General features: G+C 35.8%; 111 protein-coding genes and 2 tRNA genes (2 of these 113 cut by a window edge). 34 read left to right on the forward strand and 79 right to left on the reverse strand.

Annotation, left to right across the window (positions count from 1 at the left end; genetic code table 11):
• Nucleotides 1-458, forward strand: partial view of a S8 family serine peptidase gene (locus tag ACFQO1_RS00260; protein WP_380215526.1) — the 3' portion only. Its footprint begins 3,142 nt before the window's first position; 458 of the gene's 3,600 nt are visible here — the last part of the coding sequence; its start codon lies beyond the left edge, outside the window; the stop codon is at nt 456-458.
• Between the two features lie 53 nt (nt 459-511).
• On the opposite strand, the gene ACFQO1_RS00265 is transcribed toward ACFQO1_RS00260, so the two are convergent.
• The 17 genes from ACFQO1_RS00265 to porW all read right to left on the reverse strand — a co-directional run bounded on the left by ACFQO1_RS00265 (nt 512) and on the right by porW (nt 16,532).
• Nucleotides 512-1,747, reverse strand: coding sequence for a murein hydrolase activator EnvC family protein (locus tag ACFQO1_RS00265; RefSeq protein ID WP_380215527.1), 1,236 nt, complete (start codon nt 1,745-1,747; stop codon nt 512-514).
• Nucleotides 1,748-1,750: 3 nt separating this feature from the next.
• Nucleotides 1,751-2,527 carry a lipoprotein insertase outer membrane protein LolB1 gene (gene lolB1 / locus ACFQO1_RS00270; RefSeq protein ID WP_380215529.1) on the reverse strand — a complete coding sequence of 259 codons (777 nt, stop codon included), beginning with the start codon at nt 2,525-2,527 and terminating at the stop codon, nt 1,751-1,753.
• Nucleotide 2,528: 1 nt separating this feature from the next.
• Nucleotides 2,529-3,908: a tetratricopeptide repeat protein gene (locus ACFQO1_RS00275; RefSeq protein WP_380215531.1), complete on the reverse strand. Its 1,380-nt coding sequence runs from the start codon at nt 3,906-3,908 to the stop codon at nt 2,529-2,531.
• Nucleotides 3,905-4,921, reverse strand: coding sequence for a sugar phosphate nucleotidyltransferase (locus ACFQO1_RS00280; protein ID WP_380215533.1), 1,017 nt, complete (start codon nt 4,919-4,921; stop codon nt 3,905-3,907). Before ACFQO1_RS00280 ends, ACFQO1_RS00275 begins: the two co-directional genes overlap by 4 nt.
• A gap of 78 nt (nt 4,922-4,999) precedes the next feature.
• Nucleotides 5,000-5,437: a dUTP diphosphatase gene (gene dut, locus ACFQO1_RS00285; protein ID WP_380215535.1), complete on the reverse strand. Its 438-nt coding sequence runs from the start codon at nt 5,435-5,437 to the stop codon at nt 5,000-5,002.
• A complete protein-coding gene (locus ACFQO1_RS00290; RefSeq protein ID WP_380215537.1) occupies nt 5,434-6,891 on the reverse strand; it encodes an oligosaccharide flippase family protein in 1,458 nt (485 codons plus the stop codon). Before ACFQO1_RS00290 ends, dut begins: the two co-directional genes overlap by 4 nt.
• Nucleotides 6,892-6,925: 34 nt before the next feature.
• Nucleotides 6,926-7,441 (reverse strand): hypothetical protein, encoded by a 516-nt coding sequence (locus tag ACFQO1_RS00295; protein WP_380215539.1) that lies wholly within the window; start codon nt 7,439-7,441, stop codon nt 6,926-6,928.
• 135 nt (nt 7,442-7,576) lie between these two features.
• Entirely contained in the window at nt 7,577-8,449 is an 873-nt protein-coding gene (gene atpG / locus ACFQO1_RS00300) for an ATP synthase F1 subunit gamma (protein ID WP_380215541.1), read from the reverse strand.
• A gap of 78 nt (nt 8,450-8,527) precedes the next feature.
• Nucleotides 8,528-10,108 (reverse strand): F0F1 ATP synthase subunit alpha, encoded by a 1,581-nt coding sequence (gene atpA, locus ACFQO1_RS00305; RefSeq protein ID WP_380215543.1) that lies wholly within the window; start codon nt 10,106-10,108, stop codon nt 8,528-8,530.
• A gap of 2 nt (nt 10,109-10,110) precedes the next feature.
• The gene (gene atpH, locus ACFQO1_RS00310; protein ID WP_380215545.1) at nt 10,111-10,650 is read right to left on the reverse strand and encodes an ATP synthase F1 subunit delta; all 540 of its coding nucleotides are present in this window, start codon (nt 10,648-10,650) and stop codon (nt 10,111-10,113) included.
• Between the two features lie 9 nt (nt 10,651-10,659).
• Nucleotides 10,660-11,160, reverse strand: a complete 501-nt coding sequence (locus ACFQO1_RS00315) for a F0F1 ATP synthase subunit B (RefSeq protein WP_380215546.1) — start codon at nt 11,158-11,160, stop codon at nt 10,660-10,662.
• A gap of 129 nt (nt 11,161-11,289) precedes the next feature.
• Nucleotides 11,290-11,514, reverse strand: a complete 225-nt coding sequence (atpE, locus tag ACFQO1_RS00320; RefSeq protein ID WP_380215548.1) for an ATP synthase F0 subunit C — start codon at nt 11,512-11,514, stop codon at nt 11,290-11,292.
• A gap of 81 nt (nt 11,515-11,595) precedes the next feature.
• Complete coding sequence (atpB, locus tag ACFQO1_RS00325) at nt 11,596-12,741, reverse strand: F0F1 ATP synthase subunit A (RefSeq protein WP_380215550.1); 1,146 nt, start codon at nt 12,739-12,741, stop codon at nt 11,596-11,598.
• A gap of 105 nt (nt 12,742-12,846) precedes the next feature.
• Nucleotides 12,847-13,254, reverse strand: coding sequence for a DUF6168 family protein (locus tag ACFQO1_RS00330; RefSeq protein ID WP_380215552.1), 408 nt, complete (start codon nt 13,252-13,254; stop codon nt 12,847-12,849).
• A 15-nt stretch (nt 13,255-13,269) separates the two neighbouring features.
• Nucleotides 13,270-13,488, reverse strand: coding sequence for an AtpZ/AtpI family protein (locus ACFQO1_RS00335; protein ID WP_380215553.1), 219 nt, complete (start codon nt 13,486-13,488; stop codon nt 13,270-13,272).
• Nucleotide 13,489: 1 nt separating this feature from the next.
• Complete coding sequence (locus tag ACFQO1_RS00340; protein WP_380215555.1) at nt 13,490-13,933, reverse strand: bactofilin family protein; 444 nt, start codon at nt 13,931-13,933, stop codon at nt 13,490-13,492.
• A gap of 31 nt (nt 13,934-13,964) precedes the next feature.
• Entirely contained in the window at nt 13,965-16,532 is a 2,568-nt protein-coding gene (gene porW / locus ACFQO1_RS00345) for a type IX secretion system periplasmic lipoprotein PorW/SprE (protein WP_380215557.1), read from the reverse strand.
• A 194-nt stretch (nt 16,533-16,726) separates the two neighbouring features.
• On the opposite strand from porW, the gene ACFQO1_RS00350 reads away from it, so the two are divergent.
• On the forward strand, nt 16,727-17,770 hold the full coding sequence (locus ACFQO1_RS00350) for a 2Fe-2S iron-sulfur cluster-binding protein (RefSeq protein ID WP_380215559.1): 1,044 nt from the start codon (nt 16,727-16,729) through the stop codon (nt 17,768-17,770).
• Nucleotides 17,771-17,782: 12 nt separating this feature from the next.
• Here ACFQO1_RS00350 and ACFQO1_RS00355 read toward each other — a convergent pair whose 3' ends face one another.
• From ACFQO1_RS00355 to ACFQO1_RS00365, 3 genes are all read right to left on the reverse strand, one after another.
• Nucleotides 17,783-18,820, reverse strand: a complete 1,038-nt coding sequence (locus ACFQO1_RS00355) for a glycosyltransferase family 9 protein (protein ID WP_380215561.1) — start codon at nt 18,818-18,820, stop codon at nt 17,783-17,785.
• A gap of 30 nt (nt 18,821-18,850) precedes the next feature.
• Nucleotides 18,851-19,456 carry a DUF4254 domain-containing protein gene (locus ACFQO1_RS00360; protein ID WP_380215563.1) on the reverse strand — a complete coding sequence of 202 codons (606 nt, stop codon included), beginning with the start codon at nt 19,454-19,456 and terminating at the stop codon, nt 18,851-18,853.
• 117 nt (nt 19,457-19,573) lie between these two features.
• The gene (locus ACFQO1_RS00365) at nt 19,574-20,497 is read right to left on the reverse strand and encodes a DUF6427 family protein (RefSeq protein WP_380215564.1); all 924 of its coding nucleotides are present in this window, start codon (nt 20,495-20,497) and stop codon (nt 19,574-19,576) included.
• A gap of 39 nt (nt 20,498-20,536) precedes the next feature.
• Between ACFQO1_RS00365 and ACFQO1_RS00370 the strand changes: the two genes are divergently transcribed.
• The gene (locus ACFQO1_RS00370) at nt 20,537-20,794 is read left to right on the forward strand and encodes a DUF6341 family protein (RefSeq protein WP_380215566.1); all 258 of its coding nucleotides are present in this window, start codon (nt 20,537-20,539) and stop codon (nt 20,792-20,794) included.
• Here ACFQO1_RS00370 and purD read toward each other — a convergent pair whose 3' ends face one another.
• Nucleotides 20,795-22,063, reverse strand: a complete 1,269-nt coding sequence (gene purD / locus ACFQO1_RS00375) for a phosphoribosylamine--glycine ligase (protein ID WP_380215568.1) — start codon at nt 22,061-22,063, stop codon at nt 20,795-20,797.
• A gap of 122 nt (nt 22,064-22,185) precedes the next feature.
• On the opposite strand from purD, the gene ACFQO1_RS00380 reads away from it, so the two are divergent.
• Genes ACFQO1_RS00380 through ACFQO1_RS00390 form a run of 3 tightly spaced genes read left to right on the forward strand, consistent with a single transcriptional unit; the run spans nt 22,186 to nt 25,802 of the window.
• Nucleotides 22,186-23,496, forward strand: coding sequence for a phenylacetate--CoA ligase family protein (locus tag ACFQO1_RS00380; RefSeq protein ID WP_380215570.1), 1,311 nt, complete (start codon nt 22,186-22,188; stop codon nt 23,494-23,496).
• Nucleotides 23,497-23,551: 55 nt separating this feature from the next.
• A complete protein-coding gene (wecB, locus tag ACFQO1_RS00385) occupies nt 23,552-24,646 on the forward strand; it encodes a non-hydrolyzing UDP-N-acetylglucosamine 2-epimerase (protein ID WP_380215572.1) in 1,095 nt (364 codons plus the stop codon).
• Complete coding sequence (locus tag ACFQO1_RS00390) at nt 24,636-25,802, forward strand: glycosyltransferase family 4 protein (RefSeq protein ID WP_380215574.1); 1,167 nt, start codon at nt 24,636-24,638, stop codon at nt 25,800-25,802. Before wecB ends, ACFQO1_RS00390 begins: the two co-directional genes overlap by 11 nt.
• Here the strand turns inward: ACFQO1_RS00390 and ACFQO1_RS00395 are convergent.
• The 25 genes from ACFQO1_RS00395 to ACFQO1_RS00515 all read right to left on the reverse strand — a co-directional run bounded on the left by ACFQO1_RS00395 (nt 25,799) and on the right by ACFQO1_RS00515 (nt 53,422).
• Nucleotides 25,799-27,151, reverse strand: coding sequence for an exopolysaccharide biosynthesis polyprenyl glycosylphosphotransferase (locus ACFQO1_RS00395; protein ID WP_380215576.1), 1,353 nt, complete (start codon nt 27,149-27,151; stop codon nt 25,799-25,801). The two genes, ACFQO1_RS00390 and ACFQO1_RS00395, sit on opposite strands and share 4 nt — an antisense overlap.
• Nucleotides 27,151-28,140 carry a UDP-glucuronic acid decarboxylase family protein gene (locus ACFQO1_RS00400; RefSeq protein WP_380215578.1) on the reverse strand — a complete coding sequence of 330 codons (990 nt, stop codon included), beginning with the start codon at nt 28,138-28,140 and terminating at the stop codon, nt 27,151-27,153. Before ACFQO1_RS00400 ends, ACFQO1_RS00395 begins: the two co-directional genes overlap by 1 nt.
• Nucleotides 28,137-29,450 carry a UDP-glucose dehydrogenase family protein gene (locus ACFQO1_RS00405; RefSeq protein ID WP_380215580.1) on the reverse strand — a complete coding sequence of 438 codons (1,314 nt, stop codon included), beginning with the start codon at nt 29,448-29,450 and terminating at the stop codon, nt 28,137-28,139. Before ACFQO1_RS00405 ends, ACFQO1_RS00400 begins: the two co-directional genes overlap by 4 nt.
• A 101-nt stretch (nt 29,451-29,551) precedes the next feature.
• Nucleotides 29,552-30,790, reverse strand: a complete 1,239-nt coding sequence (locus tag ACFQO1_RS00410) for an O-antigen ligase family protein (protein WP_380215582.1) — start codon at nt 30,788-30,790, stop codon at nt 29,552-29,554.
• A 3-nt stretch (nt 30,791-30,793) separates the two neighbouring features.
• A complete protein-coding gene (locus ACFQO1_RS00415; protein WP_380215584.1) occupies nt 30,794-31,624 on the reverse strand; it encodes a hypothetical protein in 831 nt (276 codons plus the stop codon).
• 398 nt (nt 31,625-32,022) lie between these two features.
• A complete protein-coding gene (locus tag ACFQO1_RS00420; protein WP_380215586.1) occupies nt 32,023-32,754 on the reverse strand; it encodes a WecB/TagA/CpsF family glycosyltransferase in 732 nt (243 codons plus the stop codon).
• Nucleotides 32,751-33,893, reverse strand: coding sequence for a glycosyltransferase family 4 protein (locus ACFQO1_RS00425; protein WP_380215588.1), 1,143 nt, complete (start codon nt 33,891-33,893; stop codon nt 32,751-32,753). The genes ACFQO1_RS00420 and ACFQO1_RS00425 overlap by 4 nt, the downstream gene beginning before the upstream one ends.
• Entirely contained in the window at nt 33,890-35,122 is a 1,233-nt protein-coding gene (locus tag ACFQO1_RS00430; RefSeq protein ID WP_380215590.1) for an O-antigen ligase family protein, read from the reverse strand. The genes ACFQO1_RS00425 and ACFQO1_RS00430 overlap by 4 nt, the downstream gene beginning before the upstream one ends.
• Entirely contained in the window at nt 35,106-36,254 is a 1,149-nt protein-coding gene (locus tag ACFQO1_RS00435; RefSeq protein ID WP_380215592.1) for a hypothetical protein, read from the reverse strand. Before ACFQO1_RS00435 ends, ACFQO1_RS00430 begins: the two co-directional genes overlap by 17 nt.
• A gap of 171 nt (nt 36,255-36,425) precedes the next feature.
• Nucleotides 36,426-37,247: a sulfotransferase domain-containing protein gene (locus ACFQO1_RS00440; RefSeq protein ID WP_380215594.1), complete on the reverse strand. Its 822-nt coding sequence runs from the start codon at nt 37,245-37,247 to the stop codon at nt 36,426-36,428.
• The gene (locus ACFQO1_RS00445) at nt 37,240-38,568 is read right to left on the reverse strand and encodes an oligosaccharide flippase family protein (protein WP_380215596.1); all 1,329 of its coding nucleotides are present in this window, start codon (nt 38,566-38,568) and stop codon (nt 37,240-37,242) included. Before ACFQO1_RS00445 ends, ACFQO1_RS00440 begins: the two co-directional genes overlap by 8 nt.
• 47 nt (nt 38,569-38,615) lie before the next feature.
• Entirely contained in the window at nt 38,616-38,960 is a 345-nt protein-coding gene (locus ACFQO1_RS00450; protein WP_380215598.1) for a hypothetical protein, read from the reverse strand.
• Between the two features lie 166 nt (nt 38,961-39,126).
• Complete coding sequence (locus ACFQO1_RS00455) at nt 39,127-40,647, reverse strand: APC family permease (protein ID WP_380215600.1); 1,521 nt, start codon at nt 40,645-40,647, stop codon at nt 39,127-39,129.
• A 354-nt stretch (nt 40,648-41,001) separates the two neighbouring features.
• On the reverse strand, nt 41,002-41,727 hold the full coding sequence (locus tag ACFQO1_RS00460; protein ID WP_380215602.1) for a glycosyltransferase family 2 protein: 726 nt from the start codon (nt 41,725-41,727) through the stop codon (nt 41,002-41,004).
• Nucleotides 41,727-42,779 carry a GDP-L-fucose synthase family protein gene (locus ACFQO1_RS00465; protein WP_380215604.1) on the reverse strand — a complete coding sequence of 351 codons (1,053 nt, stop codon included), beginning with the start codon at nt 42,777-42,779 and terminating at the stop codon, nt 41,727-41,729. The genes ACFQO1_RS00460 and ACFQO1_RS00465 overlap by 1 nt, the downstream gene beginning before the upstream one ends.
• Nucleotides 42,780-42,786: 7 nt before the next feature.
• Nucleotides 42,787-43,905, reverse strand: a complete 1,119-nt coding sequence (gene gmd / locus ACFQO1_RS00470; protein WP_380215606.1) for a GDP-mannose 4,6-dehydratase — start codon at nt 43,903-43,905, stop codon at nt 42,787-42,789.
• A 138-nt stretch (nt 43,906-44,043) separates the two neighbouring features.
• Entirely contained in the window at nt 44,044-44,985 is a 942-nt protein-coding gene (locus tag ACFQO1_RS00475) for a glycosyltransferase family 2 protein (RefSeq protein WP_380215608.1), read from the reverse strand.
• A 25-nt stretch (nt 44,986-45,010) separates the two neighbouring features.
• Entirely contained in the window at nt 45,011-45,859 is an 849-nt protein-coding gene (gene rfbD / locus ACFQO1_RS00480) for a dTDP-4-dehydrorhamnose reductase (RefSeq protein ID WP_380215610.1), read from the reverse strand.
• Nucleotides 45,856-46,401, reverse strand: coding sequence for a dTDP-4-dehydrorhamnose 3,5-epimerase (rfbC, locus tag ACFQO1_RS00485; protein WP_380215612.1), 546 nt, complete (start codon nt 46,399-46,401; stop codon nt 45,856-45,858). The genes rfbD and rfbC overlap by 4 nt, the downstream gene beginning before the upstream one ends.
• 2 nt (nt 46,402-46,403) lie before the next feature.
• A complete protein-coding gene (gene rfbA / locus ACFQO1_RS00490; RefSeq protein ID WP_380215614.1) occupies nt 46,404-47,261 on the reverse strand; it encodes a glucose-1-phosphate thymidylyltransferase RfbA in 858 nt (285 codons plus the stop codon).
• Between the two features lies 1 nt (nt 47,262).
• Nucleotides 47,263-48,279, reverse strand: a complete 1,017-nt coding sequence (gene rfbB, locus ACFQO1_RS00495) for a dTDP-glucose 4,6-dehydratase (RefSeq protein WP_380215616.1) — start codon at nt 48,277-48,279, stop codon at nt 47,263-47,265.
• A 40-nt stretch (nt 48,280-48,319) separates the two neighbouring features.
• The gene (locus ACFQO1_RS00500) at nt 48,320-49,333 is read right to left on the reverse strand and encodes a hypothetical protein (protein ID WP_380215618.1); all 1,014 of its coding nucleotides are present in this window, start codon (nt 49,331-49,333) and stop codon (nt 48,320-48,322) included.
• A gap of 16 nt (nt 49,334-49,349) precedes the next feature.
• Nucleotides 49,350-51,035 (reverse strand): DUF6909 family protein, encoded by a 1,686-nt coding sequence (locus ACFQO1_RS00505; RefSeq protein WP_380215620.1) that lies wholly within the window; start codon nt 51,033-51,035, stop codon nt 49,350-49,352.
• Between the two features lie 22 nt (nt 51,036-51,057).
• Entirely contained in the window at nt 51,058-52,554 is a 1,497-nt protein-coding gene (locus tag ACFQO1_RS00510) for a GH3 auxin-responsive promoter family protein (protein ID WP_380215622.1), read from the reverse strand.
• Between the two features lies 1 nt (nt 52,555).
• Entirely contained in the window at nt 52,556-53,422 is an 867-nt protein-coding gene (locus ACFQO1_RS00515; RefSeq protein ID WP_380216796.1) for a M23 family metallopeptidase, read from the reverse strand.
• Between the two features lie 120 nt (nt 53,423-53,542).
• Between ACFQO1_RS00515 and tatA the strand changes: the two genes are divergently transcribed.
• Entirely contained in the window at nt 53,543-53,728 is a 186-nt protein-coding gene (gene tatA, locus ACFQO1_RS00520) for a twin-arginine translocase TatA/TatE family subunit (RefSeq protein WP_380215624.1), read from the forward strand.
• Between the two features lie 75 nt (nt 53,729-53,803).
• Here tatA and ACFQO1_RS00525 read toward each other — a convergent pair whose 3' ends face one another.
• The 3 genes from ACFQO1_RS00525 to ACFQO1_RS00535 form a co-directional block, all read right to left on the reverse strand.
• Nucleotides 53,804-54,775 (reverse strand): DUF4837 family protein, encoded by a 972-nt coding sequence (locus ACFQO1_RS00525; protein ID WP_380215626.1) that lies wholly within the window; start codon nt 54,773-54,775, stop codon nt 53,804-53,806.
• 18 nt (nt 54,776-54,793) lie between these two features.
• Nucleotides 54,794-56,356 (reverse strand): lytic transglycosylase domain-containing protein, encoded by a 1,563-nt coding sequence (locus tag ACFQO1_RS00530; protein WP_380215628.1) that lies wholly within the window; start codon nt 56,354-56,356, stop codon nt 54,794-54,796.
• A 110-nt stretch (nt 56,357-56,466) separates the two neighbouring features.
• Complete coding sequence (locus ACFQO1_RS00535) at nt 56,467-57,654, reverse strand: phosphoglycerate kinase (RefSeq protein WP_380215630.1); 1,188 nt, start codon at nt 57,652-57,654, stop codon at nt 56,467-56,469.
• 95 nt (nt 57,655-57,749) lie between these two features.
• On the opposite strand from ACFQO1_RS00535, the gene ACFQO1_RS00540 reads away from it, so the two are divergent.
• Nucleotides 57,750-58,904 (forward strand): DNA polymerase III subunit, encoded by a 1,155-nt coding sequence (locus tag ACFQO1_RS00540; RefSeq protein ID WP_380215632.1) that lies wholly within the window; start codon nt 57,750-57,752, stop codon nt 58,902-58,904.
• A 143-nt stretch (nt 58,905-59,047) separates the two neighbouring features.
• On the opposite strand, the gene ACFQO1_RS00545 is transcribed toward ACFQO1_RS00540, so the two are convergent.
• The 4 genes from ACFQO1_RS00545 to ACFQO1_RS00560 form a co-directional block, all read right to left on the reverse strand.
• The gene (locus ACFQO1_RS00545) at nt 59,048-59,875 is read right to left on the reverse strand and encodes a class I SAM-dependent methyltransferase (RefSeq protein WP_380215634.1); all 828 of its coding nucleotides are present in this window, start codon (nt 59,873-59,875) and stop codon (nt 59,048-59,050) included.
• 78 nt (nt 59,876-59,953) lie between these two features.
• A complete protein-coding gene (gene mnmG / locus ACFQO1_RS00550; RefSeq protein WP_380215636.1) occupies nt 59,954-61,825 on the reverse strand; it encodes a tRNA uridine-5-carboxymethylaminomethyl(34) synthesis enzyme MnmG in 1,872 nt (623 codons plus the stop codon).
• Nucleotides 61,826-61,938: 113 nt separating this feature from the next.
• Entirely contained in the window at nt 61,939-62,355 is a 417-nt protein-coding gene (gene ybeY, locus ACFQO1_RS00555; RefSeq protein ID WP_380215638.1) for an rRNA maturation RNase YbeY, read from the reverse strand.
• The gene (locus tag ACFQO1_RS00560) at nt 62,348-65,761 is read right to left on the reverse strand and encodes a coiled-coil domain-containing protein (RefSeq protein WP_380215640.1); all 3,414 of its coding nucleotides are present in this window, start codon (nt 65,759-65,761) and stop codon (nt 62,348-62,350) included. The genes ybeY and ACFQO1_RS00560 overlap by 8 nt, the downstream gene beginning before the upstream one ends.
• Before the next feature lie 100 nt (nt 65,762-65,861).
• Here ACFQO1_RS00560 and ACFQO1_RS00565 point away from each other — a divergent pair, with 100 nt between their 5' ends.
• Both ACFQO1_RS00565 and gltX read left to right on the forward strand, forming a co-directional pair.
• Nucleotides 65,862-66,902 (forward strand): alkane 1-monooxygenase, encoded by a 1,041-nt coding sequence (locus tag ACFQO1_RS00565; RefSeq protein ID WP_380215642.1) that lies wholly within the window; start codon nt 65,862-65,864, stop codon nt 66,900-66,902.
• 70 nt (nt 66,903-66,972) lie between these two features.
• Nucleotides 66,973-68,484: a glutamate--tRNA ligase gene (gltX, locus tag ACFQO1_RS00570; RefSeq protein WP_380215644.1), complete on the forward strand. Its 1,512-nt coding sequence runs from the start codon at nt 66,973-66,975 to the stop codon at nt 68,482-68,484.
• A gap of 26 nt (nt 68,485-68,510) precedes the next feature.
• Here gltX and ACFQO1_RS00575 read toward each other — a convergent pair whose 3' ends face one another.
• Nucleotides 68,511-69,182 carry a hypothetical protein gene (locus ACFQO1_RS00575; RefSeq protein ID WP_380215646.1) on the reverse strand — a complete coding sequence of 224 codons (672 nt, stop codon included), beginning with the start codon at nt 69,180-69,182 and terminating at the stop codon, nt 68,511-68,513.
• A 79-nt stretch (nt 69,183-69,261) separates the two neighbouring features.
• Here ACFQO1_RS00575 and ACFQO1_RS00580 point away from each other — a divergent pair, with 79 nt between their 5' ends.
• The gene (locus ACFQO1_RS00580) at nt 69,262-70,260 is read left to right on the forward strand and encodes an SPFH domain-containing protein (protein ID WP_380215648.1); all 999 of its coding nucleotides are present in this window, start codon (nt 69,262-69,264) and stop codon (nt 70,258-70,260) included.
• Nucleotides 70,261-70,324: 64 nt separating this feature from the next.
• On the opposite strand, the gene ACFQO1_RS00585 is transcribed toward ACFQO1_RS00580, so the two are convergent.
• From ACFQO1_RS00585 to ACFQO1_RS00610, 6 genes are all read right to left on the reverse strand, one after another.
• Nucleotides 70,325-70,564, reverse strand: a complete 240-nt coding sequence (locus tag ACFQO1_RS00585) for a DUF6327 family protein (RefSeq protein WP_380215650.1) — start codon at nt 70,562-70,564, stop codon at nt 70,325-70,327.
• A complete protein-coding gene (locus ACFQO1_RS00590; protein WP_380215652.1) occupies nt 70,557-71,003 on the reverse strand; it encodes a cytochrome C assembly family protein in 447 nt (148 codons plus the stop codon). Before ACFQO1_RS00590 ends, ACFQO1_RS00585 begins: the two co-directional genes overlap by 8 nt.
• A gap of 1 nt (nt 71,004) precedes the next feature.
• A complete protein-coding gene (locus ACFQO1_RS00595; RefSeq protein ID WP_380215654.1) occupies nt 71,005-71,382 on the reverse strand; it encodes a YtxH domain-containing protein in 378 nt (125 codons plus the stop codon).
• A 157-nt stretch (nt 71,383-71,539) separates the two neighbouring features.
• Nucleotides 71,540-73,015, reverse strand: a complete 1,476-nt coding sequence (locus tag ACFQO1_RS00600) for a phosphoethanolamine transferase (RefSeq protein WP_380215656.1) — start codon at nt 73,013-73,015, stop codon at nt 71,540-71,542.
• Nucleotides 72,993-73,985, reverse strand: coding sequence for an acyltransferase family protein (locus tag ACFQO1_RS00605; protein WP_380215658.1), 993 nt, complete (start codon nt 73,983-73,985; stop codon nt 72,993-72,995). Before ACFQO1_RS00605 ends, ACFQO1_RS00600 begins: the two co-directional genes overlap by 23 nt.
• A gap of 1 nt (nt 73,986) precedes the next feature.
• The gene (locus ACFQO1_RS00610; RefSeq protein WP_380215660.1) at nt 73,987-75,663 is read right to left on the reverse strand and encodes a glutamine--tRNA ligase/YqeY domain fusion protein; all 1,677 of its coding nucleotides are present in this window, start codon (nt 75,661-75,663) and stop codon (nt 73,987-73,989) included.
• A 56-nt stretch (nt 75,664-75,719) separates the two neighbouring features.
• Between ACFQO1_RS00610 and folB the strand changes: the two genes are divergently transcribed.
• Both folB and ACFQO1_RS00620 read left to right on the forward strand, forming a co-directional pair.
• The gene (folB, locus tag ACFQO1_RS00615) at nt 75,720-76,076 is read left to right on the forward strand and encodes a dihydroneopterin aldolase (protein ID WP_380215662.1); all 357 of its coding nucleotides are present in this window, start codon (nt 75,720-75,722) and stop codon (nt 76,074-76,076) included.
• 104 nt (nt 76,077-76,180) lie between these two features.
• A tRNA-Cys gene (locus ACFQO1_RS00620) sits at nt 76,181-76,254 on the forward strand.
• Between the two features lie 28 nt (nt 76,255-76,282).
• Here the strand turns inward: ACFQO1_RS00620 and ACFQO1_RS00625 are convergent.
• The 3 genes from ACFQO1_RS00625 to rnr all read right to left on the reverse strand — a co-directional run bounded on the left by ACFQO1_RS00625 (nt 76,283) and on the right by rnr (nt 80,001).
• Complete coding sequence (locus ACFQO1_RS00625; protein ID WP_380215664.1) at nt 76,283-77,017, reverse strand: LysE family translocator; 735 nt, start codon at nt 77,015-77,017, stop codon at nt 76,283-76,285.
• Between the two features lie 74 nt (nt 77,018-77,091).
• Nucleotides 77,092-77,769, reverse strand: coding sequence for a head GIN domain-containing protein (locus ACFQO1_RS00630; RefSeq protein WP_380215666.1), 678 nt, complete (start codon nt 77,767-77,769; stop codon nt 77,092-77,094).
• Between the two features lie 9 nt (nt 77,770-77,778).
• On the reverse strand, nt 77,779-80,001 hold the full coding sequence (gene rnr / locus ACFQO1_RS00635) for a ribonuclease R (RefSeq protein ID WP_380215668.1): 2,223 nt from the start codon (nt 79,999-80,001) through the stop codon (nt 77,779-77,781).
• Nucleotides 80,002-80,097: 96 nt separating this feature from the next.
• On the opposite strand from rnr, the gene ACFQO1_RS00640 reads away from it, so the two are divergent.
• Nucleotides 80,098-80,337, forward strand: coding sequence for a putative signal transducing protein (locus tag ACFQO1_RS00640; protein WP_380215670.1), 240 nt, complete (start codon nt 80,098-80,100; stop codon nt 80,335-80,337).
• 506 nt (nt 80,338-80,843) lie between these two features.
• Here ACFQO1_RS00640 and ACFQO1_RS00645 read toward each other — a convergent pair.
• A complete protein-coding gene (locus tag ACFQO1_RS00645) occupies nt 80,844-81,251 on the reverse strand; it encodes a lipocalin-like domain-containing protein (RefSeq protein ID WP_380215672.1) in 408 nt (135 codons plus the stop codon).
• Between the two features lie 200 nt (nt 81,252-81,451).
• Between ACFQO1_RS00645 and rpiB the strand changes: the two genes are divergently transcribed.
• The 3 genes from rpiB to ACFQO1_RS00660 are packed head-to-tail and all read left to right on the forward strand — an operon-like array spanning nt 81,452 to nt 83,336.
• Nucleotides 81,452-81,883 carry a ribose 5-phosphate isomerase B gene (gene rpiB / locus ACFQO1_RS00650; protein WP_380215674.1) on the forward strand — a complete coding sequence of 144 codons (432 nt, stop codon included), beginning with the start codon at nt 81,452-81,454 and terminating at the stop codon, nt 81,881-81,883.
• Between the two features lie 53 nt (nt 81,884-81,936).
• Nucleotides 81,937-82,854, forward strand: coding sequence for a cation diffusion facilitator family transporter (locus tag ACFQO1_RS00655; protein ID WP_380215676.1), 918 nt, complete (start codon nt 81,937-81,939; stop codon nt 82,852-82,854).
• A 41-nt stretch (nt 82,855-82,895) separates the two neighbouring features.
• Complete coding sequence (locus ACFQO1_RS00660; RefSeq protein ID WP_380215678.1) at nt 82,896-83,336, forward strand: GNAT family N-acetyltransferase; 441 nt, start codon at nt 82,896-82,898, stop codon at nt 83,334-83,336.
• On the opposite strand, the gene ACFQO1_RS00665 is transcribed toward ACFQO1_RS00660, so the two are convergent.
• From ACFQO1_RS00665 to ACFQO1_RS00700, 8 genes are all read right to left on the reverse strand, one after another.
• The gene (locus ACFQO1_RS00665; RefSeq protein ID WP_380215680.1) at nt 83,326-83,697 is read right to left on the reverse strand and encodes a hypothetical protein; all 372 of its coding nucleotides are present in this window, start codon (nt 83,695-83,697) and stop codon (nt 83,326-83,328) included. The two genes, ACFQO1_RS00660 and ACFQO1_RS00665, sit on opposite strands and share 11 nt — an antisense overlap.
• A 106-nt stretch (nt 83,698-83,803) precedes the next feature.
• Nucleotides 83,804-84,622 (reverse strand): sterol desaturase family protein, encoded by an 819-nt coding sequence (locus ACFQO1_RS00670; protein WP_380215682.1) that lies wholly within the window; start codon nt 84,620-84,622, stop codon nt 83,804-83,806.
• 3 nt (nt 84,623-84,625) lie between these two features.
• Nucleotides 84,626-86,260: a S41 family peptidase gene (locus ACFQO1_RS00675; protein WP_380215684.1), complete on the reverse strand. Its 1,635-nt coding sequence runs from the start codon at nt 86,258-86,260 to the stop codon at nt 84,626-84,628.
• 4 nt (nt 86,261-86,264) lie between these two features.
• Nucleotides 86,265-87,107, reverse strand: coding sequence for a DUF4349 domain-containing protein (locus ACFQO1_RS00680; protein WP_380215686.1), 843 nt, complete (start codon nt 87,105-87,107; stop codon nt 86,265-86,267).
• Nucleotides 87,091-87,453: a ribonuclease P protein component gene (gene rnpA / locus ACFQO1_RS00685; RefSeq protein ID WP_380215688.1), complete on the reverse strand. Its 363-nt coding sequence runs from the start codon at nt 87,451-87,453 to the stop codon at nt 87,091-87,093. The genes ACFQO1_RS00680 and rnpA overlap by 17 nt, the downstream gene beginning before the upstream one ends.
• A gap of 70 nt (nt 87,454-87,523) precedes the next feature.
• Nucleotides 87,524-89,383, reverse strand: coding sequence for a M1 family metallopeptidase (locus ACFQO1_RS00690; RefSeq protein ID WP_380215690.1), 1,860 nt, complete (start codon nt 89,381-89,383; stop codon nt 87,524-87,526).
• Entirely contained in the window at nt 89,383-91,056 is a 1,674-nt protein-coding gene (locus ACFQO1_RS00695) for a S8 family peptidase (protein WP_380215692.1), read from the reverse strand. Before ACFQO1_RS00695 ends, ACFQO1_RS00690 begins: the two co-directional genes overlap by 1 nt.
• Before the next feature lie 9 nt (nt 91,057-91,065).
• The gene (locus tag ACFQO1_RS00700) at nt 91,066-91,953 is read right to left on the reverse strand and encodes an MBL fold metallo-hydrolase (RefSeq protein WP_380215694.1); all 888 of its coding nucleotides are present in this window, start codon (nt 91,951-91,953) and stop codon (nt 91,066-91,068) included.
• A 172-nt stretch (nt 91,954-92,125) separates the two neighbouring features.
• Here ACFQO1_RS00700 and ACFQO1_RS00705 point away from each other — a divergent pair, with 172 nt between their 5' ends.
• From ACFQO1_RS00705 to ACFQO1_RS00715, 3 genes are all read left to right on the forward strand, one after another.
• Complete coding sequence (locus ACFQO1_RS00705) at nt 92,126-94,033, forward strand: cation:proton antiporter (protein WP_380215696.1); 1,908 nt, start codon at nt 92,126-92,128, stop codon at nt 94,031-94,033.
• A gap of 68 nt (nt 94,034-94,101) precedes the next feature.
• A complete protein-coding gene (locus ACFQO1_RS00710) occupies nt 94,102-95,355 on the forward strand; it encodes a cation:proton antiporter (protein WP_380215698.1) in 1,254 nt (417 codons plus the stop codon).
• A 96-nt stretch (nt 95,356-95,451) separates the two neighbouring features.
• Entirely contained in the window at nt 95,452-95,673 is a 222-nt protein-coding gene (locus tag ACFQO1_RS00715; RefSeq protein WP_380215700.1) for a hypothetical protein, read from the forward strand.
• Here the strand turns inward: ACFQO1_RS00715 and lepA are convergent.
• On the reverse strand, nt 95,670-97,466 hold the full coding sequence (lepA, locus tag ACFQO1_RS00720; RefSeq protein ID WP_380215702.1) for a translation elongation factor 4: 1,797 nt from the start codon (nt 97,464-97,466) through the stop codon (nt 95,670-95,672). The genes ACFQO1_RS00715 and lepA overlap by 4 nt on opposite strands.
• Nucleotides 97,467-97,637: 171 nt before the next feature.
• Here lepA and ACFQO1_RS00725 point away from each other — a divergent pair, with 171 nt between their 5' ends.
• Nucleotides 97,638-100,052 (forward strand): outer membrane beta-barrel protein, encoded by a 2,415-nt coding sequence (locus ACFQO1_RS00725; RefSeq protein WP_380215704.1) that lies wholly within the window; start codon nt 97,638-97,640, stop codon nt 100,050-100,052.
• Between the two features lie 31 nt (nt 100,053-100,083).
• On the forward strand, nt 100,084-101,076 hold the full coding sequence (gene dusB / locus ACFQO1_RS00730; RefSeq protein ID WP_380215706.1) for a tRNA dihydrouridine synthase DusB: 993 nt from the start codon (nt 100,084-100,086) through the stop codon (nt 101,074-101,076).
• Here dusB and ACFQO1_RS00735 read toward each other — a convergent pair.
• Nucleotides 101,073-102,278 carry an ABC transporter permease gene (locus ACFQO1_RS00735; RefSeq protein WP_380215708.1) on the reverse strand — a complete coding sequence of 402 codons (1,206 nt, stop codon included), beginning with the start codon at nt 102,276-102,278 and terminating at the stop codon, nt 101,073-101,075. The genes dusB and ACFQO1_RS00735 overlap by 4 nt on opposite strands.
• Before the next feature lies 1 nt (nt 102,279).
• Nucleotides 102,280-102,675, reverse strand: a complete 396-nt coding sequence (gene rbfA / locus ACFQO1_RS00740) for a 30S ribosome-binding factor RbfA (protein ID WP_380215710.1) — start codon at nt 102,673-102,675, stop codon at nt 102,280-102,282.
• A gap of 59 nt (nt 102,676-102,734) precedes the next feature.
• Between rbfA and mce the strand changes: the two genes are divergently transcribed.
• The 3 genes from mce to ACFQO1_RS00755 all read left to right on the forward strand — a co-directional run bounded on the left by mce (nt 102,735) and on the right by ACFQO1_RS00755 (nt 103,680).
• Nucleotides 102,735-103,136: a methylmalonyl-CoA epimerase gene (mce, locus tag ACFQO1_RS00745; protein ID WP_380215712.1), complete on the forward strand. Its 402-nt coding sequence runs from the start codon at nt 102,735-102,737 to the stop codon at nt 103,134-103,136.
• Nucleotides 103,137-103,248: 112 nt separating this feature from the next.
• Nucleotides 103,249-103,322: transfer RNA gene (locus ACFQO1_RS00750), tRNA-Ile, on the forward strand.
• A gap of 118 nt (nt 103,323-103,440) precedes the next feature.
• Complete coding sequence (locus tag ACFQO1_RS00755) at nt 103,441-103,680, forward strand: hypothetical protein (protein ID WP_380215714.1); 240 nt, start codon at nt 103,441-103,443, stop codon at nt 103,678-103,680.
• Here ACFQO1_RS00755 and ACFQO1_RS00760 read toward each other — a convergent pair.
• Nucleotides 103,661-104,251 (reverse strand): riboflavin synthase, encoded by a 591-nt coding sequence (locus ACFQO1_RS00760; RefSeq protein ID WP_380215716.1) that lies wholly within the window; start codon nt 104,249-104,251, stop codon nt 103,661-103,663. The genes ACFQO1_RS00755 and ACFQO1_RS00760 overlap by 20 nt on opposite strands.
• Before the next feature lie 57 nt (nt 104,252-104,308).
• Between ACFQO1_RS00760 and pdxA the strand changes: the two genes are divergently transcribed.
• From pdxA to ACFQO1_RS00805, 9 genes are all read left to right on the forward strand, one after another.
• Nucleotides 104,309-105,370, forward strand: a complete 1,062-nt coding sequence (pdxA, locus tag ACFQO1_RS00765) for a 4-hydroxythreonine-4-phosphate dehydrogenase PdxA (RefSeq protein WP_380215718.1) — start codon at nt 104,309-104,311, stop codon at nt 105,368-105,370.
• Between the two features lie 80 nt (nt 105,371-105,450).
• Nucleotides 105,451-105,996 (forward strand): YceD family protein, encoded by a 546-nt coding sequence (locus ACFQO1_RS00770; RefSeq protein ID WP_380215720.1) that lies wholly within the window; start codon nt 105,451-105,453, stop codon nt 105,994-105,996.
• Between the two features lie 8 nt (nt 105,997-106,004).
• Entirely contained in the window at nt 106,005-106,202 is a 198-nt protein-coding gene (rpmF, locus tag ACFQO1_RS00775) for a 50S ribosomal protein L32 (RefSeq protein WP_100802749.1), read from the forward strand.
• A 174-nt stretch (nt 106,203-106,376) separates the two neighbouring features.
• On the forward strand, nt 106,377-107,375 hold the full coding sequence (locus ACFQO1_RS00780) for a beta-ketoacyl-ACP synthase III (protein WP_380215722.1): 999 nt from the start codon (nt 106,377-106,379) through the stop codon (nt 107,373-107,375).
• A gap of 31 nt (nt 107,376-107,406) precedes the next feature.
• Complete coding sequence (accB, locus tag ACFQO1_RS00785; protein ID WP_380215724.1) at nt 107,407-107,889, forward strand: acetyl-CoA carboxylase biotin carboxyl carrier protein; 483 nt, start codon at nt 107,407-107,409, stop codon at nt 107,887-107,889.
• Nucleotides 107,890-107,962: 73 nt separating this feature from the next.
• The gene (gene accC, locus ACFQO1_RS00790; protein ID WP_380215726.1) at nt 107,963-109,318 is read left to right on the forward strand and encodes an acetyl-CoA carboxylase biotin carboxylase subunit; all 1,356 of its coding nucleotides are present in this window, start codon (nt 107,963-107,965) and stop codon (nt 109,316-109,318) included.
• Between the two features lie 177 nt (nt 109,319-109,495).
• Entirely contained in the window at nt 109,496-110,623 is a 1,128-nt protein-coding gene (locus ACFQO1_RS00795; RefSeq protein WP_380215728.1) for an NAD(P)/FAD-dependent oxidoreductase, read from the forward strand.
• 12 nt (nt 110,624-110,635) lie between these two features.
• Nucleotides 110,636-111,343 (forward strand): monofunctional biosynthetic peptidoglycan transglycosylase, encoded by a 708-nt coding sequence (mtgA, locus tag ACFQO1_RS00800; RefSeq protein WP_380215730.1) that lies wholly within the window; start codon nt 110,636-110,638, stop codon nt 111,341-111,343.
• Complete coding sequence (locus tag ACFQO1_RS00805) at nt 111,324-111,782, forward strand: 3-oxoacyl-ACP synthase (RefSeq protein WP_380215732.1); 459 nt, start codon at nt 111,324-111,326, stop codon at nt 111,780-111,782. The genes mtgA and ACFQO1_RS00805 overlap by 20 nt, the downstream gene beginning before the upstream one ends.
• On the opposite strand, the gene ACFQO1_RS00810 is transcribed toward ACFQO1_RS00805, so the two are convergent.
• The 3 genes in view from ACFQO1_RS00810 to ACFQO1_RS00820 are tightly spaced (at most 32 nt apart) and all read right to left on the reverse strand, a layout consistent with a single transcriptional unit that may run on beyond the window.
• Entirely contained in the window at nt 111,783-112,304 is a 522-nt protein-coding gene (locus tag ACFQO1_RS00810; RefSeq protein ID WP_380215734.1) for a hypothetical protein, read from the reverse strand.
• 30 nt (nt 112,305-112,334) lie between these two features.
• Complete coding sequence (locus tag ACFQO1_RS00815) at nt 112,335-113,300, reverse strand: ABC transporter ATP-binding protein (protein WP_380215736.1); 966 nt, start codon at nt 113,298-113,300, stop codon at nt 112,335-112,337.
• A 32-nt stretch (nt 113,301-113,332) separates the two neighbouring features.
• On the reverse strand, nt 113,333-115,343 hold the 3' portion of the coding sequence (locus ACFQO1_RS00820; protein ID WP_380215738.1) for a prolyl oligopeptidase family serine peptidase. 161 nt of this gene lie beyond the right edge of the window; 2,011 of the gene's 2,172 nt are visible here — the last part of the coding sequence; its start codon lies beyond the right edge, outside the window; it ends in the stop codon at nt 113,333-113,335.

Consider the following 115,343-nt stretch of genomic DNA (forward strand, 5'->3'; position numbering starts at 1 on the left):
TTGACTTGTCTACAATTGCCAGCTATACAACTACAGACCAATGGACCCCTGGCTCTGCAAATGATTGGAGAACTGAGGCTATTGATTTAGAGGCTTTCGAAGGTGAGGTCGTTCAAATTCGTTTTATTAATGTAAATGGCTACGGAAACTCTACCTATCTTGATAATATTAATCTTGAAGCAGGACTTTTAGGTGTTTCTGAAAATACTATAGGTGATATTACAATGTACCCAAATCCAGCCAATGAAGAAGTTTTTGTTAGACTTAGCAACATGATTTCGGCATCATATGGGCTTACAATCACAAACAGTCTAGGTCAAACCCTAATGACTCTAAATGAACGTGCTTTTACGAACAATCAGGCATCTATAAATGTTAGTGCATTGGCTGCTGGAATGTATTTTGTAACAATACAGGCTGGTGAAAGTAAAGAAACAAAAAAGCTAGTCATTGAATAATTAGAGTTCAGATTAAAATAAAAAAGGAGCCTAGTTGGCTCCTTTTTTATTCATTACATTCTATACAACCAATCTGCTGGATTCATTTTAGAGGTGTTCTGATAAATATAAAATTTAAGAATCGTTTTTCCAGTTAACGGATTTTCAAAGATTCTACCTAGTTTTTGTTTGGTCACCACCTTATCTCCTGCCTTTACATTTAATGAAATAAGATTGCTATAAATAGTTATATAGTTTCCGTGAAGAATGTATACAGCCTTTGTTCCTTTTAAATCCTGTACCCGCATTACTTCGCCTCCAAAAACTGCCTGAGCCTCTTCGTTTGCAGCGGTTGCAATCTCCACACCACTATGAGAACGGGTAATATTTGGCAATAAGGGGTCGGGCTGATTTCCATAGCGCCCTACTACCACTCCTTTTTCTACAGGCCAGGGTAATTTTCCTTTGTTCTTTGTAAAATCGCTTGCCAAAGCTTTTGCTTCAGGAGTTAAAGCAAAAGCTAATTTAGTTTTAGTGGCTTCTGTTTTAGTTTCAACACCTGCAGCTTTGTTTGCCTTTGCAATAGCAGCCTTAATGATGGCATCAATCTCACGCTCTATTGCAGCAGCTTCTTTTTGTTTTTTATTTATTTGAGAAGCGTAGTTTCCTTCGTCTTTTTTAAGAGTTGCAATTAAAGCCTCCTGTTCCTTCTTTTCTTTATCCAATGCTCGCTTTGCAATTCTATTCTCATCAATAAGTTTATCTTTTTGCTTTTTCTGATCAATTAAGTCCTGATTGAGAATAAGAAGTAAAGCCGATTTTTCTTTAATTTTCTCCCCTTCTTTTTTGCGATGTTTTGCATACTGCTTCATATACTGGAGCCGCTTATAGGCTTGCAAAAAATCTTCCGAAGACAACAAAAACATAACTCTGCTTTGTTGTGATTTACTTTTATACGACTTACGAATCATAGCACCATAGTCTTCCTTTAACTCAACTAGCTCGTCACGTAATTGTTCTATTTTCGATTGGTTATTATTTATCTCTCTGGTAAGTAGGTTTGCCTGCTGATTGGTCACTCTAATGAGATTTTCACGAGCTCTAATTTGCTGTGAAAGGTCTTCAACTTCGGTTAAAACCGTCTTTTTCTCCCCTCTTGTTTTAAACAGAAACGACTTAATGTTTGTTATTTCTTGAAGAATAGATTGACGTCTCTCTTCGAGTTCTTTTTGTTTGTCTGTCTGTGCTATAGATGTAAAACTTAGTAACAAAACGAAAGAAAGAATACTGTAAAATTGAATGCTTTTCATACCCTATAAACGAATTTCTGTATACCCATCTGGTATATCAAACGCAAAATTTACAGAAACATTGAGGTCAATCTTTCTATAATTAATTTCAATACTTGTTTTGTCGTCACCTTCAGTCGCATCTATATTAATTTCTGAAGGGTATACACTCCCTTCCAGACGCTCATACGGACCGTAATTTACTGTGAGCAATCTACTCTCAGAAGGCTGTGAAAGCATTTCAGATTTCACTTTAAAATGTGTAGGTTCTAAAAATAATGCTGTTATATAATCATTGGGTTGCTTTTTAGGCAATAAACGATAGCTGTTATTTACTACATCTACTTTGTAGCCCGAATTCGATATCTGAAAAATCGATTGCCCCAACAGTATTGCCTGCGCTTGCTCAAAAGAAAGTTCGGTTCCTAAAAATTCACTTAGTAATGAGAAATCTCCTTGAAAATAAGTTTTACCAACGCTTTCATAATAGCTCACACTTGTAGGAGTGATAAGCACTTTTGCTATAGTAACACCTAAAAAAGACGCTTTAATCCAAATCTTTTTGTCTTTTTCAATACGAAGACTTGCTACGATGCTTTGCTCCTTTTTTTCATCCTTATATACCAACTGAACTCTAGCAGCCATTGTTTTAAAGTTAGGAGAAGCTTTTTTATGGGAGGCTATAATATCTTTTAAGGCAAGCGAATTATTGGCCGTAGAAGAGCCCGTAATTGCTTTGCCGCCGCCACAAGATGTTAATGTAAGGAGGGCCAAGAAAAAATAGATGATTTTTATTTTCATATTAATTAGTAAGAATGATAGCCGCTGCCTTGTCGGCATACTTTTTAGAATTTTTAGGATCCCCTTTAGCAGTATAAGCAATTTTTAATTGCTCATAAAAATCTTTTTCCATCACAGGGTTGTCAAACAAAAAATCAAGTCCTGCCTCTAGGATTTCAATAGCATCTTCTGATTTAGAGAGGTTATTATGTGCAACTCCATTTAAAAGATATAAAATGGGCTGGGCCGGAAATATCTCAAGGCTTTTAGTACTCAAAGCAATAACCTCTTCATATTTTCCCATTTCAACTTGAAGCAACATGGTATTTCGTAACAGACTAAAATTATCATCATCCTTTTGTGCTCCTTTTTCATAAAAAGCCAATGCTTTTTCTTTATTCCCCTTAGCGATAAAATAGGCGCCTATCTTTTCATATAAATTTCCGTTGGCTTCCCCAGAAAAATCTGTGATTAATTGCTCTAATTGCGGCTCAAAAGATGGATTTTTAGTCACAAACTGAATAAAATCACTTAAGAGCTTGTATTTATCTTCGGTTTCTATGTTAGTTGATGCAAATACTTTGTTTATCGATTTTAATGCTTCAGTAGTGTTGCCTTCGTCTAGGTAAAATTTATATAAGGATAAGTGCACCAGTTGTGACGAAGGATTGTTTTTGAGTAACTCTTTTGCCGTTTCGAAGGCTTTTTTTGTATCCCCGTCCTGACTGTATAGATAAATCAAGTTTAAATAATCTCTTTCATTCTTAGAATTATTGTCTACTTTCTCTTCTAATTTTGCAATTTCTCCCTCCTTATTCCCTGTAAGCCTGTAAATATTTGTACGCAAAGCATCTCTGTAGTTGCTTTCTCCAAGTGTTTCATCTAACTCATCCAGCACCTTGATCGCTTCATCATATTGTTTTGTTCTTGAATACAAATTAGCGAGATCTTCTTTGTAATCTATATCTATTTTTGAAAGCTGTATCACTAACGGAATGGCCTTTTCATAATCACTTTGTTCATAATATACATCATATAAGGCCTCCAAAACATCCATCTGATTGTTTTGAGTTTCAAGAACGCGTAAAAAATTTGCTTCAGCTTCATCATACCTATTTAACGAAGCTAGGTTTTTTCCCATTTCAAAATAGATGACCGCTTTTTGTTTTGGGTCTTGTTTTACTGCCTTTTCTGCTTTCTGAAGCGCCTCCAGTGCCAATTCATAATTTTCAATTCCTTTTTGCTTTAGGGCTTCGAAAAAGTGTTCCTGAAATGCATCTGTTACTTCTCCAAGATCTTCATTGATCTGGGCACTATTATCTTCTTCATCCTGGGCATAGAGTGTATGACCAGAAAATCCTATTCCGAAGAAAAAAAGTGTAAAAAGGACTATTTGCTTCATTTTAATTCTGAATAATCTCCAATACTCACATTTGTAAATTTGCCATTAAAGTGTGCATGGTTGCCTATCATTGCATTATCTAAAGTAGCATTTTTCACTACCGAATGTGTTTGTATTATACTATTTTTAACGGTACTGTTCTCAATTATTGTGCCTTTCCCTAAAGAAACATAAGGGCCCACACTGCTATTTATAAGCACTACATCTTCTGCAATAAAGCAAGGTTCAATAATGGTTGCATTGTCTTTTGTTATTTTTTCTGAAAGTAATTTTTCTCCACTTTCAGCAAGAAAACCTAGCATTCTGCGATTGGTTTCGACAGTTACTTCTTTGTTTCCACAGTCCATCCATTCACTTACAGTACCTGTTTTGAAGGTTTTTCCGTTGGCCATCATACGTTTAATCCCGTCGTTGATCTGGTATTCTCCTCCATTAATAATATCATTGTCCAACACATACTGAAGCTCATTTTTTAATTCTGAAACTTCTTTAAAATAGTATATCCCGATGACCGCCTGATCACTTACAAAGGTTTCAGGTTTTTCTACTAGCTCGATTATTTCATCTTTGTCATTAAGATTAACGACACCATAGGCTGAAGGATTATCCACTTTTTTAGTCCAGATTACAGCATCTGCACTCGTATCTAAATCGAAATCGGCTCGTATTAAAGTATCAGCATACGCAATTACCGCAGGGCCTTTTAAAGAAGGTGCTGCACACATAATCGCATGGCCTGTTCCCTTCGGATCTAGCTGACGGTAGATACTTGGCTTGGCACCAAGACTTTTGGCTAGTTCCTTTAAACTCTCAACCACATCTGCTCCAAAGAAAGCAGGATCCCCTAAGATAAATGCAATTTCGTCAATCTTCTGATTTAAAACTGCTGCAATATCTGCCACCAGTCTATGAACTATAGGTTTTCCAGCCACCGGTACCAATGGTTTAGGGACTGTAAGTGTATGTGGGCGAAGGCGGCTTCCACGACCCGCCATTGGGACGATAATCTTCATTGAAAATTTTTATTTTCTTTTCCGCGAAAGCGAAAATATTATTATTTATTATTGTTTAATGCTCTCTTACCAATAACTTTACTTCACTCCCGTACTCCCAAAACCACCTTCTCCTCGATCTGTTTCAGAAAGGGTTTCTACTTCTTCAAAAACCGCACGTTCATGTTTTGCAATGACCAACTGCGCAATTCGTTCTCCGTTTTCAATCGTAAAGTCTTCGTTAGAAAGGTTTACAAGGATAACGCCTATTTCGCCACGATAGTCTGCATCAATGGTCCCTGGACTATTCAACACCGTAATTCCTTTCTTGGCAGCCAAACCACTTCTGGGACGTACTTGGGCTTCAAACCCTATAGGAAGTTCAATAAAAAGACCTGTTTTTACAATGGCTCTCTGTAGTGGTTTTAGAGTAGAAGGTTCAGAAACGTTGGCTCTTATGTCCATTCCTGCAGATGCAATCGTTTCGTAGCTAGGCAATGGATGCTTTGATTTGTTGATAATTTTTATAGGTGTCATCTCTTGAGTATTCGTTGTAATTCTTTCCTTTCAGAAAAGAAGATTGATAACAAAAATACCAATAATAATGCAGTTCCTATCCAGAGGTTCCCATCAAAAATATAGAAAGAAAGTCCCGAAAATACAATTGCCATGACTAAATAACTTCCAATTTTTGTTAGGTCGTATGGAACTGCATAGTATTTTCTTCCGAAGAAATACGATAACAACATCATGGTTCCGTAAGCAGCTAAAGTTGCAATCGCAGAACCCATATAACTCATCTTTGGAATTAAAATATAATTGAGTGCTAAGGTGATTATGGCTCCAATAACCGATATATAGGCTCCAAACTGCGTCCTATCGGTTACTTTATACCAAACTGAAAGATTGTGGTAAATTCCCAGGCAGAGATTTGCTAAAAGAATGATAGGAACAATAGATAATGCCACCCAATATTCAGAATTGCTTATGAGCAACCGCTTAAAAAGGTCAATATACACAATAACAAATAATAAGATAAAGCTTCCGAAGATGGTAAAATATTTGGTAATGGTCGCATAAGTGTCTTTTGCTTTTTCATGTTTAGAATGGTTAAAAAAGAAAGGTTCAATTCCTAATCTAAAAGCCGTCGCAAACAAGGTCATAAAAACTCCTAATTTATAACAAGCCGCGTAGACGCCCACTTCAGACTCTGCAATGTCTTCAGGAAGCAGGTATTTTAGTAATATTTTATCAAACGCTTCATTGATTGAAAACGCTATTCCTGCGATAAGTACCGGATAGGCATATTTCATCATTTGTTTCCAGAGTGTTTTATCAAAACCAAACCCTATTTTAAAATAAAGCGGCAACAACATTAAAAGTGTTGCTCCACTTGCAATAACATTCGAAATAAACACGTACACTACTTTGTTTTCTTCAGTATGTATAGAAGCCCAGAAACCGTTTGATTCACTTGCCAATTGGGGAAGCCATAAGAAGAAAAAGAGATTAAAACCTAGGTTAATGCAGACATTTATGATCTTAATAATTGCGTAACGCATGGGTTTTTCATTGGCTCTAAACCATACAAAAGGAAGTATGACCAATGCATCCAATGCCAAAATTAGGAGCCCGTAAGTAACGTATTCAACTTTAAAGTCAACGATTTCTGCCAGCGGAATTCGAAATACCATTGCTACCGCAAGAAACAATACTGTAGAAATTGTAAGTGAGGTTAGTGCGGTAGATTGCACTATTTTTTTTTGTGAAGTATCTTTATTGATAAACCTGAAAAAAGCAGTTTCCATTCCGTAGGAAAGTAAGACGTTACCCAGAATGATATAGGACATTAAAGTTGCATAGATCCCAAAAGAAGCAGGCGCCAGCACTTCTGTATATAGCGGAACCAACACAATTGCCAGAGCACGTGGAAGTACGGTTGCCAGACCGTAAATAAAGGTTTGTTGAAAGAGTTTTTTAAAAATTGCCAATGCAGCACTGCTTTAGTGCGTAAAAGTATTGAAATTAATTCTCATCATTAGGATTGCCTCCAGGATATGCAATCATTTCTTTTTCGTCCAATTGCGTAATCTTGAAATACTCGCTGTTTCCTTTATAGGTATAGCTTACCACTGCTTCGGTATCCTTTAATTGAAATGGAAATTTTACAGGCGGTGTATTTTTAGCTTCTTTTTCTGGATTGAGATCCATGACCCTGTCTGAAGGTGCTGAAGTAAAACTTGCTCTATACTGACTCCGGATGGTAGGGGAAGTGAAAAGTGTTGTTTTTTTATTTCTGAAATAAATATCATTAAAAACCACTCCTTCTGAAACATTTGAAATATTAATATAAAGCTCTATTCCCGAACCACCCTCACGCGTCCCAGCGACCCATTTTTGAAAGGCAGCTTCGGCTATTGTAAACGGGGGATTTTCCTCTAATGGTAATCCTGAAACCTCTTGAGCACCACCACAGTTAGAAAAACTAAAAAAAAGGCAGCTTAAAATCGCAACTAATATGGTTTGTTTTAATGAATTCATATTTCAGGTTATTTAAGAGAAGGGGTTTAGAGTGCTGCTATAAAGATAGGTAATAATAGGTAAAAGGCTAGCATAAAAAAACCTCTTAGTCTTAGAAACTGAGAGGTTTTATCCGTTTTAAAATTAGGGATGTTTTTATCCAGCCAACGCTTCTGCTCCACCAACAATCTCGAGGATTTCGTTAGTAATGGCTGCTTGACGTGCCTTGTTGTATTGTAATTTTAATGCATCGCGAAGCTCTGTGGCATTATCGGTTGCTTTATGCATCGCCGTCATACGTGCTCCATGCTCACTCGCCACACTGTCTCTTATAGCTTTGAATAATTGTGTTTTTAAACTCTTCGGAATTAATCCTTCAACAATTTCTTCTTTTGAAGGTTCAAAGATGTAATTTACAGCAGTTTTTGAGGCTTCAGCTTCATCAATCTTAGGCGGCATGATTGGCAAGAACTGCTCTTTCATCACAATCTGAGTGGCTGCATTCTTAAAATTATTATATACTAATACGATCTTGTCGTACGTACCTTCAGAAAACAATTCCATTAATTTTTCAGCGATTGCTGAAGAGGCATCGAATGTTAATTCATCAAAAATAGCAACATCGTGATGAATCACGCTCCCACTTTTCTTCAAAATGTCGTTCCCTTTTTTTCCAATGGTTACAAAATCCACTTTTTTACCTGCATAGGTTTCCGAAGCCAAAGCATTTGAAGCCTTTACAATATTACTATTGAAAGCTCCTGCAAGACCACGGTTTGAAGTAATCGCTACTACAAGAACATTGTTCACTTCGCGTTGATCACTATACTTACTACCAGTATCGGCATCTAGCGTAGCACTTAGATTTTGTAATAATTCGGTTAATTTTTCAGAATACGGACGCATTGCAGTAATGGCATCCTGGGCTTTTTTCAGTTTTGCAGCCGATACCATTTTCATGGCACTGGTTATCTGCATCGTTGATCCAACCGATGTTATTCTGTTTCTTATTTCCTTAAGATTCGCCATTCTTATTTAGTATTATGTATAACACTTCGGCTAAATATTCCACTGATTTCTATGAAACCAGTGGAAATTTTAATCAGTTTACTTTTTATATTTTGCTGAAAGATCTGCAGCAACAGTAGTCAATACGTCGATTACCTCGTCTGTTAACTTCCCAGCTTTTAACGTATCCAGTGTGTCTCTGTGCTTAGCATTTAACAACTCAAGATAGTCTGTTTCAAATTCTTTTACCTTATCAATTGGAACATTACGTAACAAGTTTTTAGAACCTGCATAAATAATAGCAATCTGATCTTCTACTGTAAAAGGTGTATTCTCTGCTTGTTTTAGAATCTCTACGTTACGCTTACCTTTTTCAATTACATTTAATGTAGCCGAATCTAGATCTGAACCGAATTTTGCAAATGCTTCTAATTCACGGAAGGCAGCCTGATCTAATTTAAGAGTACCTGCTACTTTCTTCATGGACTTAATTTGTGCATTCCCTCCAACACGTGATACCGAAATACCTACGTTAATGGCTGGACGTACACCAGAGTTAAATAAATCTCCATCTAGGAAAATCTGCCCATCTGTAATCGAAATTACGTTAGTTGGAATATAGGCAGAAACGTCACCTGCTTGTGTTTCAATAATAGGAAGGGCTGTAAGCGAACCTCCTCCTTTTACCATCCCTTTTAAAGATTCTGGCAAGTCATTCATTTCTTTTGCAATATCGTCATCTGCAATTACTTTTGCAGCACGCTCCAGCAATCTAGAGTGAAGGTAGAATACATCTCCAGGATACGCTTCACGTCCTGGTGGACGACGTAATAAAAGTGATACTTCACGGTAAGCTACCGCTTGTTTCGATAAATCATCAAATACAATTAATGCAGGACGACCTGTATCTCTAAAATACTCGCCAATAGCAGCACCTGCAAAAGGAGCATACACCTGCATTGGTGCAGGATCTGATGCATTGGCAGCTACAATAGTTGTATAGGCTAAAGCTCCTGCTTCTTCTAATACTTTTGCAATGTTTGCAACAGTAGAAGCTTTTTGACCAATAGCAACGTAAATACAATATACTGGTTCTCCAGCATCGTAAAATTCTTTCTGGTTTAGGATCGTATCAATACACACTGTAGACTTACCTGTCTGACGGTCACCAATCACCAATTCACGTTGTCCTCTACCTACTGGAATCATCGCATCAATAGACTTGATACCTGTTTGTAGTGGCTCGTTTACCGGCTGACGATAAATTACACCAGGAGCTTTACGCTCTAATGGCATTTCGTATGTTTTACCTTCAATAGCACCCTTACCATCGATTGGAAGTCCCAGTGTATTTACAACACGACCTACAATTCCTTCACCCACATTGATCGAAGCGATACGTTGTGTACGTTTTACAGTAGCTCCTTCTCCAATTTCTTTTGAAGGTCCAAGTAATACAACTCCAACGTTATCTTCTTCAAGGTTCAATACGATACCTTCCATACCGTTTTCGAACGCTACTAATTCTCCGTATTGTGCATTTGCAAGTCCGTAAACACGTGCAATACCATCACCTACAGTTAATACAGTTCCTACCTCATCAAGAGAAGCAGTTGCTTCAAATCCTGTAAGTTGTTGTTTTAAGATTGCTGAAACTTCAGCTGGTTTAACTTCTGCCATTTTTATAATGATTTACTAAATTCTCGTTTAATATTTCCAAGTTTGTTTGCAATGCTAGCATTATATTGAAGGTCTCCTATACGAAGTATAAATCCTCCAATGATACTTTCATCCACAATATTTGTGATAGTTACCTGGTCACTACCTGTCAACTCTTTTACTTTAGCCAACACCTTTGTCTCTAATTCTGAAGACAATGGCACTGCTGTAGTAACCTGAGCCGACTTAATTCCTTGTTTTTCGTTATATAGCGTCACAAAACTTTGTGCTACACCGCCTAATAAATTTAATCGCTTATTTGCGGCTAAGGTGTTTACCAGCGCTTTTGTGATATCGCTTTGATCAGAAAAGATTTTCAATAATGCTTCCGTCTTGTCTGAGCTTTTGATAATAGGGTTTTTAAGCACAGATCTCAATTCTTTGCTTCCTTCGATAGTGGCTTCAACAGATTTCATGTCTCCAAAAACAACCTGACTTGTATTTGTCTCGTTGGCTTGGTTTAAAACTGCCTTTGCATATCGTATTGCTGCTCTGCTACTCATCGTAATTGCTTAGTTTAAATTGGCGTCTTTCAACATAGTTTCAACCAATTCCAGTTGCTTCTCTTTGCTAGATAATTCATTCTTAACCACCTTTTCTGCAATTTCTACTGAAAGTTCTGCCACTGTACTTCTTAATTCTGAAAGAGCTGCTTTCTTTTCAGCCTCAATAGCTGCTTGTGCTTTTGCAATTGTTTTGTTGGCTTCAGACTGTGCTTCTTCTTTTGCATCTGAAATCATTTTAGCTTTGATCTCACGAGCTTCTTTCATCATTGACTCACGTTCTGCACGTGCTTCCTGCAATAACTTTTCGTTATCTGCCTGAAGGTTTGCCATTTCAAGTTTAGCTTTTTCGGCAGCTGCTAAGGCATCTTTAATCCCTTGCTCGCGGCTATTTACTGCATTGAGAATAGGTTTCCACGCAAATTTGCGTAATAACAACAACAGTAAAATAAATAATACTGCTTGCCAGAAAAACAATCCTACTGAAAATTCACCTATTAATTTTTCCATAATTCAACCCCCCTTTTACTATCGCTCAGGATAAACTTCGGCGGTATTTTTTTAGGTTATACTTTGTTTAATTTAAATAGAAACACATCCCTGTAACCAACCGTTACAGCGATGTGTTATCCTTTTTGATTACCCTGCGAAAATCGCTGCGAAACCAATACCTTCAATAAGCGCCGCTGCAATTAGCATCGCTGTTTGAATTTTTCCGTAAGCTTCAGGCTGACGTGCGATAGCTTCCATAGCTTTCCCACCAATCATACCGATACCAATACCTGCACCGATTACTGCTAATCCTGCACCGATAATAGTAGGTATTTCTGTACCTGCTGCTTGTAACATCATTGGAATTGTCATAAAATATATATTTAAAAATTAAACGTTCTACTTAAAGACTTTCAGAAAAAATTTCTAAAAATCATTTCATTTTAACCAAGGTTATAAATGTGCAATCTCTCCTTCATGTTCGTCGTGATGCTCGTGAGTTTCACTTGCAAAACCAAAATATAAGGCTGCTAACATCGTAAAGATGTATGCTTGTAATAGCGCCACAAGTATCTCAATTAATGAGATCGCAAACGCTAAACCGAATGAAAGTGTTCCTCCAATCCAGTTCTGGAAGATATAAATAAGTCCTATTAAACTTCCAAGTACAACGTGTCCCGCAGTCATGTTAGCGTACAAACGTATTAAAAGTGCAAAAGGCTTAATGAATATCCCTAATATTTCAATAGGAACCAAAATGATATAAATAGGTATTTTTCCATACCATGGCATTCCGTCTCCTAATGGATCTACAATATGTAACCAGTAATCTTTTGTTCCAGTAAAGGTTGTGATTACAAAAACGATAATTGCGAGTGCTGTAGTAATTGCAATGTTTCCAGTCACATTAACTCCCAGCGGTGTTAACCCGAACATGTTTAAGAACCAGATAAAGAAAAATACAGTTAATAAAAACGGCATATACTTCTTGTACTTAACTGGGCCAATGTTTGCGATAGCAATATCATCTCGAATATAGGTGATAATAGGCTCAAAGAAACGACCTGCTCCTTTTGCAATCCCACCATTTTTAGCATAGCTTCTTGCCAATCCTCTAAATAATAAAATCATTAGAATCGAGGTAACCAACATCATAAATACTCCTTTTGTGATAGAAAGGTCTAATGGTTTTGGATTGGTGGCATGACCTTCTTCATCATACGTTAAAGTCCCTGAAGCGTCTGTTTTGTATATTTTTGCATGGTCAATTTTGTAATAATTCCCGTCCACTTCTGCGACAGTTTCACCATGATGAAATTTTGACGAGGAAAAAACTTTTAAACCATCATCCCACAAAATTACAGGTAAAGGAAACCCTACATGATGCACTTCTCCAGTAGCATCGTCTGTGTAAGAAAATAGTCCGAAGTCATGCGAATCCAATAAGTGATGCGCAACATAGTCTTTCACCTCCTGCTTTCTGTCTGCTTTTGTTTCGCCTCCCTGAGTCGAATCTTTTGAAGGTTCCTTCGCTGTCATCGTAAATGATGACGCTAACAATATAATTGAAAGTAATCTAACCAATGTGTTTCTTTGCATTTTGAGACAAATTAATGGTGTCCTTAAAATCGGTGCAAAAATACTGTACTTTCTTATAAAGAAAAAACTATTTACGTTGTTTTTTTAATGGATACAAATGCTTCTTTAGTCTGAAGGGTTTTTTGAAGAATAGCTCTGATTATTAAGCTGTTTAGAAAGATAGGCAACTTCTAAAATTAAGCAGACGGCATAGGGAACAAAAAATGCAGCAAATTCAGCTAGTTGCATTGTGTCATCTACAGTAAAGGAAGGATAAAAGACCAGGAAGAAAACAACGAATTTTACAGCACTTCCTGCCATAAAGAGAAAGCCCGTGTTTGTAGATTTTTTGTTGACACTATATTGTAAAACAATAAGTAACAAGATGGCTAAAACAAAATTAACACTATAAGAAAGTAAAATTTTGTTTGAAAAAAGATCGATTTCAGCAAAAAAATTCACGCCCAGATGCATTCCGAAAACTACAGATAAAATAAGTGCTAGGTAGAGAGAAAACACAATTCCTTTCTTCATGAGGTTCTTTCAGGACTAAGAGTTTAATCGGTTTGTTTGTTTCACTACAAGAAATAGTGAAATTCCAACACCAGCAAGTGTACAAAGGATAAGATATAATTTTCCGCCGTCATTATAAGAAGCGTCCAGCCACTTTCCCAACTGCACAAATAAATAAATAATAGCTCCCATTTCAAGGGCTATAGCAGACAGGATTGCCCAACGTTTTATAGGATTGCTGGGTTTCTTTGTCATTTTAATTGAGTGCTTCTGAAGATTTCTTTACACGTTGCGAACGATCAAATGGATGTGGCTTATCTGAAGTGGAGGTAGATTCTTTTTTCTCATTTCCCTTCATGGCGCAGGTTGCATTAAATGAAGCGCCTGGCTCAACAGCTAACTTCCCTACAATAACATCCCCGTTAATGTTTGCCGAAGAGCGTAAGGTAAGTGTATCTGAAACATTTAATTTCCCTTCAAAAGAGCCTTCAATATCGGCATTTTCGCAGGTAAGCGTTCCATTGATACTTCCTGTTTTACCCAGAACAACCTTGTTAGGTGTCACAACATTTCCTTCTATAGCCCCATCTATTCTAAAAAACCCATTTGAATTAATGTCCCCTTTGATAGTGGTTCCTTCATTAATTCTGTTTTGACCTCTGGAAGGCTCGGTTTGCTTTTCTTTTTTGTCTGAAAACATGATGATTGGTTTTTGGGGATTAAAAAGGTTGTTAGTTGGTATCTCTGTTCTTGTATGCTTCGAAGTTTTTATGAATTTGAATAATTTTATAATTTTCTGAAGAGATTTCGGTATACGGTTTTGTCATTTTATAAGTCTTTTTCTTATCCTTCAGTATTTCTGAAAATCCACTACTTCCCATTTTAGAATTCAATCCATGAATCATTACAAACAGTGTTGTTGGATTGTAATAATCCATTGAAGTTGAAAGATTTGAATAATTCATGTCACTTAGGGCCTTGTCTAAGGTTGCTTTTAAATCTATAGCAGCTTGCCTTTCCGAAGTAGTAAACTCATAAATAACTTTCCAGTTGTCACTCTCTTCATCAGCTATAAAGTTTGTGTTTGCTATCTGTGGAAGTACTTTGTCCAGTATGTTCTGTGCCTGTTTTCCTTCTTCTTTATTTGGATAATCCAGCGCAATATTATTAAGTGCAGCCTTGTATGCTTCAAAGCCTTGTTCTCTTGCAATTGCCGTCGCTTTCAGCATTTCAAATTTTGGGACGATAGGGTCACCTGTATAAGCAACAATATAATCATCGCTTGTAGCGATCACTTCGCCATACTTAGAGCTTTCAAACTTTTTATATAATTCTTTGTATTTAAACTCTGGGCTCGACTCGTCGGTTGCTAGCATTTTATCCGGATTTAATAAAATCTCTGCGTAGCGTGAGCCTGCATGGTTTGATATGATATCATTTCTATACTGAGTTGCTAGAGAAGCATTTTCAGTAAGTTCATACAATTTGAAAAGGTTGTATTTTGAAGGCAATATCAATCGCTCTTGCGGATCAAACGTAAGTAGTTTTTCCAACCTGTTAATAGCCAGGTCATACTCATTAAACTTTTCTTTGTAGATAAGGCCTAACTGATAGTATGCAAAGTTCCTATCTTTTGCCAGACTATCCAATACGATTTGATCTGAAGGTATTCTGGAAATGTAAGCCTGTGGATCAAAACGTTCACTGGAAGAAATCTCATCTTCTTCAACAGCCAAATCTTCTTCTTCTATTCCCGAATCACGCTTTGCAGATCGTCTCCAGTTATCTTCGAGCCTTCTGTCTCCCCATTGTTTTTTAAACTCTTGTTTACCGTAGGCAACTGTTGTAGGATTATAGAAATAGAAAGGCCCTCCCTTTTGAGTGTTTCCACCTTTTTGGGTATTGTCAAAAAACTCTTTATTAGCAATGCCTCTTTCATTAGAAACTAATGCCAAAGAGTCTTTAGTTGCTTCCTCTTTTAACTTTGTAATGTAGGTGTTAAAATACGTCAATCTTTCTGAATCGCTCATTCCAGCGAGTTGAAGAATACTATCATTTCTAATAGCAATATCCTCATACTTTATAACATCATCTAGGTTTTCTCTTTTCTTGGTTACACGACGCCAGTCTCTCGACTTTTCTTCTAGAAAAGCCAGTGTACTATCGTAATAAGCGCCTGCTTCTTTGTAGAGTGCGCGATCAAAATTGATTTCGGCAAGTGTTGTATAGTTTACAGATTGTAAGTAGCCATCATTATTATAGGCTTTAATCGATTTATTATAATAATCTGTCGCTGTAGCAATACTATCACTGTTTCTGTAGTATTCGCCAATCTGATTGTAAATTTTATCTAAGAACGGACGATTTTCTCTGTCTTCTTCCAGCTCTTGTAATAATTCTAAAAAAGCGATACGATCCTGCTTGTCGTAGTCAAAATTCTTAGCTTTAGCGATGTAAGCATTGATCATGTATACTCTTGGCGATTTTCTGTTCAATGCGATTACCTCATCGTAGGCTAAATTCGCACTATCTTTTTTTCCTAAACGGTCGTATAATTGGCCTTTTATGTAAGAATACCGGCCTTTAAGTTCATTATCTTTAACCGTTTCTGAAGCAATTTTAATAAAAGGAAGTGCCTGCTCCAGCGAGTCTAATCTAATATAAGCCTGCGCCATGATTGCAGTGATATCTGCTAAGTCTTCATCTTTTATATCTTCGTCTTCTTGATCTAAAATCGTTTGAAGATTTTCAAGAGCAAGATCCTCATTGTTTAACCGTATGTTCGTCTTTGCCTTCCAAACCTTTGCATTATTAATATTATTGCTGGTTGGGTATCTGTTTAAAATGAAGTTAAATGCATCCAAAGCAGGTACAAATCGTTGTTCAAAATAGCGTGATTTTCCTAAGAGGATATAGGCCTCATCGATTTGCGGGTTGTACTCCTTCCCATCGATATACATCGAATGTTTCTGAATTGCCTTTGCTGCTTTTTCTTCAGCTCTTGTAAACCCGGTTGAGTTTTCATTATCTCCACTTGCGCCTTTTATAGGAGGAAGCTTTACCTGACTCTCATCAAGATTAATGCGTTCTACGGGTAAAATTTCCCAGAAATTATCCCGATATCCCTGAGCTAGTTGAGCCTTTGCGTCAACAAAAGCGTTTTGTCCATTGTAGAGTGCATTGTACTCTGCAGTTACCGAATGAAAACTACGATTTACAAAACTGTTTTTCTTTCGGGAACAAGCTGCCAAAACAACAACTGCAAGAAGTAGGATAGTAATTTTATATATGCCTTTCAAAATGTCTTTAGTTTATATAGTACAGTAACTTAAAAGCTTTGGTTTTAGTATGTAAAACCACTACAGAACGGTAAAAATACGTTTCTTTTTGAAAATTCATTAAAATAAGCACTAAAAATTGCCTGAGATTAGCAGCAAATACTATTCATCTTTATGTTTTAGATTGTATTTTTGAAACAAAAAATGTACCCTCCATGAGCGACTTTCATTCGTTGACAATTTCAGAAATAAAAAAAGAAACTGCCAATGCCGTTTCAATTGCTTTTACCATCCCCGACAATCTCAAAAGTAGCTTTGAATTTAAAGCAGGTCAATATGTTACTATAAAACACATGATTGACAACAAAGAAGTACGTCGCGCCTATTCTATTTGTAGCAGTCCCAATAGCGGACTTTTAATAGTAGCCGTAAAAAAGGTGGAGCATGGGAATTTTTCAATTTTCGCCAATACGCAATTAAAAGCAGGTGACACACTCGATGTTATGGCCCCTCAAGGTCATTTTGTATTGACTGAAGCTTCAGAAAAAAATTATGTAGCATTTGCTGCTGGTAGTGGTATAACACCCGTACTTTCTATTGTAAAAACAGCTTTGGAAACAAATAGCCACTCAAAATTTTTATTGATTTACGGAAACCAGTCGATAGCCGAAACAATGTTTTATGACGAATTGATGGTATTAAAGAAATCGTATCCTGAAAGATTTTTAGTAGAATTCATTTTCAGTAGAAGAAAAGAGGAAAACTCACTTTTTGGGAGAGTTGAAAAATCTACGGTCAATTTTTTTCTGAAGAATAAATATTCGGAAACTGCATTTGATGAATTTTATCTGTGCGGTCCAGAGCCTATGATCGATATGGTTTCTTCGGTATTAAAAGAAAACGGAGTCAATGAAAAGCAAATTCACTTTGAATTATTTACGACTGCCGAAGAAGGGCTCTTGGTTGAAAATCACGACGGAAAAACTGAAATTACCATTACAGTAGATGATGACACTGAAACTTTTATCATGGAACAAACTACTTCAATTCTGGAAGCTGCCTTGGATCACGGTATTGATGCTCCGTATTCTTGCCAGGGAGGTATTTGCAGCACTTGTATTGCTAAGATTGTAGAAGGGAAAGCCGAAATGCGGAAAAATCAGATTTTAACCGATGGTGAAATTGCAGAAGGACTTATTTTAACCTGTCAGGCACATCCTACGACCTCAAAATTAGTGGTCGATTATGATGATGTGTAACACTTTTGAAAATTAAAACAATTCTATCGCCTTATCTACAACAAGCGCTACCGGGATACTTTTCATAGCATTTTCGTAAGCTTCAGGATATTTATTTCCATATACTGAAGTGGGAATGAGAGGGTATTTATCTCTGTTGGAGATTAGCTGATTTTTATTAGGCTGATTAAAGGGTTTAAAGCCAAGGTAAGGGTGTGTTACTCCCCAAAGTGTCAAAACCGGAATTCCATACATGGCGGCCAGGTGTCCATTACCACTGTCCATACTAATCATTCCATCCAAATTGGAAATAAGTCTTAGTTCTTCTTTAAATTTTAATTGGCCTGCTATATTCACAACTCCCGGGTTTGCTTTTGCGATCGTGGTAAGTGCTGAAATTTCAGAAGCACCTCCTCCAAAAAGGAACACTTTATAATTCTCCGTTTCATTCAGTTTAGAAATTACTTCAGCCATGAATTCCAGCGGATACATTTTTCCTTTATGAGCAGCAAATGGAGCTATGCCGATAAGTTTTTTGGTATGCTTTCCTATTAGCTCGTGCAATTCTGGAGTCAATTCTTGCTGCTTTGGAATAACATGATCTTTTAAATCTATGGGGTATCCCAATTTATCAAAAACATCTGCATACCGTTGATGAGTTGATTTTAAAGCAACTATTTTTTTTGATTTTGAAGATACTGTTAACCGTTTTTTCTCTGTTCTACCTTTATCAATTTTAGACGTTAGTACCGAATTTTTGAAAAGCAAGTAATTACGAATGGCTTTAGAGCGAATCACATTGTGTAAATCTGCAACGGCATCTATTCCTTGTTTTTTAGCTGTTTCAGCTAATTTAAACAACCCCAGATTTTTGTGTTCTTCAGTTACGTTAGCTTCTATAAACTGAATATCTGGAATGTCATCAAATAAAGGTTTAAAAAAAGGGCGGGAAACTACCGTAAGTTTTAATTCCGGATAGGTATGTTTCAATACTCTAAGCACAGGAACCGTCATTGCTACATCTCCAAGAGCAGAAAGCCTGATAATTAATATGTGCTTAGGTTTTTGCATAGCTGTTTTACAACCAATCTGTGCAGCTATTTATTTCTTTCTCAAAACAGGATTGAGTTCATCATCATTGTACATCTTCATTTGCTTATACACTTTCATGTATTTTTTACCCGTTTTAATATCATTTAATAATTGATCGATTGCCGTGCTCAAATCCACGCGTTGCTCTAAAAGAATGTTTAATTTATTCTGGCAGGCATTTCGATGTTCGGCAGTTGCGTTCTCACGAGTTGCCTCTTCATTCATATGATAAATTTTAAGGGCGAGAATGGATAGCCTGTCAACACCCCACGCTGGGCTTTCGGTATTAATAGTAGCATCTGCGTTTGGAGTCACATCTTCGTATCTTTTTAAAAAATAACTGTCAATATATTCTACCATATCTGTTCGATCCTGATTAGAGGCATCGATCTGGCGCTTTAACTTTAATGCTGCCACGGGATCAATATGAGGATCACGTATAATGTCTTCATAATGCCATTGTACCGTATCTATCCAACATTTTCGGTATAAAAGATGCTTCAGCAAATCTTCATCCTTGTCGTATGGATTTTCAAAGGGTTGATCGACAGTATTAATTTTATGGTATTTTACAATAACTTCAAGAAAGATTTTATTAGCGATTTCTGAAAACATACACGATTTTTTTGGTGTTTACTACTGAAAATATTCAGTTTATTTGAGTTGGGCAAAGATATTGAATTTTGGGCTATCATAATAGCTCAATACTACCGAAGCATTTTCCGAAGGTATTTAAACAAATAATAACATCACTGGAGTTATAATAATGGCCCAAAGCAGAAGCTCCCGAAACCAGAATTCATTTATTTTTTCGATATAGTTTGCTGTAATGATTGCCAAGGGCGCCATGATAAAAAGGAATTCTGCCGCTGTTTTTTCTTCGCTAAACAAGGCCATTGCCAAAGTAACTATAAGTACGACGATGATTAAAAGATAGTTAGGACGTTCTTTTCTTGCGATGGATGAAAGTTTTATGAGTCTAAAAAAAGTTGTCCAGAGTAAAAAAGTGGCTATAATAGACAATCCAATTACCAAAGTAATCTTATTATAACTGGAAAAATCTAGACTAATTTCTGGTTTCCAACTATAAAACCAACTAAACGAATCGTTTATTATAAAATGATAGGTTACAGCAAGAACAAATACTGTTAAAAATCCAGCAAACGGAATGAATACGTGTTTATAGGTAGTGTGCTTTTTTCTCACAACCGCTAAAAATAACACGATGAAAAAGAACAAACTATAGAAGTAAAACAGGCTGGCGAGTGAAATATATAAAGATGCATCAAGAATTTTCTTTTCTGTGTTTTTTTCTGAATACAGACTTAAGATTCTGCGAAGTGCCATTAATAAAAGAACATTCGTAAAAATTAGAGTTTCATTAGTAAGAACAACAGGAATTAGCATTATAAAGCAGACAAAGAATAAAATATCATAGCTGTTGGGGCGAGACAAGTCATTTTTTTTGACCATAAAATCTAGTAAGAACAGAGAGAAAATCACCAAGCCAACAAATACCAAGTGAATGGCAATTTTTTCAATAGTAAGGAGCTCTCCAGTACCTTTAAAGGTTGCAAAAAAATACCCTGCAAAAAGATAGATAGCGAGAATTAGAAAATTAATAGGTGTAGATTTCCCGAAAAAGCTTGTAAGCATAGGAGGTTATTTATACTTTTGCATTATAAATATAAAGATATGTCTTGGAAAGCAATTTTTGAAGGAATACAGTCATTTACTGAAGATGTTTTATTTATTCCGTTCGATGCACTTCGCGAAATGGAACTAGAGAGCTGGTTTGGCGCTAACATTATGTCTTGGATTTTTATGCTCATTGGGTTTGTAGCATTTGTTTACTGGATGCGAGAACTAAAGTCTTTTAACGACAATAACGAAGAAGACAGAAGTTCAACCTCTCATGGTTATTTAGCTGAAGATGCCGTAAGACAACAATAACTAAAGGTCAAAACCAATATCACTACGATACGTCATCCTGTCAAAAGATAGTTTTTCTATATTTTGGTAGGATTTTTTTAGTGCCATTTTGTAATCTGAATCTAGCGAAGTAATTGCCATCACTCTTCCACCATTTGTAACTAATTTTTGATCTTTTAATGTAGTACCGGCATGAAAGATAATGCTATCTTGAATAGCTTCTGTACCACGAATCTCTTTCCCTTTTTCATAGGCTTCGGGATACCCTCCACTTACTAACATTACAGTGGCTGCTTCTTTTTCGTCTATTTCAATTTTCAGTAAATCCAGTTCCTGCTTCCAGGTGGCTTCGAAGAGATTAATAAGGTCTGTTTTTATTCGTGGCAATACAACTTCCGTTTCTGGATCTCCCATACGTACATTGTATTCAATCACAAAGGGTTCGTCTCCAACTTTGATTAAACCTATAAATACAAAGCCTTTGTAGTTGATTTTCTCTTCTTTAAGTCCGTTCACTGTTGGTTTTACAATACGCTCCTCAATTTTTTGCATAAGTGCTGCATCTGCAAAAGGAACAGGTGAGACTGCTCCCATCCCGCCTGTGTTTAGCCCAGTATCTCCTTCGCATATTCGTTTGTAATCCTTTGCGGTAGGGAGAATTTTGTAGTTTTTCCCGTCTGTTAGTACAAAAACACTTAGTTCAATTCCGTCGAGAAACTCTTCAATGACCACCGTTTTACTAGCTTCTCCAAATTTTCCACTAAGCATCTTTTCCAATTCTTTTTTAGCTTCGGAAAGGTCTGGAAGTATTAAGACACCCTTTCCAGCTGCAAGACCATCTGCCTTTAAAACATAGGGCGGCTTTAGCGTTTCTAAGAATGTTTTTCCGGCTTCTAAAGACTCTTTAGTAAAACTAGCATACGCTGCCGTGGGGATGTTGTGCTGCAACATAAATTCTTTGGCTCTCTCTTTACTGCCTTCTAACAAAGCGCCGCGTTTTGAAGGCCCTATAAGCATTATATTTTGTAAGGATTCTTCTTCAGCAAAGAAATCTGCTATGCCTTGCACCAAAGGATCTTCGGGACCAACCACCACCATGTTAATATCGTTATCTATTACAAAATGCTGAATCGCTTTAAAATCGGTTACTGGAATGGCTACATTCGTTGCAATTTGAGCAGTTCCTGCATTTCCAGGAGCCACAAAGAGTTTACCTCTTTTTTCACTTTTTGCCAACATATAGGTAAACGCATGTTCACGTCCTCCAGATCCTAATATTAAAATATTCATTACGGTAGTTTTAAAGTTGCCACAAAAATAACTCAAATTAACCCGTTTTTACGAATCCTACAAGATGTATTCTTAAATGGACAAATAGTTAGTAACTTTGAACACAACCAAAATGATTTTAATTGAATTTATTTGATCTCACATTACAATTTAAAGGCTTTCCTATTAAAGAAGCACGAAAACGTATTGCCGAGACGAATGCTATTTCTGAAAGTGATTTCTCCATTTTCACAGAGCAACTAAAATCTGAAATCGTTGGCTACCACCTTCGTGAAAATACTTTTTATAAAAAATTTGCTGCAACTGTAAACATCTCTTCGTGGGAAGACATTCCTATTTTGAAAAAAGAGCATATTCAAATTCCATTAGAGGAAAGGGTATCCAACGGATTTTCAAAAAAAAATACCTATCAAGGGCGTACCTCTGGTTCTAGCGGAACACCTTTAGTCTATGCAAAAGATCATTTTTGTCACGCCATGACCTGGGCGCATATTATGGATCGGTTTGGCTGGTATGGAATTGACTTTAATACTTCCTACCAGGCACGTTTCTATGGAATTCCGTTAGATACAAAAGGCTATTATAAAGAGCGAATTAAAGATACGCTAGCCAATAGACATCGGTTTTCCATTTTTGATTTATCAGATACAAAACTAGAAGCATTTCTCAATACTTTCCGAAGAAAAAAGTTTGACTATATCAATGGGCATACAAGTTCCATTGTGTTGTTTTCGAAGTTTCTTCAGCAAAAAGGGATTATACTTACGTCTGTGTGTCCTACGCTTAGAACATGTGTTGTCACCAGCGAAATGCTTTTTGAAGATGATAAAAAATTGATGGAGCAACAGTTAGGCGTTCCTGTCATTAATGAATATGGTGCCAGCGAACTCGATCTTATTGCGTTTACAAACAAGGAGGGGAATCTTCAGCTAAATAACCAAACTGTTTTTGTAGAGATCGTAGACTCCAATGGAAACGTAGTTCCACATGGACAAACGGGTCACATTGTGGTCACTTCTTTTTATAATAAAGCGCATCCTTTTATTCGATATGACATTGGAGACTTAGGAACGATAGACCCATCGAGCACGTCTAAAAAACCTATACTCAAAGGGCTGGAAGGAAGAGCTAACGATATGGCACACCTTGCCAATGGCAAAACGGTCCCTGGGCACACGTTCTATTATGTGACAAAAACAGCCTTAGGAAGCGACTCTCTTGTTAAAGAGTTTGTCATCACTCAGAATGATGTCGAAACATTTACTATTTCCTATGTGTCTGAACGTGAATTAATAGCTTCGGAAATAAAATCGTTAGAAGTGGCATTGCAGCTATACTTAAAGACATCGGTAAAATTAAAACATAAAAAAGTAGATTCTCTTGACCGAAGCACCAACGGAAAATTGAAACAGTTTGTGAGTTTACTTAAATAATCCCTTCGGAAACTCTCATATTTGTTATTTTTGATACAAACAAATCCCAATAGGTATGAAAATTACCCTTGTTGCAGGAGCACGACCCAATTTTATGAAAATTGCTCCCATTATTCATGAGATAAAGAAGCAGCAAGACCAGGGTACGGCTATTTCGTATCGGTTGGTACATACGGGGCAGCATTACGATAAAAATCTAAGTGATACTTTTTTTGATGAACTTAATATTCCAGCTCCACATACAAACCTGGAAGTGAAAAGTGGCTCTCAAGCCACTCAGACGGGTGCTATCATGGTAGGTTTTGAAAGAGAATTGCAAGAACATCCTTGTGACCTGGTATTAGTTGTGGGAGATGTTACTTCGACAATGGCCTGTACCATTGTAGCAAAAAAAGCACATATCAAAGTAGCCCATGTAGAAGCAGGGATTCGGTCTGGTGACTTAAAAATGCCTGAAGAAATCAATCGTATGGTCACCGACAGTATTACTGATTATTTTTTTACGACTTCTCAAAAAGCTACCACTTACCTTCAAAGTGCAGGTCATTTAGAGGAGCATATTTTCTTTGTTGGGAATGTAATGATCGATACGTTGCTACATAATATCAAGAGATTAAGAAAACCTGAATTCTGGGAGAAACTGGCGCTTTCAGAAAAAAGCTATTTTGTTCTTACACTTCATAGGCCTTCTAATGTAGATGCACTTGAAGATTTTTCAATATTACTGAAAAAGATCGTAGCAAAAGCAAAGGGAGCTCCAATTATTTTTCCGGTACACCCAAGAACACAAAAAATTTTAAAGGACGCCCAGCTTTCGTTTGAGAACCTTCATTATGTAGCTCCGCAGGGATATTTATCCTTTATTTACCTTGTCAAGAACGCTAAAGCCATTTTAACTGATAGTGGAGGTATTACCGAAGAAGCCTCCGTTTTAAATGTTCCTTGTCTCACGTTCAGAAATAGTACCGAACGCCCAGAAACATTGAGGTTGGGCACAAATAAATTAGTTGGAAATGACCCTTTAAAGATTGATGTTGCCTTCGATACATTAGACCAAGGAAATTGGCAGCAATCGCAGGAAATTCCGAAGTGGGATGGAAAAGCGGCAACGCGTATTATTGCTACTCTTTTAAAACTGTATGGAAACTAAGCGAATTCTTTTAGTTACTAACTATTTTCCTCCAGAAAAAGGTGCTGCTTCTAACAGGTTGTGGTCACTGGCTGAAGGACTTTCCAAAAAAGGATACGATGTTCAGGTTGTATGTCCTTTACCCAACTATCCTCAAGGCGTTATCTTTTCAGATTTTAAAGGAAGTTTTTATAAAAAACGTATAGCGAATGAAATAACGATTCACAGGTTATGGTTGTGGCCCAGTAATTCTCCTAATAAGTTTTTTCGCTTGCTCTCAATGCTTTCATTCTCGTTGAGTTTGTCATTATTTTTTATTCTGAAAACGCTTCCGAAGAAAATAGTAGTACAATATTCTCCTGTATTTGTAGGGTTTACCGCTGTATTTTATGGATGGCTTTTTCGAAAGAGGATCATTCTCAATGTGTCTGATTTATGGCCGTTGGCAGGGTTGGAGATGGGTCTGCTTAAAAAGGGATTTTACTACTCTCTTCTAGAAAAAATGGAGCGCTTCTGTTATAAAAAAGCGGATTTAATTATTGGGCAATCTGAAGAAATACTGGAGCATATAAAAAAGCTGGTTAGCAAAAAAGACACTTTTTTGTACCGAAACCTTCCTAATTTTGAACCAATTTTTCCAAAGGAAAAAGTGTCAACTGCTCCTATAAGAATTGTATATGCAGGGTTATTGGGAGTTGCGCAGGGTGTTTTTAAAATTTGCAATCAGATAAAATTTCCATCAACCGTCGAGTTACACATATACGGTGCTGGACCTGAAGCTTCAGCAATTAAGTCCATAGAGAATCTGCAGATTAAATATCATGGAGAAGTGTCAAGAGAAGAATTACACCAAGTTTTATCGACGTATGATGTTGCTTTTATTCCGTTAGTGAACAGAATTTATGGTTCGGTTCCTTCAAAAATATTTGAATATACAAGGTTGGGGGTGCCGGTATTGTATTATGCAGGAGGTGAAGGAGGTGATCTGGTAAAAATGCATCAGTTGGGATGGACTATTCCTGTAAAAAATGAAAAAGAGCTTCAGAAATTCATTGATGCCTTTTCAGAAATAAAGCTTACCGAATATCCTAAAGAGAGTGTTCAGCAAAAAGCAATAGAAGCTTTTGATTTTGACAAGCAATTTGATCTTTTTATAAGGAAAATTTCTGCCATTTAATAGGCTTTTTCTTCTCCTTTGAGTGCATTATATATTGTTTTAAAAACAATTTTTAAGTCCATAAACAATGACCAGTTTTCAAGATAAAAAATATCATACTTAACCCTGTTAATAATGTCTTCATCACTTTCTACTTCCCCTCTATATCCACTAACCTGAGCGAGTCCTGTAATGCCGGGCTTGATAAAATGACGTACCATAAATTTATCGATACGCTCTGCATACATATGGGTGTGACTTACCATATGAGGTCTTGGACCTACAACAGACATGTCTCCTTTTAACACATTGATAAACTGAGGTAGTTCGTCCATACTTGTTTTTCGTATTATTTTACCTACTCGGGTAATACGTTCGTCCCCTTTGGTAACTTGATGTAAGTGAGCCAAAGGATTTGGCTTCATAGATCGAAACTTATAACAATAAAATTCCTTGTAATCGAGTCCGTTTCTTCTCTGTTTAAAAAAAACCGGTCCTTTTGATTCTAATTTAATAAAAAGACCTAGAATAGGAGTTAACCAGGATAATACACCTATAATCACAAAAAGTGATAGTACAATATCAAACCCTCTTTTTATGAATTTATTGATGGGTTCGTCCATTGGGATTTTACGCAACGAGAGAATAGGTAGAAAACCATAATAGCTAAAATCCAGCTTTTTAGTATATATTTCTTTATTGTCGGGCAAGAACTTAAGAATCTTAAGGTTGTTGTCTGCAAAGTCAATTATTTCGGTAATTTCAGTGTTTTTTAACTCCCCTACAGAAATATATATTTCGTCAACATTATTCTTCATGACATAATCAAAACAATCCTGAAGTTGTGCCCCTGGTTTGTTGATATCAAAAGTCATTTTCAGCTTGTAGCCATATTCAGATTGCTCTAGAAAGAAGTTTTTTAATTGCTCGGTTTTGGGGCTTAATCCAATGATCACGACATTTCGAACATTACCGCCTAAAAGTTTTCTATATTTTTTAAGTAAGAAAAACACTGCAAACTTTACGACAGTGATAATTCCGATCACTAACAAAAAGTACAGCAAAATATGGTAAGGGTCTGCATCGACCTGTCTATAGAAGCCAAAAAAAGCAAAAATAATTAATAAGAAAACAATGCCTTGCCTCCCTAATAAGGAAATAATTTTAGCCCCATGAGTAAAACGATATATCTCATAAAAGTTGGATTTTACTGAAAGAATAATCCATGCCAAAGAAATAAATATTATATAGGTAAGATAATCGAAGGTAGTATCAAAAAACGGAGCTGCAAATAGATGGATAATGACCAAGTCTATTATATACGAAATAGGCCTTAAAAACCCCGAATATCTTCCTGTTTTAAATATCATTAATGTCTTATATGCTTTGAGAAATCCTTGTGTTCACTTTTTAGCAATTCTTCTTTTGACAAACTTTTAAAATACTTATAGGTTTTCTGCATTCCTTCTTCTCGTGCAACTTTAGGCTCCCAACCAAGAATATCTCTCGCTTTAGTGATATCTGGCTGACGTTGTAACGGGTCGTCTTTAGGCAATTCTTTAAATACAATCTTTTGATCTGATGCGGTAAGTTTAATGATCTCTTTTGCAAAATCAAGAATTGTGATTTCATCTGGATTCCCAATGTTTACAGGTAGGGCGTAGTCACTTAGAAGCAATTTGTATAATCCATCCACTTGATCGTCGACATAACAAAATGATCTAGTTTGCATTCCATCACCAAAAACTGTAAGATCTTCACCCCGTAAGGCTTGCCCAATAAATGCTGGAATCACACGTCCGTCGTTAAGTCGCATTCTGGGTCCGTAGGTGTTAAAAATACGGGCAATTCTGGTTTCCAAACCATGAAATCTGTGGTAGGCCATTGTAATAGACTCTTGAAAACGCTTTGCTTCATCGTATACCCCTCGCGGACCAATCGTATTGACATTTCCATAATAGCTTTCGTCTTGTGGATGTATTAATGGATCTCCATATACCTCAGAAGTAGAGGCAATTAGAATTCGTGCATTTTTTTCTTTTGCAAGACCTAGAAGATTGTGAGTTCCCAAAGAGCCTACTTTTAAAGTCTGTATGGGTATTTTTAAATAATCTATCGGACTTGCCGGAGAAGCAAAATGAAGAATATAATCTACATTACCTGGCACATGTACGAAACGGGTAACATCATGATTGTAAAACTCAAAGGTCTCAAGTTTAAACAAATGTTGGATGTTTTTTAAATCCCCCGTTATGAGGTTATCCATACCTACAACACGATAGCCCTCTTTGATAAAACGATCGCATAAGTGTGACCCTAAAAACCCAGCGGCTCCAGTAATAAGAATTCTTTTTTTCATACGTTTACGTCCTTTCTTCCAATAGAAACATATGTAAACCCTTCGGACTTCATATCTTCAGTATTGTAAAGATTTCTACCATCAAATATGACTGGATGCACTAAAAGTTCTTTTAGTTTTGAATAGTTAGGTGTTCTAAAAATGCTCCATTCTGTGCAGATTACAAGTGCATCGGCTCCTTTAGTTGCCTCATACATTGAAGTAGCATAGGTTAATGTATCACCAAATTTCTCTTTAATGTTTGGCATGGCTTCTGGATCAAAAACGGTGAGTTCTGCTCCTTTTTCCAGTAAAGCATTCATCATATAAATAGAAGGTGCTTCACGAATATCGTCTGTTTCAGGTTTAAATGCCAATCCCCAGATAGCAATCTTTTTTCCCGAAAGATCTGCTTTAAAATGGGTAGTAATTTTAGGGATTAAAGCTGTTTTCTGAGTATCATTAATCTCAATGACTGCATCTAAAATTTTAAAATCATAGTTTTCATCTTTTCCAGCTTTCTGTAGCGCTTTTACATCTTTTGGGAAACACGAACCTCCATATCCAATTCCAGGAAATAAAAACCGTTTTCCAATTCGGGAGTCGGTACCCATTCCTACGCGTACTTTATCAACATCTGCACCTACTTTTTCACAGTAATTTGCAATCTCGTTCATAAACGTAATCTTGGTCGCTAAAAAAGAGTTTGCAGCATATTTAGTAAGTTCTGCCGACTTTTCATCCATGATCAATATTGGATTGCCTGAACGAACAAAAGGATTGTATAACTTTTTCATCAGAGTGGTAGCGCGTTCACTACTAGAACCAATGACGATACGTTCTGGCTTTAAGAAATCGTCAACCGCAAAGCCCTCCCGCAAAAATTCTGGATTGGAAACCACATCAAATTCACAACTTGCATTTTTAGCGATTACTGCCTGTACTTTTTCGGCAGTACCCACGGGCACTGTGCTTTTATCTACTATAACTTTGTATTCTTTTATTTTCTTTCCAATTTCTTCTGAAACATTTAAAACATAGGATAGATCTGCAGAGCCATCTTCATCTTCAGGAGTTGGAAGTGCCAAAAAAATAATGTCTCCATGAGTAAGACCTTCTTCTAGTGAAGTTGTAAAGTTTAGTCTACCAGCCTCAATATTTCTGTCAAAAAGTACGTCTAAGTGAGGCTCGTAAATAGGTACTTCTCCTTGACGCATCCTTGCTACTTTTTTTTCATCAATATCTACACATAAAACTTCATTCCCTGTTTCTGCAAGACAAGTTCCTGTAACTAATCCTACATATCCCGTTCCTATTACTGAAATTTTCATAGTTTTTTTATTTTTTAAAGACAGCCCACTCCATCTAATTTTTTATTCCTTTTTACGGCTGCAAATATACTTCTTTAAATAGTATTCTTACTCTTGGGCTATTATGATTTCAATTGTTCTGAATGTCCCTTTTTTTCAATGTATGTCGAATTCTGAATCAATAATAAAATGATTATTATTCCAAAATAATAGGCTCCCATTTGCCTATGAAAAAAATTTTCAATCAATCCAAATAGAACAATAGTCACAAGAAGTGCTGTTGAAAAATAATCTTTTCTTTTTAGCACGAAAAGCACTAAAAAGAGTGTGATAAAAAGTACTACTGCTATCGCTCCAGCACTTAGGTAAAAATCTAAAAACTGGTTATGACTATTATACTTTCGGTTTAAAAACTTTTCTCTTCGATTATCATCTGATATTGAAGTGGTATAACAAGCAAGTAATTCATTTTTAGTGGTTTCAAAGCCAATCCCTTTTACCAACACTTGTTCTTTTTCTAAGATTGTTGCAGCACATTCCCATATTATAGTTCTTGGCTCCGCTCCCTTAGTCTTTTTTAGTAAAGGTTCATTTACAGTGGTATCTGGAGTGATATACAAAAAGCGCTTTCTAATATTTTCATTAAAGATGAAAGCTAAAGTACTCACCACACCAATTATAACAAGGGTAACAATTACTCTAATTATTTTTGCTTTTCCGTAGAGCAAGCGCAGAATAGCTAAAAGAATAAGTACCAAAATAGCATACCTTGATACTATCAAAAAAGTAAAGCCTATAGTTAAAACAATATTTGCCAGATAGTATTTATTTTCGGCCTTGTAGGTAGCAGACATGCATTGGTAACTTGCCAATATGCTTAGTACACACAAAAATCCTAAATAGAGTCTTTCAATAAGTAAGGTGTCTAATGGATTTAATGGATTCCAAATATCAAATGCCCCCGTTTCTTTTACTACCATTAAAATATTGATGCCAGAAATTATCATGGCAAGTAAAGCCGAAAAAATAATGGCATGATATACTTTTTTAAAATCCTTTATGGGTAAATAGAGTATAAGAAGTGCTCCTGACGCTAATATCTTTAAAAGAACTGTACTGTTGTCTTCAAACCTTCCCAGTAAGAGTGTGTTTAACCCCAGAAAAAAGATAAGGCCAAAGAAAAGAAGTGTAGGTAATTTTACAAGTTTTTTAAAATCTGTTTTCTTAAAAACAAATGGAAATGCAACAACAATAATTGCAATAAGGATATTGGGTAGGATTCTTACATATCCATCAAATGGGATTAATAATAGCAATAAGAAAAAAGCATACGGATAAATGGAAGCAAGTAATATTCTCATTTTCTAACTGTTGTTGGTTGATACTTTTTCTTTTTCCATGATAGCTATACACGAAAATACCAATAAAAAAACAATAGGTTGATTTGCACTCACAATAAAACCAGCGGCAAACAATCCTGTTACTATAAAAATGAGTAAAATACTTTTCAGATAGACAGTTGCATTAAAAAAGTGTAGTAATTTTTTAAAAAACCACACATACCCTAAAACGCCTAAGACTCCAAAAAATATATAAATATCGAACACCTCCATTTCTGGTCTTGAAATGTAGAATTGAGATCCTCCAAAAATATAGTTTGCCCAAGTCCATTTTGGAAGAATGATATCGTTAATTGTATTGGTAAGATGGATGCTTCTCCCGCTGGTAATGCCAGCCATAAATCCTAATCGTTGATACACATCAACAAGAATTTCAAATTTATCTGAGATGAATTCAGAAATTCGTTGGTAAAAAACCATACCAAGTATCGAAGCAATGCCTACACAAGCCCAAAACCATTTTTTGAGATAGCGCTTAAAAAAGATAAGATCAAATAAGAGCAATAAGGGAAAGAAAAAATATAATTTTTTAGTTCCTATTAGGAATGAGCAAAGTAGAACAAAAACAAACTTATAGGGCTTTGTCTTTCTGAAAAATGTTTCATAATAATAATATGAAATCATAAAGATAAAGTAAAAACTTGCTTGGTTGTTTGAGTTGTACAACCCCATATACCCATACCTATTAAATCGTAGGTAGGTTCTAAAAACCTCAATGTCTACAATAGCTGCCAAGATGATAATAAAACAGTTGATGAAAAAAACAAGTTCAAAAAAGCGAAATAGTTTTTTCAAATACTTTTTTTGTTTCAATAGAGGAAAAAAAATCAAAAAGGTAAACGGAAGAAATAAAAATCGGGAGACATATACCAACTGTTTAGAAATTTTCGAAAAATAGGGCTCAGGGTCGATAATAAATGCCTGTCCAAACAAAAAGACAGCACTTAGCACCAGTATAAAAACGGCTACCTGTTTTGCAAGCTTTTCCCTTAAATATAACCTATTATAAAACAAAAGAATTGCAAGATAAAGTACAATAACAAATCCTTTTGATATTGCAGTAAACCTTATAAAATCACTGTGAAGGTGAAGTCCAATTTTTCGTGCAATATCTCCCAATAAAAAAATGACAATTGTTATGATAAACATCCAATAGAGATGATGTGCCCATTTTGTATGTTTAATATCGGTTATCATTTATTTTTAATTTGTGTACTGGCAAGTCGTAGAAACTTTGTATTGGTATAATAATACCGCTTAAACATTCTTTTGGGCTCCATTAGTAAGCGATACAACCATTCCAGGCTATTGTTTCGCATCCAGGATGGCGCTCTTTTAATTTCATCAACATATACTGGAAAAGCGCCTCCTAATCCAAAAAGAATCGCGTTTATTTTTGCTGAATGCTCATACATCCACTTTTCCTGTTTTGGGCAGCCCAGTCCCACAAAAACTACGTTTGTTTTAGCAGCATTGATTATTTCTATGTAAGCTTCATTATCCCATGGCTTTCCGAAGGGAGGAGAAATAAGAGCGGTAATGGTAATGTTTTTATATTCGGAAGCAATTTTTACTTTTATTTTTTCCAAGACCGAATCTGTAGAGCCTACAAAAGCAATATTGAGTGCATGTTGATCACACTTTTCAATAAAAAAAGGTAAAAAATCCATGCCTGCAATACGCTCTTGTTCAATGTTGTATAACTTTTGAAACATTTTTGCTACGGGAGCACCGTCTGGGAAAGCGTAGGTAGCCTCGTTTACAACCGTATTGAATGCTGGGTCATCATAGGCCTCAATAAGCATGTGCACATTTGTAAAACAACAATACGATGGCGTTCTGTCCTTTGCTAATTTTAAAATAGCAGGCAAATGACTTTCCAGCGATCCTTGTGAAATGTGTGAGGTGATGATCTTCTTTTTCATTGCTTCGAAGTTACTTCATTATACAGCTGAATCAAAGCTTTAAAATTCTGATCATGAGTGTAGTTCATTTGAAACGTTTGTAACGCATTGGCATATAACTCATTGCTATTATTTCTATCAAAATCTGAAACGGTTTGTGCTAGTGCTTCCGAAGCGCCAGTGGTAAATAAGCGGCCGTTTTGATGGTCTGAAACAATTGTATTTATATTATCCACATTTGAAGCAATCACTGGAGTACCCGCAGCAAAGGCTTCTATGATGGTATTAGGCAATCCTTCATAAATGAGAGAGGAAAATACGAGAGCTTTACCATGACGTAATTTTTCTTTAACAACGGAAAAAGGTTGCTTTCCCAAAAAACGAATATTGGAATTTGCATTCTTTTGTAGCGCTTCAGCTAGGGGTCCCTCGCCAATCACCTCCAAACTAATATCTGGCAACTTGTTGAAGCCTTCAATCAGTGTTGTAACGCCTTTTTCTTCAGACAGCCTACCAACAAAAAGGTAGCCTTTTCTTTTTTCCGAAGAAATCACATCTCCTTCGTTACTATCTGTACTGTTGGGTTTTACCACTATTTTTTCAGAAGAGATTTTTACGGTCGAATCAATAAAAAGTTTTTTGGCAAAAGGGGTAAGCACTATAAATTTAGCCACATTCTTATCCCAGCTATTTTTTACGTGATGAGTATACAAAGAACCTGTTAATGCAGCCGATTTCACTGCTGAATCTTTAAAGCAACGATGTTGGATAGCAGGATATGAAAATGATTTCCCCAGGCATTTTGTACATATGTTGCCCTCTCTTAAAAACAAGGCATTTGGGCATATTAATCTATAATTATGTAAGGTCATTACAACCGGGATTCCCAAATTTTTTGCTTCGTATAAAACACTTGGAGTGGCCGTATAAAATACATTATGAACGTGAATTACATCCGGTTTAAAATCGGTCACTTTTTTTCGTAACATAGCTGCAGATTCATTGTTATGAATGAGTTGCAATGGATTTATTGCTTTATTTTCAAAGAAAAGTTGCTCCACAGTCATGCCTTGAGATTTTAAAAGATTGTATTCGTTTTGGACTACCGTATCTTCGCCGCCTTCAAACTGATATTTGTTATGTACCTGTAAAACTCTCAAGAAGAAACTGTTTGTTTAAAAAGTACTGCGTTAAAAAACGCGAAAAAGATGACTCCGGCATTGATCATATAAAATGATTCGGTGATGGCAGAAAGTATAAAAACTCCTAAAAAAATAAGATAGAGAACCCCTCTTTTTTTCAAGGCCATAAAAAGTCCATATCCAAGACCTGCTAAAAATAAAAATAGTCCAATGAATCCGACTCTTACAGCAGATTGAAGGTACATGTTGTGTGCATGAAAATAAGTTCCTGTAGCAAGTAATTGTCCCTTCATATACACTTTATAGCACAATTCTAACTGATCCATGTCGTCCCCTAGTCCCACACCAAGGAGGGGATCGTTTTCTATTACCTTGAGAGCACAATCCCAGATAAGAAGTCGGATACCCGTTCCGCCCCAATAACTTTCTTCTGGATTTTCCACACTATCATAACTATATATTTCTTTCCATTTTTCTCGAAAAGCACTATTGCTTATAGCTACCATTCCAATGGCTAGTAGGGTAATCCCAAAAATGCTTAGTGGAATCAATAGCTTTTTTGTCCTTAAATAATAGATGCAGAGAAATACAAAAAGAAACAAAATAAATATGGCGATCGATGTTCTTCCACCTAAGAGAATAAGAAAACCTACAAGAAAAAAACTGGCTATGACGGTAAATCTTTTAAGATATTTTGTATTAAAAGTTTTAAAATTAAATAGGGAGCAATAACACGTAATAAGTGCGGCAAAGGAAACATATAGGGACAATGATAAATAGTGGATATCAATGAACGTAGCAGATAAATTATTTCCTATAAATGCTGAGGTTACGAAACCATTTTCAGCAAATTGCTTTATAAATGAGATAAAAAGCAAAAGTAATACCGAGCTACTAAACCCTAACCCTATGTAGAACACATCCTTACTTTCTATTTTATAAGGCATACTGATGATGAATAATGGGAACAATAGTAGCGGCGCTAATAAAGCAATTTTTTTTAAGTAGAATGGAATATCGTCACTATAAAAATAACTCACTGCACACAGCAAATAGAACGAAGAGAATACTAATATAGCAACAATCTTTTTTTTTGAAAGCTGAATACGACCCGTAACCAAATGTAACAACCAGTAAAATCCAACAACTCCCATCATAATATTTGGAATGGCTGGACCATAGGGTAGCAATACTGCAAAAAGGAGCAGGAGTGCAATCCATAGTTTATTATTAAATAGGATCTGCATTGATTGTTCCATTTTTATTGATCTGATCAAACTCTAATAATTTAACCATGAGAATCATAGGCAATAAAATTTCCACTACTTCAAAATAAAACTGAAATAAAAATAATAGAATGCAATAGAAAAATATAAACTTGACAAAATTTGAACTTCCCTTATTTTGTATCACTTTTCTCGCTTTTGAAATGCTTGAAAAAAATAAAAATAAAATGAAAGATCCAATGATAAGACCATATTCTACTATTATAGATACCAAAGATGAAAAAGGTTGGTTTCTGGTTCCATCATTCCAAGATGAATTTTCAAGATAATTTCTATTTAAAATCGGCATCACATAATTACGGTGATAATCAGTTCGATAATTAAATAACTTTTTGAACGTATCATTTCCTATGAAATCTCCATTAAGATAAAAGGCTGTTCTGGAATTGTACGTGCCTGGGGATGTACCTAACAATAATACTTTAGGATTCTCAAAAAGCAGTCTACGAGATCCATCTAAAAAAGTAATGTACCTTGGTATCCATGTTCTACGATGACGTTTCATTTTATTAATTTCATCTTGATAATCATAGCCTTCTGTTACAACTCCTACATACGCGATATTTACTCTTATGTAATCAAAATTTCCAGGATTAATTACATACACAACTGCAAAAAAACTAATTCCTATAAAAATCACCTTAAAAAGAGTAGCTACGTTTTTTAATAGTATGGGTAATAAAACAATAGCAAAAGCAAGAATGAAAATCATGAGTCCTAGCCCATAAAACCCTAAAATGCCACAAACAAAAAAAAATGCAAATTTTTGAAATTTTTTAATGAAGAAATAATAGGTAGCGACCAATAGGTTTACTACAGATAAACTGTGAGAACCAAAGCCACTAGTACCATACAGACCCGTAAAGATATCGTCTGGATATTCGGTAGTTGCCAGAACTAAAACAGCATAAATAGCAGCAGAGATATTGACTATAAAAAGTGTATAGGTAAATATTTTAAAAAAAAGCTTGAAGTAATCTTTATTAAAAAAAGATTCTCTTTTTGGAGGGGTGGAAGTTATTAATAGTAATGTAGGTATAAGAAGATATAAGGCTAAAAATAAGTTGTAGATAAAAAATCCCTCAAGGATCATTGAAACAGTTCCAACACAAATAATTACACCACTTACTAAGAGAAATTTTCTACTGATTTTATATTTAAGCAAGAGTATTAAAAAGAAAACCAGAACAGGATAAGCCAGCAAAAGTACTGGCCTTAAAAAGGTTAAGCTTAGTACAGAAATAAGTATAAATAAAAATTTCATTTACCAATTGGTATTATCTTCATATCCTAGCTTAATTAGCATATGGTTTGCGTGCTTTTTAAATATTTCTTTCTCTTTTTCGCCAAAGTAGTTTTTCCAATCTCCTTTTATTCCTTTTCTGAGAAAACTTTTTACATTTTCTTCACCTGCTTTTCTTTTAGTTTGATTTTCAAATGAATATTTCGCAATTATCGTTGTCAATTTCTGCTTATTAATTTTTTCAAATCCAAAAAAACTACTAAACATTTGTGCAAGTGTGTCATATGGGTTTTCAAGTAATGATTCGTATCGTATAAGATAAATATTGTTTCTCTTATTCAATTCTTTTAACCAAGCTTCATTAAAACTAGCCCAATTTCCCATATAGGTATATTGCTGCATTTTTGAAGGAGTATGGGTAAAAGAAAAATTGATAAAATGAGACATATTCTTTTTTACATCATTAAAATCATCATACTCTAAAATAGAGCGATAATAATGTACATCTTTAGGAATTAATTTGTTTTTATCATTCCATAATAGCCTGTGGTGATACTGTGAAACCATCACGTCCCTGCCGTCCCGAACTAGTAATATTATTTTTTTATTATTTAAAATATTCTTTTCGGGTAAATAATGACCATGATACAATGATTTCTCAAGTTTTGGAAATTTGTTACGTGGAAATGGAATTTCTAAATATGAAGAAATAAGCTGTCCTAGCCAGGTCCCGCCAGATTTTGGATATTCTACTAAAACTATCGAATCATTTAGCTGGGTTACACTATTAACAAATAGTAACCTGACAAATTGTTCTAATTTCCCTTTCAACTTTTTAATCATATGCTTTGCTAAATCTTTTAGGAAAGTAATACGTTCTAATTCCTAGTTTTTTGTAGATGTAAACAGTTGCTGTAATATTCCAAAGGATAATACTAATTCCAGTAGCAATCGCAGCACCTTCAATACCGTATTCCTTTATGAGAACAATATTAAGAAAAATATTAACGATTAATGTAATAATTAAAATCTTAGAAAGTGCCTTTTGTTGTCCTGTCATTTGCATTATATTCCAAACAGGACCTGTAAATGAATTAATTAGTTGAGCAATACAAACTATATACAAAGCTGTTTGCCCTAGTAGAAAATCTTCACTAAACATTTTAAAAATAAAAGGGTTAAATATTATAATAAGCACAAATACAAAGAGTGAAACTAAAATGTTAACTTTTGAAATTGTATTAATTTCAGATTGCATCTTTACCAATTCATTTTTATAAAATGCAGTAGATAGTTTTGGCGTGAGAATTGAATTTATAGCATCAAGGCTAAATATAATTAGTGCTGAGATTCTAATTGCAATATCATAGATTCCTACCAGTTCCTCTTCAACAAAAATTCCTAAAATAAGTTTATCACTCCAAGTTAACAGTATTATCAAGGAGGCCGAAATAAAAATCGAAGTCGAAAAGCTAAAAAACTCTTTAAAAGTCCTATTTATCTTTATTTTTCTGGGTTTGATCTTAAAAAAAGCCAAAATAAAAGCAATAGAGAATAATAGTACTATTCCTATAAAATGACCAATTACAGGCGTTGTATTGGCAACTATATTTTCTGAAACGACACCTGCTAATAGCAACAAAAGTAGAAGCGCCAATAAAAACCTTCCGAAGCTATTAAATATTGAATAAAACCAAATATTTTTTAGCCCTCTGTAAGTGCCTGAGATAATTAACAATAAAGACCAAAACGGAATTGTCAATGCTGTCCATTGTAAGTAAGGAGAGAAATTAGGTTTTTTAAAAAAGTGCAATGAGATAAAGTCACTAAAAACGTAAATCGAAGAACATGCCATTAAAGAAATAGTGAGGCTTACTAATAAAGCAGAATAAAATTTTGAACCATGTCGTTCGATACTATTCTCCTCGGCAAATAATTTTGTGAGCGCTATATCGAATCCCATGACACAAAAAACTGAAACAATGATCATGACAGTAAATGACATTGTTACAAACCCATACACACTCTCATCAAAATAACGAATGGTGAGAAAGGCAAAAACGTATGCAAGTATAAACGACAATACCCTTAAAACCATAAAAATGGTACTTTTAAGGAATGTTTCTGCAACGCTATTTTCTAGTATAGTTTTTAAGTTGATCATTTATTCTAATAGCACATTTTCAAGATTTGTTTAAGGATACCTCCTAGTTAATTAAATGAAAAGTCTTTCAAAGAAATAGTAAAATGTCTTTTTTTTATCTTCTTGTCTGCAATTCCAAATCGGAATTCTTTATACTTCTTTTTGTTAAAATGAACTTTTTCAGAAAATTGGAAACTATTCTTGTCTAACATTTGAAGTGGTAGTTCTATATACTCAAAATCAGAATTATTGTTCTCTACAAATAATTGAAAGTAAAAAACACAGTTTTTATTTATACGACCTGTATCTCCTGTGAAATTAGCACTAACGAACATACTATCATTTTGATGTAAATATGTAAGACTATCGAGCTTATATTTTTCATTTTCAAAAATATAAGGGTGTTCTATCATACTATAACTATTTGTTGCTTTATTGTATCTTTTAATTTTGGAGAATGTTGTGTCGTAGGGTTTATCATTACAGGATGCTAAAAAAAAGGCCGTGATCAAAAATATAAAAGCAGAAGTATACCAATAAGTATATAAAATTCTATGATGCTTATGGCCCTTTATCATATCAATTATCCCCTTTTTGATTCCTTTTTCCCCATTCTACACGTACACTCCACAGTCTTGAAAATTCATCATATTGGCCTGTAACAATTTCCTGAATTTCGAAGTCTGGTAATTTTTTATGTGCTAGTAATACAGAACTTGTCGAGACCCAAAAAGGAACGTCAAGAATTTCATATTCAGATCTTTTTAAGTCTAGATTTTCAAAATTAAATTGAGCTCTTTCAGGGGTTAAGTCTTGACTGTCTTTCGGATATACATGCAAAAAAATAATATCACTCTCTTCTTCGTAAGTAGGGTTTTCATTTACATAGTAAATTTCATTGTTTAAATGATATATACTAAATCTTTTCTGTTTTGAAACTAGATTTTCTTTGGCAGTGATTTTCTTGTAAACTGCATAATCTTTAGAAGAAAAATTGATTTTTGTAAAAAGGATTCCTATAATTAATACGCTCAAGGCAATTAAAACATATCTTTTATAGCTCTTAACTGAAGTTCTCAAATAAAGTCTTATATCTTTTACTAAGGATGACATAACGCTCCCTATTCCAGCATAGCCAAAAAGGCCAAAAGGCATATACCAAATAATAAAATTCATATGGGTGTGTATATATGAATGTCCTTTAAAAACTACAAGCCAAGATAGTGGTGCACTAATAGAAATCCACATTGTGATGATTAAAGTTTTGTTTTTCTTATAGTTTTTAAAGGTAGTTGGTGAAATACTTTTTGAAATAAAGATCAATGCTGAACATAATAATAACAGTAAAAGTAATTCTCCAAACTCAATGTTCCATAAGTTATCCCAGCCAGCCAACTGCCAATTGTTTAGATTTATAGCTGTACCGTTCCAATATGTTTGTAAAACTTCTGAAAGGCTCGCATTAATTGACTCTTTATAAATTTCTGGAATATCTGCATTGCCACCCCCAGATGCCCTTTTTGTATAACTTAAAATAATATGGTTAATTCCTGCCTCTATTGAACCCTTGGTCATTGAAATCTGCCAAATCAAAATTGCCATAGATGCTAATAATGCTGTTAAAGCACTAACCACAACTACCAAAAATCTTTTCAAAAAAGTTTTAACTTTCCATTTGTCTAGCAAAGCATAAAACACAAGGGGTATAGCTAACATTATTAGAGCAGTTGTTATATACTCAAAGCCAGTATAAAAGCATTTTAATAAAACTGTTATAAAGCAAACGACAGCAATTTTAATAAATGTTAGTTTTAAGTTTTTATTTTTACTTTCTTTTTCAAAGAGCCATAGAAGTGATAAAAATGGAATGTAAAATGACCAAAGGACCCACCATAAATTTCTACCAAAAAATGTAGTCCATTGTGAAATCAATAATAAAAAGAGTGCTATAAAAGCTGCCAGTATTCCATACCGCCTTTTGCACCACAATAAAAATAATGAAAATGCCAGTGCTGTAAGTATAGCGGTGATTAATTCAAAGATTTTTAAGTTTTGTTCGTTCTCTAGAGGAGATAACCTGTCTAGAATAGCAAAAGTCATTGCTTGACCACCTGTCTGACTTCCATAGGTTCCAAAGCCTGAAGGGTCTGGTTTTAGATTTTTTATATATATCTCGTATTGATAGTCATTTACCTGTTTATTCTCAGGGATATTAGTGTACCGTCCAGTTAAACCACCTTTTGAAAATATCCCTTCATTCGCACTAAAAGCTAATCGCCCAACAACTAAACTTTCATTCCCTTTATTAAAAACATCAAATTGGTTATCATTTACAACGCCCCAGAAGTTAGAATAAAATCCAAGGCATAGAAGAAACGTAGAAAAGATCACAAAAAATCTATTGTCAAGAATAAGTTTTTTTACCATGATGAAACTAAAGAGTACACATTTGATTTATTTTAGATTTAAAATCCCATATTTGGTAATACAGTAAATCGCACGCACTCCGTCTTTCCATCCAATCTTTTTTCCTTCTTCATAGGTTCTTCCATAATAAGAAATACCGACCTCGTAAATGCGAATTTTAGGAATGCGAGAAATTTTTGCAGTAATTTCTGGCTCAAAACCAAACCTATTTTCACGTAGTTTTATCCCTTGAATCACATCTGTCTTAAATAACTTATAACAGGTTTCCATATCTGTTAAGTTAAGATTAGTAGCTATATTGGAAAGTGTTGTTAAAAATTTATTCCCTATTGTATGCCAGAAAAATAAAATTCTATGTGGATTAGAGCCCATAAAACGAGAGCCATACACTACATCTGCAAAACCATTTACAACTGGTTTTAAAAGGTCGTTATATTCGTTAGGGTCATACTCTAGATCTGCGTCCTGAATAATCAAATATTCACCTGTGGCTTTAGCAATACCTGTATGTATGGCAGCCCCTTTTCCTTTATTCACTTCGTGTTCATGGTAGGTAATGCTTACTTCTGGGTTTGCGTCCACATACCTTAAAATAGCTCCTTTGGTATCGTCCTTAGAGCAATCATTTACGATAATAATTTCTTTCTTAATTTCATTGATTAAGGCAACTTCTTTAACTTTATCTAAGATAAGATGGATGGTCGCTGCTTCATCATAGGCAGGAATAATTATTGATAGTTTATTTATTTTCATTATTTGAAATTGTTTTTTAAATACCAATCGTACATTTTTTCAATACCCTCTCTAAGTTCTACCGTATGTTTCCAGCCTAGATTATGGAGTTTTGATACATTAGTAAGTTTTCTTGGAGTACCATCTGGTTTTGATGTGTCAAAACTGAAATCGCCTTTATAGCCAACAATTTCTTTTATGATCGTTGCCAATTCTTTTATTGCAATGTCTTCTCCAGTTCCAATGTTTATATGCGTATTTCTTACTTCGGAAAGGTTTTTGATAACATATTGAAAGTCTACGTTTTCCATGATGTGTACACATGCCGAAGCCATATCTTGCGACCACAAAAACTCCCGTTTTGGTGTTCCCGTGCCCCAAATTTCTACTGAAGTTTCAGAAATGCCAAAGCGCTTTAAAATTACGGAAGCTTCTTCAAAGGTCTCAACTTTTAGATCTTCTAGTATCGCTGTTGTATTTCCTTCAGAAAGTAACTTCGCCAAATGAATCTTCCTAATTAATGCAGGCAATACATGTGACTTTTCCAAATCGAAATTATCATTGTAACCATACAAATTTGTAGGCATGACTGAGATAAAATTGGTTCCATACTGCAAATTGTAACTCTCACAGAGTTTAATGCCCGCAATTTTTGCAATGGCATAGGGCTCATTGGTGTATTCCAGCACATCTGTCAATAAATAATCTTCCTGCATGGGTTGCGGACAATTCTTCGGATAGATACAGGTGCTTCCCAGAAAAAGAAGTTTTTTTACCCCATTCAAATAACTCTGATGAATTACGTTGTTCTGTATTGCAAGATTATCGTATAAAAATTCTGCTCTGTAGGTATTGTTAGCTACAATGCCTCCTACTTTTGCGGCAGCCAAAAAAACGTAGTCAGGTTTTTCCAAAGAAAAAAAGGTTGCAACAGCTTCCTGCTTGGTTAAGTCAAGTTCTGAATGTGTTCTTGAAATAATATTGTGATAATCTCTATCATTCAGCTCTTTAACAATCGCACTTCCTACTAATCCACGATGGCCTGCCACATAAATTTTTGAATTTTTTTCCATGCCGATCTTATTCAAAATAGTTTAAGATCTCATAGCCACCGTCTTTTAAATAACTGTCCTTGCGCATTAATTTAAGGTCACTTTGCATCATTTCATTGACAAGCTCCTGCAGTTGGTATTCGGGCTTCCATCCCAACTTTGTATGTGCTTTTGACGCATCTCCTATTAAAAGGTCAACTTCGGTAGGTCTAAAGTATTTTTCATCGACCGCAACAACTTCTTTTCCTATTTCCAATTGATGGTTAGGGTCGTTACACTTTTTAATGGTTCCCACTTCATGTTGTCCTTCTCCAGTAAATTCCAGCTCAACCCCAATATAATGAAACGCCATCCGCACAAAATCACGAACCGTTGTGGTTTCTCCTGTTGCGATCACCCAATCTTCGGCTTCTTCGGCTTGTAGGATCATCCACATCATTTTCACATAATCTTTAGCATGTCCCCAGTCACGTTTTGCATCCAGATTTCCTAAATACAGTTTCTCCTGTAATCCTAGAGCAATTTTTGAGGTCGCTCTGGTGATTTTTCGGGTGACAAACGTTTCACCTCGAATAGGAGATTCGTGATTGAATAAGATTCCGTTGCAGGCAAATATTCCATAGGCTTCCCGATAGTTCACAGTGGCCCAATAGGCATATAATTTAGCCACCGCATACGGACTACGTGGGTAGAATGGAGTGGTTTCGGTTTGTGGTACTTCCTGAACCTTTCCGTAGAGCTCTGAAGTAGACGCCTGATATACTTTCGTTTTTTTCTCTAAACCTAAAATTCGAATGGCTTCAAGAATACGCAAACTTCCTAAACCATCTGTATTGGCAGTATATTCGGGCATTTCAAAAGACACCTGAACATGACTCATCGCAGCGAGATTATAAATCTCATCGGGTTGTACTTCTTGAATAATTCGAATAAGATTGGTACTGTCTGTTAAATCTCCATAATGCAAAAAGAAGTTCTGATTATCGATATGCGGATCCTGATACAAATGATCAATACGATCGGTATTAAACAACGAAGATCGTCTTTTTATACCGTGAACGATATAGTCTTTTTTTAATAGGAATTCACTCAAATAGGCGCCATCCTGGCCTGTTACTCCGGTAATTAATGCTACTTTTTTACTCAAAATATATTCTTTAAAATGCCTTAGGTTGCGAAATTACTGTATTATCCTAACTATAAAAGAGAAACTGTCTAAAATTTGTAGTTTTCACTACATAGATTCAGTTCATTTACATGCGTTGCGCTTCAATAAAAAAATTGACTATTCCTGGATGCCGTGCGTTTTATCGATTATATAGCGAGGTCTGTTTTTAGTTTGCATAAAGACCTTACCAAGGTATTCTCCAATAACACCTATGGCAAAGGTTTGCAGCCCGCCAAAAAAGATTACTACGATGAGAATAGAGAACCATCCTTCAATCACATTTCCCAAAAGATAATTTACAGTGGCCCAAACCAATAGAATGATAGAAATCACAATAGCAAAAATTCCCATATATAAGATCCAGCGAAGGGGTGCTGCCGAAAAAGACGAAATTCCATCCCAGGCAAAAGAAACCATTTTTTTGAATGAATATTTTGTCGTTCCTGCTTCGCGCTGCAAGCGTTTGTAATATACATAGGTTGATTTCAACCCTATTTTAGGAAATATAGCTCGTAAAAAGAGGTGTGATTCTGGAAACTGAAGCAATGCCAGTAATGCCTTATTGCTTATTAACCTGAAGTCGGCATGGTTTGGAATCGTTTTAACCCCCATGGCTTTCATGATTCGATAAAACAGAGTGGCTGAGTTCTTTTTAAAAGAGGTGTCTGTGGTTCTGTCGTTGCGCACCCCATACACAATATCAAAGCCTTCTTGATATTTCTTGATCATTTCTTCTATACAGCGCATATCGTCCTGTAAATCCACATCCAAGGTTACATAGCCGTCAAATGTATTTTGAAAAGTCTCTAAGCCCGCAAGCAATGCTTTTTGGTGACCAAAATTGGTGCTGAGCTTTATTCCTGTTACATAGGTTTGTGAAAAAGAAATGATTTGTTGCCAAGTAGCATCCTGACTCCCATCATCTACAAAGCAAATTTTACTCTCTGCGTCAATCAGATTGGAGGCAATTAGATTTTCAAAATAAGAAAAAAAGGGGCTAATCGATGCTGTTAGAATTGCTTCTTCGTTATAACAGGGAAAGATTACCAGCAGGCGCATGTTGTAAATTTTAAGTTAAAAGTACTTAAACTTTCTCAATTAGTGCTTTCAAACTTTCTTCCCAGTTATTAATATTTATTGAAAGTGCTTGGGAAATTTTATGGGTATTTAAAACACTATAAGCAGGTCGTTTTGCTTCGGTTTTAAAAAAATCTGTTTTGTGTAGCGAAACAGAAGAAGAAATCCCGTGGTACTTAAAAATTGCTGCTGCAAAATCATACCAAGTTGCTTCCCCAGTATTGCTAAAATTATAAATGCCATACTTCGGGTTTTTCTGAAGCATTTGAAAACAGATTTCAGCCAGATCATTTGCATTGGTAGGGGTTCCAGTTTCAGCAGTGGTGATGGATAATTCTCTTTTTTCTTCAGCAAATCGCAGCATAGACGTATAAAAATTCTTTCTGTATTGCGAATACAACCACGAAGTTCGTATGATGTAATGCTCCTCAAGTATTTCAGCAATTTGTTGTTCCCCTTTTAACTTGGAAGCTCCATAAACATTGACCGGGCTGGTAGAATCTGTTTCTAAATAAGGACTTCTTTTTGTTCCATCAAACACATAATCGGTTGAAATATGCAGCAATACAACTTGGTTTATTTTACATACTTCGGAAAGAGTTGCCACTGCTTCGGCATTGATGCTGAAAGCTTCTTTTGTTTCAGCTTCTGCCTTTTCCACATGGGTGTAGGCAGCTGTATTGATACAATAATCAAACGTATATTTTTTAAAGTATGCTGAAAGGCTTTCCGAAGCACAAATATCAAGTTGCTCTTTAGTAACAAAAGTACATTCAAAATCTACAAATCTTTCCGAAGCATCGCGTAAGCATCTTCCAAGTTGACCATGAGCTCCAGTGATTAGCACACGTTTCATTGGGTCACTTCTTTAAATGTTGGGAGTTGTTTGTCTTTTTCAGAAATGATTATATCTTCGGTAGGCAATTGCCAGTCCAAATTTAACGTACCATCGTTATAGATAATTCCCCCTTCTGAAGCTGTATCGTAATAATTATCGCATTTGTAAGCAAAAACCGAACGTTTGCTTAAAGTTATAAATCCGTGAGCGAACCCTCGAGGCACAAAGAGTTGTGTAAAACTTTCAGCAGTTAAAATTACACTATAATGCTGTCCAAAAGTTTTCGAATCTTTCCGAAGATCTACAACAATGTCTAATACTTTGCCTTCAACTACCCGTACTAATTTTGCCTGCGCCATTTCGCCTGTTTGAAAGTGCATTCCCCTTATTACGCCGTAAGATGAAATCGACTGATTATCCTGTACAAAGTTGATATAAAGATTGGTTTTCTTTTCGAATACCTGTGCATTGAAAGTTTCGCAAAATAAGCCACGCTCGTCTTCAAAAACCGCTGGTTTTAGTAAAAAACAACCTTGTAAGGGAGAATGTTCTATTTTCAAATCTAGTCGAGTTGCATTAAGTGTGTTCCGTAGCCACTTTTTAATAAAGGTTCGGCAAGTGTGTGTAATTGTTTCTTGTCGATATACCCCATTTCATAAGCAGCTTCTTCAATCGCTCCAATTTTAAGCCCTTGTCGTTCTTCAATAACCTCAACAAACTGGGAAGCCTGCATTAGCGAGGCAAAAGTTCCTGTGTCCAACCACGCGGTTCCTTTATCTAAGATACTTACATTGAGCTTCCCTTGTTTCAAGAATACATTATTTACATCTGTAATTTCCAGTTCACCACGGGAACTCGGTTGGATATTAGCAGCAATCTCCACTACGGAGTTATCATAGAAATAAATCCCAGGAACGGCATAATTTGATTTGGGGTGTTGTGGTTTTTCTTCGATAGAAAGTGCCTTTCCGTTTTTATCAAAATCTACCACACCATAACGTTCAGGGTCATGTACATGATAGGCATAAATCACCCCACCCTCTGGATCATTATTAGATTGAAGTAATTCTTTAAGTCCGGAGCCATAAAATATGTTATCTCCAAGGATTAGTGCAACTTTATCTTGTCCAATAAATTCTTTACCTATGATAAAGGCTTCGGCAAGTCCATTAGGATTTTCTTGTACAGCATACTCAAATCTGCAGCCTAAAGAAGTACCATCACCTAACAATTTTTCGAATAACGGAAGATCCTGTGGCGTTGAAATAATAAGTATTTCATTGATTCCAGCATATAATAATGTCGATAATGGATAATAGATCATAGGTTTGTCATACACCGGCATTAACTGCTTGCTTACTGCTAGTGTAAGCGGATGCAAACGTGTTCCCGAACCTCCTGCTAAAATAATCCCTTTCATGTTAAAATCTGTTTTGATTCTCTAAATACCACTGAACCGTTTTTTGAATCCCACTCTCAAAATTTTCATCTGCTCTCCAACCCAATTCTTTTTCAATTTTACTGGCATCAATTGCATACCTGAAATCATGACCCGGTCTATCTCTTACATAGGTAATTTGTTGTTTATACGAATTTTTAGCAGGCCGTAGTTGATCAAGAATTTTACAAATGGTCGTTGCAATATAGATATTTTCACGTTCGTTTCTGCCACCAATATTGTAGGTTTCACCTAGTCTGCCTTTCTCCAGAGCAAGTTTAATCCCTTTACAATGATCCAGTACATATAACCAATCTCTCACATTCTTTCCGTCTCCATAAATAGGAATAGGTTCTCCAGCAATCGCTTTTCTGATGATTGTTGGAATTAATTTTTCTTTATGCTGAAAAGGCCCATAATTGTTAGAACAATTTGTGGTCACTACTGGAAGGCCGTAGGTGTGAAAATAACTTCGCACGATGAAATCTGAAGATGCTTTAGACGCACTGTACGGACTGTTGGGAGCATAGGGAGTCTCTTCAGTAAACAATCCAGTATCTCCTAGTGTTCCATAGACCTCATCTGTGGAGACGTGCAAAAATCTAGCGGATTTAAATTCTGGTATCAGCTGGTTAGGGTCTGTCATCCAGGTTTTATAAGCAGCTTGAAGCAAGTTAAAGGTTCCAACTATGTTCGTTTGTATAAAAGCCCCTGGACCAGTTATAGAATTATCGACATGAGACTCGGCAGCAAAATGAACTACCTGATCAAAAACATGTTCTTCAAAAAGTGTATTTACTAATTCTGCATCACAAATATCCCCTTTGATAAAATGGTATTTTTTTTGGTCTGAAACGGCTTTAAGATTTGCGAGATTTCCTGCATATGTCAGACTATCTAAAACAAAAACCTCGTCGCTTGTATTTTCAATGACATAGTGAACGTAGTTTGACCCAATGAAGCCCGCACCTCCTGTAATTAATACTTTGTTGCTTTTCAAAATTAATTTTTAGACGTTTCTAAAATTTATTTTAACAATTTTAGGCTGAAATTTCAGCCTGTTTTTCTTGTTCTGCAAGCTCCTTAACAAGCAAATATATATAACGTATAAAAGCTAGTGATAAAAAGATAAAAACAAATATAAATGGATATAAAAATATCCTTTTCCCATCTATAAATTTTTTCACATCTACTAACTCAGAATTTCCAATTTTAACAACTGTTTCTTTTCTTTTTATAAGTTCTGCCTCAAGATTATCTGTCGCATCCATCAAATCAACCTTTTCTTGAAAAACACGTTCTATATTCATACTTCCTTCAATTATAAACTGATTAGGAAGTGATGGGTTTTGACCGCGTGCAAGACTATAGTTTTCAATAACGGCATCCATCTGCTCTAGCGTCTTTTTGTTTGCTGCGATGCGTTCAACAGTTCTTTCATAGTATTCTAATCCCATTTCTTTAATTATTGGGTTTGAATTAAGATATGTGATGATTTTTTCACTGATTTCGGGAATTGCTGCCGGACCTGTTAAAATTTTAATCTTATGATATTTGTATCCTTCCAAGAAGGCCTCTGACTCAAGTAATTTTTCCTCTTCTTCTTCAAAAGGTACAATGTCTACAAACACATTAAGACTCACGTTATTTACTTCAGCATATTTGTCTATAAGGTTGTCAATATTAATTATTGGATTTATTTCAATAAATGCTAGGTCAAATTTGCCTTTATCAAACCCATGACTCGCCATAAAAACTGAGTCTCTATCAGCTCTTTTTCTATTGAGCTTCTCTATAGCATTGTACACATAATTTGCATTATTATTGTTAATCTGAACCAATATTTCAGATTCTTTATAAGAGACGTTGTCCTTATCAAAGTAATACCCAAGAGCTACCCCCGTTAGGATTAATACTAAAATGACTATCCAGAATTTAAAAATAAATTGTACTGCCATAAAAGCAAGTATTAATACTTTTTTAAAGGCTTTTTGAATCCATTCCAGAACCGACTTTAAGTCTAGTTCGTCATTTTGGTTGTTGTGTTCACTCATAATTATTGCTGTATTGTTATTTAATAATCTGGTCTAATATCTTCTCTGTAATCAAATAGGTGGGTTTGACACCGCTTGTACCAAGACCTCCCGAAGCTAGCGTACTTCCTGTTTCCAGAGGATTATCACTTGCATAATAGGCATAGCTCACTTTTACCTTTTCACTAATACTGCCACGAATTCTTGATGCGGCCTGAATTGCTTTTTGGTAATGCGCACCTTCCATCTCTAACCCTATAACATCCCAAGTTGAGTTTTTAAAGAACCTAAGCACATCTCTGTTTTGCAATGAAGTTCCTAACACCGTAATCATTGAACCGCTGCACACGTGTATGTTGTCACCTTCAAACATAGATTTCCTTAATTTATTTTTAAAAGGGTAATTGTCGGCAGTCCCTTCAAATACGTGCGCCGAGGGAATCATAATATCTCCTTTACCTCCTTCTAAAATTCCAGCTTTACCCATTATAGATACAGATGCAACATCTAGGAAATGGTTGTTTTTATTAGCACAGATATAGGGTTTAAGTAACTCGTCCATGGTTTCATATGCTTGCTCTCCAAACGCATAATCCATAACAATGATCACAGGTTTGGTTTCTTTTGAACTTTCAGAAAAAGATATTCCAATATTCGAAGGTAATTTTTCAGTATCGAAAATCTGAACATTTATATTTGTACCGCTTTCATCTTCCAAATAGGTCATTCCGTATTTCGCAGCCATTTTATATACTTTTTCCCGCAGTTTGTCACTTCCTGGAATACTTAATGCCTCATAAAGTTCCATTTTAGACTTGGTCTTTGCTTCGGCGGGTAAGGCTTTTTCAGCAAAAAGAGTGTTCATAACACTGTGCATATTAGCACTTATAATATGAATTGGACGCTTAAGCAACTCTTTTCTTTCTAAGGTCTGCTTGATGTTTAATGCCCAACGTTCACCATGAATATGATGCCCTAGACGCTCTCTTAATACAGGGCTAAACGTTATAATCCGTTTTTCGTCCCCAATAACTTCTTCAATAGCGCCTTTTCCTAAGTAATAAATAATATTTAAAAACCTGTTTGGGTTTTCCTTTGTAGCAAAAAACGGATAGGCATCACTCACTTCCTCAAAAGTTCTTCCTAAAAAGTTGGCGGTATGTGTGAGTGCAATTTCCTTTTCTTCCTTTTTAAGCTTTGTTCCTTTGTTTACAGCCTCCTCGAGCTTATTCCAATCGCGTATAACCGCTCCTTTTTCATTGATCATCACTTGCTTCATTATCTTGTGAGACTCAATATATAAGAAAGTAAGGTGCGTAAGGATGTCATATATTTCCGAACGCCCTCGGGTAATTTCAATATTCATTTGCAGTTCATCAATCCGGTAACAGTTTCGTCGCCTTTTTAACGGAATAATAGGTCGAAAATGAGAGTTTTTATAGCCTTCGTCACTCGTTAAATTGATATACCGACATTCTTCAATACCTTGAGGAAGGCGATCCATTATATAAAGCAATCCTTGTAATTCAATTTTTTCTTCTCCAATAGAACCATAAATCTCTGGTCGTAAGGTTAGCAATGCTTCCCGTAAGGTTTCACCAGAAACTCCCATAGGTTTATAAAAACCTCTATTAAAGAGATGTCGCATGGTTATATACAGGCGCTCTATTGCTCCAGTACTTTCCTGTGCTCGTGTGCGAGTATGTGATTTTAATTTTGTCATTAGCGACAAATATACTATTATTTTATCCTAGTAGTTTATATAATCCATCTGCGATTGTGCGATCATTAGACAGTCTTGGCACCTTATTCTGTCCGCCAAGTTTGCCTTGTAATTTCATGAAATTCTGGAAACTTTGTTTGGGTAGACTTTTAATTTTTAATGGCTGAAGCACCTTTCCTTCAATCAAATCCTTATAGTACGAATTTTGATTCTGCATGGCCTCATCTAATTTTATAGCCATTTGCTGAAGGTTCTCTGGTTCGTCTTCAAATTCTATAAACCATTCGTGAAAAGGCAATTCGCCCGGCAGAGGATCTGTTTGAGGCGCTACAGTAAACTCGGTTACGGTGCAGTGAAAACTCTCCATTGCTTCTTTCATGGCATATTCTACTTCTTTTCCAATAACATGTTCTCCAAAAGCAGATATAAAATGTTTAATTCTTCCGCTCACAATAATTTTATATGGTTTAACCGAAGTAAACATCAAGGTATCACCCACATTGTAGGCCCAAAGCCCAGCATTTGAAGATACTAACAAAACATAATTAACACCTGTTTGAACATCTCCTATAGTAAGTCGTTGCGGATTTTCACTAAAAAATTCATCTGCTTTTACAAATTCAAAGAACATTCCACTGTCCAACTGAAGCAACATCCCTTTATCATTCTGTTTGTTTTGAAAAGCAAAAAAACCTTCAGAAGCAGGATATAACTCAATGCTTGGTACTTTTCTTCCAATTAATTGTTCAAATTTCTTTCGGTAAGGCTCATAATTAACGCCACCATAGATAAATAACTCAAAGTTTTTAAACAGCTCTCCAACTTCTTTTCCTGTACTCTTTTTCAGTCTTTCAAAATACATTTGTACCCAAGATGGAATGCCACTAATAAGTGTCATGTTTTGATCTTTAGTTTCGGCAACAATAGCATCCACTTTTGTTTCCCAGTCATCAATACAATTCACCTCCCAACTTGGCAGTCTGTTTTTCTGAAGGTATCCCGGCACGTAATGTGCAACGATTCCAGAAAGCCTCCCTAGTTTAATTCCATTTTTTTCGGTCATCTCTGGACTGCCCTGTAAAAAGATCATCTTTCCGTCTACAAAATCGGCATTCCCTGTTTCGTGAATATAACTTAATATCGCATTTCTGGCTGCATTGGTATGTGAGGGCATTGATTCTTTGGTAAGAGGAATATACTTAGCACCAGAAGTAGTCCCAGATGTTTTTGCAAAATACAGCGGTTTGCCTGGCCATAAAATATCTGATTGCCCCGCCACAACTTTATCTATGTAAGGCTTTAGATCTTCATAATCCCGTATAGGGACAAAGTTTGCAAAATCCTGATACGATGCTATCTTAGAAAAATGATGATCTTTTCCGAAGGTAGTATTTTGAGCAGTTTTTATAAGGTTTTTAAAAACCTTTTGCTGAGTTTTAAGAGGGTTCGAAGCCCACCTATTCATTCGGTTTACAACAAATTTTGCAAATATTTTAGCCGCAATAGATTTAACAGACATATTAATTGAAATCGATTACATTGGTAGGATTAATAGGGTTTCCGTCGAGCCAGACTTCAAAATGTAAGTGGGGGCCTGTTGTAAATTCGCCCGTGCTTCCAGCAGCTGCAATTACTTCTCCGCCTTTTACTAAATCTCCTTGTTTTTTGGTGAGCGAGGCATTGTGTTTATAAACCGAAAGAATGTCATTCTTGTGTTCAATAATAATTACATAACCTGTTTCTGCAGTCCATTCGGCAAATATCACCGTACCATCTGCCACTGCTTTGATAGGTGCATCTTTTATAGTTACGATATCCACTCCAAAATGTTTTTCACTTGGATTATATCTTTCAGAAAGAGTCCCTTTGACTGGGGTAAATAATTGAATATTTAATTCTTTATCAGATAGTAGCGGATTGTATTTGTCTTCTTGCTGCACTTTTTCACGCAACAAAGAATCTGCCGCAGAAGGAGTTAAATTAATACTATCGGGGTTAATTTTTGCTGCATTGATAATCGAATCTTTATTAAAATCTACCGTTTTTACATCTCCCGTTAGCACTTTTCGTATAGAGGCAATATATTGTTCATTAATTGCAATTACTTGTTGCAGAGAATCAGTTTTGAACGTAAGATCTGTTGCCTTCTTTTTAAGGGACGTAGAAGAGTAGCCTGGAATATATTCCCGTAGGGGAGTAAAAGCAATCAACACCGTAGTTAGTGCAATAAGAACAACGGCAAAGATGGTGCTAAAAACAAAAACATTAAGTCTATTTAGTTTAAAAGAAAAGCGCTCTTCAAAAGTATCCTCGTTAAGTACGACAAGCCGGTACTTGTGCAGCAATTTACGTTTTATCTTTTTACCTCTCTTTTCTTTTTTGGCCATCATAGCAACTGGTTCACAATGCAAATATAAAATAAACTAGGCGCTCCTTTGCCTAATCTTATTCAAGAAACGTTTAATCTAAACAATTCTTGTTACCTTTGTGGTCTAAATATTCTAATTATGAGTTTACTGTTTTTACCTTTAGCGATAGGCCCATGGCAAATAGCGTTAATAGTTGTGGTCGTTTTATTATTGTTTGGCGGAAGAAAAATCCCTGAATTAATGAGAGGTCTTGGAAGTGGTATTAAAGAATTTAAAGATGCTTCAAAAGAAGACGAAGATGAAAAAATAGAGAGTAAAAAATAATTTATTCTGAATATATAAAATTAAAAAAACCCGCGAAGCAATTTGTTTCGCGGGTTTTTTATACGTCGTTAATTCCTAGTCAAGTCTAGCCGATTTTAATATTGATTCCAACTCAAACTGAAGGTCTCTCTTTCGAACTCTAGGAGCATACGAAAACCCTTCGATAATTAGATATCGATTATTTTCTTCGTCACGAATGGCATAATTTAAAAACGGCCCTGCCATAAACTGATCTTTTACATCCCAAGTTCCTTTGGTTTCGTAAGCAAACTTTCCATCAATCTCTGAAGTAAAAATATACGGCGCATATGCCTTTTCTGTCTGAAATTGACCCCCATCCTCAACAGGAAGTAGGGCTCCACCAATTGAATCTCGTATTTTAATAATATCGGCTACCGCTGTAGAGTCTGAAGTAATCATACTTAGGGGAACCTCATAAACAATGATATTGGTGCTACCGTCTTTTAGGTCTTTACGGATCCAATAAAAATCCTCTCCTTTTTTTGCAATTCTGTATGCCGAAGGAATTCGCATACTTACCCCAAAATCACTTTGTAACGAATCAGTGTCCATTAAAGAAACGTTAGTTCTACGTTGTCTTTCTTCTATTTCTGCCTCATGAAATTCGTTAATAATCTGAGCTTGCTTACTTTTAATTAAAGCAACCAAATCTTCTTTGGTTTTCCCTTTAACATAAGCTACCGTTTGTGGTTTGGCATAACTATCCTTAGCGATTGATACTCTATTTTCGTCTGCCAATGAAACAAATAATATTAGCCTTGATTTGCGTGCAAATCCTGAAAACGCTGCCTGTGGCATTTGATTCATAGAAAATAAGGGCTCATCCTGTGGTAATCCATCGGTAGGTGCTGCAAAGTGAGTTCGCACCTCTTCTCCAACGTCTCCATTCCAAAGATCATTCTCCATAACAACCTGAAGAACATTAATGTTTCCAACAGATTTTGAGAGTAGTGATTTGTCTTGTTTGGTGGTATTGTCACAGGAAATTAATAAAATTGTAGCGATTAAAATAGATAGGTATTTCATATACTAAGTATTAATTTTTTATCCTTTTTGAACTTTAAGTTTCATTCCGGGTTTTAAGTTGTTCCCGCTAATATCATTCCACTTTTTAATATTGTCGACACTCACTCCAGGAAACTTTTGTGAAATGCTCCATAAGGAATCTCCAGTCTTAACGGTATATATTTTAGCATTTGAAGCTGTACTACTTTCTTTCTTAAGTGTTGCTGAAGAAGGCTTCATTGGATGAATCGTTAATCGTTGCCCAACTCTTAAACTATTGCTACGTAGTCCGTTCCATCGCTTTATATTGCCTACTGAAACCCCATACTTTTCTGCAATTTTACCTAAATAATCGCCACTCTTTACTCTGTATCGAATACGGCTGGAATGTTCAGTCAATTGAGGAAGTGGTTTTTCTCGTTTTTCAAATTCCTGTTGCGCAAATGCATAAATAGCATCTTCATTTGATACAAAAGCCCCTATTTTATCTACTGGAAGACGTAGCATATAGTTCTCATCCTTTATCACTGGAATGATATTCAACTTATAAGATGGATTTAAGAACTCTAATTCGGCAAGATCAAGATTAGCTACTTGAGCAACCTGTTCTAAGGATATTTGTTTTTCTATACGAAGCGTATCTGTGGCGATATAAGGAATTTTGGGACCATTGCTTTTAAAACCATGTTCTGCTGCATATTCAAAAATGTACATGGTTGCAAGAAAAGCAGGTACATATCCTGCTGTTTCACGTGGTAGATAGGGTCTAATATTCCAGTAGTTTTTCTTTCCTCCCGAACGCCGTATCGCTTTTGAAACATTTCCAGGACCTGAATTATACGCTGCAAGTGCAAGATCCCAGTCTCCTAAACTTTTGTAAAGACTTTTGAGGTACTTTGCGGCAGCTTCCGTAGCCATAACTGGGTCACTTCGTTCATCTACATAAGAATTTACATCCAGTCCAAACATTTTGCCGGTAGCGAACATAAACTGCCAAAGCCCCGTTGCACCTACTTTAGACTGTGCTCTAGGATCCAATGCAGATTCTACAATAGCAAGATATTTCATTTCCAAAGGAAGTCCGTGTCTGTCCATCTCTTCTTCAAACATGGGAAAATAATAGTCACTTATTGCCATAAGGCGTGCCATGGTTGAGCGACGGTTTTTCAAATAACCTTTAATAACACTTTCTAAGGATTCATTATATTCTACTGTAAACGGTGTTCGTGCATCGAGTTCTTTGAGGCGTTGTTTTAGAACTTCGGTGGGAAGTTCTTCATAATCAACAGGAGTAAATTCCTGTTCGATGATGCTTCCGTAGATCTCTTCAAAACGATTGTTGTTATACAGTTCATCAAGCCATATACTATCTATGGTTCTAGCCATAGCTAGATCTTTAAATGGGTCTGTGACAGAATCTTTTGTGACAATTGCCACGACAGTTTCTGTGATGTCACCTACTCTTTTATCCATCACAATAGTGTCTACAACTTTTACAGTATTTGTGAGGATGGTATCTTCTACTTTTGGAGTTTTTTTCTGTGCAAAACCAATCAACACATGAGCCAAAAAGAGGAATGTACTTATCGTTTTAAATTTCATATGACTTATAACGTAACTATTATTTTAAAATTTTTTAAAAGTAACAAATTAGAGGTTTTCACCCAATAGTTAACAGAAATGAACAAAAAATGGGCCAAAATAGGGTTCTATTAGTCCAATATCGCCTGAATGCCTGGCAGTGTTTTGCCTTCCAACATTTCTAACATGGCGCCTCCTCCAGTTGATACGTAACTTACTTTTTTATCTAAATTAAACTGGGTAGCTGCAGCAACAGAGTCTCCTCCTCCAACCAGAGAAAAGGCTCCCTGTTTGGTAGCTTCAGCAATCGCATTACCCAATGATTTAGTACCGGTTGCAAACGGCTCTAATTCAAATACGCCTACTGGGCCATTCCATAAAATAGTTTTAGAAGATAGTATAACCTCCTCAAATAAATCGTTTGTTTTAGGACCTATATCCAATCCCATCCATCCGTCTGCTATGGAGTCTGCCATGTCTATTTCTGTACTTGCAAATTCAGAAAAACTGTCTGCAGAAATCACATCAATAGGTAAATGAACTGTGACATTTTTTTCTTTCGCTTTCTTTAAAATAGCTAGTGAAAGCTCCATTTTATCATCTTCAACTAAAGAATTTCCAATATGACCACCCTGTGCTTTGATAAATGTAAAAGCCATTCCGCCGCCAATAATGAGATGGTCTATTTTATCTAAAATATTTTCTATAATGGTAATTTTTGAAGATACTTTGGCACCCCCTATCACTGCAGTTACAGGACGGGTATTTTCGGTAAGAACTTTATTCACATTTTTTATTTCTGAAGCCAATAAAAGTCCAAAACATTTGTCATGAGGAAAAAATTGAGCAATTACTGAGGTCGAAGCATGTGCGCGGTGCGCGGTACCAAAGGCATCATTTACATATACATCTCCAAGTTTAGAAAGTTTTTCAGCAAAGGCAACATCTCCTTCCGTTTCTTCTTTATGATACCTAAGGTTTTCAAGTAGTAAAATTTCTCCCGGTTGTAAGTTTGCAGCAGCTTCCGAAGCAATACTCCCAATACAGTCTTCAATAAATTTTACTTTAACTCCTAAGATTTCCGACGCTTTAGAGGCAATATGGCGTAGCGAAAATTCATTTTCTTGAGCTTTAGGCCTCCCTAGGTGGGACATTAAAATACAACTTCCTCCATCCTCTAGAATTTTAATGATGGTAGGTTTTGCAGCCTCAATTCTGTTAGAGTCTGTGACATTTAAGTCATCATCTAATGGGACATTAAAATCCACACGAATTAATGCTTTTTTGCCTCTAAAATTTATATCGTTTACTGTTTTCATAGGTTCAAATAAATTACAAAGATACTTGTTTGTGCTATACTCTCAAGCCTATTTATTCTAGTTGTGAATTATAGAGTTTTACGTAAGTTTGTACTATGGATTTTTCGCAGGTTATAGGGCATAAGCATATCAAGGCACACCTTAAAAAAACAATTGAAAACAATAGAGTTCCACATGCACAATTATTTATTGGAGCGAGTGGTTCTGGCGTTTTGCCAATGGCTATCGCTTATGCGAAAGAATTATTGTGTAGTACCCACGAAAAAGACAGTGACTCCTATCGTCAATGCGAAGCTAAAGTCGCTAAATTGGCACATCCCGATCTACATTTTGTATATCCCGTCAACACCAACGATGTGGTAAAAAAGCATCCTGTGTCTAAACTTTTTACAGAGGAATGGCGTGACTTTATTTATAAAAATCCCTACGGAAATCTCTTTGAATGGCTTCAATGTTTAGGAATAGAAAACAAGCAAGGGAATATTAATGTGGATGAAGCCCATGACATCATGAAAACACTTTCACTTAAATCTTATGAAGGAGGTTATAAAGTAGTTATTATATGGATGGCAGATGCTATGAACACTTCGTGTGCAAATAAAATACTGAAGCTGGTAGAAGAACCGCCAGATAAAACAATATTGTTACTACTTTCTGAAAAGGAGGAACAAATTATCACCACAATTCGTTCGAGATGTCAAAAATTAGATTTTCCGTTGCTTTCTGAAGAGGATATTGCAGAAAAACTAGTTGAAACAAAGAAAATTTCTCTCGAAATGGCAAAAACAATTAGTCTCAATGCAAACGGAAACTTTAATAAGGCACTTCAGGCGTTAGCAGAGGATGGAAATACAATCATTTTTGAAAAATGGTTTATTACCTGGGTTCGTGCTGCATTTACAGCCAAAGGAAATAAAAATGCTATCAATACATTACTTAACTGGAGTGAAAGTCTTGCTAAAGAAGGACGCGAAACCCAAAAGAAATTCCTTTCGTATTGCATAGAAACATTTAGGCAAGCCATGCTAAAAAATTACAAAGCAGATAGCTTATTATTTTTTCAATCTGAAGATCCCAAATTCTCTATTGATAAATTTGCACCATTCGTTCATCAAAATAATATTTTTGAGATAATTTCTGGATTAGAGGATTCTATATATCACATTGAAAGAAACGGCAACTCAAAAATTATTTTTACAGATCTTTCCATCAAATTAACGAGACTTATTCATCAGAAAGAAGCAGTATAAATTATATCTATTTTGAAACTTCTAAAAATAATCAAAGCTTATATTTTTAGAGCCATTTTTAGTGCGTTGCAGCCCTTTTCTCAGTTAAGTTATATTCTGCACTAATTGAAAGACAAAACGCCCTATAATTGCCTCAAAAAGCCTTATCCCTCTTTTTTATAGCAATAAATCAGTGAAGAATACTCTGTTGAACTCCAAGCCTTGATATTTGACCACAATCCCACGAAAAAAGCTCTTACTGAAAAGCTATTTCCGGTTTTATATTTTTCTGAAAGCAAACTCACATAAAAAGAATCAAAAATCATAGGTTGAATTCTAACTAGTTTTAGATTTTTTGAAAAAAGCAATTTCATAGATTGTTGCGAAAAATGCCAAAGATGCCTAGGCACATCGTAAGCAGCCCAATGTTTTTTATAAAATTTAGCATCATAAGATTTATAATTGGGTACCGCTATAATAAGAATTCCACTTGGCTTTAAAAATGATTCTATTTTTTTAATTTCTTCGTCCAAACTTGGAAGGTGTTCTAAAACATGCCAAAGTGTGATAACGTCAAATTTTTTATCAGGCAGCTCACCAAACTCCTTACTTAAAAACACATTTTTATTTTTTGCTAATTCCCTAGCTTTAGGACTTGGCTCTATGCCATATATTTCCCACCCATTATTATCTGCTTCTTTTAAAAATTCACCTGTTCCTGCTCCAATATCTAAGATTAAACCTTTAGTTGTTTGGAACCGATTTATTAGTTTTAATTTCTTTTTTAAAGAATATTTTTTTACGATTTGATAGCAATAAGAAACAATCCCTTTATTGGAATCGGTGTGAGAAATATAGGATTCACTTTCGTAATATTTTGACAGGTCTTCAGGTTTTGGCTGCGGAGTGGTGACAAGCATTTGGGTTTCTTGATCTAGAACCAAGTCGAAAATTTCTCCCGAAACTAAGTAATCCTTTGTTCTTAAGTACATGTTATCTTTTCAGCAGTTATAATAATTTGAGTTTTGATTTATAAAAAAGTGCAAATCGTTCCACGTGGAACAAGAAAGCTACCGGCCCATATATACTAGCATTACAGAAATATCATTAGGGGAAACACCACTAATTCTTGACGCTTGAGATACTGTTGAAGGTCTTATTGAAGATAATTTTTCTCGAGCTTCGAATGAAAGTGATTTTAACCTTGTATAGTCAAAGTTATCTGGAATTTTTATCCCTTCTAGCCTGTTTAATTTATCGGCATTATTTTTTTCTTTATTGATATAGCCTGCATATTTTATTTGTATTTCTGTCTGTTCTAAAACCTCATGGTTAAAGTCATGTTCTTTTATAAAAGCCTCTACGGGTTCTAACTTCCTCATATCATCCATATCGATGTTAGGTCGTGAAAAAACCTTGACCATTTTATCACTTTGTCTAATGGCAGCCGAATTATTTCCTTCTAAAATAGGATTCATCTCCTCTGGAGTTACACTTGTTTCTTTAAAAAAATTGATTAACGTTTCCGATTCATCTTTCTTTTTTTCCATTTGCCTCAAACGTTTTTCTGAAGCTAAGCCAATCTCAAATGATTTAGGCGTAAGTCTAAAATCGGCATTGTCTTGTCTCAACAGTGTTCTATATTCGGCTCTTGATGTAAACATTCGGTAAGGCTCCTCTGTGCCTTTCGTGATCAGATCATCTATTAAAACTCCAATATAAGCTTCATTCCTTTTTAAAATAAAAGGCTCTTTTTCCTGAACTTTAAGACTTGCATTGATTCCTGCCATTAATCCTTGCGAAGCAGCCTCTTCATATCCAGTAGTACCATTTATTTGTCCGGCAAAATAAAGTCCGGAAACTAACTTAGTTTCCAACGTATGTTCCAATTGAGTAGGAGGAAAATAATCGTATTCTATAGCATAACCTGGTCTAAAAAATTTCACGTTTTGAAAACCATCGCACTGTTGTAATGCTTTAAACTGAACATCTTCTGGCAGTGATGTAGAAAACCCGTTTACATAGTATTCAACTGTATCCCATCCTTCAGGTTCTACAAAAAGTTGATGCCTGTCTTTATCTGCAAAACGATTAATTTTGTCTTCAATTGAAGGACAATATCTTGGACCGATACTGTCAATAGCGCCATTAAACATAGGAGATCGATCAAATCCTTCTCGCAATAAATCATGAACTAAATTACTTGTATAAGACATATGGCAAGGCCTTTGTTTTGTTAAAGGCTTTGTAACGTCTGAATAAGAAAACTTATCTGGTTTTTCGTCTCCAGGTTGAATTATCATTTTAGAGAAATCAAGAGAGCGTCCATCAACTCGAGGAGGAGTCCCTGTTTTCATTCTTCCAGACTCAAATCCCAAATCGACCAATTCTTTCGTAATTCCTGTTGCAGCTCTTTCTCCTGCTCTTCCTCCACCAAATTGTTTTTCCCCAATATGAATGAGTCCGTTTAAAAAAGTTCCATTGGTAAGTACAACGGCTTTACCCCTAACTTCCAATCCAAGGGAAGTTGTAACACCTACTATTTCATTATCCTCTACTAGTATACCAGAGACCATTTCTTGATAGAAATCTAAGTTTGGAGTCCTTTCCAACATTAATCGCCATTCTTCAGAAAAACGCATGCGATCACTTTGAACTCTAGGACTCCACATGGCTGGTCCTTTAGATTTGTTGAGCATTTTAAACTGAATGGCTGTTTTATCACTTATAATACCACTATAACCACCCATGGCATCAATCTCTCGAACAATCTGACCCTTTGCAATGCCCCCCATAGCGGGGTTACAGGACATCTGACCAATATTTTGAAGATTCATAGTAATTAGCAATGTACTGGACCCCATATTTGCTGCAGCAGCAGCAGCTTCTGAACCTGCATGACCCGCTCCAACTACGATAACATCATATTCTTTTTGAAACATACTATAATTGTTCCACGTGGAACATTAAATTTAATTTTTTTAAAGAGGACAAAGATACTGTAAATAACTTACACTCAAGAAGTTAAATACATATAATGTTAATTATCAGAAGTTTACAAAAAATTACGTTTAGATAAGGCTTCATTTTCTTTCTGGCGCATTAGAGTAGCTTCTTCATCTGTCTTATCTTTATAACCACAATAATGTAGGATTCCATGAATAATAACTCTATGAAGCTCTTCTAGAAAAGGAACTTTATATAGTGAAGAATTTTCAGTGACACGATCTATAGAAATGTATATTTCTCCATTAATTTCTTTTCCTAAACTATAATCAAAACTAATAATATCGGTAAGTGTGTCGTGGTTTAGGAAGTCTTCATTTAATTGTAAAAGATACTCATCTGAACAAAAAATATAGCTCACCTCGCCTAAGGTGTACCCTTCAGAATTAATCACAAGTTTAATCCAATCTGAAACTTCATCTTGCTCTGATAAATCAAAATTATTTTCAGAATAAAACTCAATCATCTTTATTCTTAAAATACGTTTGTACTTTTTGTTTGTAATCTTGACGTAGAGGCAATGATTCTCTATTAAGAATTTCTGTACTATTAAAATATTTTTTAACTTCCTCTGGAGATAAACGAAGTGTATTGTTATACCGATTGCGATTAGTTTGGGATTCTCTTTTCGTATCCTGTCCCTGTTCAAAATCTGCTTCTTCCAATTTTAATAATTCATATTGAAGATTGAGCATTTTTTCGAGGGTACGTTCATTAAACCCTTTGTCCAGCAATTGGTCTTCAATATCTTCCATCTTTCGCAGTAAGTCTCCACCTTTACCATTAAGACCCTCTTTACTTAATTTGTCTTCTAATTGTTGTCGCAATTGTTGTTGCTGTTTATAAATCTCATACAATTCACCATCATTATTTTCACTTTCCCCGTTCTTATTATTGCCTTCTCCATCTTTACCAGAGTTTCCATTCCTACCGTTTTCTCCTTGACCTTCACCCATGCCTTCTCCCTGTCCTTCACCATTCTTCCCGTCTTTTCCATCTCCTTCACCTTCTTCTCCTTTTTTTCCTTCCCCATGTTTTTTTCCCATTCCTTCTTTCATTTGTTCTGAAAGACTTTCCTGCTTTTTAATGATATCTGGTAATTGAAACCCTTCTCCCTGTCCTTGTCCTTTGCCTTTTCCTTTGCCCTGTCCTTGTCCTTGGCCCTGCATTTGCATTTGCATCTGCATGTTAGTTAACATATCTGCAAGCAAAGCTGCAAGCTCGTTAGAACCTGTTACAGTGTACTGCTGATTGGAAATTCCCTGCCTCATTTGGTTTTCAGCTAGATTTTCCAGTGATTTGTTAATGTTGTAGTCTACTTCGGTGAGTGATTCGTTAATAACTTCACTAATCATGGGCTGTCGTAAAGACAAAGAAAACAAACTGTCATCTACATGTTGAAAATTGAGTTTAAGGTCATTTTGTTTGTTTAATTTTTTTCCGAAAACAGGGTTTCCATAATCTGTCACCTTAAATTGCTCCATTAAATTTTCCTGCTCAAACGAAAAGACCACAAGATTATCGAGCACCTGTCGAAGCATCTCGGCATCTTCCTGCATACTCTCCATTTGCCCTGCCGCCATTTGTTGTTGCATTTGAGACCCCATCTGCTTCATCTTTTTACCTGCATTTTTCTGGTTTTCTTTGGCATCTTGTTGCTTTTGCTGCTCTAGATTATCAGTCGCTTTTTGTTGCTCTTCTTCAACTTGCTTTTCTCCAGGTTTGTCCTGCGGAATGTCCATTGGATTTTTTAAATCTTCATTTTCTTGCTGCAACTCTTCCATGTCCTTTTGTAACTCCTCAAATTTTTCATTTAGCTTTTCCTGTTCTTCTTTAGTGTTCTTTTCTTTAGGTTCGTCTGCTAATTTTTCTTGCTCCTCTCCTAGTTTAAAAAGATCTTCTGCAAGCTTTTCCGCTTTTTTAGTAACGTAATATCGTTTTGTTAATTCTAGAAGCTGTTCTAGATTTTTCTCCTGATTTTTATTTTGTTTCTGAAGTTGTTCAATTTTATCATTGAGCTCCTCTTTATTTTCAAGCTCATTAATTTTTTCCTGAAGCTTTTCAAGTTCCTCTAATAGCTTTTCATTTTCTTTTAATTTTTCTTCATTCTGTTCAAGACGTTCTTTCAATTGTTCTTTAAATGGATCTTCTTTTTCTGGCTGAAAGTTCTCGAGATTTTCTTTTAATTCTTTTGAAAAATTCTTCATCATCTCTTCCTGCTGCTTTTGCCTTTTTAAAACATCCTCTATTTTCTTTTTATCGTTGTAATTTAATTTCTCTTTTTCTTTTTGCGTACGACTTATTTCTTCTAGACGTTTGTCCTGTTCCTTCATTTTATCAAGTGCTTTGTCTAAGCCTTGAATCGAATTTTCTTGATTCTGAAGCTGCTCTCGCTCTTCTTCGTCTTTAGTAAATTTTCTAAAACTATAATTTCCAGACTTACTAGATTTAAATCTATGGATAGCATCGTTATCAAAAACCTCAAAATAATACTCGTAGGCTACACCTTCAGCTAATTCTAAGGTTCCTGGAAATGTATACACAAATTGATCAATATTCGATTTATTAATCGGAATGTTTTGGGTCTTAGCAGTCTCTTCTTGGCCTTCAGGATAATACACAATGCGTAGGCTGGATAACCCATAATCGTCGCTTATTCTGCCTAAAAAATAGGTTAGCTGGGTCGTTGTTGTGTCTTGCTTTGACTGTACTTCTATTTCTGGATATTCATCTTTGATAACACCCAATGTAAAGTTTAGATTTTCATACTCTTTCAGGTCTTTGTTTGAGGTAGTAATGGCGTAGTCAAACTTATTATAGAGCCCTTTATCATACATAAAATTTCCTGAACTTTCAGCAAAAACATATACAGAATCACGGGTTTTAAGATGCACTTCCTCAGTATTCTTAGCCGCTACTTTCCAGGTGACACGAGTTCCTTCGGGAACTGTCGCATTACCCGTACTTTTTAAAATTTCATCTCTTTTTCCTGTATATGAAGGATAATTCAAAGCCATTTCAAAAGCGACAAGAGAAGGGGTTTTTACTACGGCTACAGCGTATGTCTGTGAAGTTACCTTATTTGCTTTCAAACTAAATTCAAATGCTTCTTCGGGCTGAGTAAAGGTATATTGAAATAAGCCCGGTGCGTTTTGTTGAAGGTAATAGGACTCGCCATTATAGGAAATACTGGCATTTTCTGGAATCACAGTTCCTTCAGTTCTTACTTCAATTGTAAAAGGTTTATTCTCTACTGCTGTTAAATCATTATTCAATACATAAAAAGAAAAGGGAGCGGGAGGTTCATAGGCCACATCATAATTTACAACCCTATCATAGCTTGTAGAAAAAAGATCCTTATCGCCAAAAAGAGAAATCAACAAAAATAGGGCTACTGGAATGGCAGCATATTTTAAATACGTAACGTTCTTTTTAAAATTAACAGCGCTTTTAAAAGGCACAGGCTGCATCTGAGATGCTTTTTGATCAATACTGGCTGCTAACAATTCAGATTCTCGGATATTTTGATTTAGCTGAATGACATTCAACAATTTATCATTCACTTGCGGAAAGTGCGCTCCAATTATTCTGGAGGCTTCTATATGTCCTATTCCCTTCTGAAGCTTACATAACTTTGCGAGAGGGAATGCGATAAATCTGGCAAACAATAAAACCTCAACAATTACAAACAACCAGAACAATACCGCTCTTGCTGTAGGGTTTAACCATAAAAAATACTCAATAAGTAAGGTTGCTAAAAAATACAACAACCCAATTGCGAAGAAAAGGATCGCTCCCTTGATCAACTCATTGGTGTAATATTTTTTAATAAACTGTTCCAGCTTTTGCTGGATGATGCTAAATGAACTCATTGTGCGTATTTCCTACCTATAGAACTTTAAAAATACAAATTTATTTCTCGTATCTTTCAACTGTATAAACCTAACAAAAATTACTCCAACTTTCCCTGTTATGAAGGATTTAAAATATTTGGCTTCTTTTTCTATTCCGTTGACTGCCATTCTCGGTTTATATGTAAGAGAAGAGTGGGTCTTTTTAACGCCAGTGGTTGCCTTTGTGTTGGTTCCAATCTTAGAAATTATCCTACCAATTAAAACTGCTAACCTTTCTGAAAATGAAGTGCTTTCAAAAGATAACAATCGCTTATTTAATGTGTTGTTGTATCTAAACCTTCCGTTGGTCTATGGTATTCTAGGATGGTTTTTATGGAATATTCCCACTTCCAACTACAGTACCACAGAATTGGTTGGTTTATTAATTTCAGTAGGAATTGTGTTAGGCTCAAACGGAATTAACGTTGCACACGAATTAGGGCACCGAAAATTACAGTGGGAAAAAACTTTAGGTAAAGTATTATTGTTGCCTGCACTGTATATGCATTTTTACATAGAACATAATTTTGGGCATCACTTACACGCTGCAACAAAGGAAGATCCGGCGAGCGCTAAATACAATCAGTCTGTGTACTCTTTTTGGTTTACCTCCAGTTTTCGACAATATTTTAGTGCTTGGAAGATTCAATTGAAACTGTTACGAACGAACGGCCTTCCATTTTATAGTTTTAAAAATGATATGTTCTGGTATCTTATCATTCAGTTTGCATATGTATTGTTGATTTTCTTTCTCTTCGGAATTAAAGTATTCTTCGTTGCCATTGGAATTGCTGTTGTTGGTGTTTTGTTACTAGAAACTATAAATTATATAGAACACTACGGATTGAGCCGAAACAAAAATAAATCTGGAAGATATGAACGTGTAAGTGAGATTCATTCTTGGAACTCTAATCATGTATTGGGAAGGATCATGCTCTACGAATTAACTCGTCACAGCGATCACCATTATAAATCTCACAAAAAATACCAATTGCTGGACTATCATAATAGTAGCCCGCAAATGCCATATGGCTATCCAACTTCTATGGTGTTGTCGTTAATTCCCCCACTTTGGTTTTCTATTATGAATACCCGAATTCCTGTGGAAATGAAAGCTTAGCATTGTATATTTGTAGCTGTTAACTATTAAAACAAATCCTTCCATTTGGCGGGAAAAAATATACATTTTTATGAGTCAAAAAGTGCGTGTACGATTTGCTCCCAGCCCAACGGGACCTTTACATATTGGTGGTGTAAGAACTGCTCTTTTTAATTACTTATTTGCAAAAAAACATGGAGGAGATTTTATTCTTCGAATAGAAGATACCGATCAAAACAGATATGTTGAAGGAGCTGAAGCGTATATCATTGAAGCATTAAACTGGCTCAACATTCCTTTTGACGAAGGGGTTGGAAAAGAGAAGAACTATGGCCCTTACAGACAAAGTGAGCGAAAAGATCTTTATAGCCAATATGCAGATCAATTACTTACTTCAGGACATGCGTATTATGCTTTTGATACTTCGGAAGCGCTTGATCAACATAGAAAAGAACACGAAGAGAACGGAAAAACTTTTATTTATAACTGGCATAACCGTTTAAAACTAACTAATTCTTTAGCGCTTTCTGAAGCTGAAGTCCAACAAAAATTGCAAGCTGGGGAGGAGTATGTGATTCGCTTTAAATCACCACAAGATGAAACGCTTATCTTACAAGACCTCATTAGAGGCGAGATGCAAATAGATACGAATGTTCTAGACGACAAAGTATTGTTTAAAAGTGATGGAATGCCCACCTATCACTTAGCAAATATTGTGGACGATCACTTAATGGAAATCACACATGTTATTCGTGGGGAAGAATGGTTGCCCTCTTTAGCGCTTCATGTTTTATTATACAGAGCCTTTGGTTGGGAGTCACCACAATTTGCCCATTTGCCTTTAATTATGAAGCCTGTTGGAAAAGGAAAACTTAGCAAGCGAGACGGTGATAAAATGGGTTTTCCTGTATTTCCGTTGGAGTGGAAAACAGATAGTGGTGACGTCTTTTCTGGCTATAGAGAAGATGGGTATCTACCAGAAGCTGTAGTTAATATGCTTGCGTTCTTGGGTTGGAATCCAGGAACAGAACAGGAAATTTTTAGTCTTGACGAACTGGTGCAAAGTTTTGAGCTCTCCCGGGTAAATAAATCAGGAGCTAAATTTGACCCCGACAAAACAAAATGGTTTCAAGCACATTACCTTCAAGAGATGGATGAAGGTGTTTTAGTGGCTCAGTTTAAATCTCTGCTAAAAAAGAAAGGGATTGCAACCACTGTTGATGTAGACAAAATTGTTTCTCTTTTAAAAGAGCGTGCGACCTTTGTACAGGATCTCTGGACAGATGGAAGTTTCTTTTTTGAAACACCTACTGACTATGATGAAAAAGCTTCAAAAAAAGCATGGAAAGATGGTACTTCAGAAATTATGAAAACTGTTATTTCTCTTATGAAAGAAACCGAAGATTTTTCCGCAGCAAATATTTCAGACAAAATAAAAGGTTGGATTACTTCAAATGAAATGGGCTTTGGAAGTGTAATGATGCCTCTTCGACTAGCGTTGGTGGGAGAAATGAAAGGGCCAGATGTTTTTGAAATTGCGTCTCTGCTTGGAAAAGACGAAAGTATCTTACGCATTGAAAATGCGATTTCAAAACTTGGCTAAAAGCTACATCTAAAAAGGTGATTCTTTTAGAAATAAACTATTGCAGCTATTAGAATAGTTGATGTGTGCCCTTCAAAATTGCTGTTCTCTAGGTTTTGATCATTTAGATTATTTAGGGTATTTGTAACCCCGTATTGATATTGAGCACTTATTCTAAAGCTTTCAAGTCCGGCGGTAATACCTCCCGCTGCTCTTAAGCCAATTTTAGAAATATCCTGGATGTCTTCGGCTCTTATTGTTGTATACCCATCTATAATATACTCTCCAAATTGCTCCTGTTGTAATTTCATTTTACCATTGACCTGAAGAATAGGTCCAAATTCTAGGCTTACATGATGCTTTACGATGTTATAACTACCTAAAAAATTGAGTTGTGCTCCTGAAATGGTGTATTCTAAAAATTGTTCATTTATACCATTAGCAGGAGAAACCCCTCTCGCAAACACCTTAATTTGTTCGCTGGCAAAACTTATTCCGTAGATAAGATCAAAATTGTTTCTAAAAGAACCTCTGGTGGTAAAACCTGCAATAAAGCCACCTCCAGATTCGGTTGTTAAATCACTGGTCGAAATATCTGTTATGGCAAAGCCACCGTTTAAGCCTAATCTGTTATAATTATCGTAATTGCGCTGACCCAAAGAAATCTGGATAACCAAAAGAAAAAGCGTAACAAAAAATAGGTTTTTAAGACGAATCATAAGGAACAAGTTTTGAAGGCTAAAAATAGCTTTAATTTTGTATCTTCAACGAGAATACTAACTTAATATTTTAAAATCCATGAGTCCATTTATGATTCTCTTAATCCCAATAGGGATCGTCGTTTTCTTTATACTTTTATCCTCCTTTTTTACCGTAAAACAACAAACTGCTGCTATAATAGAAAACTTTGGAAAGTTCAACAGCATACGTAATTCTGGGCTTCAGTTTAAAATACCAGTCGTGCAACGAATTGCCGGACGAATCAATCTAAAAATTCAACAATTAGATGTGATTGTAGAAACAAAGACCAAAGATGATGTATTTGTTCGATTAAAAATTTCGGTACAGTTTCAAGTATTGAAAATGAAAGTTTATGATGCTTTTTATAAGCTTGAAAATCCGCACGACCAGATTACCTCTTATGTTTTTGATGTGGTAAGGGCCGAGGTGCCAAAAATGAAACTGGATGATGTCTTCGAGCGAAAAGACGATATTGCTATTGCGGTTAAGCAGGAGTTAAATGATGCTATGAGTGACTATGGGTATGATATTATAAAAACCCTTGTAACTGATATAGATCCAGACGTACAGGTAAAAGCTGCGATGAACCGTATTAATGCTGCAGAACGTGAAAAAGTAGCCGCAGAGTATGAAGCAGAAGCAGAACGTATTAAAATTGTAGCCAAAGCTCGTGCAGAAGCAGAGAGCAAGCGTTTGCAAGGTCAGGGTATTGCAGATCAGAGAAGAGAGATCGCTCGCGGACTCGAAGAGAGTGTAGATGTATTAAATAATGTTGGGATCAACTCACAAGAAGCATCGGCTTTGATTGTAGTTACACAGCATTACGATACTTTACAGTCTATTGGAGAAGAAACAAATACCAATTTAATTTTACTTCCTAATTCACCTCAAGCCGGCAGCAATATGCTAAATGATATGATTGCATCATTTGTTGCAAGTAATCAAATAGGAGAACAAATGAAAAAGGAAAATGAAGCCAGAGGGATTGGGGCAACTAAAACCCGAAAAAAAAGAACTCCACCTCCACCTCCAGAAGATCCAGAAGTTAATTTTTAATAAAGAAAGCCGCTCAACATTGAGCGGCTTTTCTATTTATAATTTCGGTTAAATGTATTTTCAACTATTTATGTTTGTTTAGAAATTTAGCAATTAAAAAACTCGCCACAGGAGTAAGTAATCGAATTACAACAGCGCTAGTAGCTAAGCCCCCTAAAACACCCATTACAAGATTTGAAGGTTTTATATCTTCCTTTACATCTCTAGCAGCCAATTTGAGCTCTTCTTTACTAATTTCAGATTGTAAATAGAGCCTTTTAAGATCCTGATCTATTTCCTCAAAAGTTGTGTATTTTTTACTCATATCTTTCAGCTAAGGGATTGTTTTCATCTACAGGCTTTTCAGTAGGTGTAGGTTCTTCGTGCTCAAAGGTGTCTAATGTTTTTATATCGTCTTCTTCAGTAATTAATTCTGAAAATTTTGAAAGTATAAATTTTGTAAGTGGTTTTTTACCAAAAATGAAAAGCAACAATAAAACAATAGAATAAAATCCAGCTACGATAAAGAAACCGTAGGATACTTTTCCAATGGCATTTCCAATAATAAATGAAGCACCAAGTGATATAAAGAAAAGTATGAAAAGCGAAAAACTACCAAGAATAAGAAAGTTCACCAAAGATATGGCGCCTTTCATAGAAGATTTAAAGAGGCGAAGTTTATAATACTCCGCCGTATTCCTTATAAATTCTTGTGCCTTTTCTCCAGTCTCACTTACGTTGTTTGAAAGTGATTCAAAAGCCATATTATGCTGTTGCTTTTTTCGCTGTTGTTTTTGCTTTAGCTACAGTTGCTTCTTTTTGCAATTTTGCATTTTGCTTACGTAAGGCTTCCAATTTATCTTCCATAGCAAGCAAGATATCGTCTGCTTTATAACTTGCAGATGATAATGTATCTTCTAATTTACGCTCAAAGTTTAATTTAGCGTTTTGAGCTTTAGAGCTTAAATTTTCTGAAGTCTCCTTAAGTTGTTTGTTCAATTTTTTTTGAGCCTTTTTAGTTTCTTTACTAATCTTACTCCGTGTCTTTTTTCCGCTTTCTGGTGCGTATAAAATTCCTATCCCTGCGCCTATTGCTGCGCCAGTTAATAATGCTAAAAGTGTTTGTCCTGTATTAGATGCCATAATGTGTGGTTTTAGTTGTTAAAAATCAGTTTCTCTAACAAAGATAGATTGAAGTTACTGCATTCCTTGTTAATAACCGGTTAATAGTTAATTTACAATACACAAAGTTATCTTAAAAGGGATCTATTTTAGCCAAAATGTCTTAATAAAATGGTAATTATTTAGTTTCAATTCCCAAAATATGAAGTAGCCTAAAGTACACATCGTCTGTAGTAATGGGTTCATTTTTAATTGCTGAAAGTGTGTCAACTTCTGTACTGTATTTTGCTCGAAATGAATCTGAAAACCAAAAAATGTACGCCGGATTCTTCAAAACATCTCCTCCTTGCGCATGTAACCAGCGTCCATCCTCTCCTAACAATTCTCCATGATCTGAAACATATACCATGGCAGTAGGAACATCTTCTGCTTTTAATTTTTGAATGACTTCGGAAAGAAAATAATCTAAATACAGAATCGTATTGTCATACGAATTTATCATCTGTTCTTTTGACTGTGAGGGAACATATTTACTATCAATCACAGGAGTAAATTTTCTAAACAAATCTGAATATCTGTTCTCATACCACCAATGGCTTCCTATCATATGAAGCGTGATTAATTGAGGTGTGCTTGTTTTTAAAACAGAATCTAACGGCTGAAGCATTACCTCATCCAGCTCTTTGTTAAAGCTAAACTCTGACTTAAATTTATCTACCAAAATAACACTGCTGTTAGTTTCTGTAATAGGCCCAAAAGAATCTTCAAGAGTTTGGTTTCCAATCCAGGTCGTTTTTATGTTGGCTTTATTTGCAACCGAAAAAACACTTGTGAGAGGTTGGATTGTATCACCTAGATTTTGATCGGTCAAAATTTGAGGTACACTTTTTCCTGTATAGGTGTGATCCGTATGAAGTTTTGTAAACGAAATTACATTGCCTTCCTTTTCTAATAAAGGCGTCGTTTCCCTCTCATAACCATTTAGACTTAAATGATCTGCTCTTACTGTTTCCCCTAGTACAAAAACAACCTTTATAGAGTCCTTGATTCTTTCAACCTTAGAAATTGATGTGTTTAAAATAAGGTCTGGTTTTTTAAAGTAGTCTTTAAGACCAAAATAAACATTATACGGAAGTCGGTTTTTTAAAGTTCCAGGCCGTTTGTTTTCAATAAAAAAGTATAATGAAACGCACAATAATGCGAGTATTGAAAAAATAAGAAATTCTTTTCTGGGTTTAATTTTGGAATGAAATCTAAGTACAAAAGAGAGCATCACAACGGCTGCCATAAAAAACAAAACATAAGGCAATGTGATTACATCTATCACTATATCAGATTTGCTCTCTAATACAGCCTGTATCAATCCTGATGTTACAGATACATCCTGTGAATAGGACCAAAAAGAGAAACAACAATAGGAGAGAAATAAAGCAGAAAATACAATTCTAAACACCCATTTTGATAAACTTAAAAAGTAAATTAAACCTGCAACTGTAGTTTGTAACAGAATTAAATGAAGAAGGTAAATAGCGTTGTCTTTAAAACCATCTAAGGGGGTATGATAATAAGAGGCGCCTGTAATAAAAATTACAACCACAATATTCACAAATAGGTGAAAAAGAATGTTAGGTTTAACGCTTCTTAATTTGTCCATCAAGAATTGGAATGTATTTGTTGACGAACCAAATAATTGGAACAATCATGATTAGCTGTAAAACTGATAGCAACACTTTTTCAATTTCAGTAAATTCAAAAACTGTTATTCCAAAAATGAAAACTAGTACTAATTTAATTGCAGTTAGCATTCGTAAATGTGTCGCTAAAATTACAATAGTATGCCTCCCTAAATACGATAAGAATTTAAAAATAGGTACAGCTTTAAAAAATAAGACCGAAGCGATAGATCCCGCTAATCCACTTACAAAAAACAACAATTCATTTCCGTACAAAGAGCGATACATATCTACTTTTCCTGTGTTTAAATAAAACCCTAAAATATTGATTCCTAGAAAAACAACAAAAGCGATGGCGGCCTTCTTTTTTGTAAGTTGGTTTAGCCATTTTTTTAAGAGGTTTCCTGCAAGGTAAAAAGACAAAGCAACCAATGCTACATCAACACTCCAAGGGAGATGAACTTCTGAAATTCTTGTCCATCCAAATCCTATGAGGATGCATAGCAACATTATACCATTACAGAGAAATTGATTCTTTATTTTTCGCACGACTGAAAATACCAAAAACAATACAAAAAAACAGGGTAAAAACCACATTGGTATTCCCCAGTCCATGTATTTTTGACCACCCTGAGCATAAAAAATACCTATAAAATTATCAATAACTGATAGATCTTGTGTAGCGCTCTTACCGTATTTTCTTCCTACAAAAAACCAAAAGAGAAACAACAATGACGCCCAAATAAAATAGGGAAGTAAAACCGTCTTACCTCTTTTAATGATTCCTTTGAAACGAACTTCACTAGGGTGAAAAATTCCTGCTATAAAGAAAAAAAGAGGCACATGGAAACTATAAATATAGGGTTCGTAAGTAGGAAAATTATGGCCATATACAACTAGAAAGATAGATAATCCACGAGCCTGATCTATCCATTCCAGTCGTTCTTTCATTTTAAGCCAATTTAGCCCACGAATCGCGCAGCGGAACGGTTCTATTAAACACCATCTTACTTTTCGTACTGTCTCTATCTACTACAAAATACCCTAACCGTTGAAACTGTACTTTTTCTTCAACTTTTAATTCTTTTAAGCTCGGTTCTGCATAGGCAGTTATTACCTCTAAGGAATTTGGGTTTATGAAATCAAGAAAATCTTTTTCCTTATGTGTATCGGGAGAAGGGTCGGTAAATAAGCGATCATACAAACGAACTTCAACAGGTAAGGCTTGTTCTGCAGAAACCCAATGTAATGTTCCTTTAACACGACGCATAGAAGCTTCTGTACCACTGCCAGATTTACTGTCGGGATCATACGTACAATGTATTTCTGTAATGTTTCCTTCTGCATCTTTTACGACGCTTTCCCCTTTAATGATGTATGCATTTTTTAACCGCACTTCTTTTCCAAGGGTAAGTCTAAAGTATTTTTTATTTGCAGATTCTTTAAAGTCTTCTTTTTCAATTAATAATTCTCTTGAAAAAGGCACTTTTCTAAATCCAGCACTATCGTCTTCCTGATTATTTTCTGCCTCCAGCCATTCTGTTTGACCTTCGGGATAGTTTGTAATGATCAATTTTACAGGATCCAGTACTACCATCACACGATCTGCCTTTTTATTGAGATCATCCCGTACATTAAATTCTAAGTGGGAGACATCAATCAAATTTTCACGTTTTCCAACGCCAATACTTTCAGCAAAATTCTTGATTGAGTCTGCTGTATACCCTCGACGTCTAAGTCCCGAAATTGTTGGCATTCTAGGGTCGTCCCATCCAGAGACAATCCCTTCTTCCACCAAGCGAGCTAATTTTCGTTTACTCACAACGGTATGGCTTAAATTTCTACGGGCAAATTCGCGTTGTTTAGGACGTAATTTTTCTGGATCATATACCTGGTCGAGAAACCAATCATACAACTCTCTATGAGGCAAGAATTCCAAAGTGCAGAAAGAGTGTGAAACCTGTTCGATATAATCACTTTCCCCATGTGTCCAGTCGTACATTGGGAAGATCTTCCAATCGGTGCCAGTTCTATGATGATGTTTATGTAATGTTCTATACATGACAGGATCCCGCATCAACATATTGGAGGAACTCATATCAATTTTTGCCCGTAAAACATGTTCTCCTTCTGCTGCTTCGCCATCTTTCATTTTTCTGAAAAGCTCCAGGTTTTCTTCAATAGACCGATTACGATACGGGCTTGCTGTTCCAGGTGTCGTAGGTGTTCCTTTTTGAAGTGCAATCGCTTCAGAAGACTGCGAATCAACATACGCTTTTCCATTTTTAATAAGATCTACTGCCCAATCGTATAGCTGCTGAAAGTAATCACTTGCATAACATTCCGTAGCCCATGTATATCCTAGCCATTCAATATCACGCTTTATGGCATCAACAAACTCTTGTTCTTCTTTGGCAGGGTTTGTATCATCAAACCGAAGGTTAACTGGCGCATTGTAGCGTAATCCTAATCCAAAATTGAGGCAAATGGACGAGGCATGTCCTATATGTAAGTAGCCATTTGGTTCTGGCGGAAACCTAAAGCAAAGGTCACTTTTTGAGTGTGTGCTTTGCAAATCGTCTTCTATAATATGCTCAATAAAATTGAGTGATTCTTTCTCTTGTGTCATAACCGTTTTATACAAGTACAAAGGTAAAAAAAGTATCTTTGCTAAAAGCGTTTTGTATGAGCACTATTAAATTAAAAAATATCAAGGTGTACGCCTTTCATGGTTGCTTGCTTGAGGAGGGGCAAATAGGATCTGAATACTTGGTCAATTTAACTGTTATTGCAGATCTTTCTGCTGCTGCGGCTACAGATGATTTAGATGATACCGTAGACTATGTTCACCTTAATAAAATTGTGAAAGAGGAAATGGACGTACGTTCTAAACTATTGGAACATGTGGGACAGCGTATTATTGATCGTATTTTTACTGAAATCTCACTTGTTTCTGAAGCTTCTGTGAACGTAGCAAAGGTCAATCCGCCTATTGGAGGTGATGTTGCTAGTGTAAGTGTAACAATGCATGCTAAGAGATAAATGCAAACAAAAAACTTGCTTAAGTAGACTTTTTCACGTTAATCTTATATATTTGCCCCCTGCAAAGTAAAAAAGGAAGTAATTTTTAACTTTGTAACTTATATGGCATCTTGGCCGAGTGGCTAGGCAGAGGTCTGCAAAACCTTCTACAGCGGTTCGAATCCGCTAGATGCCTCCAAAACCTTCAGTAAATACTGAAGGTTTTTTTATTTTAATTTCGTTTCGTCTATAGGGTGCCCTTCCACAGGGGGAATGGGTTTTTCCAATTGATCCATTGGTGAGGGTATTTTTTCCAATTCTGCCTGGACTCTCGAAGGAAAAATTCCTTGAAGTAATAATAATGCACCAAAAAAAGTAATGAGAATACTTACCCACTTTCGGGTCTTCACAATAAATCTGGGGGTCATTTTATTTTTAAGTCTTTTCGCAAGGCTTATCTTCAACAAATCTGTAATAAAGAAAGTGATCAAAACGGTAGATAAAAAATAGAAAACTCCATTTGGACCCGTTGTTAGGGCATTTGCCATTATGATTACAGCAATCCAACCAGCTAAGACACCAAAATTTACAAAATTAAGAAGAAATCCTTTTAAAAATAATCCGCCAAGATTTCGCTGAACTGCGATTGCATGATGTTCTCTAACAATTCTAAAAAGGGAGCGTTGCGTTCTAATGTATGAAATCACTCCGTATGCAATTAATACTGCCCCTCCAAAAATAAGAAGAGCTGGGTCATCTTTTACACGATCTAGTAATTTAGTAGTACTAAAATAAGCAATGAGAATAAAAACAATATCTGCAAAGATCGCTCCTAGATCAAAAAAAAGACCTGCTCTAAATCCTTTGGTAATACTGGTTTCAATAAGTGTAAAGAATACAGGTCCTACTGCAAAAGCCAGTAGAAATCCATAAAAAGCAGCATATCCAAAACCATCAAACATAGTATTTCAAAAGTAATGAAATGTTTTGGTTTGCCAGCCTTTTATCGATTTAGAAAGAAACAGAAATCGACTTTCTAATTTTCAATAATCTCAATTCGCCCACCCGCAAATTTTTTCTTTTTAATGTCTTTTGGATTTCCGAAGATCTTGATGTTTCCGCCTGCAGTTACTTTAGCATCGACAGTTTCTGTTACATATATTTCTGCTCTTCCACCTGCCGTTACTGAAACTTCTGTCGTTTCGGTTTGTAAATCTTTGGCGTAGTATTTTCCGCCAGAATTGATGGTTATATCCTGCATTTTTGCTGCTCCAGAAGCTGAAACCTCACCACCAGAAACAGATTTTACTATAACATTTTCCGAAGCAATGGTTACTTTAATTTTACCACCCTCCTGAGCTTTGAGTTCTAAGTTTTCAGAAATAATTGTTTCCTTAGAGGTAATTACAGAACCTTCATTGGTATCTATAATTTCCAGATTGGTGTAATAAACATCCACAAAGGTATCTTCACCATCCAGCCGTTCACTAGTTTCTAACCGAATGATAAGTACACCTTCATCCTCCAATATTTTTACTTCGTACTTGCGTTCACCACGAATAGAGACCTTTGTTTCAGAAGATTTGATCAACGTCACCTGTATTTTATCAAAGACTTTAACTTCTTTAAAATCAGCTACCATTTTTTCGACCGTATTTTGTGCAAAAAATGATGTGCTTACTAGTATAGCAACAACAAAAAGAAGATTTTTCATCCTCATTTTTTAATCTTTTTTATGTCCCAGCATGATAAAGTCAAGATGTTTCTTTACTAAGTCTGCATTTTTAACTTTTACCATCACTTCATCTCCTAAGGTGTAAGTTGTTTTTGTTTTTTGACCAATCACTGCATAGGCCTCTTTATCAAAAATATAATGATCGTCTCTCATATCCTGATTACGTACCATCCCTTCACATTTGTTTGCAATGATTTCTACATAAATTCCCCATTCGGTCACACCAGAGATTACCCCTAAAAATTCTTCATCTTTATGGTCCTGCATGTATTTAACCTGCATGTACTTGATGCTATCGCGTTCTGCATTGGCAGCGAGATTTTCCATATCGCTAGAATGGCTACAACGGTCTTCGTATTTTTCTTCTTTTGCACTGTCCTTTCCGTCGAGATATCGCTGTAACAAACGATGTACCATCACATCTGGATAGCGTCGAATAGGGGACGTGAAGTGTGTATAATAGTCGAAGGCGAGTCCGTAGTGTCCAATATTATTTGTGGTATAGACTGCCTTACTCATGCTACGGATGGCAAGCGTATCAATTAGATTTTGTTCTTTTCGACCGTTGACATCTTTCAATAATTTATTTAAGGATTGAGACGTAGATTTTCTATCACGAGTGTTTAATTTATATCCAAATTGTTTGATAATATTTTCCAGCGCTGCTATCTTTTCATCATCTGGTTCATCGTGTACACGGTAGACAAATGTTTTCTTCGGATTTTGTTTACCAATAAATTCTGCTACGCTTCGGTTGGCTAGCAACATAAATTCTTCAATTAATTTGTTGGCATCACGGCTTTCTTTAAAATAAACACCTTCCGGATTATTATTTTCATCCAGTATAAATTTTACTTCTACTTTATCGAACGAAATAGCTCCGTTATGCATTCTTTTTTTCCGAAGTATTTTTGCAAGCCGATCCATTTCTAGAGTCGCTTCAGCAATTGCCGGATCTGTATTGTATTGGTTTCCTGTTAAAGAAACTTCCGAAGAAATTGTCGTATTTAAATCTGCAACACTTCCATTCCAATCTGGATTATTATCAATAATTTCTTGCGCTTCTTCATACGCAAAACGAGCATCGCTATACGTCACGGTTCTTCCAAACCATTTTTTAAGTACTTCAGCTTTATCGTTCATTTCAAACACCGCAGAAAAGGTATATTTTTCTTCATTTGGCCGTAATGAACAAGCTCCATTTGATAAAATTTCAGGAAGCATGGGTACCACTCTATCTACCAAATAAACTGAGGTAGCACGCTCATATGCCTCATCGTCTAAAACAGTTCCTGTTTGTAGGTAATGTGATACATCGGCTATATGAATTCCAATTTCATAATTTCCATTTTCGAGTTTTGTGAATGATAACGCATCATCAAAATCTTTTGCGTCTTTAGGATCTATAGTAAATGTGAGATCCTTTCGCATATCACGACGTTTCTTAATTTCTTCAGGATGGATTTTTGTATCCAATTTATTGGCATACACTTCTACTTCTGGAGGAAAATCATAAGGCAAACCGTATTGTGCTAAGATAGAATGTATTTCGGTATTGTGTTCACCTGGCATTCCCAGCACTTTTAGTACCAAACCAAACGGACTGTCGGCTTTTTCTGGCCAATCTTCCATTTTAACCAATACTTTTTCTCCCTGTTTAGCACCATTAATTTTATTCTTCGGAATAAAAATATCGGTATACATTTTATGATCGGTGACATCAACAAAAGCAAAATTCTCCTGAATATCAATCACCCCAACAAAGTCGGTTTTCTTACGTTCAATAATTTTGGTGATTTCACCTTCGGTCTTTCCACCACGACGGCGTTTAAAAACGTATACTTCAACCGTATCTCCTTGAAGCGCCTTGTTTAGATTCTTATTTTTAACCAAGATATCTTCTTCCAGATCTTCCACGATGATATACCCTTGTCCACGGCCTGCTATATCTACTCTTCCTGTATAATAATTTTGAGAAGGGGTAATTATAAACTTACCACGATCGATCTCTTGAATGGTACCTTCAGTTTGAAGTGAACGTAATTTCTTTATAATCTGATTTCTACTGCTAGGATCATCTACTCCTAATTTGGCAGCAAGCTGTTTGTAGTTATAGGGTTTACTGTGATCTTTGCGAAGGATAGCAAGTATGCTTTGTGTTAATCCTTCAATTTTATTTTTTTTATTCCTTTTTTTATTCCTTTTCGGCATAGTTATTTCTTGTATATCGCAAAAGTAGGGCTATTAAAGCGACCTATGTAATTTATTAGGAAAGATTTAGTAACTTCACAGAGAGTGATGCATCTCATGAAAGATTTTAAAACCATAGCAATTTTTACCTTCCCTAGCGAATATGCGGTGCTTCGTTTATTACTAGAACAGGAAGAAATAGATCATGTTTTTTTGAATGAAACCATGGTAAGTGTGTTGCCTTTTCACAGTAATGCCTTTGGAGGTATTCGATTAAAAGTGCATGAGTTGGATATCGAACGAGCTACTCAAATCATAAAAAATATGGATCAGGCTTCCCATTTACGAATTGTTTAATTCTTTTCTCTTCGGAAAGGTTCTTCAAAATCCATAAAAATTCACTTATCAACAAGCTATAGTATATTTCTTTTTTCTTTCTAAATTTTTAAAATAAAATGATGATGATGATGGTATGTTAATAGCTAGCATAACTTTTTAGTAATAATGATGTAAATGTCACTTATAGAAAAATGTGAGTCGCTTATCAACATCTTATAGATACGCATTCTTTCTGAAAAATAAAGGATTAGCTAGTTTCATTAACAACAGTTCAAAAGTTATGTTGACAACTAATATTTAATAACTTTTGCGATACTTACTGTTAAAAAATGAACAGAAAGATCTTATAAATTATAGATAACTGAAGTCTTAAAAATTTGTTAACCTCAATTTTAAAATGATATGGATAAATCAAATGAAATACACAACTTTAGTTGTCTTTTTTGAACAGTTAGATATCAACACTTTTGTTAACGCATTGTTAACTAAACACTATTAAAATGTAATGTGTTGATACATAATACTCATAATTTTATAAACTCTTCAGAAAAAAAAGATTCTTGATAATTAGCATCTAAAACAGTACCTCGAATAGTATAAATAGCAAAAGTATTACCCTCAAGAATTATTCTGTTTTCTTCAATAAATTCATATACTCCAGAGCGGTCATTATTTGCTTCACAATTAGTTCCTGTACGAAGAGTATAGAAATAAGTAAAATCATCATTGAATGTGAGGGTTGTAAATTGATCGCAAGGATCTAATTCCACTTCTGTAACACTTCCATCTTTCCCTAAAAAAAACCGTTTGTCAAGTTGCCACTCGCCAACGATTAGTTCGATATTATTATTTTCATCTTTTGAATCATCTTTATTACAAGAAAACAGAATAAATACAGAAAGGATTAGGCTAATGTTAAGTATAGTTTTCATACGAGGAATTTTGAGCGTTATTTGAACTTCATCGGTTGCAATAAAAATTGTCATCAAGAACTTATGAATGCCTTATATTTGTAAAAGAACATTTCAAGTAAATAAGCACTCCTTTTTCATTTAATAATAAAAACTGGATTGCAAATCAACGAAGTAATTAACTAAATAATAAAGCAGATACTATCATCTGTTTACACACCATGAAAATAGCTATTGGAAATGACCACGCTGGACCCGAGTATAAATTTGCTGTAGTGGACTACCTAAAAAATAAAAAGTACGAAGTGCAAAACTTTGGTACAGATACTAATGAAAGTGTGGACTATCCAGATTTTGTACATCCTGTTGCCAAAGCTGTCAATGATGGTAAAGCAGATTTCGGTATACTCATCTGTGGTAGTGCTAACGGAGTCGCTATGACTGCAAATAAATATGAGAAAGTTCGTGCAGGCATCTGTTGGAATAAAGAAATTACAAGTCTAACACGCCGTCATAATAACGCAAATATCATTTGTATTCCTGCTCGATTTACGGCGATTCCACAAGCTGTAGGCTTGGTAGAGATTTTTTTAGAAACTAAGTTTGAAGGGGGTCGTCATCAAAAAAGAGTCGATAAAATTTCCTGTAGTTAAATATTTGGTTTTTCTACCGTTTTATAAAAGCACTATCTTTAAAACAAAAAAGATTGGAGCATTCACATTCTCATAGCCATATTCACATACATCCTGATTTAAAAGGTAGAAAGTTATTACTTACTATACTTTTAAACATTACAATCACGATTGCTCAGGTCATTGGCGGATTGATCTCTGGAAGTCTATCTTTACTTTCAGACGCACTCCATAATTTTAGCGATGTTCTTTCTTTAATTGTTAGTTATATCGCCGATAAATTTTCAAAAAAAGAAGCTTCTCTCGAGCGCACATTTGGTTATAAACGTGCCGAGATCCTTGCAGCATTCGTAAATGCACTTTCATTAATAATTGTTGCAATTTACTTGGTCTATGAAGCAATCCATAGGTTTTTAGATCCGCAGAAAATAGAAAGTGGCATTGTTATTTGGTTAGCGTTGTTAGGAATCGTTGCCAATGGCTTTAGTGTTCTATTACTTCGGAAAGATTCGAAGGAGAACATGAATATGCGTTCTGCCTATTTACACTTATTAACAGATATGTCTGCTTCTGTAGCTGTCCTTGTAGGTGGTTTATTAATGAAATATTTCGGCTGGTTTTGGGTAGATAGTGTGCTCACTATTTTAATTGCTATATACCTAATGTTTATGGGGTATGATTTATTAAAGTCCTCATTTAAAGTGTTGATGTTATTTACTCCAGAGCATTTACAATTGGATAAGATATCGAAAAAGATCGTCGCGCTTGAACAGGTACAAAATATCCATCATGTACATGTATGGCAATTAAATGAAAAAGAGACCCATCTGGAAGCACATATTGAATTTAAAACAGATATATCAATTTCAGAATTTGATACGATTATAGAAGAAATTGAAGAGTTGCTATTTCATGAATATAAAATAAATCATGTCACCATCCAGCCAGAATTTAATAAAGATGATCCTAAAGATATCATTGTTCAGGATTAGAAGAGCAATGAGTCTTAATTACTAGTAAACAGCGTTTAATTATGGAAATTACAGTAAAAAACTTTTCGGAATTAACGACTATAGAATTACACGATTTGTTGCAGCTTCGAAGCGAAGTGTTTGTGGTGGAACAGAAGTGTGTCTATCAGGATATCGACGGAAAGGATCTAAACGCACTTCATGTTATTGGTACAAAAGAAGGTAAGATAGTTGCCTATACCCGGTGTTTTAAACCTGGGTATTATTTTTCTGAAGCAGCCATCGGTAGAGTAGTTGTTCTTGAATCTGAACGTAAATTCGGTTACGGACATGACATCATGAAAGCTTCAAAAAAAGCCATAAAAAATAGGTTTGCAACCGAATCTATTAAGCTTTCAGCACAAACCTATCTCATTAAGTTTTATCAATCACATGGCTTTGAGCCTATAGGTGAAGAATATTTAGAGGATGGTATTCCTCACATTGCGATGATTACAACTTAATCATATTTTTTTCTAAGTTAAGGTCTTCCAACATAGCGTTGGTAAAACTATAATGACCACGTTTAGTAATCACTTTGAACTTTGCTTTTCTCATTCGGCTAATAACCTCTAACAAGCGCCATTTAGACTTTAAAAGATTTGGCTTTTCAGACTTCAAGCTAATATCGAAGTAATGTTTTATTCCTGCTCGTTCAGCTACGATATCGGGTGTAATTGAAATATCACTGCCCTTTTTATTAAATGAGACGGGCGTTTCGTACCCTTCAATATCTGCTTTGATGTTTTCGTAATCTCTGTGCTCTAAATATTCTACAGCTTCTTTAATTGTTTCTGTGCTTTCGCGTTTGTCTACTTGTACCATAACCAACAATATACAGATTTACATTAAAAATAGCTGTTAATGAAGCGTTAAGCTTTTTAAATTGCCTGGATTTTGATCCGTTTTTTTAGTTTTCAGAAATTAAAAACTATTTTTTAGAGTGCACGGTGCGGTTAAAAGGAATTCCTAATTGTACCGCTAGACTTTCATCGTTTGTATGATCTGCAATGTCTACGCCATACACAATTTTTGAGGGATCTCCATACACAAATGTTCCAAATAGTCTATCCCAAATCGAAAACATATTCCCGTAATTACAATCTGTCCAGGGGAGTTCAAAATGATGGTGGAACTTATGCATGTTCGGGGTGACGATGATCCAGCTCAAACCTTTATCTAATGCTAAAGGCATTTTAATATTAGCATGAGTAAAATAGGTAAATGCAACACTTAGTATTCTGTAGAAAAGATAAAAAGCAATGGGCATTCCCATTAGGATGACCGCTATTAACGCAAATGTTTCCCGAATGATAAAATCAAAAGGATGGTGTCGGGTACCCGTAGTTGCGTCCACGTTTTTATCACTATGATGAACAAGATGTAATCGCCACATGGCTGGAACCTTATGTAATAGATAATGTACTCCATACTGTGCAATTAGATCCAATACCAAAATTGAAAGGATTAATTCTACCCAGACAGGAGCCACAAATTGATGTAACAATCCAAATTTTGAATCAGATAACCAATTAAATACACCTACTGTAACAATACCGAATAGTGCATTTATGACCATTACAAAAAGGAGTAAAATTAAATTAACCTTAGCGTGTTTCCATTTTTTATAGTTGAGAATCACAAGACTATAATAGCCTTCTAAAATCCAAAATATAGCTAAAACAAAAAAGACCCAACCGGCTTTCATCCAGATGGGCATTGTTTCAAAAAAGTTGAGAAAAGCTTCCAAAGTTTATTTTAAAATCTTAGCATATTTGGAGGTATTATTTAAAACCTCAACAGCGGCTAATATTTCCGGATTATTCTCTAGTTGGTATTCGTACAACCCTTCGGTATAGAAATAACGCTTTAAGATTTCATCACTTATGAGCGACTTAATTTCCGCTTTCTTCTTCACTAACGCTTTATCTTTAGCTGTTTCTATAGATTTCATTAATTGTGCATAACTGGCTTCTATTTCACTTTTAAGATCATCATCTTCAGCTTTCCGAAGTGCTTCTGCAAATTCAACTTCTGTAGAGGTTTCATAATTAAAACCTTCCTTTTTCAAATACGCTTGAAAATCACTAAAATCGGCATCCGTAAACTCAAAATTTTTCCAGTCGGTCATCGTATGGCTATAGTAATATTGTGTTGCATAGTTAAAAATAGCATTGTCTTTCAATAAAGCCGTTGTAATGGGACTAAATACAGCTGTCTCCACTTCAATATCGGGTAAAATTCCGCCGCCATCATATACGGTTCTTCCCCCTTTGGTTTTATAAGCGTTGTACTCCTTCGCATCTACACGAATAGGGTCGCCATTTTCATCACGATTCCAATAGTCCAGTGCTTGGATACACCTTCCGCTTGGTGTATAATATCTTGATATAGTAACCTTTAATTGAGTTCCATAGGTTAATTTTTTTGGACGCTGCACCAGACCTTTTCCAAAACTTCTTGCACCTACAATCACTGCTCGATCCAGGTCTTGTAAGCCCCCAGAAACAATTTCACTAGCCGACGCACTTCTTCCGTTTACCAATACTGCTAATGGAATTTCGGTATCTACAGGATCAGTTTGCGTTTTATAGACCTTATTATACTTGGGGATTACAGATTGTGTGGTCGTAATTACCTCATCTTTTGGTACAAATAAATTTACCACATTGATTGCTTCGTTTAGCAATCCGCCAGGATTTCCACGAAGATCCAGAATGATCTTTGTCGCTCCCTGTGATTTTAGATCTTCCAAGGCAGCTTTTGTTTCAGAAGTTGTTTTTCTGTTGAACTTGCGCAGTACGATATACCCAATGTTATCATTAAACAACTTGTAGAAGGGCACTGCTTTTACTGCCACCGCTTCCCTCGTTAGTTTGGTTGTTTCAGTTTTTCCCTGGCGCATATAGGTAATCATAACTTCAGAACCCGCTGTTCCTTTTAAAAGATTTCCAGTGTCATCATCATAATCCTTCAGAAGGGTACCATCAATACTAATAATTTCGTCACCCGCTTTTAAACCTGCTTTATCGGCAGGATAGCCTTTAAAAGGCTCCAGGATGACAATCTTATCTTCCAACGTGCGAACCGAAGCTCCTACACCTGTATAAACTCCAGAATTATTGATACGCGAATCCTCAACCTCCTGTTCTGTCCAATACACCGTATAGGGATCTAGATCTGCCAGCATACCGGTAATAGCCTTGTCCATTAAAGTGGCTGGAGTTTGCTCATCCACATAGTTCATATTTAGCTCTTTGAAAAGCGTTGTGAAAATTTCTATTTGCTTGGCAATTTCAAAAAAGTCATTTTTATAACTTGTTGTAAAACTTACGGTTGAAAGTAAAATTCCAATAGCAAGGATAGGGAGAATGATTTTCTTTTTCATAGTATTATTGTTTAATTCTGTTTTTTCTAATGAGCCAACGTGCTGCAAAGAAGATGATAGCGATAACAATGAGAAGCGGCCATGCATATAAAATTCCGAGGAAAAAGACCGAAATTCCATCCCAACCCCCTGCAAGGGCATTTTTCATTTTTTGACCATACGATTCGGTGATTCCAGTTTCACTTGTTAATTTATACACTTCAATGGTCACAGTGCTCATAGACACCTGACTTTTTAAATATTCTAACCGACCTTGTCGTGCTTCAATTTCTTCTCGAATCGTCGAAAGTTCTCGCTCTATTTCTAGAATTTCTTTTACGTTTTTAGCCTGTTTTAGTAATTCTAAATAACGATTTTCTAGTTCTCTTTTTGCTTTAAGGCGCGCTTCCAGATCTACAAATTCTTCGGTCACATCTCTTGCCGAAATATTGCGTTGGTCGAAATAGTCTACGCCTTCGGAAACACCTTCGATAAACGACATAAAGTTTTGTGAAGGAACACGGACCACGATCGTTCTGAAAATTCGGTTATAGCCTTTTCCTGAATTATCATTTTGAACAGTCCCATTATACTTCTCTACCAACTGAAGAATCTTCGCGTGCGTTGCGGCGGGATCTTTAGATTCAAATTCTAAGTGGCCAGTACGAATGATCTGCTGTTCTCTTTTAGGAGCTGGAGTTTCTTGTGTTATATCACTACTTTCAATAATAGATTCCTCTACTTCATATTCGTCATAACTGTAATCTGCAGCAGACGTTTCGGTCCTTAGCATAGCAGTATCATTGGAACTTCCACCACCGCAACCTGCAGCTAACATGAATAAAATAAGACTAGCTATTTTCATCATTTAATTTTTTAAGTATTTTTTTTACCGAAGATTCCATTGTTGGATAGGGAACATTCTCTTTACTAAGGTATAAAAATAAAAGCGCAAAAGTTGGGCCATTATTGTGTAAAAGGTATTGTTTTTGAAGACGATACGCCTCTCTAAGTTGTCTTTTGATTCGATTGCGATGTACAGCTAGTTTAAAATTTCGTTTTGGAACGGCAAAGGCTGCTTGTGTCTTGGAGGCTTCCGAAGGGAGATAAATAAGTTTGATAGGAAATTTCGTTATCGATTTTCCTTCAGCAAACAGGAGCTCGATGGTCTTTCGGCTTTTCAATTTTTCGGCTTTAGGAAATTTGTGGCTCATACTGTAAAGATATAAAAAGACCCTTCAGTACTACCAAAGGGTCTTTCAATTCTATTTTTCAGAAAAGAAATTACTTTTTTTCTTTGTCATCCATTTTTTCCATTCCGTAGGTATTATTTTCAGGATTGATATCAGCCATCAAATTGGTAGCGTCAATCACCATAGTTTTAACCTTTTTATCGCTAGGAATACTTAGTTCATAGGTTGGATATGCCCATGCCCAGTCTTTTAAAACAGTCCATTTCATTTTAGGATATGGATTAGCTTTTTCTGATCTGGTCATCTGTAGTGGGATATGAAAAATTTCTTCAGTTCCATCGACATAAGTCACATATAGATCGATAGGCATTGGCATCAACCCGATTCGCTCTAGAGTTACTACAGTTGCCCCTTTATTGGTTTGAACATCTTTAATCCCATAATCGATCGTATTGGTAGTCTGCATAAAGTCTGTTAGGTACCAGTCTAGTTCAAAACCTGATACTTTTTCGGCTACCCGAATAAAATCGTTAGGTGTTGGGTGTTTAAATGCCCAATCCTCATAGTAACGGTTTAAAGTTTTATCCAGGTTATCTTTGCCAATAATATAACCAAGTTGTGCTAAAAAGACAGCGCCTTTACTATATGCTGTAATTCCATACATTCTATTAGATGCATAGCGATCTGCATGAGTTGTTGCCGGCTGTTCATTCCCGCTCAAAGCCATAAACTGGTACCCTCGATAGGAACCTGTGTGCGGATTCGGGTTTTTCTCATCCATCACCACGTTCATAGCTTCATTGGAAATATAAGATGTAAAGCCTTCGTCCATCCATTCATGTTTTGCTTCGTTAGTTGCCATTAGAAACTGGAACCATGTATGTGCTAGTTCATGAGATGTAACACCTACAAGACTTCCAAATTTTCTTTTTCCAGTAATCAGCGTACACATCGCATACTCCATTCCGCCATCTCCACCTTGTATTACTGAATATTGTTCGTACGGATAGGGTCCAATCTTTTCATTAAAATACTCCATGAGCGCAGCCGTTTTAGGCTGAAGATTTTTCCAATTTTCTTTAATTTCTGGATCATCTTTATAAAGAAAATGTAATGTGACACCATTAGGACCTTCGTAAGTGTCGTGTATATAGTTAGTATCTGCAGCCCAGGTAAAATCATGAACCTTAGGAGCTTTAAAATGCCATGTATATTTTCCATTTACAGGCTTCATTGTTTTTTGACCCGGTGGAGCATAACCTTTTCCTATTTCGGCAGGATTTTGAAGATACCCTGTTCCTCCAATAGTGTATGCTTCGTCAATCGAAATTTTAACATCAAAATCACCCCAAACCCCATGAAATTCTCTTCCAATATATGGATCTGCATGCCAGCCTTGAAAATCATATTCTGCCATTTTAGGATACCACTGAGTCATTGATAGCGCAACACCTTCGGCATTATTACGACCACTTCTTCTTATTTGTACTGGGACTTGCGCCAACCATTCCATTGAAAATGTACTACTAGTACCAGAGGCAATAGGAGTGTTGAGCTTCACCTCCATTACGGTACCCACCACTTCGTAATCTAGGGGCTTTCCATCTTGTTTAAGTACCATAGGCTTGATAAAACCTATCTCATTGGTTGCTAATTTCGAAATACGATCAGCCACTCGACCATCTGCATCTTCGATGGTACGTGAGCGAACATCCATTTCGCTTCCTGGCTGAAAAGCGTTAAAGTATAAATGATAAAAGACCCTTTCTAAAGTTTCTGGTGAATTGTTAGTATAGACTAGTTCTTGTTTCCCTGTATATTGCCAAGTTTCAACATCCATATCGATTTCCATCTTGTAATCGACTTTTTGTTGCCAGTAGGAGGTATTATTTTGTGCAAATGCACTTAAGGTTATAAAAAGAGTAAGAAAGCTTTTAACTATATTTTTCATTATTTAGACATTTTATCTGCCATGATGATGGCGTTATACATATTTACCATTTTTCCAGACTTAGAAATTTTATTAAAATTACTGGTTCTGGTAGGGTCTCCGCCTAATATCACAGGAGTATTTGAAGTTAATCCGCTAGTCATTAAAATTTGTTTTACCTGAGCAGCAGATAAATTAGGATAATAAGAGCGTATCATTGCCGCCACTCCTGCTACTGCGGGAGAGGCCATCGAAGTCCCTTGAAGATATTCATACGTATTTAAAGGTGTTGTAGAATATATTTCTACACCAGGCGCAAAAACATCTACATTAGAAACTCCGTAGTTTGAAAAACTTGCTACCATTTCACTACCATATTTGTAGTTTAATGCTCCAATGGTAATAAAGTTTGTAGCAACCTCTGTAGTGTTATCTGTAGTTTGATCATTTGGATACACCTGAATTCCATCAAGGTCAAAAGCTTCATTTCCTGCAGCGTTTACAACCAAAACATCCTTTGAAGCAGCATATTTTATGGCATCCCAAACCCATTCAGGATGTGGAGAGTAATACTTTCCGAAGCTAGTATTTATCACTTTTGCTCCATTATCTGCTGCATATCGAATTGCCAAGGCAATATCTTTATCGTATTCATCACCATCTGGAACAGCTCTTAACACCATAATTTCTACGTTTTGCGCGACGCCATTTGCACCAATATTGTTGTTCCGTTGTGCGGCAATAATTCCAGCAACGTGAGTACCATGCTTCGCATCTTCTTTTTTAGGATCTGGACCGTCAACATCATTATTTCCATAGACCTTTCCGTCCATACTATCTGGATTATCACCTAATACACTTCTAAAATCTTCTGTCATATTAAAATGAGTTTCTAATCTTCCAGAAAAATAGGCTATACCACCCTCCAACTCTTTTATAACTTCTGGAACACTATCTCCATAACTTAGCATTTGAGTAAGTCCTGCAATCATGGCTTGTTCTTCTGCAGAAGGATCTTTGATAGCTGCCAGTTCTTTAGCAGTATAATCTGCTTTTCCTAATTTTAAAGTCATTGCAGCATGTGCTGGCTTTACCTGTCCTAAGATTTGCTCATATTGAGCCTTTCCAGCATTTGCCTGTTGAAATTCCTTTTCGTATTCAGCTTTTGCTTTTTGGTATAATGCAAATTCTTCTCTATCTGCCGCACTTATAGAAGCTTCAGTTTTCCCTTCATATTTGGGACCTAATTTTTTTATGTATCGAACATATTCTAAGTTTTCACCTACAATATCTCCTAAAAAATTCCATCCGTGGATATCATCAATATAGCCATTGTTATCATCATCTTTTCCATTTCCAGGAATCTCATCTGTATTGGTCCAGATTATATCTTTAAGATCTTCATGTTCAATATCAATACCACTATCAATAACCGCTACGATGACCTTAGACCCTTTTTTGTTTTTGATAAGTTCATCATAAGCCTTATCAACACTCATCCCGGGTATGGTATCTGTAGGAAGGTCTGCCATGGTCCACGATTGTAATTGTGTTTCTGAAAGTGGCGTAACTTTTAGAGGCATTGTATCAATATTGGCAACTGGGGTTGCCACAATAGGAGCTGAACCACCACTACAACTCGATAGTAGTATAGCTGCACCTGTAGCGAAAAAGAAAGATTTTAATGTATTCATGTTTTTTATTTAATTTAATATTTGTTCACAGCTAAAGATTTCGTTTACTCGAACTCCTTTATCTGTATGCTTTACTGTAATTATTTGATTGTGAGCATCATGTTCCAAAAACAAATAATAGTTTTGGTCTGCTGCTGCATTTAAAAATTTTGTTTTTTCTGGTAATGTTAGTAAAGGCCTGGTATCATATCCCATCACAAAAGGAATAGGTAAGTGACCGGCAGTTGGCAGTAAATCTGCCATAAAGACGATGGTCTTATTATTATGTTTCAGCATGGGAATCATCTGTTTGTCTGTATGACCGTCTGCAAAGAAGATGCCGAAGTCCAGTTCGTTTGCTTCAGAAAAATCCTTTTTATTATTTTCGGAAGAAAGAGACAAGGAAGGGCGATTTACAAATTTAAGTTGACCAGCTTCCTCCATAGGGAGTATATTTTCAGAAAGAAAAGATGCTTTTTCTCGGCGGTTAGGATTTGTCGCCCATTCCCAATGGTCTTTATTGCTCCAGAAAGTCGCATTTTTAAAAGCCGGTTGGTAATGAGTTTTATCCTTATTCCATTCAACGCTTCCGCCACAATGATCAAAATGTAAATGAGTCATAAATACATCAGTTATATCATCTCTGTGAAAGCCATATTTTTTTAAGGAGGTATCTAACGAATGATCTCCCCAAGGATAATAATAACCAAAGAACTTGTCACTTTGTTTATTCCCCATCCCCGTATCTATAAGAGTTAGTCGGTCCCCATTTTCAATTAAAAGGCACCGGGCTGCGATATCAATCATGTTATTTGAATCGGCAGGATTTGTTCGAGTCCAGAGGCTTTTAGGTACGACGCCAAACATAGCGCCTCCGTCGAGCTTAAAATTTCCTGCCTCAATAGGGTAAAGTTTCATACGTGCTGCAAAATACAAAAAGAGGCAATAATGACGATTAATCTTAAGTCTTTATTAAGAAATTTTAAATTATCAAGCAGTTAGAACAAGGTATGCTATGTAAACTTTTTTTGAAAATTAATGTTCACTGAGTAGTTTATATATATTTTTGAGCTTTTCTAAATTACATCTTATGTTAGAGCTTGCAGGAATTATAATTTTAGGAATTTTAGCGCAATGGGTTGCTTGGAAATTTAAAATCCCTGCAATTTTACCCCTTATTTTAATTGGCCTTTTTGTGGGACCAATCTCTACTCTTATATCAAATGATGGAACGCAATGGATACAACCTATTTGGAATATAGATTCTGGATTTTTCCCAGGAAAAAGTCTTTTTTATTTTGTTTCACTTGCAATAGGAATCATTCTTTTTGAAGGCGGGCTTACTTTAAAGATGGAAGAAGTAAAAAAAACAGGTGGAGTAATTGGAAAACTAATTAGCCTGGGTTCTATTATTACTTTTTTTGGAGCTGGGATAGCCGCGCATTATATTTTTGGATTGGACTGGAGCATTTCATTCTTATTTGCGGGCTTAATTATTGTAACGGGTCCTACAGTAATTACTCCTATTTTAAGAAATATTCCATTAAAAAAGGATGTATCCTCTGTATTAAAATGGGAGGGTATTTTAATCGACCCGATCGGGGCTTTAGTTGCTGTACTTGTTTTTGGATTTATTAGTATAGACATAGCTCCAGAAGATGCTGCAGGTCATGTTGGCGGAAGCTATACAAAACATGCCTTATTAGAATTTGCACGAATCATTGTAATTGGATTTGCTTTTGGTTTGGCAGGAGGTTTTGCGATGTACCAGGCTGTAAAAAGAAAAGTAATCCCCCACTATTTATTAAATGTAGCTTCTTTAGCTATGGTGCTTCTGATCTTTGTAGTTAGTGATTTATTTGCTCACGAATCCGGACTCTTATCTGTAGTGGTAATGGGAATGTTTCTTGGTAATAGTGACTTACCAAACCTAAAAGAATTATTGTACTTTAAAGAATCACTAAGCGTACTACTAATTTCAATTTTGTTTATTTTACTTGCTGCAAATATTAGTCTTGACGACCTCCTGCTTGTTTATAACTGGAAAACAGCAATCCTCTTTGCTATTATTATTTTTTTAGTAAGACCTATTGGTGTTTTTTTAAGTACGATTGGCTCAACGCTGAAAACCAACGAAAAACTTTTTATAAGTTGGGTAGGACCCCGTGGAATCGTTGCGGCAGGTATCGCGTCTCTTTTTGGGACAGAACTCGTAGAAAAGGGAGTTCCTGGGGCAGAATATATTACTCCTCTTGTATTCGGACTAGTATTAACGACAGTTTTATTAAATGCAACTACTGCTCGTTTTTTCGCCTCGTTGGTAGGTGTATTTCTAAACAAATCTGAAGGAATTATGATTGTAGGGGCTTCAAGAGTTTCAAGATTAATAGCAACTTATCTTCAAAAAAATAACCGACATGTTGTATTAGTGGACTCTAACCGAAGTAATATTTTAAAATCAAAAGAACTTGGTATTGATGCTATTAATGCAAATATTTATAACGATGATCTTACTGATAATATTGAATTAAGTGATGTAGGATATCTACTGGCTATGACAGGCAATGACGAGATCAATAGACAGGCCATGAGTCGCTTCGGAAAGCAATTTGGTGAAAATGGAACCTTTAGGTTAATAACTTCAAAGGAACTTTTAAAGAAAGAGGATGTAAACACAGATGAGATATTTAACACTACACACGATTTCATAAAATTTACCGAAGTTGCTCGCGATTACCCTTCAATACAAGAAATTGAAGTAGAAGATTATAACATGTTTTTAAAAGTTCTCGAAATCATTAGAGAAAACAAAGAGGCGATTCCTTTATTTATTAAAGATCCAGAAGGTAATGTAGATTTGATAGATACCCTTAAAGAAATAAATATTGAAAACGGGACTGTTATCGCTTATTTAGGAAAACCAATGGACTTTGAAGATGTAGTAACAGCAACCAACGAAAAGGGTAAATTACCAACGGCTGAAAACCCTAATGTTTAAATATAAGTAAAAGGGAATCCCTAATAGTACCAACCATAAGGTCACTTTGATCTCATTTCTATCATTATATGGAAGAAATAATAAATATGCAGCCTTATTTTGTCTCTATTGCATACCTAGGGTTTGCACTATCCATTGTTGCATTTCTACCTTTATACACAAATAAATTAAAGATCACCTACATCGTCCCATTATTATTTTTTGGGATTTTATTTTATTTAATAGATGTACCCTTGCCATGGCCCAATCCTTTGTTTGACTTAAACTACGGGAAAATTATAACAGAGGGTATCGTAATTGTTAGTTTAATGACTGCAGGTCTAAAAATTGGCACGCATTATAGTTGGAAAGAATGGAAACGTCCTTTTTCTTTAATTCTTATCACAATGCCATTATTTATGGCGGTAATCTTCATAATAGGACATTATATATTAAATTTAAACGGACCCGTTTCTCTTTTGTTGGCTGCTATACTTGCCCCAACAGATCCTGTACTGGCTTCAGAAATTCAACTAGAGGAAGAGCAGCATGAAAACTCGAAAGAAACAGGAATGCAATTTACACTAACTGCAGAGGCAGGAATAAATGATGGTTTGGCATTTCCGTTTGTGTTTTTGGCAATTATTTGGTCAAAATCTACAACATTCAATGAGATAGATTGGGTACACTTTTTTAGCTTTTATGTAGTATATAAAATAGTAGGAGGCCTTATTTTAGGAGCTTGTATTGGCTATATATATAGTAAACTTATTGCTTTCCATAAAAAAGAAAAAAAGAAATACATACTTAACGGTTTTATAGCCATAGCACTTACTTTTTTTGCATATGGGCTAGCAGAGGTTCTTAGCACTTATGGTTTTATATGTGTCTTTGTTACAGGTGTTTTTATTCAACATCATCGTCCTAAAGATAAGAACAAGTCGGTTGAAGATTTTATGGTTCCATTTGTCGAGGAAGTTGAAAAACTATTAGTTGTCATATGGATCATCTTTTTTGGGGGTGCTTTATGTTCTGGAATTTTGAGCTATACAGACTTGAATGGGATTTTAGCTAGTCTTGCTCTTGTATTAATTTTGAGACCAATATTTGGGTACATTGCCATGTTACCAATGAAATATTCCAAAGCAAAAAAGTGGGCAATTGGTTTTTTTGGCGTTAAAGGAATAGGAAGTGTATTTTATCTTAGCTTCGGGTTATTACACGGTAATTTTTCTGGCTTTGAAGAACTTTACGGCATTGTGAGCTATGTTATCTTGTTTAGTATTATAATTCATGGCTTGACGAGCGTAAGAGTTCTGAATTATTTTGACAAGAAGCATTAACACAATAATGTTGAAAAGCACGCACCAGAGAAACCCTATAGAGCTATTATGAAATTTTTTGAAACCCCAGCCGTTATATTATTTAAACACAGCCAAATGATAAAAGCTATCTATGTTTTACTTTTTTCTTTTCTAATTCTTTCCTGCGGAAATGATGACGAAGAAACGTGTATTATGTGTACATCTGACCAGACAACAGATTTTGAGGTCTGTCAAAGAAGCGATGGAGATGCTTCGGTTAACGGAGAAAACACTAATACAGATTACGACGTATATCTCGCAGACTTAATGCAAGCTGGAGCTATGTGTGGAGGCTAGTCATTCAGTTTAAGCACTGCCATAAATGCTTCTTGTGGAATTTCTACGTTTCCAACCTGGCGCATTCGTTTTTTACCTTTTTTCTGTTTTTCAAGGAGTTTACGCTTTCTTGAAATATCTCCACCATAACATTTTGCGGTAACATCTTTCCGAAGTGCTTTTACCGTTTCACGGGCAATAATTTTTGCGCCAATTGCTGCTTGAATAGGAATATCAAACTGTTGTCTTGGAATTAATTGCCGAAGCTTCTCGCACATTTTTTTTCCAATATCATAGGCATTATCCTGATGCAATAGTGCCGAAAGAGCATCGACAACATTTCCATTTAATAATACATCCACTTTTACCAATTTGGACTCTCGCATACCAATAGGTGCATAATCAAAAGAGGCATACCCTTTGGAAACTGTTTTTAGTCGGTCGTAAAAATCAAATACGATTTCTGCTAACGGCATATCAAAACTTAGTTCAACTCTTTCTGTAGTGAGGTACGTCTGATTGGTAATGACTCCACGTTTTTCTATACACAGTGACATTACAGATCCCACAAAATCTGATTTTGTGATAATAGTAGCCTTAATAAACGGTTCTTCCATTCTATTAAGCCTTGAGGGATCTGGCAAATCACTTGGGTTATTTACCAAGATTAATTCATCGGGCTCTCTGTTAGTATAGGCATGGTAAGATACGTTAGGTACAGTTGTGATCACTGTCATATCGAACTCACGCTCTAAGCGCTCCTGAATAATTTCTAAATGTAGCATGCCCAGAAATCCACAGCGAAAACCAAAACCAAGCGCTGCTGAGCTTTCAGGAACAAAAACCAGCGAAGCATCATTCAATTGAAGCTTTTCCATCGAGGCTCTTAATTCTTCATAATCCTCGGTATCTACTGGATAGATACCCGCAAAAACCATAGGCTTTACGTCCTCAAAACCTTCAATCATATTGGTAGTTGGCGATTTAGCATCTGTAATAGTGTCTCCAACTTTAACCTCTTTTGCTTCTTTTATCCCTGTAATTAAATAGCCAACATCTCCCGCTTTAATCACTTTTTTAGGAGTTTGCTTTAAATTTAAAGTTCCTACTTCATCTGCAAAATACGTTTTACCAGTAGCCATAAACTTGATGTGCTGCCCTTTTGAAATCTCTCCATTTAAAACTCTAAAGTAGGTTTCTACGCCTCTAAAAGGGTTGTAGACTGAATCAAAAATTAATGCCTGTAACGACTCATCGGGATTACCTTTGGGAGCAGGAACCCGCTCAATAATAGCAGTTAGGATCTCAATAATACCAAGACCGGTTTTGGCACTAGCAGGGATTACCTCTTCTGCGGCACACCCTAAAAGATCTACAATGTCATCTGTCACTTCTTCAGGGTTTGCCGAGGGTAGATCTACTTTATTTAATACAGGTATAATTTCAAGATCATTCTCTAGGGCGAGATATAGATTTGAAATGGTTTGCGCCTGTATGCTTTGCGCAGCGTCTACTACAAGCAATGCACCTTCACAGGCTGCAATGGATCGCGAAACTTCATAAGAGAAATCTACGTGACCAGGAGTGTCAATTAAGTTTAAAATATATTCTTCACCCTCATGGGTGTATTTCATTTGTATTGCATGACTTTTAATGGTAATACCTCGTTCCCGCTCAAGATCCATACTATCTAGTAATTGAGCTTGTTGCTCACGAGCAGTAACAGAGCCAGTAGCATCCAACAGTCTATCTGCCAACGTACTTTTACCGTGGTCAATATGTGCGATTATGCAAAAGTTTCTAATATTCTTCATAGCTTCATTTTCCAGTGGCAAAGATAGTGTAAAATCAATGCATTCAAACGAATAATGCAGTTCATCGAAAAAATAAAAAGTTGTGTGTGGTTTACATAATTATTTGACACCTTTGTAGGGCCTCCCCGAATTGCTTTTGCAAAAGACTAACAAAAATTAATACGCTCTTTAATGAAGTGTTTCCCCTTATTTTTTATAGCTTTTTCACTTTCGGCTATATCTTTAATTGGTCAAAACAAAACGATTACTGGCAGTGTATTAGATCAAAATAATGTGCCGTTGGCCTTTGCAACGGTTCTTTTGTATGATTCAGATTATGAAGATGTTTTAAAAGGTGCAGTTACAGAAGAAGATGGAACCTTTAGTATTTCAGACCTTGAAGAAAAAACATATCGGATTACCTTCAGCTTTATGGGTTTTTCTACGGAAGAAAAAACAGTTCAATTAACATCAGATACTGATTTGGGCACTATTACTCTTTCTGAAGACCCACAGTCTCTTGAAACGACAGTAATTAATGCCAAGTTGCCAACCATTCAGAAAACAGCAGGGAAATTAATATTTAATGTAGAAAATACTTCTTTGTCTACAGGTAGTACCTTTGATTTATTAAAAAGAACTCCAGGTGTTCTGATTATTGGTGAAGAAATTAAAATTAAATTTTCCACTCCTACTATTTTTATTAACGGGCGACGTGTGTATTTATCCTCAGCAGAAGTAGTTACTTTATTGCAGAACACAGATGCTTCGGCCATAAAAAGTGTAGAAGTAATTACTAATCCTGGTGCTTCATACGATGCAGAATCTGGTTCTGTTTTAAATATCGTTATGTCAAAAGCGATTTCAGTAGGATATAAAGGCTCTGTTTCGGGACGATATGAACAAGCTGTTTTTCCAAAATACAGTGCTACAACCTCACACTCATATAAAAATAAATGGCTCAACTTTTTTGGAAGCTATAGTTTTAGTCCTAGAAAAGAATTTAAAGAAGATGAAAATTTTACCCGGTTTTTTAATGAAGATGAACTAACAACTAAGTCTATCTGGGAAAGTGATTTTACCAGAACGACCCGCTCTAATGCACATCAAGCAAACATTTCTGCGGATATTACATTAGATAAAAAAAACAGTCTGAATTTTACCTCCAGCCTCCTTTTTTCACCCGATAAAACATTTCACAACACTGTTGAAGCAGAAATTTTTAGCAACCTTAGATCACTGGACTCTACCTTTTCAACCCGAAGTAATCTTGAGAATAACACTTCAAATGTATCATTTAGTTTAGGTCATACTTTACAAGTAGGTGAAGAAGGAGCTACTGTTACTACAACAGCTAATTACATTAGATACAGAAATGATCAGATTCAAGAAGTCGCTACAAATTACTTTTTACCAGATGGTACTCTAACTAGGAATAATAGTTTTTTTACAGATGCTTTACAAAACACCAACATTTTTACGGGACAGCTGGATTTAACGACTCCCTTTTTAAATGGTTCCTTGAAAACGGGTCTCAAATATTCTTCCATAGATACCGAAAGTGCTTTAGACTTTTTTGATACAGATACAGGAAACAGCATGTTCAATATGTCACTGTCAGATAATTTTATTTATAAAGAATCAATCTATGCAGGCTTTGCAGAATTTATGAAAGAGTTGGGTAAATTTTCTATCCATCTAGGAGTGCGCGGAGAATATACAGATGTTCTAGGTGATTCAAGATTTCTTGGACTTTTAAATACACAAGTGTATTTCGAGTTATTTCCTTCTGCTACTATAGACTTCGCAATTAATGACACTAATGCTATATCAGCAAGCTATTCCAGAAAAATTACTAGACCTAGATATCAAAGCTTAAACCCTTTCCTTTATTTTATCAATGAAAATAATTTTAATGCGGGAAATCCAAATTTGATGCCCGCTATTACCAATCGAATTCAGCTAAGTTTGACACATAAAGGAAATTGGTTTTTTGATTTATATTATGAAGGTGTTGATGATGAACTTGCATCTCTCACATTTCAAGACAACGTAAACAGCACTCTTAGAAGTAATGAGTCAAACCTTATAAGAGGGTATCAATATAGCTTTGATGCCACGTATGCTAATTATATAAAAAACTGGTGGTATTTAACCGTAACGACCTCTAATTATTACCTTAATAACGAATTTTTTGCCTTAGAAAGTTCCCAAGAAACCTTTTCGTTTGACACTTATGGTTTTTTTGCTCAAATGTTTAGCAGGCTAACGGTATCAAAACAACAGTCAATTTCTAGTGATGTGTCCTTGGTATACATCTCAGATTTTTTTACAGGATCATCACGATATCAAAATCAACTAAACGTTTCATTATCTTTTAGAAAATCATTCTGGAATGATAGAGCCAGTGTAACGATAGGGGTAGATGATATTTTTGACACCAATAATGTGGAGGTTACTTCTATATATTTAAACCAAGACAATCGCTATTTTGCCAGGGTAGAGTCTCGATTGTTTCGAGCAGGATTTACCTATAATTTTGGCAACTCTCGACTTCAAGAAAATATTCGCACCTTAGAGGTAGACGAAAAAGACCGTTTAGAATAAGCACATTTTATAAAATCCGTACTTTTGTACCATGGCAAAGATTGGCGACATAGAAGTAGGCGAGTTTCCGTTACTACTTGCACCCATGGAAGATGTAAGTGATCCTCCTTTTAGAGCACTTTGTAAAGAACAGGGTGCAGATGTGGTGTATACAGAATTCATTTCTTCTGAAGGCTTAATACGTGACGCTGCAAAAAGCGTGATGAAACTAGATATATATGAGAAGGAACGACCTGTAGGTATTCAAATATTTGGAGCAGTTCTAGATTCAATGCTACAAAGCGTTGAAATTGTGGAAGCCAGTGGGCCAGACATCATTGATATTAATTTTGGGTGCCCCGTAAAAAAAGTGGTGTCCAAAGGAGCCGGTGCGGGAATTTTGAAAGATATCGATTTAATGGTTTCGCTTACTGAAGCCATGGTGAAACATACAAAACTACCCATTACAGTTAAGACCCGGTTGGGGTGGGATCATGATTCAATTAAAATTGTGGAAGTTGCCGAAAGACTCCAAGATGTTGGATGCAAAGCGATTTCTATTCACGGAAGAACCCGCGCACAGATGTATAAAGGAGAAGCAGATTGGAAACCCATTGCAGAGGTAAAGAACAATCAGCGCATGCATATTCCCGTGTTTGGCAATGGTGATGTTGATAGTCCCGAAAAAGCCATGTTAATGCGAGATGAATACGGTCTTGATGGGGCAATGATAGGGCGAGCCAGTATTGGATACCCTTGGTTTTTTAAGGAAGTAAAGCACTTTTTTGAGACAGGAAAGCACGCTGCACCTCCTACGATGATTGAGCGTGTCGAAGCAGCCAGAAGGCATCTACAAATGGCAATAGACTGGAAAGGTGAAACGTTAGGAGTCTTCGAAACCCGACGTCATTATACCAATTATTTTAAAGGGATCCCTCATTTTAAAGAATACCGAATGAAAATGGTAACTAGCGATGATTCTGCTTCCGTTTTTGAGGCTTTTGATGAGGTATTAGAAAAATTCGGAGATTTCCAATTTGCTTAAGCAATCAATCTTTCGGTAATTCTTCTGGAAGCTATTTTAGACGCCAGTCCGCCAAGTATGGCAATGGTTCCGAAGACAATCAGTAGGTTTACAAATTCAAACCTCACGGGATAGGGTAATGTAGGTGTAATGGGAATAAAGCCAAACTCTAATTGAAGTAGTACAATAATCACTCCCAAAAGCAAGCCAACTGAGGCACCTATGAGGGTCATCAAAAACCCTTCAAAAAAGAAAATGCTTCGTACTTGTTGTAAGGTTAAGCCTAGGGAAACTAAGGTTTTTATATTTCGTTTTTTTTCTAGGATCATCATGATAATAGTTCCCGCAATATTAAAAATAGCAATGGCGGCAATAAGACTTACAAAAACGTAAACAAAAAGATTTTCGGCATTCAGCATTTTGTATAAGGCATCGTTTTGCTGAATTCTATTCTTGATTACTAATGGGGTTGAAATGGTTTCTGCAAGAGCTTCACGAATTTCACTTTCATCTGCTTCAGGCTTTAATTTAAACTCAATAGATGAAACCTTCGTGCTATCTAAACTCAACAAATTTCTGGCAAACTCAATATCAGTGAAAATATATTTACTGTCGAGATCTTCATTGACAGAATACAGTCCAGAAACAACAACCGACTCCTTATTAAATACATTAGGCAGATCAAATGTACTTATACTACCCGTGCCTGGCTTTGGCACATACACATCAAGTAAATTGGCATAATCATTAACCTGCAGCGATAATTTGTTTGCTGTTCCCAGCCCAATAACAGCTTCATCTCTACCCGCTTCCAGCCATCTGCTTAAAAAAACGAGACTATCTACAGGGGTTACTTTTTTAAAATTAGAATCCACTCCTTTTATAAAAGCGATATGATTTTTTCCTTTATACTGAAGGGATACACGTTCTTCGATAATGGCTGAAAAAGCTTCTATACCCACTATGTTTTGTAGCTGTTCTGAAGTTTCCGAAGAAATTGTGATTGTTTTTCCACTTTCTGGAAAGATTTTTAGATCAGAATCAAACTGATTGGTAAACTCAAGGCTAAAATCCCGCAGTCCTGCAAAACCTGAAAGCACAATAAATAAAGCCATCGCTCCAACTATAACAGCACTTACTGCAATTCTGGAAATAATATTGACAGCATTTTTGGTGCTTTTACTGTATAAATATCGCTTGGCGATGTAGAGCGGAAAATTCAAATTATAGTTTTTTTCGCTTCGGAAGTAGATCTGGGTTCTCTAACGGATTCTCGGTTCCTTTTACTGCTTTTTCGATGCTATCAATATAGTCTAAAGAGTCATCATTAAAGAAGGACAATGCGGGCATTCTTCGCAATTGATGTTTTGTTAATTGCGCAACTTCATGCTTAATTTTTGGCTGAAGCGATTGTAGCTCCTCAATAATCTTTACCGCTTTGTTTGAAGGAAATACGCTAAGATATACTTTAGCAATACTTAGATCTGTTGTTACCGAAACTTTTGAAACGGAGATAATGGTTCCCAGTTGTCCAGATTCACGTAATAAATTTTGTAGCACGTTCGCTAGATCATTCTGAAGAACACTGGCTATTTTTTTCTGTCTGTTACTTTCTATCATACTGCAAAAATACTACTTTTAAGAATTGTTATTTTTAATAACGTGATAATTATAAGAATATGCACAAAATAGAACATATTGGAATTGCAGTTAAAAATCTTTCCGAAGCAAATAAAATTTACAAAAGCTTATTAGGACAGGAGCATTATAAAACTGAAAGGGTTGAAAGCGAGGGGGTAGAAACTTCATTTTTTAAATGTGGTGAAAGTAAAATAGAGTTGTTGGAAGCTATAAATAAAGATAGTGCGATTGCAAAATTCATAGAAAAAAGAGGAGAAGGCATCCATCATATTGCTTTTTCCGTAGATAATATAGAACAAGAGATTGTTCGTCTTAAAAAAGAGGGATTTGTTGTTTTAAACGAAACGCCTAAGAAAGGAGCTGACAATAAATGGGTGGCATTTTTACATCCTAAGTCTACCAACGGAGTATTAGTCGAATTGTGTCAAGAAATGAAGTAATCTATAGTTTACCCAATATTAACGTGAAATTGTTTGAAAAAAACAGAAAGTGTTTATATTTGCAAACTGTTTTTAGCAACAATCAATAGAATTAGTGTTTTAAAAACGAATAGGTCCTATAGCTCAGCTGGTTAGAGCACCTGACTCATAATCAGGGGGTCCATGGTTCGAGCCCATGTGGGACCACTTTACTAGTAATTAGTTTTTTTGACATACAATTTTAAAAGGTTTTTTCAGTTATAACATACTGATAGTACCGTATTTATTTGGTCATTTTAAAAAAATTAGTACATTAGACCCCTATATGCGATCCCAAATCGTCACTATATTAACCATTATGTTTAGTTTTCTGAGTACAGCTGCTGTATTTGGACAGCGCGCTGGTGGTCCAGCTCCTCCTGAGCCAGCTTTACGTCCTCCTGGCGGTCCAGTACCTCCAGAACTTCCCATAGACGATAATTTGATAATTCTTTTGTTTGCAGGTATTGTAATAGGTGTGTGGTATTTTTATAAAAAGAGAAAGACTACAAATATCCCTCACTAAGTCTTTTTAGGTATTTTCCCACAACGTCAAACTCCAGGTTTACGATGCTTCCTTTTACACAATTTTTAAAAGTAGTGTGTGCATATGTATAGGGAATGATGGCAACACTAAACGAATTTTTTTCTGAATTCACCACTGTCAAACTCACTCCATTTACCGTAATAGAGCCTTTTTCAACAGTTATGTTCCCTAAAGTTTCATCATAATTAAACGTAAATAACCAGCTGCCGTTTTCCTCTTTTATAGAGGTACACCTTCCAACTTGATCTACATGCCCTTGTACTAAATGCCCGTCAAGCCTATCACCTAATTTCATAGCGCGTTCAAGGTTTACCAAATCATCAATCTGCAGGGCATCAAGGTTAGTTTTTTCAAGTGTTTCAGAAATAGCAGAAACAACATACGAGTTAGTTTTTAGTCCCACGACCGTTAGACAAACTCCATTATGAGATACGCTCTGGTCAATTTTAAGTTCCGGAGCTAAAGAGCTCTCTACTTCTATGTGTAGATTTCCATCTTCCCGTGTAAGATTTTTTATTTTTCCTAAGGTTTCAACGATACCTGTAAACATGCTTATTTTGGTTACATTTGTAATACAAAAATACGAATTCTAATCCTAGAGTATCATATGAGTCAACAAGAAAATATACGTGTAGGAATATCGATAGGGGACCTTAATGGGATAGGCAGCGAAATTATCTTAAAAACATTTGAGGATAAAAGAATGTTAGAGTTTTGTACTCCTGTTATTTTTTGTTCAGTAAAGGTAATGTCATACTTCATAAAGCATTACGGACTTACTATTAAGGTTCAGGGGATAGATAGCCCAGATAAAATCATTGATAAAAAAATTAATGTATTAAATGTGTGGAAAGAACCTGTTGATATTCACTTTGGAGTAGAAGAAAAACAAGCAGGGGCGTATGCTATCAAATCGTTGGAGGCGGCAGTATCAGCATTGAAAAAAAATCAAATTGATGTATTGGTTACTGCACCCATCAATAAATCTAATATTCAATCTAAAACATTTTCTTTTCCCGGTCACACAGATTATTTAAATCAAGAATTAGAGGGTGACAGTCTTATGTTGATGATTTCAGAAACACTACGAATAGGTCTACTAACAGACCATGTGGCTGTTAAAGATGTTTCAAGCCACATCACGCGCGAACTTATTGAAAAGAAAATAAATACAATCAATAAGACTTTAATTCAGGATTTTGGAATTGAAAAACCTAAAATAGCAGTTCTCGGGTTAAATCCCCATAATGGAGATAATGGGGTTATTGGGAATGAAGATGACACTGTGTTGAGACCTACCCTTGACAATCTCAGGAATAATGGAAAACTTGTTTTTGGTCCGTACGCAGCCGACAGTTTTTTTGGATCAGGAAACTATAAAAATTTTGATGTTGTGATTGCCTCTTATCATGACCAAGGACTTATTCCATTTAAAACACTTGCTTTTGGGAACGGAGTTAATTATACCGCAGGATTAAGTCATGTTCGCACGTCACCAGATCATGGAACAGCCTATGATGTAGCAGGAAAGGGAGTAGCTAATTATGAGTCTTTTAGGCAGGCAATTTATAGCGCTATAAAAATCTTTAGGAAGCGAAAAGAGTACCAGGAAATTTCTAAAAATCCACTTGAAATTAAGCCAAAAAGAAGCTTTTCAAAAAAGAAGTGATTAAAGCTTTTCGTTACAAATAATTTTTTATCTTTGCACCCGCCTTATTTATAAGGTGATTGAATTAACCTGGTGTGATAATGAAGGAACTGAAAGAATTTACAATCCCTTTTGTGGGATTAAAATTAGGAGAACACCATCTTGATTTTGAAATTACAAAATCGTTCTTTGAGCATTTTGAGTATGACGAATTTAATGATGCAAACATTAATCTCGACGTGCTTTTGGATAAAAAAACAACACTATTAGAGTTTACATTAAACTTTGACGGATTTGTAAATGTACAATGTGATATTACCAATGAGCCTTTTGATCAGGCCGTAGATGGAACCTATCATTTTGTAGTAAAGTTCGGTGAAGAATTTAATGATGAGAATGAAGATCTTTTGATCTTGCCTCACGGAAGCTTTGAAGTAAATATCCAGCAGTATGTGTATGAATCTATTGTGTTGGCAATGCCTTCACGGAAAATTCATCCGGGAATTGAAGACGGCACCTTACAAAGTGATATACTTGAAAAACTTGAAGAATTAAGCCCAAAGATTGCTGGTAATGAAACCAAATCTGAAGGCGATGCAACAGACCCAAGATGGGACTCATTAAAAAAACTATTAACGGATAAATAATATAAGTAATGGCACATCCTAAAAGAAAAATCTCCAAAACAAGAAGAGATAAAAGAAGAACACATTACAAAGCAACTGCTCCACAAATTGCTACAGATCCTACAACAGGAGAAGCGCATTTGTACCACAGAGCACACTGGCACGAAGGTAAATTATACTACCGTGGACAAATTGTAATTGACGCTACTGAAGAAGTAGAGGCATAATCGCTTTTTTTACGATACAATATAACTCTCGCGCTTCCGTGAGAGTTTTTTTGTTTTCAGTAATCAAAAAATGTCAAAAAAGGTTAATTTTGATCTCTTTTTGATTAAATTTTAGTATTTTTCCTTCCTTTTAGAGCAATATTTATAGCTTCAAAAGAAAAATAAAAAGAATTTATGAGTACAATCACAGCTGCAATTACTGCTGTAGGAGGCTATGTTCCAGACTACGTTCTTACCAATGAAATTTTGGAGACGATGGTCGATACTAATGATGAATGGATTACCGCCAGAACAGGAATTAAAGAACGAAGAATTTTAAAAGAAGAAGGGCAAGGTACTTCCTATCTTGCTATAGAAGCTGCAAAAGATTTATTAGCAAAAAGCAATACAGATCCAAAAGATATTGATATGGTGATTATGGCAACCGCCACACCAGATATGCCGGTCGCAACCACAGGCGTTTACGTAGCCACACAAATAGGAGCCGTAAACGCTTTTTCATTTGATCTTATTGCTGCTTGTTCAAGTTTTCTCTTCGGAATGTCTACCGCAGCAAAATACATAGAGTCGGGGCGTTACAAAAAAGTACTTTTAATTGGAGCCGATAAAATGTCCTCGATTATTGATTATACAGATAGGACGACTTGCATCATTTTTGGTGATGGAGGAGGTGCTGTACTTTTTGAGCCTAGTTCTGAAGGATTAGGCGTCCAAGATGAAATTTTAAAGACCGATGGAATTGGCAGGCAAAGCCTTAAAATCGATGCAGGAGGTTCTATTTTACCAGCCTCTGCAGAAACAGTTGCCAATAAACAGCATTACGTATTCCAAGATGGAAAAACCGTATTTAAATTTGCTGTTTCCAACATGGCAGATGTGAGTGAAAAAATAATGCACCGAAACAACCTAAGTGGAGATGACGTTGCCTTTCTAGTTCCACATCAGGCAAACAAACGAATTATTGACGCGACAGCCAAACGCATGAATTTACCCGAAGATAAAGTGATGATGAATATCCATAAATATGGAAATACTACCTCCGCTACCTTGCCACTGTGCCTTCAGGATTATGAAAAACAACTTAAAAAAGGAGATAATCTAGTCTTCGCCTCCTTTGGGGGAGGATTTACATGGGGTGCCATTTATCTTAAATGGGCCTACGACTCAAAATAAAACCAACTAAGAGTATTAAACAACTAAGAATATGGAAATAAAAGACATTCAAAATTTAATCAAGTTCGTAGCAAAATCTGGCGCTAGCGAAGTAAAACTTGAAATGGAAGACATTAAAATTACCATTAGAACAGGAAGCGACGGAAAAGGAGAAACAACTTACATTCATCAAATGCCAGCAATGGCGGCAGCACCTCAAGCTCCTCAGGCACCAGCTCCTCAGGCGCCAGCTCCTGCCCAACCAAAAGAAGCTGCTCCAGACGAGAATTCAAAATACATCACCGTAAAATCTCCAATTATTGGAACTTTTTATCGCAAACCCTCTCCAGACAAGCCAGTATTCGTTGAGGTGGGAAGCCAGATAGGTGCTGGAGATGTTTTATGCGTGATTGAAGCCATGAAACTGTTTAACGAAATAGAAAGCGAGGTTTCAGGGAAGATCGTAAAAGTTCTAGTAGATGATGCATCCCCAGTAGAATTTGACCAACCACTATTTTTGGTAGACCCATCATAAGTTTAAAAATTCCAAATTCCAAAAACCAAACATCGAATAGAGTTTGATATTGGGGTTTTAAAACTCAAAAAATATGTTTAAAAAAATATTAATTGCCAATAGGGGAGAAATTGCGCTTCGCGTAATTCGTACCTGTAAAGAGATGGGTATTAAAACTGTGGCTGTTTATTCAAAGGCAGACGAAGAAAGTCTACATGTTAGGTTTGCAGATGAAGCAGTATGTATTGGTCCTCCTCCAAGTAGTGAAAGCTACCTTAAAATGTCTAATATTATCGCGGCAGCAGAGATTACAAATGCAGACGCAATCCACCCAGGATATGGTTTTCTTTCTGAAAATGCTAAATTTTCAAAAATCTGCGAGGAGCACAATATTAAATTTATTGGTGCTTCGCCAGAAATGATCAATAGAATGGGGGACAAAGCCATGGCAAAATCAACAATGATTGCTGCAGGTGTACCCTGTGTACCCGGAAGTGAAGGAATTATCGCCAATTTTGAAGAGTGTAAAAAAGTTGCTAAAGAAACCGGATATCCGGTAATGCTAAAAGCCAGTGCAGGTGGTGGAGGAAAAGGAATGCGAGCTGTCTGGAAAGAAGAAAATCTTCAGGATGCATGGGAGTCTGCTAGACAAGAAAGTAAAGCAGCTTTTGGAAACAATGATATGTATATGGAAAAGCTTATTGAAGAGCCTCGCCATATTGAAATTCAGATCGTAGGCGATAGTAATGGAAGAGCTTGCCACCTAAGTGAACGTGATTGCTCCGTACAAAGACGTCACCAAAAACTTACCGAAGAAACCCCAAGCCCTTTTATGACAAAAAAGCTTCGGGACGATATGGGAAAAGCTGCGGTAAAAGCTGCAGAATATATCAAATATGAAGGAGCAGGAACGGTAGAATTCTTAGTAGATAAACACCGAAACTTCTACTTTATGGAAATGAATACCCGTATTCAAGTGGAGCACCCAATTACAGAACAGGTGATTGATTTTGACCTTATCAGAGAGCAAATACTCGTGGCTGCCGGCGTACCCATTTCAGGAAAGAACTATTTGCCTAACCTGCATTCAATTGAATGTAGAATTAACGCAGAAGATCCATACAATGGTTTTAGACCATCTCCCGGTAAAATTACTACGTTACACGCTCCGGGCGGTCATGGTGTGCGTTTGGATACGCATGTATACGCAGGCTATACCATTCCGCCTAACTACGATTCGATGATTGCCAAATTGATTACTACGGCACAAACAAGAGAAGAAGCGATTAGTAAAATGAAACGAGCTCTGGACGAATTTGTGATCGAAGGAATCAAGACCACCATCCCATTTCACCGTCAGTTAATGGATCATCCAGATTATGTCGCCGGAAATTATACGACTGCATTTATGGATACTTGGAAAATGGACGAACCTGAAGAAGAGGAATAAATAATAACCTTATTTAAAATAACTAGAGCATCAACTTATGTAATAATAAGTTGGTGTTTTTTTATGGCGCTCCCCAGTGGTATACCACTGGGTCACGTGCTCCACTATATCTTCTATAAATAGAAGGGTGCCGTTGCGCCCGTTAGCGCAGTCAAAACATTTAACTATCTTGCTATTATGAATCTTTCGTATTGGGAACATACTACGTGGCTTTCAGATATTGATTTTGCTGTAATTGGTAGCGGAATTGTAGGGCTTAGCTGTGCACTTACCTTAAAGGATAAACATCCCGAAGCTAAAATCGTTGTGTTTGAAAAAGGAATGTTGCCTAGTGGCGCAAGTACAAAAAACGCAGGTTTTGCCTGTTTTGGAAGTATTTCTGAAATAGTGGATGATCTTACTACTCATTCAGAAGATGAGGTAATTCAATTGCTAAAAGATAGAGTGAACGGTCTCCAGCTACTCAGAAAGAACTTAGGAGATGCCGCTATTGATTTTCAGAAATATGGGGGATATGAACTTTTTGATACAAATGATGTAGAAACTTACAATACTTGTTTAGAACACATTCCCTATATAAATAACTTACTAAAAGAAGTGTTTTTTAATAAAAAAGAGGTTTTTTCAGTAAAAAAAGACCCTTTTTCGTTTAAAAATGTTCAAAAAAACCTAATTTTTAACTCAGAAGAAGGACAGTTGAATGCCGGAAACATGATGCAGTCTCTAATTCAAAAAGCTTCAGAAAAAGGTATTTTTGTATTAAATTCGGCTGAAATCACTTCATTTTCAACAAAAAATGACCAAATTTCACTTATTTTAAACAATTCCGAAGAAATTTCAGTAAAAAAAGTATGTATTGCCACAAATGGCTTTGCAAAACAATTTTTAAATGAAAAAATGGCGCCAGCCAGAGCACAAGTTCTTATTACACAACCTATCTCAAATTTAAAGCTAAAAGGTACTTTTCATCTGGATAAGGGCTACTATTATTTTAGAAATATCGACAACAGAATTCTACTGGGCGGAGGTAGAAATCTAGATTTTAAAACCGAAGAGACTACACAATTAGGACTCACTGAGTTGATTCAAAACAAACTAGAACAATTACTCACCACAACAATTTTACCCGATATCCCGTTTAAAATTGAACGACGTTGGAGTGGAATTATGGGAGTTGGACCGAAAAAAAAACCTATTATTAAAGAAGTTCAACCAAATATTTATTGTGGTGTACGATTAGGAGGAATGGGAGTTGCTATTGGCAGTATCATAGGAAATCAACTCGCCAAACTCGCGGCTAAATAAACCTATAAGTATATGATAAAGAAATTCTTTAAATTTATTTTCAAGGTCGTACTCGGATTTTTCATTCTAACTATTGCATGGGTTTTACTCTACAAATTTGTTCCTGTACCGTATACTTCTTTAATGGCCATTCGTGCCATCGAAGGAGATGCAAATTACCAACAAAAACATGAATGGGTGCCCATAGAGGAAATATCAAAAAACTTACAATTAGCAGTTATTTGTGCAGAGGATCAGAATTTTTTAATCCATAACGGATTTGATTATGAAGCCATCGAAAAGGCATATGAGAAAAATAAAAAAAAGGGAGCGCGACTAAGAGGAGCTAGTGGTATTTCACAGCAAACCGCAAAAAATGTGTTTCTATGGCCAGAACGTAGTTGGTTTAGAAAAGGATTGGAGGTGTACTTTACTTTTTTGATGGAAACTCTCTGGAGCAAGGAACGAATTCTTGAGGTATATCTTAATAGTATCGAAATGGGAAATGGCATTTATGGTGCAGAAGCAGCGGCAAATTACTGGTTTAATACCTCGGCAAAAAACCTTTCACAACCTCAAGCAGCTGCAATTGCTGCAATTTTGCCTAGTCCAAGGACATATAGGGCAAGTCCAGCTTCAAATTATATTGAAAAGAGAAAAGGTTGGATTGTAAATCAGATGCGAAATTTTGGTACATTTAATCTTTCAGAAAAAGTAAAGAATGACGGTAAAAGAGATTAAACAACACTTACTCGACCACTGCAAATCGACGGTTGAAAAACGATATCAAAAAATAACTCAGACAATCTCAGACATACAAGAGTCCTTACTCGAGGAAGATAAAAGTAGTGCGGGCGACAAGCATGAAACTGGACGGGCGATGCTTCAGATCGATCGTGAAAATGCAGGGAAACAGTTACAGGAGATTGAAAATATTCAGAAGGTATTGCCAAAAATAGATGTGAACGCCACATCAGATTATGCACGACTGGGGAGCTTGGTGTATACAGATCACGCCACCTATTTTATAAGTATTTCTGTGGGTGATGTATTGGTAGGTAAAACACATTATTTATGCGTTGCTCTACATTCGCCCATTGGTAGCTTCCTTTCAGGAAAGAAAAAGGGAGATGAGTTTACTTTTAATGCTAAAATGTATAAAGTGACAAGTGTCAAATAGTTAGTCTCTGGGCAGATAGGCATTTGGAATAGGATGATCTGCATCTTCACCCATCCAGTAAATATTGACAATCCACCATCGGTTGCCATCATATAGCATCTGAATGCTGTTAATACCTCTCATAAATGGAATGGAATCGTTGGCCGTTTTAAAGGACTCATAGGTAGAAAAAACATGAGCAATATTTCCAAATTGCTCTGTCACACGGTGCAATTCGTTTTCAAAAAAACCATTTTCCAATAACCACTTTCCCGATGTATTAATGTAGTCTTCTATCGTTAAATACCGAATACCCTCAACACCCTGCCTGTTGTTACCCGTTGGAATTAATTTTGCATCTGGCAAAAACAAATATTGGAATAACTCCCAATCTCGTTCTTCTCCTTTTTCACCACTAATTACTGCGTAAAGGGTTTTGATGGTACTGTCTATCGTCTCAACTTTGGTCACGTAACTTTCTTTTTCTTGTGCAAACAAGGAGGTACAAAATACAAGGACTAATAATATAAAAATTTTTTTCATTGTAGTTTTGTTATCAGGGGTGTATGTATTTTACCGTTTCAATTTTAAATATACGGTTTCTTGGCTTATTCTTTCTGAAGCATTAAAATAAACCACTTCATTTTCAAACTTTCCTTCGATTAGATAGTGACTTCCCTTAAAGTATTGTTTGGTAATTTGAACTTTCAGCGTTGTTTTTACTTCGGAAAGGACTAACTGATATGGAAGTAGAATCAATTTTTCTGAAGGTTTTTCTGAAGAAAACAAGGTTGAAGGAAGCACGGTTACTTCTCCAAAGAATCCTGCCTGATACACACTTGAAATATTATTATATACTGTTTTCGTTTTTCCGAAGGCATCAATTGTACCCTCTTTTAAAATACAAATTACATCTGAAAAAGCCAGGGCCTCGTCTGCGTCATGTGTTGCGGTTATGCACGTAATATCTTTGGATTTTAAGTGGTGATATAAATTTCTACGTAGCTTATTTTTTTGAAAGGTGTCAATATCACTAAAAGGTTCATCCAGCAACAATAGCCGTGGCTCTTCTGCGAGTGCTTTTGCTATGGCAACGCGTTGTTTTTGGCCTCCACTAAGGTTTTTAACCAAAATATCTTTATAAGCAACCAAATCCACCACTTCGAGCAATTCTTTAACACGTTTTTCATCCTGTTCTTTATTTTGACGAGAAAGGTGTGTCGCGATATTTTCAGTTACAGAAATATAGGGCATTACATTAAACTCCTGAGCTACGAGTTTCATGTTTTTTTCTCCAGGAATAAGATTTTCTTTTGGGCCCAGTAGTTTTTTATCGTTCCATAATATTGAGCCTTCCTCTAATTGGAGCAATCCGTAAATAAGATGTAATAATGTCGATTTTCCGCAGCCACTTTCTCCCAAAACAGCAAGATGTTCTCCCTGTTGTAATTGAAATGAGATGTTTGACAAGGTGGGTTTCTTATCATACGCAAAGGAAAGGATTGATACATTTAGCATAAAAAAAAGAAAGGTTGCCACGTGGACAACCTTTTAAAAATTTTGGTTATACTTTATTGCTTAACATCATCGTTAACCTTTTCGGGCAATACCTCATATCCCATATTGTATAATGTAAATCCGAAGATGTCTGCATATTGTTCGATAGTCTTACTCACTGGAGTTCCTGCACCGTGACCGGCATCGGTTTCAATTCTAATTAAAACCGGATTATTTCCCGCTTGCTTTTCTTGTAATTCTGCTGCAAATTTAAAGCTATGCGCAGGAACTACTCGATCATCATGATCTCCTGTAGTGATTAAGGTAGCAGGGTATTCGGTTCCTGCTTTTACATTATGAACAGGAGAGTATCCTTTTAGGTACTCAAACATCTCTTTACTGTCTTCGGCAGTACCATAATCATACGCCCAACCAGCACCAGCTGTAAACGTATGGTAGCGAAGCATATCGAGAACACCTACGGCAGGCAGTGCTACTTTCATCAAATCAGGACGCTGTGTCATAGTCGCTCCCACAAGCAATCCTCCATTTGAACCTCCTCTAATAGCAAGATAATCTTTAGAGGTATAGTTGTTTTCAATTAGATATTCTGCAGCTGCGATAAAGTCGTCAAACACGTTTTGTTTTTTCATTTGTGTACCTGCATCATGCCATTTCTTACCATACTCTCCCCCTCCACGCAAATTAGGAACAGCGTAAATTCCACCCTGTTCCATCCAAACAGCATTAGTAATACTGAAACTTGGCGTTAAACTGATATTAAATCCCCCGTATCCATATAGTATGGTTGGGTTTTTACCATTCAACTCAATTCCTTTTTTATGTGTTATGATCATAGGGACTTTTGTACCGTCCTTTGAGGTGTAAAATACCTGCTTACTTTCATAATCTTCAGGATTAAAATCGATTTCAGGCTTTTTATACAATTCAGAGGTACCTTCGGCAATATTATACTTATAAATGCTTCCTGGAGTCACATAGTTTGTAAAAGAATAATACAATTCTGTGTCTTCTTTTTTAGCTCCAAATCCACCAGCACTTCCAACGCCTGGTAATTCTACATCACGTATTAATTTTCCGTCGTAATCATACTGCTTTACCTTACTAACAGCATCCACCATATATTCGGCAAAGAAATTTCCACCAGCCGTACTCGGACTTAAAACATTTTCGGTTTCTGGAATAAAGTCCTTCCAATTAGATGGAGAAGGGTTGCTTGCATCCACAGTAACCACCTTACGGTTAGGAGCATTCCTATTTGTAACTATGTAAAGCTTAGAACCCACATTTTCAATCACGTATGAGTCGGTATCTGCATTATCTAAAATAGTAATAAATTCACTGTTGAGTTTTGTAAGATCTTTCATAAAGAGTTTATTTCCTGAAGTAGAAATACTCGCCGTAACAAAAAGATAGTTTCCATCTTCGGTAACATTACCCCCTACATACCTGTGCTTTTCTTCGGGTGTGCCACCAAAAATGAGGGCATCACTTTTTTGAGAAGTTCCTAATTTATGGTAATATAATTTGTGCTGATCTGTTTTTGCAGAAAGTTCACTTCCTTTTGGTTTATCGTAACTAGAATAATAGAATCCGTCGTTGTCTTTCCATGAGATTCCGCTGAATTTTATATCTACTAAAGTATCTTCTACGATCTCTTTGGTTTCAGCATCCATAATTAATACTTTTCGCCAGTCGCTCCCACCTTCAGAAATGCTATAGGCAGCCATTTTACCATTCTTTGAAAAGTTTAATCCTCCCAAGGAAATCGTTCCGTCATCTGTAAATGTATTGGGATCTAGAAATATTTCAGCATTGTCCGGACCTTCTGTAGTTTTATAACGATAAATCACATACTGATTTTGGAGCCCGTTATTTTTATAGTAATAGGTATAATCCCCTTCTACAAAGGGTGAACCCACTTTTTCATAGTTCCACAGATTGGTTAGGCGCTCTTTAAGCTCTGCTCTAAAAGGAATATTGTCCAGATATCCAAAAGTGGTCTTATTTTGGGCCTTTACCCAATCTCCAGTTTCTTCGCTCATATCGTCTTCTAGCCAACGA

This window comes from Jejudonia soesokkakensis, assembly GCF_042664795.1.
Taxonomy (GTDB): domain Bacteria; phylum Bacteroidota; class Bacteroidia; order Flavobacteriales; family Flavobacteriaceae; genus Jejudonia; species Jejudonia soesokkakensis.

What these genes read in the sequence shown, in the direction of transcription:
- ACFQO1_RS00265 (WP_380215527.1), bottom strand. Translation starts at nt 1,747, where the DNA reads ATGAAAAGCATTCAATTTTACAGTATTCTTTCTTTCGTTTTGTTACTA.
- lolB1 (WP_380215529.1), bottom strand. Translation starts at nt 2,527, where the DNA reads ATGAAAATAAAAATCATCTATTTTTTCTTGGCCCTCCTTACATTAACA.
- ACFQO1_RS00275 (WP_380215531.1), bottom strand. Translation starts at nt 3,908, where the DNA reads ATGAAGCAAATAGTCCTTTTTACACTTTTTTTCTTCGGAATAGGATTT.
- ACFQO1_RS00280 (WP_380215533.1), bottom strand. Translation starts at nt 4,921, where the DNA reads ATGAAGATTATCGTCCCAATGGCGGGTCGTGGAAGCCGCCTTCGCCCA.
- dut (WP_380215535.1), bottom strand. Translation starts at nt 5,437, where the DNA reads ATGACACCTATAAAAATTATCAACAAATCAAAGCATCCATTGCCTAGC.
- ACFQO1_RS00295 (WP_380215539.1), bottom strand. Translation starts at nt 7,441, where the DNA reads ATGAATTCATTAAAACAAACCATATTAGTTGCGATTTTAAGCTGCCTT.
- atpG (WP_380215541.1), bottom strand. Translation starts at nt 8,449, where the DNA reads ATGGCGAATCTTAAGGAAATAAGAAACAGAATAACATCGGTTGGATCA.
- atpA (WP_380215543.1), bottom strand. Translation starts at nt 10,108, where the DNA reads ATGGCAGAAGTTAAACCAGCTGAAGTTTCAGCAATCTTAAAACAACAA.
- atpH (WP_380215545.1), bottom strand. Translation starts at nt 10,650, where the DNA reads ATGAGTAGCAGAGCAGCAATACGATATGCAAAGGCAGTTTTAAACCAA.
- ACFQO1_RS00315 (WP_380215546.1), bottom strand. Translation starts at nt 11,160, where the DNA reads ATGGAAAAATTAATAGGTGAATTTTCAGTAGGATTGTTTTTCTGGCAA.
- atpE (WP_380215548.1), bottom strand. Translation starts at nt 11,514, where the DNA reads ATGACAATTCCAATGATGTTACAAGCAGCAGGTACAGAAATACCTACT.
- atpB (WP_380215550.1), bottom strand. Translation starts at nt 12,741, where the DNA reads ATGCAAAGAAACACATTGGTTAGATTACTTTCAATTATATTGTTAGCG.
- ACFQO1_RS00330 (WP_380215552.1), bottom strand. Translation starts at nt 13,254, where the DNA reads ATGAAGAAAGGAATTGTGTTTTCTCTCTACCTAGCACTTATTTTATCT.
- ACFQO1_RS00335 (WP_380215553.1), bottom strand. Translation starts at nt 13,488, where the DNA reads ATGACAAAGAAACCCAGCAATCCTATAAAACGTTGGGCAATCCTGTCT.
- ACFQO1_RS00340 (WP_380215555.1), bottom strand. Translation starts at nt 13,933, where the DNA reads ATGTTTTCAGACAAAAAAGAAAAGCAAACCGAGCCTTCCAGAGGTCAA.
- ACFQO1_RS00350 (WP_380215559.1), top strand. Translation starts at nt 16,727, where the DNA reads ATGAGCGACTTTCATTCGTTGACAATTTCAGAAATAAAAAAAGAAACT.
- ACFQO1_RS00355 (WP_380215561.1), bottom strand. Translation starts at nt 18,820, where the DNA reads ATGCAAAAACCTAAGCACATATTAATTATCAGGCTTTCTGCTCTTGGA.
- ACFQO1_RS00360 (WP_380215563.1), bottom strand. Translation starts at nt 19,456, where the DNA reads ATGTTTTCAGAAATCGCTAATAAAATCTTTCTTGAAGTTATTGTAAAA.
- ACFQO1_RS00365 (WP_380215564.1), bottom strand. Translation starts at nt 20,497, where the DNA reads ATGCTTACAAGCTTTTTCGGGAAATCTACACCTATTAATTTTCTAATT.
- ACFQO1_RS00370 (WP_380215566.1), top strand. Translation starts at nt 20,537, where the DNA reads ATGTCTTGGAAAGCAATTTTTGAAGGAATACAGTCATTTACTGAAGAT.
- purD (WP_380215568.1), bottom strand. Translation starts at nt 22,063, where the DNA reads ATGAATATTTTAATATTAGGATCTGGAGGACGTGAACATGCGTTTACC.
- wecB (WP_380215572.1), top strand. Translation starts at nt 23,552, where the DNA reads ATGAAAATTACCCTTGTTGCAGGAGCACGACCCAATTTTATGAAAATT.
- ACFQO1_RS00390 (WP_380215574.1), top strand. Translation starts at nt 24,636, where the DNA reads ATGGAAACTAAGCGAATTCTTTTAGTTACTAACTATTTTCCTCCAGAA.
- ACFQO1_RS00395 (WP_380215576.1), bottom strand. Translation starts at nt 27,151, where the DNA reads ATGATATTTAAAACAGGAAGATATTCGGGGTTTTTAAGGCCTATTTCG.
- ACFQO1_RS00400 (WP_380215578.1), bottom strand. Translation starts at nt 28,140, where the DNA reads ATGAAAAAAAGAATTCTTATTACTGGAGCCGCTGGGTTTTTAGGGTCA.
- ACFQO1_RS00405 (WP_380215580.1), bottom strand. Translation starts at nt 29,450, where the DNA reads ATGAAAATTTCAGTAATAGGAACGGGATATGTAGGATTAGTTACAGGA.
- ACFQO1_RS00410 (WP_380215582.1), bottom strand. Translation starts at nt 30,790, where the DNA reads ATGAGAATATTACTTGCTTCCATTTATCCGTATGCTTTTTTCTTATTG.
- ACFQO1_RS00420 (WP_380215586.1), bottom strand. Translation starts at nt 32,754, where the DNA reads ATGAAAAAGAAGATCATCACCTCACACATTTCACAAGGATCGCTGGAA.
- ACFQO1_RS00430 (WP_380215590.1), bottom strand. Translation starts at nt 35,122, where the DNA reads ATGCAGATCCTATTTAATAATAAACTATGGATTGCACTCCTGCTCCTT.
- ACFQO1_RS00435 (WP_380215592.1), bottom strand. Translation starts at nt 36,254, where the DNA reads ATGATCCTTGAGGGATTTTTTATCTACAACTTATTTTTAGCCTTATAT.
- ACFQO1_RS00440 (WP_380215594.1), bottom strand. Translation starts at nt 37,247, where the DNA reads ATGATTAAAAAGTTGAAAGGGAAATTAGAACAATTTGTCAGGTTACTA.
- ACFQO1_RS00445 (WP_380215596.1), bottom strand. Translation starts at nt 38,568, where the DNA reads ATGATCAACTTAAAAACTATACTAGAAAATAGCGTTGCAGAAACATTC.
- ACFQO1_RS00450 (WP_380215598.1), bottom strand. Translation starts at nt 38,960, where the DNA reads ATGATAGAACACCCTTATATTTTTGAAAATGAAAAATATAAGCTCGAT.
- ACFQO1_RS00455 (WP_380215600.1), bottom strand. Translation starts at nt 40,647, where the DNA reads ATGACTTTTGCTATTCTAGACAGGTTATCTCCTCTAGAGAACGAACAA.
- ACFQO1_RS00460 (WP_380215602.1), bottom strand. Translation starts at nt 41,727, where the DNA reads ATGAAAATAAATAAACTATCAATAATTATTCCTGCCTATGATGAAGCA.
- ACFQO1_RS00465 (WP_380215604.1), bottom strand. Translation starts at nt 42,779, where the DNA reads ATGGAAAAAAATTCAAAAATTTATGTGGCAGGCCATCGTGGATTAGTA.
- ACFQO1_RS00475 (WP_380215608.1), bottom strand. Translation starts at nt 44,985, where the DNA reads ATGCGCCTGCTGGTAATCTTTCCCTGTTATAACGAAGAAGCAATTCTA.
- rfbD (WP_380215610.1), bottom strand. Translation starts at nt 45,859, where the DNA reads ATGAAACGTGTGCTAATCACTGGAGCTCATGGTCAACTTGGAAGATGC.
- rfbA (WP_380215614.1), bottom strand. Translation starts at nt 47,261, where the DNA reads ATGAAAGGGATTATTTTAGCAGGAGGTTCGGGAACACGTTTGCATCCG.
- ACFQO1_RS00500 (WP_380215618.1), bottom strand. Translation starts at nt 49,333, where the DNA reads ATGAGTGAACACAACAACCAAAATGACGAACTAGACTTAAAGTCGGTT.
- ACFQO1_RS00505 (WP_380215620.1), bottom strand. Translation starts at nt 51,035, where the DNA reads ATGACAAAATTAAAATCACATACTCGCACACGAGCACAGGAAAGTACT.
- ACFQO1_RS00510 (WP_380215622.1), bottom strand. Translation starts at nt 52,554, where the DNA reads ATGTCTGTTAAATCTATTGCGGCTAAAATATTTGCAAAATTTGTTGTA.
- ACFQO1_RS00515 (WP_380216796.1), bottom strand. Translation starts at nt 53,422, where the DNA reads ATGGCCAAAAAAGAAAAGAGAGGTAAAAAGATAAAACGTAAATTGCTG.
- tatA (WP_380215624.1), top strand. Translation starts at nt 53,543, where the DNA reads ATGAGTTTACTGTTTTTACCTTTAGCGATAGGCCCATGGCAAATAGCG.
- ACFQO1_RS00525 (WP_380215626.1), bottom strand. Translation starts at nt 54,775, where the DNA reads ATGAAATACCTATCTATTTTAATCGCTACAATTTTATTAATTTCCTGT.
- ACFQO1_RS00530 (WP_380215628.1), bottom strand. Translation starts at nt 56,356, where the DNA reads ATGAAATTTAAAACGATAAGTACATTCCTCTTTTTGGCTCATGTGTTG.
- ACFQO1_RS00535 (WP_380215630.1), bottom strand. Translation starts at nt 57,654, where the DNA reads ATGAAAACAGTAAACGATATAAATTTTAGAGGCAAAAAAGCATTAATT.
- ACFQO1_RS00540 (WP_380215632.1), top strand. Translation starts at nt 57,750, where the DNA reads ATGGATTTTTCGCAGGTTATAGGGCATAAGCATATCAAGGCACACCTT.
- ACFQO1_RS00545 (WP_380215634.1), bottom strand. Translation starts at nt 59,875, where the DNA reads ATGTACTTAAGAACAAAGGATTACTTAGTTTCGGGAGAAATTTTCGAC.
- mnmG (WP_380215636.1), bottom strand. Translation starts at nt 61,825, where the DNA reads ATGTTTCAAAAAGAATATGATGTTATCGTAGTTGGAGCGGGTCATGCA.
- ybeY (WP_380215638.1), bottom strand. Translation starts at nt 62,355, where the DNA reads ATGATTGAGTTTTATTCTGAAAATAATTTTGATTTATCAGAGCAAGAT.
- ACFQO1_RS00560 (WP_380215640.1), bottom strand. Translation starts at nt 65,761, where the DNA reads ATGAGTTCATTTAGCATCATCCAGCAAAAGCTGGAACAGTTTATTAAA.
- ACFQO1_RS00565 (WP_380215642.1), top strand. Translation starts at nt 65,862, where the DNA reads ATGAAGGATTTAAAATATTTGGCTTCTTTTTCTATTCCGTTGACTGCC.
- gltX (WP_380215644.1), top strand. Translation starts at nt 66,973, where the DNA reads ATGAGTCAAAAAGTGCGTGTACGATTTGCTCCCAGCCCAACGGGACCT.
- ACFQO1_RS00575 (WP_380215646.1), bottom strand. Translation starts at nt 69,182, where the DNA reads ATGATTCGTCTTAAAAACCTATTTTTTGTTACGCTTTTTCTTTTGGTT.
- ACFQO1_RS00580 (WP_380215648.1), top strand. Translation starts at nt 69,262, where the DNA reads ATGAGTCCATTTATGATTCTCTTAATCCCAATAGGGATCGTCGTTTTC.
- ACFQO1_RS00585 (WP_380215650.1), bottom strand. Translation starts at nt 70,564, where the DNA reads ATGAGTAAAAAATACACAACTTTTGAGGAAATAGATCAGGATCTTAAA.
- ACFQO1_RS00590 (WP_380215652.1), bottom strand. Translation starts at nt 71,003, where the DNA reads ATGGCTTTTGAATCACTTTCAAACAACGTAAGTGAGACTGGAGAAAAG.
- ACFQO1_RS00595 (WP_380215654.1), bottom strand. Translation starts at nt 71,382, where the DNA reads ATGGCATCTAATACAGGACAAACACTTTTAGCATTATTAACTGGCGCA.
- ACFQO1_RS00600 (WP_380215656.1), bottom strand. Translation starts at nt 73,015, where the DNA reads ATGGACAAATTAAGAAGCGTTAAACCTAACATTCTTTTTCACCTATTT.
- ACFQO1_RS00605 (WP_380215658.1), bottom strand. Translation starts at nt 73,985, where the DNA reads ATGAAAGAACGACTGGAATGGATAGATCAGGCTCGTGGATTATCTATC.
- ACFQO1_RS00610 (WP_380215660.1), bottom strand. Translation starts at nt 75,663, where the DNA reads ATGACACAAGAGAAAGAATCACTCAATTTTATTGAGCATATTATAGAA.
- folB (WP_380215662.1), top strand. Translation starts at nt 75,720, where the DNA reads ATGAGCACTATTAAATTAAAAAATATCAAGGTGTACGCCTTTCATGGT.
- ACFQO1_RS00625 (WP_380215664.1), bottom strand. Translation starts at nt 77,017, where the DNA reads ATGTTTGATGGTTTTGGATATGCTGCTTTTTATGGATTTCTACTGGCT.
- ACFQO1_RS00630 (WP_380215666.1), bottom strand. Translation starts at nt 77,769, where the DNA reads ATGAAAAATCTTCTTTTTGTTGTTGCTATACTAGTAAGCACATCATTT.
- rnr (WP_380215668.1), bottom strand. Translation starts at nt 80,001, where the DNA reads ATGCCGAAAAGGAATAAAAAAAGGAATAAAAAAAATAAAATTGAAGGA.
- ACFQO1_RS00640 (WP_380215670.1), top strand. Translation starts at nt 80,098, where the DNA reads ATGAAAGATTTTAAAACCATAGCAATTTTTACCTTCCCTAGCGAATAT.
- ACFQO1_RS00645 (WP_380215672.1), bottom strand. Translation starts at nt 81,251, where the DNA reads ATGAAAACTATACTTAACATTAGCCTAATCCTTTCTGTATTTATTCTG.
- rpiB (WP_380215674.1), top strand. Translation starts at nt 81,452, where the DNA reads ATGAAAATAGCTATTGGAAATGACCACGCTGGACCCGAGTATAAATTT.
- ACFQO1_RS00660 (WP_380215678.1), top strand. Translation starts at nt 82,896, where the DNA reads ATGGAAATTACAGTAAAAAACTTTTCGGAATTAACGACTATAGAATTA.
- ACFQO1_RS00665 (WP_380215680.1), bottom strand. Translation starts at nt 83,697, where the DNA reads ATGGTACAAGTAGACAAACGCGAAAGCACAGAAACAATTAAAGAAGCT.
- ACFQO1_RS00675 (WP_380215684.1), bottom strand. Translation starts at nt 86,260, where the DNA reads ATGAAAAAGAAAATCATTCTCCCTATCCTTGCTATTGGAATTTTACTT.
- ACFQO1_RS00680 (WP_380215686.1), bottom strand. Translation starts at nt 87,107, where the DNA reads ATGATGAAAATAGCTAGTCTTATTTTATTCATGTTAGCTGCAGGTTGC.
- rnpA (WP_380215688.1), bottom strand. Translation starts at nt 87,453, where the DNA reads ATGAGCCACAAATTTCCTAAAGCCGAAAAATTGAAAAGCCGAAAGACC.
- ACFQO1_RS00690 (WP_380215690.1), bottom strand. Translation starts at nt 89,383, where the DNA reads ATGAAAAATATAGTTAAAAGCTTTCTTACTCTTTTTATAACCTTAAGT.
- ACFQO1_RS00695 (WP_380215692.1), bottom strand. Translation starts at nt 91,056, where the DNA reads ATGAATACATTAAAATCTTTCTTTTTCGCTACAGGTGCAGCTATACTA.
- ACFQO1_RS00700 (WP_380215694.1), bottom strand. Translation starts at nt 91,953, where the DNA reads ATGAAACTTTACCCTATTGAGGCAGGAAATTTTAAGCTCGACGGAGGC.
- ACFQO1_RS00705 (WP_380215696.1), top strand. Translation starts at nt 92,126, where the DNA reads ATGTTAGAGCTTGCAGGAATTATAATTTTAGGAATTTTAGCGCAATGG.
- ACFQO1_RS00710 (WP_380215698.1), top strand. Translation starts at nt 94,102, where the DNA reads ATGGAAGAAATAATAAATATGCAGCCTTATTTTGTCTCTATTGCATAC.
- ACFQO1_RS00715 (WP_380215700.1), top strand. Translation starts at nt 95,452, where the DNA reads ATGATAAAAGCTATCTATGTTTTACTTTTTTCTTTTCTAATTCTTTCC.
- lepA (WP_380215702.1), bottom strand. Translation starts at nt 97,466, where the DNA reads ATGAAGAATATTAGAAACTTTTGCATAATCGCACATATTGACCACGGT.
- ACFQO1_RS00725 (WP_380215704.1), top strand. Translation starts at nt 97,638, where the DNA reads ATGAAGTGTTTCCCCTTATTTTTTATAGCTTTTTCACTTTCGGCTATA.
- dusB (WP_380215706.1), top strand. Translation starts at nt 100,084, where the DNA reads ATGGCAAAGATTGGCGACATAGAAGTAGGCGAGTTTCCGTTACTACTT.
- rbfA (WP_380215710.1), bottom strand. Translation starts at nt 102,675, where the DNA reads ATGATAGAAAGTAACAGACAGAAAAAAATAGCCAGTGTTCTTCAGAAT.
- mce (WP_380215712.1), top strand. Translation starts at nt 102,735, where the DNA reads ATGCACAAAATAGAACATATTGGAATTGCAGTTAAAAATCTTTCCGAA.
- ACFQO1_RS00755 (WP_380215714.1), top strand. Translation starts at nt 103,441, where the DNA reads ATGCGATCCCAAATCGTCACTATATTAACCATTATGTTTAGTTTTCTG.
- ACFQO1_RS00760 (WP_380215716.1), bottom strand. Translation starts at nt 104,251, where the DNA reads ATGTTTACAGGTATCGTTGAAACCTTAGGAAAAATAAAAAATCTTACA.
- pdxA (WP_380215718.1), top strand. Translation starts at nt 104,309, where the DNA reads ATGAGTCAACAAGAAAATATACGTGTAGGAATATCGATAGGGGACCTT.
- ACFQO1_RS00770 (WP_380215720.1), top strand. Translation starts at nt 105,451, where the DNA reads ATGAAGGAACTGAAAGAATTTACAATCCCTTTTGTGGGATTAAAATTA.
- rpmF (WP_100802749.1), top strand. Translation starts at nt 106,005, where the DNA reads ATGGCACATCCTAAAAGAAAAATCTCCAAAACAAGAAGAGATAAAAGA.
- ACFQO1_RS00780 (WP_380215722.1), top strand. Translation starts at nt 106,377, where the DNA reads ATGAGTACAATCACAGCTGCAATTACTGCTGTAGGAGGCTATGTTCCA.
- accB (WP_380215724.1), top strand. Translation starts at nt 107,407, where the DNA reads ATGGAAATAAAAGACATTCAAAATTTAATCAAGTTCGTAGCAAAATCT.
- accC (WP_380215726.1), top strand. Translation starts at nt 107,963, where the DNA reads ATGTTTAAAAAAATATTAATTGCCAATAGGGGAGAAATTGCGCTTCGC.
- ACFQO1_RS00795 (WP_380215728.1), top strand. Translation starts at nt 109,496, where the DNA reads ATGAATCTTTCGTATTGGGAACATACTACGTGGCTTTCAGATATTGAT.
- mtgA (WP_380215730.1), top strand. Translation starts at nt 110,636, where the DNA reads ATGATAAAGAAATTCTTTAAATTTATTTTCAAGGTCGTACTCGGATTT.
- ACFQO1_RS00805 (WP_380215732.1), top strand. Translation starts at nt 111,324, where the DNA reads ATGACGGTAAAAGAGATTAAACAACACTTACTCGACCACTGCAAATCG.
- ACFQO1_RS00810 (WP_380215734.1), bottom strand. Translation starts at nt 112,304, where the DNA reads ATGAAAAAAATTTTTATATTATTAGTCCTTGTATTTTGTACCTCCTTG.